General features: G+C 74.2%; 107 protein-coding genes (2 of these 107 only partly in view). 68 read left to right on the forward strand and 39 right to left on the reverse strand.

What is annotated here, in order from left to right; genetic code table 11:
• A protein-coding gene (gene hrpA / locus CCE02nite_RS00980; RefSeq protein ID WP_371861889.1) for an ATP-dependent RNA helicase HrpA crosses the window boundary here: on the reverse strand, positions 1-2,597 show its 5' portion. It extends 2,155 nt beyond the left edge of the window; the window shows 2,597 of its 4,752 coding nt (coding positions 1-2,597); the start codon lies at positions 2,595-2,597; its stop codon lies beyond the left edge, outside the window.
• Between the two features lie 109 nt (positions 2,598-2,706).
• Between hrpA and CCE02nite_RS00985 the strand changes: the two genes are divergently transcribed.
• Both CCE02nite_RS00985 and CCE02nite_RS00990 read left to right on the forward strand, forming a co-directional pair.
• A complete protein-coding gene (locus tag CCE02nite_RS00985; protein WP_141387312.1) occupies positions 2,707-2,967 on the forward strand; it encodes a FitA-like ribbon-helix-helix domain-containing protein in 261 nt (86 codons plus the stop codon).
• Positions 2,964-3,389 (forward strand): type II toxin-antitoxin system VapC family toxin, encoded by a 426-nt coding sequence (locus tag CCE02nite_RS00990; protein ID WP_141387314.1) that lies wholly within the window; start codon positions 2,964-2,966, stop codon positions 3,387-3,389. Before CCE02nite_RS00985 ends, CCE02nite_RS00990 begins: the two co-directional genes overlap by 4 nt.
• 10 nt (positions 3,390-3,399) lie before the next feature.
• Here the strand turns inward: CCE02nite_RS00990 and CCE02nite_RS00995 are convergent, their stop codons facing one another.
• Together CCE02nite_RS00995 and CCE02nite_RS01000 are read right to left on the reverse strand one after the other, a co-directional pair.
• On the reverse strand, positions 3,400-3,963 hold the full coding sequence (locus CCE02nite_RS00995; RefSeq protein WP_141387316.1) for a GNAT family N-acetyltransferase: 564 nt from the start codon (positions 3,961-3,963) through the stop codon (positions 3,400-3,402).
• A gap of 155 nt (positions 3,964-4,118) precedes the next feature.
• Positions 4,119-5,069, reverse strand: coding sequence for a helix-turn-helix transcriptional regulator (locus CCE02nite_RS01000; protein ID WP_141387318.1), 951 nt, complete (start codon positions 5,067-5,069; stop codon positions 4,119-4,121).
• A gap of 131 nt (positions 5,070-5,200) precedes the next feature.
• Here CCE02nite_RS01000 and CCE02nite_RS01005 point away from each other — a divergent pair, with 131 nt between their 5' ends.
• From CCE02nite_RS01005 to CCE02nite_RS01015, 3 genes are all read left to right on the forward strand, one after another.
• On the forward strand, positions 5,201-6,328 hold the full coding sequence (locus CCE02nite_RS01005) for an epoxide hydrolase family protein (RefSeq protein ID WP_141387320.1): 1,128 nt from the start codon (positions 5,201-5,203) through the stop codon (positions 6,326-6,328).
• Positions 6,329-6,433: 105 nt separating this feature from the next.
• Complete coding sequence (locus CCE02nite_RS01010; protein ID WP_170227162.1) at positions 6,434-7,345, forward strand: siderophore-interacting protein; 912 nt, start codon at positions 6,434-6,436, stop codon at positions 7,343-7,345.
• Positions 7,346-7,410: 65 nt separating this feature from the next.
• Entirely contained in the window at positions 7,411-8,466 is a 1,056-nt protein-coding gene (locus CCE02nite_RS01015) for an NAD-dependent epimerase/dehydratase family protein (protein ID WP_141387325.1), read from the forward strand.
• 216 nt (positions 8,467-8,682) lie between these two features.
• On the opposite strand, the gene CCE02nite_RS01020 is transcribed toward CCE02nite_RS01015, so the two are convergent.
• The 8 genes from CCE02nite_RS01020 to CCE02nite_RS01055 all read right to left on the reverse strand — a co-directional run bounded on the left by CCE02nite_RS01020 (position 8,683) and on the right by CCE02nite_RS01055 (position 16,587).
• On the reverse strand, positions 8,683-9,786 hold the full coding sequence (locus CCE02nite_RS01020; RefSeq protein ID WP_141387327.1) for an LLM class flavin-dependent oxidoreductase: 1,104 nt from the start codon (positions 9,784-9,786) through the stop codon (positions 8,683-8,685).
• A gap of 205 nt (positions 9,787-9,991) precedes the next feature.
• Positions 9,992-10,294 carry a DUF4190 domain-containing protein gene (locus CCE02nite_RS01025; protein ID WP_141387329.1) on the reverse strand — a complete coding sequence of 101 codons (303 nt, stop codon included), beginning with the start codon at positions 10,292-10,294 and terminating at the stop codon, positions 9,992-9,994.
• A 167-nt stretch (positions 10,295-10,461) separates the two neighbouring features.
• Positions 10,462-12,111, reverse strand: a complete 1,650-nt coding sequence (locus CCE02nite_RS01030; RefSeq protein ID WP_141387331.1) for a bifunctional phosphatase PAP2/diacylglycerol kinase family protein — start codon at positions 12,109-12,111, stop codon at positions 10,462-10,464.
• A 51-nt stretch (positions 12,112-12,162) separates the two neighbouring features.
• Positions 12,163-12,663: a hypothetical protein gene (locus CCE02nite_RS01035; protein ID WP_141387333.1), complete on the reverse strand. Its 501-nt coding sequence runs from the start codon at positions 12,661-12,663 to the stop codon at positions 12,163-12,165.
• A gap of 123 nt (positions 12,664-12,786) precedes the next feature.
• Positions 12,787-13,671: a metal ABC transporter permease gene (locus CCE02nite_RS01040; protein ID WP_255318562.1), complete on the reverse strand. Its 885-nt coding sequence runs from the start codon at positions 13,669-13,671 to the stop codon at positions 12,787-12,789.
• Complete coding sequence (locus CCE02nite_RS01045; protein ID WP_141387335.1) at positions 13,668-14,432, reverse strand: metal ABC transporter ATP-binding protein; 765 nt, start codon at positions 14,430-14,432, stop codon at positions 13,668-13,670. Before CCE02nite_RS01045 ends, CCE02nite_RS01040 begins: the two co-directional genes overlap by 4 nt.
• A complete protein-coding gene (locus tag CCE02nite_RS01050; protein WP_371861890.1) occupies positions 14,429-15,403 on the reverse strand; it encodes a metal ABC transporter substrate-binding protein in 975 nt (324 codons plus the stop codon). The genes CCE02nite_RS01045 and CCE02nite_RS01050 overlap by 4 nt, the downstream gene beginning before the upstream one ends.
• Before the next feature lie 401 nt (positions 15,404-15,804).
• Positions 15,805-16,587: an IclR family transcriptional regulator gene (locus CCE02nite_RS01055; protein ID WP_141387338.1), complete on the reverse strand. Its 783-nt coding sequence runs from the start codon at positions 16,585-16,587 to the stop codon at positions 15,805-15,807.
• A gap of 34 nt (positions 16,588-16,621) precedes the next feature.
• Between CCE02nite_RS01055 and CCE02nite_RS01060 the strand changes: the two genes are divergently transcribed.
• Both CCE02nite_RS01060 and CCE02nite_RS01065 read left to right on the forward strand, forming a co-directional pair.
• Positions 16,622-17,149, forward strand: a complete 528-nt coding sequence (locus CCE02nite_RS01060) for a helix-turn-helix transcriptional regulator (protein WP_141387340.1) — start codon at positions 16,622-16,624, stop codon at positions 17,147-17,149.
• 10 nt (positions 17,150-17,159) lie between these two features.
• The gene (locus CCE02nite_RS01065) at positions 17,160-17,570 is read left to right on the forward strand and encodes a VOC family protein (RefSeq protein WP_047231031.1); all 411 of its coding nucleotides are present in this window, start codon (positions 17,160-17,162) and stop codon (positions 17,568-17,570) included.
• A 6-nt stretch (positions 17,571-17,576) separates the two neighbouring features.
• On the opposite strand, the gene CCE02nite_RS01070 is transcribed toward CCE02nite_RS01065, so the two are convergent.
• The gene (locus CCE02nite_RS01070) at positions 17,577-18,497 is read right to left on the reverse strand and encodes a LysR family transcriptional regulator (protein ID WP_170227163.1); all 921 of its coding nucleotides are present in this window, start codon (positions 18,495-18,497) and stop codon (positions 17,577-17,579) included.
• Positions 18,498-18,629: 132 nt separating this feature from the next.
• Here CCE02nite_RS01070 and CCE02nite_RS20320 point away from each other — a divergent pair, with 132 nt between their 5' ends.
• The 6 genes from CCE02nite_RS20320 to hutI all read left to right on the forward strand — a co-directional run bounded on the left by CCE02nite_RS20320 (position 18,630) and on the right by hutI (position 27,046).
• Positions 18,630-18,920, forward strand: coding sequence for a hypothetical protein (locus tag CCE02nite_RS20320; RefSeq protein WP_170227164.1), 291 nt, complete (start codon positions 18,630-18,632; stop codon positions 18,918-18,920).
• 111 nt (positions 18,921-19,031) lie between these two features.
• Positions 19,032-19,505, forward strand: coding sequence for a nitroreductase family deazaflavin-dependent oxidoreductase (locus tag CCE02nite_RS01075; RefSeq protein WP_141387344.1), 474 nt, complete (start codon positions 19,032-19,034; stop codon positions 19,503-19,505).
• 187 nt (positions 19,506-19,692) lie between these two features.
• Positions 19,693-22,077 (forward strand): ATP-binding cassette domain-containing protein, encoded by a 2,385-nt coding sequence (locus CCE02nite_RS01080; RefSeq protein WP_141387346.1) that lies wholly within the window; start codon positions 19,693-19,695, stop codon positions 22,075-22,077.
• A gap of 214 nt (positions 22,078-22,291) precedes the next feature.
• Positions 22,292-23,941 (forward strand): histidine ammonia-lyase, encoded by a 1,650-nt coding sequence (gene hutH, locus CCE02nite_RS01085; RefSeq protein ID WP_141387348.1) that lies wholly within the window; start codon positions 22,292-22,294, stop codon positions 23,939-23,941.
• 43 nt (positions 23,942-23,984) lie between these two features.
• A complete protein-coding gene (hutU, locus tag CCE02nite_RS01090; protein ID WP_141387350.1) occupies positions 23,985-25,649 on the forward strand; it encodes a urocanate hydratase in 1,665 nt (554 codons plus the stop codon).
• Positions 25,649-27,046, forward strand: coding sequence for an imidazolonepropionase (hutI, locus tag CCE02nite_RS01095; RefSeq protein WP_141387352.1), 1,398 nt, complete (start codon positions 25,649-25,651; stop codon positions 27,044-27,046). Before hutU ends, hutI begins: the two co-directional genes overlap by 1 nt.
• A gap of 65 nt (positions 27,047-27,111) precedes the next feature.
• Here the strand turns inward: hutI and CCE02nite_RS01100 are convergent, their stop codons facing one another.
• Genes CCE02nite_RS01100 through CCE02nite_RS01110 form a run of 3 tightly spaced genes read right to left on the reverse strand, consistent with a single transcriptional unit; the run spans position 27,112 to position 29,241 of the window.
• Entirely contained in the window at positions 27,112-28,134 is a 1,023-nt protein-coding gene (locus tag CCE02nite_RS01100) for an arginase family protein (RefSeq protein WP_141387354.1), read from the reverse strand.
• 43 nt (positions 28,135-28,177) lie between these two features.
• Positions 28,178-28,555 carry a DUF1304 family protein gene (locus CCE02nite_RS01105; protein WP_141387356.1) on the reverse strand — a complete coding sequence of 126 codons (378 nt, stop codon included), beginning with the start codon at positions 28,553-28,555 and terminating at the stop codon, positions 28,178-28,180.
• A complete protein-coding gene (locus CCE02nite_RS01110; protein ID WP_218026991.1) occupies positions 28,552-29,241 on the reverse strand; it encodes a maleylpyruvate isomerase family mycothiol-dependent enzyme in 690 nt (229 codons plus the stop codon). Before CCE02nite_RS01110 ends, CCE02nite_RS01105 begins: the two co-directional genes overlap by 4 nt.
• A gap of 92 nt (positions 29,242-29,333) precedes the next feature.
• Here CCE02nite_RS01110 and CCE02nite_RS01115 point away from each other — a divergent pair, with 92 nt between their 5' ends.
• Both CCE02nite_RS01115 and CCE02nite_RS01120 read left to right on the forward strand, forming a co-directional pair.
• On the forward strand, positions 29,334-29,774 hold the full coding sequence (locus CCE02nite_RS01115; protein ID WP_141387358.1) for a MarR family winged helix-turn-helix transcriptional regulator: 441 nt from the start codon (positions 29,334-29,336) through the stop codon (positions 29,772-29,774).
• A 434-nt stretch (positions 29,775-30,208) separates the two neighbouring features.
• Positions 30,209-34,708 carry a TIM barrel protein gene (locus CCE02nite_RS01120; protein ID WP_170227165.1) on the forward strand — a complete coding sequence of 1,500 codons (4,500 nt, stop codon included), beginning with the start codon at positions 30,209-30,211 and terminating at the stop codon, positions 34,706-34,708.
• Between the two features lie 174 nt (positions 34,709-34,882).
• Here CCE02nite_RS01120 and CCE02nite_RS01125 read toward each other — a convergent pair whose 3' ends face one another.
• On the reverse strand, positions 34,883-35,782 hold the full coding sequence (locus CCE02nite_RS01125) for a universal stress protein (protein ID WP_170227166.1): 900 nt from the start codon (positions 35,780-35,782) through the stop codon (positions 34,883-34,885).
• 213 nt (positions 35,783-35,995) lie between these two features.
• On the opposite strand from CCE02nite_RS01125, the gene CCE02nite_RS01130 reads away from it, so the two are divergent.
• Together CCE02nite_RS01130 and CCE02nite_RS01135 are read left to right on the forward strand one after the other, a co-directional pair.
• Positions 35,996-36,727: a response regulator transcription factor gene (locus tag CCE02nite_RS01130; RefSeq protein WP_082379792.1), complete on the forward strand. Its 732-nt coding sequence runs from the start codon at positions 35,996-35,998 to the stop codon at positions 36,725-36,727.
• Positions 36,728-36,872: 145 nt separating this feature from the next.
• Positions 36,873-37,346: a pyridoxamine 5'-phosphate oxidase family protein gene (locus CCE02nite_RS01135; protein WP_218026992.1), complete on the forward strand. Its 474-nt coding sequence runs from the start codon at positions 36,873-36,875 to the stop codon at positions 37,344-37,346.
• Positions 37,347-37,364: 18 nt separating this feature from the next.
• On the opposite strand, the gene CCE02nite_RS01140 is transcribed toward CCE02nite_RS01135, so the two are convergent.
• Complete coding sequence (locus CCE02nite_RS01140; RefSeq protein ID WP_170227167.1) at positions 37,365-38,552, reverse strand: GAF domain-containing sensor histidine kinase; 1,188 nt, start codon at positions 38,550-38,552, stop codon at positions 37,365-37,367.
• Between the two features lie 198 nt (positions 38,553-38,750).
• On the opposite strand from CCE02nite_RS01140, the gene CCE02nite_RS01145 reads away from it, so the two are divergent.
• Positions 38,751-39,533: a tetratricopeptide repeat protein gene (locus tag CCE02nite_RS01145; protein WP_141387366.1), complete on the forward strand. Its 783-nt coding sequence runs from the start codon at positions 38,751-38,753 to the stop codon at positions 39,531-39,533.
• Between the two features lie 226 nt (positions 39,534-39,759).
• On the opposite strand, the gene CCE02nite_RS01150 is transcribed toward CCE02nite_RS01145, so the two are convergent.
• Positions 39,760-40,332 carry a hypothetical protein gene (locus CCE02nite_RS01150; protein WP_047231045.1) on the reverse strand — a complete coding sequence of 191 codons (573 nt, stop codon included), beginning with the start codon at positions 40,330-40,332 and terminating at the stop codon, positions 39,760-39,762.
• A gap of 228 nt (positions 40,333-40,560) precedes the next feature.
• Entirely contained in the window at positions 40,561-41,079 is a 519-nt protein-coding gene (locus CCE02nite_RS01155; protein ID WP_141387368.1) for a hypothetical protein, read from the reverse strand.
• Positions 41,080-41,277: 198 nt separating this feature from the next.
• Between CCE02nite_RS01155 and CCE02nite_RS01160 the strand changes: the two genes are divergently transcribed.
• From CCE02nite_RS01160 to CCE02nite_RS01195, 8 genes are all read left to right on the forward strand, one after another.
• The gene (locus CCE02nite_RS01160; protein WP_141387370.1) at positions 41,278-43,302 is read left to right on the forward strand and encodes a M15 family metallopeptidase; all 2,025 of its coding nucleotides are present in this window, start codon (positions 41,278-41,280) and stop codon (positions 43,300-43,302) included.
• Positions 43,303-43,534: 232 nt separating this feature from the next.
• A complete protein-coding gene (locus CCE02nite_RS01165; RefSeq protein ID WP_141387372.1) occupies positions 43,535-45,283 on the forward strand; it encodes an ABC-F family ATP-binding cassette domain-containing protein in 1,749 nt (582 codons plus the stop codon).
• 50 nt (positions 45,284-45,333) lie between these two features.
• A complete protein-coding gene (locus tag CCE02nite_RS20855) occupies positions 45,334-45,867 on the forward strand; it encodes a DUF2087 domain-containing protein (RefSeq protein WP_255318564.1) in 534 nt (177 codons plus the stop codon).
• A gap of 57 nt (positions 45,868-45,924) precedes the next feature.
• Positions 45,925-46,455, forward strand: a complete 531-nt coding sequence (locus CCE02nite_RS01175; RefSeq protein ID WP_141387374.1) for an aminoacyl-tRNA deacylase — start codon at positions 45,925-45,927, stop codon at positions 46,453-46,455.
• Positions 46,456-46,727: 272 nt separating this feature from the next.
• A complete protein-coding gene (locus CCE02nite_RS01180) occupies positions 46,728-47,102 on the forward strand; it encodes an STAS domain-containing protein (RefSeq protein ID WP_231581660.1) in 375 nt (124 codons plus the stop codon).
• A 64-nt stretch (positions 47,103-47,166) separates the two neighbouring features.
• Positions 47,167-48,462: an exonuclease SbcCD subunit D gene (locus CCE02nite_RS01185; RefSeq protein WP_141387376.1), complete on the forward strand. Its 1,296-nt coding sequence runs from the start codon at positions 47,167-47,169 to the stop codon at positions 48,460-48,462.
• A complete protein-coding gene (locus tag CCE02nite_RS01190; protein WP_141387378.1) occupies positions 48,462-51,743 on the forward strand; it encodes an AAA family ATPase in 3,282 nt (1,093 codons plus the stop codon). The genes CCE02nite_RS01185 and CCE02nite_RS01190 overlap by 1 nt, the downstream gene beginning before the upstream one ends.
• 171 nt (positions 51,744-51,914) lie before the next feature.
• A complete protein-coding gene (locus CCE02nite_RS01195) occupies positions 51,915-52,586 on the forward strand; it encodes a class I SAM-dependent methyltransferase (RefSeq protein WP_141387381.1) in 672 nt (223 codons plus the stop codon).
• On the opposite strand, the gene CCE02nite_RS01200 is transcribed toward CCE02nite_RS01195, so the two are convergent.
• The gene (locus CCE02nite_RS01200; protein WP_141387383.1) at positions 52,540-53,286 is read right to left on the reverse strand and encodes a helix-turn-helix domain-containing protein; all 747 of its coding nucleotides are present in this window, start codon (positions 53,284-53,286) and stop codon (positions 52,540-52,542) included. The genes CCE02nite_RS01195 and CCE02nite_RS01200 overlap by 47 nt on opposite strands.
• A 70-nt stretch (positions 53,287-53,356) precedes the next feature.
• Between CCE02nite_RS01200 and CCE02nite_RS01205 the strand changes: the two genes are divergently transcribed.
• Together CCE02nite_RS01205 and CCE02nite_RS20325 are read left to right on the forward strand one after the other, a co-directional pair.
• On the forward strand, positions 53,357-53,785 hold the full coding sequence (locus tag CCE02nite_RS01205) for a VOC family protein (RefSeq protein WP_141387385.1): 429 nt from the start codon (positions 53,357-53,359) through the stop codon (positions 53,783-53,785).
• Positions 53,786-54,005: 220 nt separating this feature from the next.
• Positions 54,006-54,170: a hypothetical protein gene (locus CCE02nite_RS20325; RefSeq protein WP_170227168.1), complete on the forward strand. Its 165-nt coding sequence runs from the start codon at positions 54,006-54,008 to the stop codon at positions 54,168-54,170.
• Between the two features lie 105 nt (positions 54,171-54,275).
• On the opposite strand, the gene CCE02nite_RS01210 is transcribed toward CCE02nite_RS20325, so the two are convergent.
• The 3 genes from CCE02nite_RS01210 to CCE02nite_RS01220 form a co-directional block, all read right to left on the reverse strand.
• Positions 54,276-55,100 carry a uracil-DNA glycosylase gene (locus tag CCE02nite_RS01210; protein WP_141387387.1) on the reverse strand — a complete coding sequence of 275 codons (825 nt, stop codon included), beginning with the start codon at positions 55,098-55,100 and terminating at the stop codon, positions 54,276-54,278.
• A 113-nt stretch (positions 55,101-55,213) separates the two neighbouring features.
• Positions 55,214-56,620 (reverse strand): multidrug effflux MFS transporter, encoded by a 1,407-nt coding sequence (locus CCE02nite_RS01215; protein ID WP_141387389.1) that lies wholly within the window; start codon positions 56,618-56,620, stop codon positions 55,214-55,216.
• 77 nt (positions 56,621-56,697) lie between these two features.
• The gene (locus CCE02nite_RS01220) at positions 56,698-59,256 is read right to left on the reverse strand and encodes a tetratricopeptide repeat protein (RefSeq protein ID WP_141387391.1); all 2,559 of its coding nucleotides are present in this window, start codon (positions 59,254-59,256) and stop codon (positions 56,698-56,700) included.
• A gap of 97 nt (positions 59,257-59,353) precedes the next feature.
• Between CCE02nite_RS01220 and CCE02nite_RS01225 the strand changes: the two genes are divergently transcribed.
• From CCE02nite_RS01225 to CCE02nite_RS20330, 4 genes are all read left to right on the forward strand, one after another.
• Positions 59,354-59,638 (forward strand): hypothetical protein, encoded by a 285-nt coding sequence (locus CCE02nite_RS01225; protein WP_141387393.1) that lies wholly within the window; start codon positions 59,354-59,356, stop codon positions 59,636-59,638.
• A 44-nt stretch (positions 59,639-59,682) separates the two neighbouring features.
• Positions 59,683-60,138: a hypothetical protein gene (locus CCE02nite_RS01230; protein WP_170227169.1), complete on the forward strand. Its 456-nt coding sequence runs from the start codon at positions 59,683-59,685 to the stop codon at positions 60,136-60,138.
• Between the two features lie 130 nt (positions 60,139-60,268).
• The gene (locus tag CCE02nite_RS01235; RefSeq protein WP_141387397.1) at positions 60,269-61,042 is read left to right on the forward strand and encodes a DUF1266 domain-containing protein; all 774 of its coding nucleotides are present in this window, start codon (positions 60,269-60,271) and stop codon (positions 61,040-61,042) included.
• Positions 61,043-61,044: 2 nt separating this feature from the next.
• Entirely contained in the window at positions 61,045-61,182 is a 138-nt protein-coding gene (locus CCE02nite_RS20330; protein WP_170227170.1) for a hypothetical protein, read from the forward strand.
• A 100-nt stretch (positions 61,183-61,282) separates the two neighbouring features.
• Here CCE02nite_RS20330 and CCE02nite_RS01240 read toward each other — a convergent pair whose 3' ends face one another.
• On the reverse strand, positions 61,283-62,068 hold the full coding sequence (locus CCE02nite_RS01240; protein ID WP_141387399.1) for an LLM class F420-dependent oxidoreductase: 786 nt from the start codon (positions 62,066-62,068) through the stop codon (positions 61,283-61,285).
• A 117-nt stretch (positions 62,069-62,185) separates the two neighbouring features.
• Between CCE02nite_RS01240 and CCE02nite_RS01245 the strand changes: the two genes are divergently transcribed.
• The 3 genes from CCE02nite_RS01245 (at position 62,186) to CCE02nite_RS01255 (ending at position 64,755) form a co-directional block, all read left to right on the forward strand.
• A complete protein-coding gene (locus tag CCE02nite_RS01245) occupies positions 62,186-62,875 on the forward strand; it encodes an LmeA family phospholipid-binding protein (RefSeq protein ID WP_141387401.1) in 690 nt (229 codons plus the stop codon).
• A 25-nt stretch (positions 62,876-62,900) separates the two neighbouring features.
• Entirely contained in the window at positions 62,901-64,070 is a 1,170-nt protein-coding gene (locus CCE02nite_RS01250) for a DNA glycosylase AlkZ-like family protein (RefSeq protein ID WP_141387403.1), read from the forward strand.
• 76 nt (positions 64,071-64,146) lie between these two features.
• Entirely contained in the window at positions 64,147-64,755 is a 609-nt protein-coding gene (locus CCE02nite_RS01255; protein WP_170227171.1) for a hypothetical protein, read from the forward strand.
• Between the two features lie 12 nt (positions 64,756-64,767).
• On the opposite strand, the gene CCE02nite_RS01260 is transcribed toward CCE02nite_RS01255, so the two are convergent.
• Positions 64,768-65,631: a CPBP family intramembrane glutamic endopeptidase gene (locus tag CCE02nite_RS01260; RefSeq protein ID WP_141387407.1), complete on the reverse strand. Its 864-nt coding sequence runs from the start codon at positions 65,629-65,631 to the stop codon at positions 64,768-64,770.
• Positions 65,632-65,822: 191 nt separating this feature from the next.
• On the opposite strand from CCE02nite_RS01260, the gene CCE02nite_RS01265 reads away from it, so the two are divergent.
• From CCE02nite_RS01265 to CCE02nite_RS01280, 4 genes are all read left to right on the forward strand, one after another.
• Positions 65,823-67,118 carry an FAD-binding protein gene (locus tag CCE02nite_RS01265; RefSeq protein WP_141387409.1) on the forward strand — a complete coding sequence of 432 codons (1,296 nt, stop codon included), beginning with the start codon at positions 65,823-65,825 and terminating at the stop codon, positions 67,116-67,118.
• Positions 67,119-67,418: 300 nt separating this feature from the next.
• A complete protein-coding gene (locus CCE02nite_RS01270; protein WP_141387411.1) occupies positions 67,419-68,363 on the forward strand; it encodes an ABC transporter substrate-binding protein in 945 nt (314 codons plus the stop codon).
• 156 nt (positions 68,364-68,519) lie between these two features.
• The gene (locus CCE02nite_RS01275; protein ID WP_141387413.1) at positions 68,520-69,536 is read left to right on the forward strand and encodes an amino acid ABC transporter permease; all 1,017 of its coding nucleotides are present in this window, start codon (positions 68,520-68,522) and stop codon (positions 69,534-69,536) included.
• A gap of 65 nt (positions 69,537-69,601) precedes the next feature.
• Positions 69,602-70,366, forward strand: coding sequence for an amino acid ABC transporter ATP-binding protein (locus CCE02nite_RS01280; protein ID WP_141387573.1), 765 nt, complete (start codon positions 69,602-69,604; stop codon positions 70,364-70,366).
• A gap of 12 nt (positions 70,367-70,378) precedes the next feature.
• Here CCE02nite_RS01280 and CCE02nite_RS01285 read toward each other — a convergent pair whose 3' ends face one another.
• Positions 70,379-70,603: a hypothetical protein gene (locus tag CCE02nite_RS01285; RefSeq protein WP_141387415.1), complete on the reverse strand. Its 225-nt coding sequence runs from the start codon at positions 70,601-70,603 to the stop codon at positions 70,379-70,381.
• Between the two features lie 196 nt (positions 70,604-70,799).
• Between CCE02nite_RS01285 and CCE02nite_RS01290 the strand changes: the two genes are divergently transcribed.
• Positions 70,800-71,240, forward strand: a complete 441-nt coding sequence (locus CCE02nite_RS01290) for an SRPBCC domain-containing protein (RefSeq protein WP_141387417.1) — start codon at positions 70,800-70,802, stop codon at positions 71,238-71,240.
• A gap of 31 nt (positions 71,241-71,271) precedes the next feature.
• Here CCE02nite_RS01290 and CCE02nite_RS01295 read toward each other — a convergent pair whose 3' ends face one another.
• The 4 genes from CCE02nite_RS01295 to CCE02nite_RS01305 all read right to left on the reverse strand — a co-directional run bounded on the left by CCE02nite_RS01295 (position 71,272) and on the right by CCE02nite_RS01305 (position 73,884).
• Complete coding sequence (locus CCE02nite_RS01295) at positions 71,272-72,342, reverse strand: hypothetical protein (protein WP_141387419.1); 1,071 nt, start codon at positions 72,340-72,342, stop codon at positions 71,272-71,274.
• Between the two features lie 448 nt (positions 72,343-72,790).
• Positions 72,791-72,955 carry a hypothetical protein gene (locus CCE02nite_RS20335; RefSeq protein WP_170227172.1) on the reverse strand — a complete coding sequence of 55 codons (165 nt, stop codon included), beginning with the start codon at positions 72,953-72,955 and terminating at the stop codon, positions 72,791-72,793.
• Between the two features lie 69 nt (positions 72,956-73,024).
• Positions 73,025-73,375: an STAS domain-containing protein gene (locus tag CCE02nite_RS01300; RefSeq protein WP_141387421.1), complete on the reverse strand. Its 351-nt coding sequence runs from the start codon at positions 73,373-73,375 to the stop codon at positions 73,025-73,027.
• Between the two features lie 83 nt (positions 73,376-73,458).
• On the reverse strand, positions 73,459-73,884 hold the full coding sequence (locus CCE02nite_RS01305; protein WP_141387423.1) for a VOC family protein: 426 nt from the start codon (positions 73,882-73,884) through the stop codon (positions 73,459-73,461).
• Positions 73,885-73,991: 107 nt separating this feature from the next.
• Between CCE02nite_RS01305 and CCE02nite_RS01310 the strand changes: the two genes are divergently transcribed.
• From CCE02nite_RS01310 to CCE02nite_RS01340, 7 genes are all read left to right on the forward strand, one after another.
• The gene (locus CCE02nite_RS01310; RefSeq protein ID WP_141387425.1) at positions 73,992-74,216 is read left to right on the forward strand and encodes a hypothetical protein; all 225 of its coding nucleotides are present in this window, start codon (positions 73,992-73,994) and stop codon (positions 74,214-74,216) included.
• A complete protein-coding gene (locus CCE02nite_RS01315; protein ID WP_141387427.1) occupies positions 74,213-74,536 on the forward strand; it encodes a hypothetical protein in 324 nt (107 codons plus the stop codon). Before CCE02nite_RS01310 ends, CCE02nite_RS01315 begins: the two co-directional genes overlap by 4 nt.
• A gap of 560 nt (positions 74,537-75,096) precedes the next feature.
• Positions 75,097-75,438, forward strand: a complete 342-nt coding sequence (locus CCE02nite_RS01320; RefSeq protein ID WP_170227173.1) for an S-adenosylmethionine decarboxylase family protein — start codon at positions 75,097-75,099, stop codon at positions 75,436-75,438.
• Entirely contained in the window at positions 75,435-76,190 is a 756-nt protein-coding gene (locus CCE02nite_RS01325; RefSeq protein ID WP_170227174.1) for a DUF4178 domain-containing protein, read from the forward strand. Before CCE02nite_RS01320 ends, CCE02nite_RS01325 begins: the two co-directional genes overlap by 4 nt.
• Before the next feature lie 76 nt (positions 76,191-76,266).
• Positions 76,267-76,500, forward strand: a complete 234-nt coding sequence (locus tag CCE02nite_RS01330) for a DUF350 domain-containing protein (RefSeq protein ID WP_047231757.1) — start codon at positions 76,267-76,269, stop codon at positions 76,498-76,500.
• Between the two features lie 2 nt (positions 76,501-76,502).
• Entirely contained in the window at positions 76,503-78,137 is a 1,635-nt protein-coding gene (locus CCE02nite_RS01335; RefSeq protein WP_255318565.1) for a polyamine aminopropyltransferase, read from the forward strand.
• A gap of 136 nt (positions 78,138-78,273) precedes the next feature.
• Complete coding sequence (locus CCE02nite_RS01340) at positions 78,274-79,542, forward strand: ATP-binding protein (RefSeq protein WP_141387434.1); 1,269 nt, start codon at positions 78,274-78,276, stop codon at positions 79,540-79,542.
• An 11-nt stretch (positions 79,543-79,553) separates the two neighbouring features.
• On the opposite strand, the gene CCE02nite_RS01345 is transcribed toward CCE02nite_RS01340, so the two are convergent.
• Positions 79,554-80,573, reverse strand: a complete 1,020-nt coding sequence (locus CCE02nite_RS01345; RefSeq protein WP_141387436.1) for an LLM class flavin-dependent oxidoreductase — start codon at positions 80,571-80,573, stop codon at positions 79,554-79,556.
• Between the two features lie 101 nt (positions 80,574-80,674).
• On the opposite strand from CCE02nite_RS01345, the gene CCE02nite_RS01350 reads away from it, so the two are divergent.
• From CCE02nite_RS01350 to CCE02nite_RS01430, 18 genes are all read left to right on the forward strand, one after another.
• Positions 80,675-81,838, forward strand: a complete 1,164-nt coding sequence (locus CCE02nite_RS01350) for a serine hydrolase domain-containing protein (protein WP_141387438.1) — start codon at positions 80,675-80,677, stop codon at positions 81,836-81,838.
• A 70-nt stretch (positions 81,839-81,908) separates the two neighbouring features.
• Positions 81,909-82,925: a LacI family DNA-binding transcriptional regulator gene (locus tag CCE02nite_RS01355; RefSeq protein WP_141387440.1), complete on the forward strand. Its 1,017-nt coding sequence runs from the start codon at positions 81,909-81,911 to the stop codon at positions 82,923-82,925.
• Between the two features lie 179 nt (positions 82,926-83,104).
• A complete protein-coding gene (locus CCE02nite_RS01360; RefSeq protein WP_255318566.1) occupies positions 83,105-85,291 on the forward strand; it encodes an alpha-galactosidase in 2,187 nt (728 codons plus the stop codon).
• Entirely contained in the window at positions 85,288-86,223 is a 936-nt protein-coding gene (locus CCE02nite_RS01365; protein ID WP_141387444.1) for a carbohydrate ABC transporter permease, read from the forward strand. The genes CCE02nite_RS01360 and CCE02nite_RS01365 overlap by 4 nt, the downstream gene beginning before the upstream one ends.
• A 7-nt stretch (positions 86,224-86,230) precedes the next feature.
• Positions 86,231-87,184, forward strand: a complete 954-nt coding sequence (locus CCE02nite_RS01370; RefSeq protein ID WP_141387446.1) for a carbohydrate ABC transporter permease — start codon at positions 86,231-86,233, stop codon at positions 87,182-87,184.
• Between the two features lie 94 nt (positions 87,185-87,278).
• A complete protein-coding gene (locus CCE02nite_RS01375; protein WP_141387448.1) occupies positions 87,279-88,619 on the forward strand; it encodes an ABC transporter substrate-binding protein in 1,341 nt (446 codons plus the stop codon).
• A gap of 102 nt (positions 88,620-88,721) precedes the next feature.
• Positions 88,722-91,625 carry a hypothetical protein gene (locus CCE02nite_RS01380; RefSeq protein WP_141387451.1) on the forward strand — a complete coding sequence of 968 codons (2,904 nt, stop codon included), beginning with the start codon at positions 88,722-88,724 and terminating at the stop codon, positions 91,623-91,625.
• Between the two features lie 137 nt (positions 91,626-91,762).
• Positions 91,763-92,626, forward strand: coding sequence for a DeoR/GlpR family DNA-binding transcription regulator (locus CCE02nite_RS01385; RefSeq protein ID WP_141387453.1), 864 nt, complete (start codon positions 91,763-91,765; stop codon positions 92,624-92,626).
• A gap of 108 nt (positions 92,627-92,734) precedes the next feature.
• Positions 92,735-93,469, forward strand: a complete 735-nt coding sequence (locus tag CCE02nite_RS01390) for a DedA family protein (protein ID WP_141387454.1) — start codon at positions 92,735-92,737, stop codon at positions 93,467-93,469.
• Positions 93,470-93,584: 115 nt separating this feature from the next.
• Positions 93,585-95,393, forward strand: coding sequence for a bifunctional lysylphosphatidylglycerol flippase/synthetase MprF (locus CCE02nite_RS01395; RefSeq protein WP_141387456.1), 1,809 nt, complete (start codon positions 93,585-93,587; stop codon positions 95,391-95,393).
• A complete protein-coding gene (locus CCE02nite_RS01400; protein ID WP_141387458.1) occupies positions 95,390-96,223 on the forward strand; it encodes a hypothetical protein in 834 nt (277 codons plus the stop codon). Before CCE02nite_RS01395 ends, CCE02nite_RS01400 begins: the two co-directional genes overlap by 4 nt.
• A 96-nt stretch (positions 96,224-96,319) precedes the next feature.
• Positions 96,320-97,549 (forward strand): MalY/PatB family protein, encoded by a 1,230-nt coding sequence (locus CCE02nite_RS01405; RefSeq protein WP_141387460.1) that lies wholly within the window; start codon positions 96,320-96,322, stop codon positions 97,547-97,549.
• Between the two features lie 99 nt (positions 97,550-97,648).
• Positions 97,649-97,939 (forward strand): DUF1905 domain-containing protein, encoded by a 291-nt coding sequence (locus CCE02nite_RS01410; RefSeq protein ID WP_141387462.1) that lies wholly within the window; start codon positions 97,649-97,651, stop codon positions 97,937-97,939.
• Positions 97,940-98,090: 151 nt separating this feature from the next.
• Positions 98,091-99,590, forward strand: coding sequence for a WXG100 family type VII secretion target (locus CCE02nite_RS01415; RefSeq protein ID WP_141387464.1), 1,500 nt, complete (start codon positions 98,091-98,093; stop codon positions 99,588-99,590).
• A complete protein-coding gene (locus tag CCE02nite_RS01420; protein WP_170227144.1) occupies positions 99,587-100,264 on the forward strand; it encodes a hypothetical protein in 678 nt (225 codons plus the stop codon). Before CCE02nite_RS01415 ends, CCE02nite_RS01420 begins: the two co-directional genes overlap by 4 nt.
• Before the next feature lie 143 nt (positions 100,265-100,407).
• A complete protein-coding gene (locus tag CCE02nite_RS01425; RefSeq protein ID WP_255318567.1) occupies positions 100,408-102,399 on the forward strand; it encodes a penicillin-binding transpeptidase domain-containing protein in 1,992 nt (663 codons plus the stop codon).
• A gap of 144 nt (positions 102,400-102,543) precedes the next feature.
• Positions 102,544-102,615, forward strand: coding sequence for a putative leader peptide (locus CCE02nite_RS21260; protein WP_369799778.1), 72 nt, complete (start codon positions 102,544-102,546; stop codon positions 102,613-102,615).
• Positions 102,616-103,012: 397 nt separating this feature from the next.
• Positions 103,013-104,359, forward strand: a complete 1,347-nt coding sequence (locus tag CCE02nite_RS01430; protein ID WP_371861891.1) for a dicarboxylate/amino acid:cation symporter — start codon at positions 103,013-103,015, stop codon at positions 104,357-104,359.
• Positions 104,360-104,442: 83 nt separating this feature from the next.
• Here the strand turns inward: CCE02nite_RS01430 and CCE02nite_RS01435 are convergent, their stop codons facing one another.
• From CCE02nite_RS01435 to CCE02nite_RS01445, 3 genes are all read right to left on the reverse strand, one after another.
• Entirely contained in the window at positions 104,443-104,751 is a 309-nt protein-coding gene (locus CCE02nite_RS01435; protein WP_141387468.1) for an SHOCT domain-containing protein, read from the reverse strand.
• A gap of 170 nt (positions 104,752-104,921) precedes the next feature.
• The gene (locus CCE02nite_RS01440) at positions 104,922-105,587 is read right to left on the reverse strand and encodes a response regulator (RefSeq protein WP_141387470.1); all 666 of its coding nucleotides are present in this window, start codon (positions 105,585-105,587) and stop codon (positions 104,922-104,924) included.
• On the reverse strand, positions 105,584-106,975 hold the full coding sequence (locus tag CCE02nite_RS01445; protein ID WP_141387472.1) for a sensor histidine kinase: 1,392 nt from the start codon (positions 106,973-106,975) through the stop codon (positions 105,584-105,586). The genes CCE02nite_RS01440 and CCE02nite_RS01445 overlap by 4 nt, the downstream gene beginning before the upstream one ends.
• Before the next feature lie 199 nt (positions 106,976-107,174).
• On the opposite strand from CCE02nite_RS01445, the gene CCE02nite_RS01450 reads away from it, so the two are divergent.
• Both CCE02nite_RS01450 and CCE02nite_RS01455 read left to right on the forward strand, forming a co-directional pair.
• A complete protein-coding gene (locus CCE02nite_RS01450) occupies positions 107,175-107,771 on the forward strand; it encodes a carboxymuconolactone decarboxylase family protein (RefSeq protein WP_141387474.1) in 597 nt (198 codons plus the stop codon).
• On the forward strand, positions 107,768-108,640 hold the full coding sequence (locus CCE02nite_RS01455; protein ID WP_141387476.1) for an RNA polymerase sigma-70 factor: 873 nt from the start codon (positions 107,768-107,770) through the stop codon (positions 108,638-108,640). Before CCE02nite_RS01450 ends, CCE02nite_RS01455 begins: the two co-directional genes overlap by 4 nt.
• A 4-nt stretch (positions 108,641-108,644) precedes the next feature.
• Here CCE02nite_RS01455 and CCE02nite_RS01460 read toward each other — a convergent pair whose 3' ends face one another.
• The 3 genes from CCE02nite_RS01460 to CCE02nite_RS01470 form a co-directional block, all read right to left on the reverse strand.
• Positions 108,645-109,133, reverse strand: coding sequence for an SRPBCC family protein (locus tag CCE02nite_RS01460; protein WP_141387478.1), 489 nt, complete (start codon positions 109,131-109,133; stop codon positions 108,645-108,647).
• 138 nt (positions 109,134-109,271) lie between these two features.
• The gene (locus tag CCE02nite_RS01465; RefSeq protein WP_141387480.1) at positions 109,272-109,733 is read right to left on the reverse strand and encodes a hypothetical protein; all 462 of its coding nucleotides are present in this window, start codon (positions 109,731-109,733) and stop codon (positions 109,272-109,274) included.
• Positions 109,734-109,868: 135 nt separating this feature from the next.
• Complete coding sequence (locus CCE02nite_RS01470) at positions 109,869-110,798, reverse strand: quinone oxidoreductase family protein (RefSeq protein WP_141387482.1); 930 nt, start codon at positions 110,796-110,798, stop codon at positions 109,869-109,871.
• 189 nt (positions 110,799-110,987) lie between these two features.
• Between CCE02nite_RS01470 and CCE02nite_RS01475 the strand changes: the two genes are divergently transcribed.
• Complete coding sequence (locus CCE02nite_RS01475) at positions 110,988-111,368, forward strand: TraR/DksA family transcriptional regulator (RefSeq protein ID WP_141387484.1); 381 nt, start codon at positions 110,988-110,990, stop codon at positions 111,366-111,368.
• Positions 111,369-111,391: 23 nt separating this feature from the next.
• Here CCE02nite_RS01475 and CCE02nite_RS01480 read toward each other — a convergent pair whose 3' ends face one another.
• Entirely contained in the window at positions 111,392-111,811 is a 420-nt protein-coding gene (locus tag CCE02nite_RS01480) for a hypothetical protein (RefSeq protein ID WP_141387486.1), read from the reverse strand.
• A gap of 68 nt (positions 111,812-111,879) precedes the next feature.
• Positions 111,880-112,216, reverse strand: the final stretch of a protein-coding gene (locus tag CCE02nite_RS01485) for an amidohydrolase (RefSeq protein WP_141387487.1). Its footprint extends 950 nt past the window's final position; 337 of the gene's 1,287 nt are visible here — the last part of the coding sequence; its start codon lies off the right edge, out of view; the stop codon is at positions 111,880-111,882.

The following is a 112,216-nucleotide window of genomic DNA, read 5'->3' on the forward strand; positions in this document are numbered from 1 at the left end:
GCCTCGGGGTCGACCTTCGCGTAGAGGACCTTGCGGTCCGCGACGATCGGCACGCCGTACAGCAGCACCTTCTCGGTCGCGATCGCCGCGCCGCGCTTGGTCGACCAGTGCGGCTCGGAGTACGTGCGCCGCGCGAGGTCGCCTGCGAGGTCCTCGGCCCACTCGGGCTGGATGCGCGCGACGTCGCGCGCCCACAGCCGCGACGTCTCGACGAGCTCGCCCGCCATGATCCACGCCGGCGGCTTCTTGCTGAGCGGCGACCCGGGGAAGATCGCGAACCGCGCGCCGCGCGCGCCGGTGTACTCGTTGCGGGCCTGCTTCTGCGCGCGCCGCAGCGCCTTGGCCCGGGCCTCGCCCTTGAGGTGCGCGACCGACGACGCCTTCACGTCGCCCGTGTCCTGCATCCCGATCTGCGACAGCAGGCCCGACAGGAGCGCCTTGTGGATCGTGTCGCCGTCCCAGGCGCGCTTGTACGCCTGGGTGTCGGGGGTCGGGTCGGGGGCGGTGGTCGGGTCCGCGGCGGCTGCCCCCGAGGTGCTCGGGCTACCGTCCGCACCGCGTGTGCGCGGCTTGTACGACATGTCGATGCCGAGGGGCTTGGACATCTCGCGGAGCTGGGCGACGACGTCCTGCCACTCGCGGATGCGCAGGAAGTTGAGGTACTCGGCCTTGCACAGGCGGCGGAACGCGCTGCTGGAGAGCTCGTGCTGCTGCTCGCGGACGTACTCCCACACGTTGAGGTACGTGAGGAAGTCGGAGTGCGGGTCGGTGAAGCGCGCGTGCGCCTGGTCGGCCTGCGCGCGGACCTCGGCAGGGCGCTCGCGCGGGTCCTGGATCGACATGACGGCGGCGATGATCGCGACCTCGCGCGCGACGCCGAGCCTCGACCCCTCCCAGATCATGCGGGCGAGGCGCGGGTCCATGGGGAGCTGCGCGAGGACGCGCCCGACCTCGGTGAGGCGCGTGACGCCGTCGGACGTGGCGAGGGCGCCGAGCTCGGTGAGGAGCTGGACGCCGTCGCGCACGGCGCGGGTGTCCGGGGGCTCGACGAACGGGAAGCGCGCGACCTCGTCGGGGGTCTCGACGACGCCGACGGAGATCATCTGGAGCAGCACCGACGCGAGGGAGGTGCGCAGGATCTCCGGCTCGGTGAACTCGGGCCGGGAGAGGAAGTCGTCCTCGGAGTAGAGGCGCACCGCGATGCCGTCGGCGACACGGCCGGAGCGGCCGGAGCGCTGGTTCGCGCTCGCCTGCGAGACGGGCTCGATGGGCAGGCGCTGGACCTTCGTCGCCTTGGAGTAGCGAGAGATGCGGGCCGTGCCGGGGTCGACGACGTAGTGGATGCCCGGCACCGTGAGCGACGTCTCGGCGACGTTCGTCGCGAGCACGATGCGCCGCGAGGAGTGCGTCTGGAACACGCGGTGCTGCTCGGCCGACGACAGCCGCGCGTACAGCGGAAGGATCTCGACGCGCTGCGGGTGCTTCGGGTCGGTGACGCGGTCCTTGAGGTGCCCGGTGAGCGCGTCGGCGGCGTCGTGGATCTCGCGCTCGCCGGAGAGGAACACGAGGATGTCGCCCGGTCCCTCGCGCATGAGCTCGTCGCACGCGTCGACGATGCCGGTCACGAGGTCCTTCTCCTCGGCGCCGGCGCGACCCTTCGCCTTCCCGGAGCTCGGGTCGACGTCGGGGGACAGCGGCCGGTACCGGATCTCGACCGGGTAGGTGCGGCCGGACACCTCGACGACGGGCGCGGCGTCGGGCAGCGCGTCGACCACGTACTCCGGCGCGCCGCCGAGCTGGGCGAGGTGCGCGGGGGAGAAGTGCTGCGCGAAGCGCTCGGAGTCGATCGTCGCCGACGTGATGATGAGCTTGAGGTCGGGGCGGCGCGGCAGGAGCCGCGCGAGGTAGCCGAGCAGGAAGTCGATGTTGAGCGACCGCTCGTGCGCCTCGTCGACGATGATCGTGTCGTACGCGAGCAGCTCCGGGTCGCGCTGGATCTGCGCGAGCAGGATGCCGTCCGTCATGACCTTGACGAGCGTGTCCTCGCTGGACGTGTCGGTGAACCGCACCTGGTACCCGACGACGCCGCCCAGCTCCGTGCCGAGCTCCTCCGCGATGCGCTCCGCGACGGTGCGGGCCGCGATGCGGCGGGGCTGCGTGTGCCCGACCTGGCCCGCCCGGCCGCGGCCGAGCTCGAGCGCGATCTTGGGGAGCTGCGTCGTCTTCCCGGAGCCCGTCTCGCCCGCCACGATGACGACCTGGTGGTCCCGGATCGCGGCGGCGATGTCCGCGCGTCGGGCGCTCACGGGAAGCTGCTCGGGGTACGTGATGGGCGGGACCGTCACGGCCTCGCGCGCCTGCGCGGCCCGATCGAGCTGCGCACGGCTCACCTGTCGCGGGCCCGACGGCGTCCGCTCGCCCCGGCCACGTCGCGTCGCCGTCGTGCTGGTCGGGGTGCCCGACGTCGAACGGTCACCCTGCCCACGGCCGCGGCGGTTCCCGCGGCGACGGCGACCCTCGCGCGGGGTGCCCTCGGCGGCGCCGTCCCGCTGGGGAGGGCGCGCGTCGGGCTGGTTCGCTGCGGGCTCGGTACTCACGACGGTCCATTCTCTCAACTCGCCGCAACTTCATTGCTCTCGTTCCGGGGAGCGACAGTGACGAGAGGCGCTGTCATTTTGCTAGCATATCGTTCCGGAGGTGGTCGAGATGGCGACGCTGACGATCCGTGGGCTCGACGACGACGTGCGCGAACGGTTGCGAGCGCGCGCCGTCGCGCACGGGCGGTCCATGGAGGCGGAGGTGCGCGAGATCCTTGCCGCTGCCGTTCGCTCTCCGAGTGGCGTCGAGCGCGGTCTCGGTACCTGGATCGCCGAGACCTTCGCCGGGATCGGCGGGACCGAGGCGGACGTGTTCGACGTGCGCCGTGATGACCGCCCCCAGGTGGTCGACCTCAGCGACCCAGCGTGATCGTCCTCGACACGAACGTCGTCTCGGAGCTCACGAGAACGACGCCGGAGCGCTCTGTGGTGCGATGGCTCGACGGCGTGTCGCCGCTGGATGTCTGGCTCACGTCGATCACGGTCGCGGAGATGTCGTACGGCATCGCCCGGTTGGTGGCCGGTCGGCGCCGCGACGAGCTCGTCGTGCGTGTCGAGACGGTCCTCGCCGGTCTCGGCGGTCAGGTGCTGTCGTTCGACCAGGAGGCCGCCCACGCGTTCGGCGCAGTCATGGCCGGACGAGACCGCGCCAGGCAACCCATCGGTACCGCGGACGCGCAGATCGCCGCGATCTGTCGCGTGCACGACGCGACGCTCGCGACGCGCAACGTCCGCGACTTCGTCGGCACCGGCGTGGCCGTCGTCGACCCGTGGGGCGCAGGGCCTTCCTGACCCTGCAGGCTCAGCCGAGCGCCTTGCGCATCACGACGCGCGGCACGCCGCCGCTGACGCCGGTGGTCGGGGCCGCACGCACGAACCCCGCCTTCTCGAACAGCGCGACGGTGCCGACGTACCCCGAGATCACGTCGACGCGCTCGCCGCCCGCGTCCACGGGATAGCCCTCGACCGCGGGCGCACCGTGCGCGGCGGCATGCTCGACGGCGCCGGCGAGGAGGTCGTGCATCAGCCCCCGGCGCCGGTGGCCGGCCCGGACGACGAAGCACACCGCGCTCCACGCGTCGAGGTCGTCGACGAACGGGATGGTCCGGGCGTTCATCAGCCGTCGGTAGGTGCTGCGCGGCGTGACCGAGCACCAGCCCGCGACGTCGCCGTCGACGTACGCGAGCACGCCCGGCCCGGGGTCGGTCGTGCACAGGTCGGCCATGAACTCGGGGCGGTCCTCGGCGCCGACCCGGCTGTCGCGGTAGGACATGCACCAGCACCCGCGCACCCCGGCCCTCCGCGGCCCGACCACGGCGGCGAAGTCGTCGTAGCGCCCGACGGCGGAGCGCACCTCCACGTCCATCCCCCCACGCTAGGGGCGCCCGCCCACGCGGGCCGAGAACGACACCACCCGCCGTCGAGCACGACCTGGCGGACGGAAAGCGGCGCATCACGACCCTCAGGTCGTGTTCGGCGTGAGGGGTTGCGGGTGCGGCGAGGGCGGGCGGTGTGGGTGAGTCAGGCGGGGGTGGCGCGGGTGTAGCGGGTTGCCAGGGTGCGGACGTGGTCGACGAGCGCCTGCGGTTCCGTCACGTGGAAGTCGAGGCCGAGCATGCCGACCCACACCGCGACGACCTCGACGCTGTCGCCGCCGGTGACGAGGACGCAGCGGTCGTCGTCGAGCGGCTCGACCGTGCCGACCGTCGGGTTGATGCGCCGCAGCACCTCCTCGGCCGGGGCGTCGACGACGATCCGCGCGTGCACGGCCCAGCCGGCGCGCGCGACCTCGCGCACGACGAACTCGGTCAGGTCGCCGGGGAAGTCCACCGGCGCGAACCGCCGCCCGCCCGGCACGCGCAGCACGAGCCAGTCGACGCGGTAGGGAGCCCACGCGCCCGTCGCCGGGTCGCGGGCCACGAGGAACCAGCGGCGCTGCCACGCGACGAGGCGGTACGGCTCGAGCTCGAGCGGCTCGTCGCGGTAGAAGCAGCGCAGGCCCTGGTGGTCGCGTACGGCGTCCGCGAGGGCGGTCAGCGTGTCCGGGTCGACGACCGGGTCCTCGACGTTCGAGTCGGTGTTGGCCGGCCCGGCGGCGCTCGCGGACCGCAGCGCGACGAGGCGGCGGCGCAACCGGTCGGGCATGACCTGCTCGAGCTTCGCGAGCGCCGAGGCCCCGGACTCCTCGAACCCTGCCGTGCCGGTCGCGGCCCGCAGCCCGACGGCGACCGCGACCGCCTCGGCGTCGTCGAGCAGGAGCGGGGGCAGCCGGGCGCCCGCCCCCAGCCGGTACCGGCCGCCCGGTCCGCGCACGGCGTCGACGGGGTAACCGAGCTCGCGCAGGCGCGCGACGTCGTTCCGGACGGTGCGGCCGGTGACGTCGAGGCGCGCGGCGAGCTCGGCGCCGGACCAGTCGGGACGCGACTGGAGCAGCCCCAGCAGGGTGAGCATGCGGGCCGAGGTGGAGGCCATGGGGGTCCCTCCGAGAGGTCTCCGGAAGAACGTCGGAACCCGGCCAGAATAGCGGAAGAAACCGTTCCTGAAGGCTGCGTAACGTCGGTACCAGAGCAGGGCACGAGGCCCCGCCCGACCGAGGAGAGACCATGAGCAGCACGACCCTCGAGCACCGCCCGTTCTCCGTCGCCGTCCCGCAGGCCGACCTGGACGACCTGCGCGAGCGCCTCGAGCGGACCCGCTTCGCGCCGGCCGCGCCCGGCGACTCCTGGGACTACGGCACGCCCGAGTCCTACCTGCGCGACATGGTCGGGCGCTGGACGGCGTTCGACTGGCGCGCCGTCGAGGACCGGGTCAACGCCTACCCGGGCTTCCGCACGGAGATCGACGGCCAGCCGATCCACTACCTCCACGTGCGCTCGCAGCACGAGGACGCGACGCCGCTGCTGCTCGCGCACTCGTACCCCGGGTCGTTCCTCGACTTCCTCGACATGATCGACCCGCTCGTCGACCCCGTCGCGCACGGCGGCCGACCCGAGGACGCGTTCCACCTCGTGATCCCGTCCATGCCGGGCTTCGGGTTCTCGACGCCCGTCGTCGGCGACGCCGACTGGACCATGGCGCGCGTGGCGCGTGCCTACGACACGCTGATGCGCGACCTCGGCTACGCGTCCTACGGGATCCACGGGAGCGACGGCGGGGCGATGGTCTCGCGCGAGCTCGCGATCGTCGATCCCGAGGGATTCCGCGGCGCGCACGTGCTCCAGCTCTTCTCCTTCCCGTCCGGCGCGCCGGGCGAGATGGACGGCTTCGGCGAGAAGGAGTTCGCGGCGCTCGGGCACCTCCAGTGGTTCCAGTCCGTGGGCGCCTACAACACGATGAACGCGTCCCGGCCCCAGACGATGGCCGCCGGCCTCGCGGACTCGCCCGTCGCCGTCCTCGCCTACCACGAGCTGTTCGAGAGCTTCGGCAACGGGACGAGCCTCGTGAGCGCCGACCAGGTGCTCGCGCAGGCGACGCTCTACTGGCTGACCAACTCCTACGCGACCGCCGCCCGGTACCACTACGCCGAGCAGCGCTCCGGCGCCGAGCCGGTCGTGAGCCAGGGCCGGATCGGGGTGGCCGTCTTCGCCGACGACTTCCAGACGATCCGCGCCTTCGCGGAGCGCGACAACGCCCGGATCGAGCACTGGTCCGAGTTCCCGCGCGGCGGCCACTACGCGTCGCTCGAGGTCCCGCTCGACGTCGTCGCCGACCTCCGGACGTTCTTCGCCTGACACCCGGGATCGTCGAGAACGAGGTCACGCGCCCTCGACCACGACGTTGCTGTCGTTATCGGCCGGATAACGACAGCAATGTCGTGCTCGACGCAGAATGGGGCGGTGTTCTCCCGAGCCCGCACCCCTCTCGAGCCCGTCCCGCGCCGCGTCCGCGTGCACCGTGTCCACGAGACGTCCGGGGCGCTCCGGCGCATCACGTTCCGTGACGCCGCGCCGGTCGTGCACGACGACGGACCGACGAGCGGGCCGGGAGGCGACGGTCCAGGCAGGGCCTCGCTCGCGACGCTGCGCGCACCGGGCCCGGACGACCACGTCAAGGTCTTCCTGCCCGACCCGGCGACCGGCGTCCTGCACGCCCCGACGCTCACGGCCGACGGCGCGCTCCAGCGCCCCACCGGCGTCGTGTCGATCTCGCGCGAGCTGACCGCCCGGGCGACGCGGGTCGTCGACGGTGTCGCGGAGGTCGACGTCGACTGGGTGCTGCACGGCGGCGGCGACCCGGGCGGGCCGCCCACCGGCGAGGGTGGACCGGCGTCCGCCTGGGCGGCCCGAGCCCAGGTCGGCGACGAGGTCGTGGTCGCGGGCCCGACGACGAGCCGTGGCGTGCCGGACGGCGTCGCGCGGCTCCTGCTCGTCGGGGACGAGGCCGGGCTGCCGGCGCTCGCCCGGTGGGTCGACGCCGTCGGACCGGACGTGCCGGTGACGGCGATCGTCGAGATCGGCGACGACGTGGACGAGGCGTTCGTCGAGGACGAGCTCGGCCACGCGACGGTCGAGCTCCTCTACCGCACCGACGGGCCGGGTCAGCTCGCGGAGGCGGTGCGCGCGCTCGGCCCGCTCGACGCCGGCGAGTACGTGTTCGGCGCGGGCGAGGCGACCGACCTGGTCCCGGTGCGCCGTGACCTGCGACGGTCGGGGGCACGAGCCGACCAGGTCGAGGTGCGCGGCTACTGGCGCCGCGGCGTCGTGAACCTCGACCCCGACGCACCGCTCGACCCCACCGACCCCGACTGAGCGCGCGTCGTCTGCCGGGGGCGTAACCGGCTGCGGGCGACCTCGCGCCGGGGGAGGGTGAGTCCATGACGCGTCTCCTGGTCCTCGGCGGCTCCGACTTCGTGGGGCGCGCAGTCGTCGACGACGCCCTCGCCCGCGGGTGGGACGTCACGGTCCTCAACCGGGGCAGCGCGCCCGTGCCCGACGGCGTCCGGCAGCTCGTCGGCGACCGCACGCGGCCCGACGGCCTCGACGCGCTGCACGCCGACGACGTCCCGCAGACGTGGGACGTCGTGGTGGACACGTGGTCGTGGGCGCCCGTCGCGGTGCGGGACGCGTCGCGCACCCTCGCGGGCCGGCTCCCCGGCGACAGCCGGTACGTCTACGTGTCGTCGCGCTCGGTGTACCCGTTCCCCCCTGCACGCGGCGCCGACGAGACCGCCGCCCTCGTCGAGGGGGACCCGGACGACACGAGCCACGACGACTACGCCCGCGCCAAGCGGGGCGCGGAGATCGCCGCGGTGGACGCGCTCGGCGACCGGGCGATCCTGCTGCGCGCAGGTCTGATCCTCGGCCCGCGCGAGAACGTCGGCCGCCTGCCGTGGTGGCTGCGGCGCGTCGCGCGCGGCGGGCCGGTGCTCGCGCCCGGGCCGGAGGACCTGCCGCTGCAGTACGTCGACGCACGCGATCTCGCGGCGTTCGCGCTCGGCGCGGCGCTCGCGGGTGCGTCGGGCCCGGTCGACGTCGTCAGCGCGCCGGGCCACACGACCATGGGCGAGCTGCTCGCGGCGTGCGTCGAGGCGACGGCGGACGACGCGGCGAGGGCGGGGAGCCCGCCCGCCGAGCTCGTCTGGGTCGAGCCGGAGGCCGTGCTCGCGGCGGGCATCGAGCCGTGGAGCCAGCTCCCGGTCTGGCTCCCGCCGGGCGAGCTGCACGACGCGCTCCACGGCTCGGACGCGTCGCACGCGTACGCCCTCGGGCTCCGCCCCCGGGACGTGCGCGAGACCGTGCGCGACACCTGGGCGTGGCTCCGCGCGCTCGACGCCGCGGGCGAGGCGACGCCGCAGCGTGCGGACCGCCCCGCCGTCGGGCTCCCGCCGGACCTCGAGGCGGCCGCCCTCGCCGCGGCCGCCAAGTCCTGACCCCGGCCCAACGGGCGACCGAAGCGCCCGCCCCCCGAACACGACCCTGCCCCCCGAACACGACCCTGCCCCCCGAACACGACCCTGCCCGCCGCCGAACACGACATGGAGGTCGTTATCGGCCGGATAGCGACCCTCATGTCGTGTTCGACGCCGGGGCGGGGGGCTCGGGTGGGGGCTCGGGCGGGGGGGTGGGGGGCGGGTGGGCCGGGGGGCTCAGTGGTCCGCGAGGAGCTCGCGGACGCGCGGGATCACCTGGGTGCCGTACAGCTCGATGCTGCGGAGCATGGCCGAGTGGGGGAGCGTGCCGGTCGAGTACTTGAGGTCGAACCGGCCCGCCCCGAGGAGCCGCACCGTCCGGGCGATCTTGCGCGCGACCGTCTCGGGCGAACCGACGTAGAGCGACCCGTCGCGCACGTCGTGGGCGAAGCGCCCACGGTGGTAGGCGGGCCAGCCGCGCTCGCGCCCGATGCGGTTGTTCATCGCCGCGAAGTGCTCGTAGACCTCCTCCTGCGCCTGCTCGTCCGTGTCGGCGACGTGGCCGGGCGAGTGGACCCCGACCGGCAGCACCGGGTTGCCGAGCTCCTCGACGGCGCGGTGGTAGAGGTCCACGTAGGGCCGGAACCGCTCGGGCTCGCCGCCGATGATCGCGAGCATGAGGCCGAGCCCGTGCCGCGCGGTCCGCACGACCGACTCGGGAGAGCCGCCCACGCCGACCCACGTGCGGAGCCGGCCGCTCTCCGTCTTGGGCCAGACCTCCTGGTCGGCGAGCCCGGCGCGGGTCGTGCCGGACCACGTGACAGGACCCTCGTCGAGCAGGTGGACGAACAGGTCCAGCTTCTCCTCGAACAGCACCTCGTAGTCGGCGAGGTCGTACCCGAACAGCGGGAACGACTCGATGAACGACCCGCGCCCCAGGATGACCTCCGCGCGCCCGCCGGACAGCGCGTCGAGCGTCGAGAACCGCTCGAACACGCGCACCGGGTCGTCCGAGCTGAGCACGGTCACCGCCGACCCGAGCCGGATGCGCGACGTCCGCGTCGCGATCCCCGCGAGCACGACCTCCGGCGCGCTGACCGCGAAGTCCGCGCGGTGGTGCTCGCCGACGCCGAAGAAGTCGACGCCGACCTGGTCCGCGAGGACCGCCTCCTCGACGACGTCGCGGATCGTGCGCGCCCCGCTGAGCAGCGCGCCGTCCGGGCCGGCCGTCACGTCGCCGAACGTGTCGAGGCCGAGCTCGACGGTCGTGGGGTCCGACGGCGGTCCGGCGGTGGTGCCCTCGGGTCCGGCGGGGGGCGGGGGAGTCGTGTCGTCGGTCATCGTCTGCTCCTGCGGTCGGTCGACCGTCGGCGGACCGGTGCTCTCACCGGCGGCGCGGTCGTGCGCCGTCTCAACCGTGCCCGGCCACGGGATCTTCCGCGACCGGGCACGGTCGCGTGCGTCGCGCCCCCGAGCGCGACGACGGCCGTCGCCCCGGGTGGGACGACGGCCGTCGGGCGGTGCGCCGGCAGGCGGCGCGGTGACGTCAGTACGTCGAGGTCACGGCGCCGTTCGCGACGAGCGCGGCGATGGCGACGACGTAGATGATCGTGCCGATGACGCCCAGCACCGTGAAGACGATGCTGAGGATGAGGCCCCACTTGGCGAGCTGGTTGTCGAAGCCCGCCTCCTTGCTCTTCTTGCGCGCGATCGCGCTGACGACGATGCCCGCGATGGCGAAGACGAACGCGAGCACGAAGCCCACGATGCCCAGGGTCTTGCCCGGGTCCTCGATCGGGGCGGCGTAGCCGGCGGGGGCCTGCGGAGCGGCAGGGTACTGCTGGGCCATGGTTGTTCTGCTTTCTAGGTGGGCCGACGAGGCCGAGTCCTGAGGGGCGCGGACGGTGCCGTCCGCACGTCTGCGGGGCTCATTGTGGGCCATCGCGTGTGTGTCTGAACAGGGGGAGCTCTCCCCGATGTCCGTGAAAGCGGGACAAAAGGCATAGGTGCGACGTCTTACCCCGCGGCCGGGTCGCGCGGCGCATAGATCCGCACCGCACCGGGCCGCATCGTGAGACGGACGGTGACCGCGTCGTCGCCCCCGGAGCCGTCGAGCGCGAGGGTCTCCCCGTCGTGCGCGAGCACCACGGGCGGCGGCCCGGCGGCCTCGGGCGAGGCCCCGCCGTCGGGCGCGGCGGGCCCGTCCGGGCCGACCACCGCGCCCCGGGTGGGGAACCGCAGCTCGAGCGTCGGGACGACCGTCGCGTCGACGACCAGGTGGCTCCGGACGCCGGGCACCCGCCGCGCGAACCGGGTCCCCGTGTCGCCCGCCGCGACCTCGAGGAACGTGCGCAGCCGGCTCGCGCGCCGCTCCGCGCGGGCCGTGCGGACGTCGAGCACGCCGTCGTCCAGCCGACGCCGCTCGACCGGGGCGAGGCTCTGCGGGTAGTAGCGGTTCACGCCGGCGAACAGCGACCAGTACTCACCCTCGTGCCCGTCCACGGCCATCCGCACCCGGTGCGCGCGCCGCAGCACCCGCGCCGCGGCGAGCACCGCCGCGGGCCACTTGCCGAGGCGGTGCTCGTGCTTCTCGCGCTCCGTGACGAGCTCCGGGTAGACGCCCGCCGAGAAGGTGTTGAGCACCGTCCGCGGCGGGCCGTCGACCCCGTCGACCTCGAGGTCCGCGACGTCGATCGTCACGCCCGAGCCGGTACGGACGGCCGCGACCGTCGCACCCATGGAGGTGAGGTCGGCAGCGCGCGCGAAGTGGTTCAGCGTGCCGCCGGGGAAGACGGCGAGCGGCAGGTCGTGCGCGCGGGCCGCCGCCGCGGCCGTGGAGACGGTGCCGTCGCCGCCGCTGATGCCGAGGGCACGGGCGCCGTCCGCGGCGGCCTCGTCGAACAGGCGGCGCAGGTCGTCGTCCTCGCCCAGCACGTGCACCACTGCGCGCGGCAGGCCCTCGCGCAGCGCGACGAGCGGGTCCTCCTTGAGCAGGCGGCCCGACCCCGCCGCCGGGTTGACGACGACGAAGAGCCCCACGCCGTCGTCGAGCGCCGGGACGTCGGCGGGCGGGCCGGCCGGCACGTCGGGACCGCGTTCTGCCCGGTCTGGCACCAGCGCACGACCCACGAGGGCGACCCCGGCCCCGAGCGCGGCGCCCGCGGCGACGTCCGAGAACCAGTGCGAGCCGGTGTGGAGCCGCGAGTACATCACTGCGCCGGCGAGCGGGGCGAGCGCGAGGCCCAGCGAGGGCCACTCGATCGCGACCCCTGTGACGAACGCCGCCGCCGACGCCGAGTGGCCGGACGGGAACGACGGCGAGGTCGGCGGGTCGGCCAGCCGACGCCACAGCGGCAGGGACTCGAGCGACGGCCGCTCGCCGCCGAACACGGTCTTGCCGACCACGTTCGCCAGGACGCTCGCGACGAGCAGCGAGCCGTAGCCGCGCATCGCCGCGTCCCGTCCGCGCCGGCCGGTCGCCGCGAGGCCCAGGGACGTCCCTGCCCACAGCACGCTGTGGTCGGCCGCGGCCGAGAGCCGCGAGAGCGCGGCGTCGGCGAGGGGGCCGAGCGCGCGACGGTTGGTCCAGCCGTTGACCGCGCGGTCGAGCCGGGCGACTCCCGGTAACGCCTCGTGCGGCTTGACGATCCCGGTGACGCGAGGCATCCCGCCATCGTAGGAAGGGCGGCGACGGACCGCGCGACGACTGCCGGCGGGTCAGACCCCGGCGCGGCTCGTCTCGCCGCGGAGCACGTCGATGTGGGCCTGCAGCCGCTCCAGCGTGACGGCGACGCCCTCGCCCGCGTCGTGCGCGAGGTCGGTCACGTACCGGAGCTGCGCGGACGCGGCGTCGAGGGCGACCTGCGCGTCGGCCAGCGCGACGGCGGCCCGGCCGTCCGCGGCCTCGTCGCCGTGCGTCGCGCGGTCGAGCGCGGAACGGGCCTCGTCCGTCGCCGCCTGGACCGACTCGACGGCGTCGAGCACGTCGTTGCGGAGCACGGGGTGGAGGGCGGGGAGCTGGGCGTGGACGCGGTCGAGGTCGTCACCGATGGTCTCGGTCTGGACCTGCGCGTCGGCGATGAGCTGCTGGACCTCGGCCGCGCTCGCCGTCGAGCACATCGGGAGCATCATGGCCAGCGCGAGCAGGCTCGCCGCGGCGAACCGGGCAGACGTGCGCGTGCGCTGCGGCGTCGTGGGCTCGCTCGTCCTCGCTGACATGGCACCCAGTCTCCCGGTCGAACCTGAGAAGAGCCAGGGAATCGTGGGCGAATTCCTGGAGATTTCGCACACAGCGCACGGGGGCGACACGTCCGGGACGGTCGCAGGCCCGCCGAGCGGAGGTCAGACCCGGACGAGGCGGCGGCGTCGTGCGGCGGCCACGCGGGTCCCGATCAGGCCGTGGCGAGGGCTGAACAGGTAAGCGAGCGCGAACGCGACCCCCAGCGCCACGACGACCGTGCCACCCGACGCGGTGTCGAGGTAGTAGCTGACGTAGATCCCGACGACCCCGCACACCGCCGCGACGAGCGGCGAGATCCACAGCATCCGCGAGAACCGGTCGGTGAGCAGGTAGGCCGTCGCGCCGGGCGTGATGAGCAGCGCGACGACGAGGACCACGCCGACCGCCTGGAGCGCGACGACGACGGTCAGGGCGAGCAGGCCGAGCAGCAGCGCGCCGAGCCGCCGGGGCGAGAGACCGATCGCGTGGGCGTGGGTCGGGTCGAACGCGTAGAGCGTGAGGTCGCGCCGCTTGAGCACGACGACGGCGAGCGTCACCGCGCCGAGGACCAGCACCTGGAGCAGGTCGGCGCGCGACACCCCGAGGAGGTTGCCGAACAGGATGTGGTTGAGGTCGGTCTGGCTCGGCGTCACCGAGATGAGGACGAGGCCGAGCGCGAAGAGCGTCGTGAACACGACGCCGATGGCCGCGTCCTCCTTCACGCGGCTCGTGTCCCGGACCGCGCCGATGAGCAGGACCGCGAGCAGCCCGAAGACGAGGGCCCCGAGCGCGAACGGCGCCCCCACCACGTACGCGAGCACGACGCCGGGCAGCACGGCGTGCGAGACGGCGTCGCCCATGAGCGACCACCCGACGAGCACGAGCCAGCAGGACAGCACGCCGCACACGATCCCCGCGGTGACCGTGACGGCGAGCGCGGTGCGCAGGAACTCGAACGACAGGGGCTCGGTGAGCCGTTCGACGAGCACGGCGAGGACGTCGGTCACGGGGCCACCTCCACGCCGAACGCGAGCGCGAGGTTCTCCGGCCGCAGGACCTCCGCGGGTGTCGAGTGCAGCAGGACGCGCTGCTGGAGCAGCACGGCCTCGTCCGCGAGCTCGGGCAGCGCGTGCAGGTCGTGGGTCGAGACGAGGACGGTCGCGCCGTCGGCCGCGAGCTCGCGCAGCAGCGCGGTGATCGTGGCCTCCGTGCGCTTGTCGACGCCGGCGAACGGCTCGTCGAGCAGCAGGATCGTCGCGCCCTGCGCGAGCCCGCGCGCGACGAACGCGCGCTTGCGCTGCCCGCCCGAGAGCGCGCCGATCTGCCGGTCCGCGAGGTCGGTGAGCTCGACCCGCTCCAGCGCGTGCGCGACGGCGTCGCGGTCGGCGGGCCGCGTGCGCCGCGTGAACCCCTGGTAGCCGTAGCGACCCGTCATGACGACGTCGCGCACGCTCAGCGGGAACGCCCAGTCCACGTCCTCGCTCTGCGGCACGTACCCCACGGCCTGGGCGCGCCGGGCGCGCGCCGGGGGTGCGCCGTCGACCAGCACGGTGCCGCGGTCCGGGCGCACCATGCCCATGACCGCCTTGAACAGCGTCGACTTGCCCGACCCGTTCATGCCCACGAGCCCGCACACGGTCCCCGGCCCGTGCGCCGACCCCAGGGCCAGGGTCGCGCCGTCGAGCGCGAGCACGTCACCGTAGTGGACGGTGAGGTCGCGCGCGTCGATCGCGGGCGTGCCCGACGGCGTCCGCTCGCCCGCGCTCACGCGTCGCCCTCCGCGGTCTTCCCGGCGAGGCCCGCAACGATGGTCTCCGTGTCGTGCCGCAGGAGGTCGAGGTACGTCGGGACGGGGCCGCCGGGCTCCGAGAGCGAGTCGACGTAGAGCGTGCCGCCGAACGCCGCCCCCGACTCGTGCGCCACCTGGCGCATCGCCTTGTCGGAGACCGTGGACTCGCAGAACACGGCCGGGACGTCGTGCTGCTCGACGAACTCGATGGCGCCGACGACCGACTGCGGCGTCGCCTGCTGCTCGGCGTTGACGGCCCACAGGTACTGCTCGGTGAGGCCCGCGTCGCGCGCGAGGTAGGAGAACGCACCCTCGCACGTCACGAGCGCGCGGTGGCTCTCGGGGAGCGCGTCGAGCGCGTCGGTCAGCTCGTCGTGCACGGCCGCGAGCTCGGCCGAGTACGACGCGGCGTTCGCCGCGTAGTCGTCGGCGTGCGCGGGGTCGAGCCGGGCGAACGCGTCGGCCATGTTCTGCGCGTAGAGCCGGCCGTTCACGGGCGACATCCACGCGTGCGGGTTGTCCTTGCCCTGGTACTCCTCGGCGGTGTCGTCGCCCAGTGCGATCGGGTCGACGCCCTCGCTGACGACGACGTGCGGCACGTCGAGCCCGTCGACGAACCGCCCGAACCACGCCTCGAGCCCCATGCCGTTGTCGAGGATCAGGTCGGCGTCCGCCGCCCTGCGGAGGTCGCCCGGCGTCGGCTCGTAGCCGTGGATCTCCGCGCCCACCTTGGTGATCGACTCGACGCGCAGGTGGTCGCCCGCGACGTTCTGCGCCATGTCCGCGAGCACGGTGAACGTCGTGAGCACGACCGGCCGGCCGTCGTCGGCGGTCTCGCCGCCCGCGTCCGTCCCGGCGGAGCACCCGGCCAGCGCGAGCGCGGTCACGGTCGCCAGCGCGACGGCCCGGCCCGCGGTTCTTCCGGTAACCCGAGAGGCAAAGTTCGGCACACCGAAAAATCTAGTCCGCACGCCCGGTAGACGCAACCGCCACGCCCGCCGAGGTAGAGCCCTGGTCGCGCGGGGTAGAGCCGTGGTCCGGCGAAGCAGACCCCTGGGCGCGCGAGGTAGAGCCATGGTCGCGCGGGGTCGAACCTTGGTCGTGCCCGACGGCGGTCGGTCGCTCGCCGTCGGGGGTCGCCCGGCGAGGCTGCCTCCGATCGGCTCGGGCGGCGGGGGATGGTCGAGCAGGCAGGCTGGGCGGCCAGAGGCAGGGATCTCATGCATGGCGAGGGGTGCCGGGGAGCCGACACCGCGGGCGGCCGCCCACCCAACCCGGCCACGCGTCGTCGGGCACAGAAACCAGGGCTCTACTTCGGCGGACCAGGGCTCTACCCCGCGCGACCAGGGCTCTACCTCGGCGGGGTGGGGCTCTCCCTCGCGCCGAGGCGGCGGCTGACCTCGGTGGCGGCGCGGCCGACGGCGGCGGCGAGCTCGGCGCGGCGGGCGGGTGGGGCGTCGTCGGCCCAGAACGTGAGGGCGATGCCGGCGACGGGGAGGCCGGTGTGGTCCACCGCGGCGTGGGCGACGGACGCGAGGCCGGGCGTGACCTCGCCGTCCTCCTCGGCCCAGCCGCGCCGTCGGACGCCGCGCAGGATCTCGCGCAGGGCGCCGAGGGACTGCGGTCCGACACCGGTGCGGTCGGCGAACGCGGCGGCGTTCGGGAAGAGGGCGCGGACCTGGGCGGCGGGCAGGCCGGCGAGGACGGCGCGACCGCTCGCGGTGAGGTGGGCGGGGAGGCGGACGTCGACGTCGGTCACGAGCGTGGGGCGGCGCGGTGCGCGCTGCTCGACGAGGTAGAGGACCTCGCGGCCGTTGAGGACGGCGAGGTGCGCGCTCTCGCCGGTCGACTCGACGAGGCGCGCGACGACGGGCCGCGCGAGCCGGGCGAGCGGCGCCTGCCGCGCGTACGCGGACCCGAGCGCGAGCGACGCCGTCCCGAGCCCGTACCGGTGCTCCTCCGGGAGGTGCGTCACGAACCCCTCGTCCACGAGGACGGACAGCAGGTGGTAGACGGTCGAGCGGGGGAGCCCGAGGCCCTGCGCGACGGCGGCCGCGGGCGACGGGCCGGCCTGCGCGGCGAGGTACGTGAGCACGCGGACGGCGTGGCGCGCGGCGGGGACGTCGCTCGGCATGGAGACCACGGTAGGGCCGTGGCACGATCGAGGCGTGACGACCCTGCCCGACGACCAGCGCCTGCGCGACCTCGCGCGGCTGCGGCGCGTGCGGGACCGGATCGACCGCGAGTACGCGCAGCCGCTCGACGTCGCGGCGCTCGCGGCCGGCGTGCACGTGTCGGCGGGGCACCTGAGCCGCGAGTTCAGGGCCGCGTACGGGGAGTCGGTGTACGCGTACCTCATGACGCGGCGCGTCGAGCGCGCGAAGGCGCTGCTGCGCCGCGGCGACCTGAGCGTCACGGACGTGTGCTTCGCCGTGGGGTGCTCGTCGCTGGGGACCTTCAGCACGCGGTTCACCGAGCTCGTGGGCGTACCGCCGAGCGTCTACCGGCGACGTGCGGCGGAACCCGACGCCGCGTCTCCCGTGCCTGCGGAGTCCCGGACGGCCGCGGCGGCCGCCTCGGGCGGCATCGGGACCGACCCCGGTGCGGAGCGCCTCGACGGGATGCCGGCGTGCGTCGCGCGCCGCGTCACGCGACCGGTCAGGAATCGAGAAGCGCCGGCGGGACGACGGTCCTAGCGTCGTTCCCATGAACCTCACCATCAACTCCAGCTTCCTGCCCCAGACCGACCCCGACGCCTCGCTGGCCTTCTACCGCGACGTCCTCGGCTTCGAGATCCGCAACGACGTCGGCTACGAGGGGATGCGGTGGATCACCGTGGGCCCGGCCGACCAGCCGGACACCGCGATCGTGCTGCACCCGCCGGCCGCGACGCCGGGCCTCAGCGACGACGACAAGCGCGCGCTCCTGGAGATCGTCGCGAAGGGCGCCTACTTCGGCGTGAACCTCGCGACGGCGGACGTCGACGAGACGTTCGCGCGGATCGAGGCGGCGGGGGCGGAGGTCGTGCAGGAGCCGATCGACCAGCCCTACGGCGTCCGCGACTGCGCGTTCCGCGACCCGGCCGGCAACGAGATCCGGATCCAGCAGCGCCGCTGAGGGTCGTCAGACCCGGCCGCTCGACCCCGCGGCCTCGAGGTCGAGCGTGAGCGCGAGCGGCCCGAGCTCGGCGGCCACCTGCGAGAACTCGGCGACGAGCGGGGGGATCGGCCCGGCGCGCCGGACGAGCCCCCAGCGCAGCACCGGCCGCTCGTCGAGCGGCACGTAGGCCACGTCCGAGCGCTCGAGGTAGCGGATGCCCTGGGCGCACGCGACGGCGACGCCGTCGCCGGACATGACGCGCCACAGCACCTCCTCGCGCGTCGGGGTGGTGCCGCCGCGGTCGGGCTCGCTGCGGGGCACGGGGCTGACGGCGCCCTCCCAGTAGTCGGGGACGGGCAGCCCCGAGGGCAGGACGTTCTCGTCGGCCAGCTCCGCGACGGACACCGACGAGCGCGTGGCGAGCGGGTGCGTCCGCCCGACGGCGAGCACGATCGGCTCGGTGAAGGTCACCGGGCCGACAGCGAGGTCCTTCTCCTCGACGGGCAGCCACAGGAGCGCGACGTCGACCTCGCCCTCGCGCAGGAGGCGGAAGGGCTCGTCGATGCGGACCTCGCGCATGCGCAGGTCGACGTGCGGGTTGCGGGCGCGGAACAGCGCCGTGACGGGAGCGAGCTCCTGCCAGAGCGGCCCCATGACGCCGAACGTCAGGGTCTCGCGCGCGGACCGCGCGGTGCTCGCCGCGGACTCGACGCCCTCGAGGATCCGGCGGTACCCGGCCTCGAGGTCGGCGCGGAGCTGCTCCCCGAGGGGCGTGAGCGTGACGCGCCGGCTGGTGCGCTCGAACAGGGGCGCGCCGATCCGGCGTTCCTGCTTGGCGATCGCCTGGCTCACCCGGGGCGCGGACACGTGCAGGCGCTCTGCCGTGCGCCCGAAGTGCAGCTCGTCGGCGAGCGTCAGGAAGATCTCGATGTCACGCAGCTCCACCCGACGATCGTCGCGTTCGTTAACCCCGGGCGCAACCACCGTTGCGGGATCGGCCGTTGTTCGCACGACCGCGCGGCCCGAGCCTGGAAGGGCACGGCGAGAGGCGCCGGGCGGGATCGGGAGGAGACGACCATGGCCGTCGTCAGGACGCACCGGTACACGGTGGAGACGGGCCGGCTGGCCCAGATGCTCGAGCAGCGCAGCGCGCTGATCCAGGGGCTGCGCGCGGCGAACCCCGCGTTCACCGCGGCCACGCTCGTCCGGCTGGAGGACGGGACGTACCTCGACATCTGGCGGTGGGACTCCGCCGCCGCGATGCAGACGGCGGCGCGGGCCGCGCGCGACGTCCCGCTCGTCGGGGCCACGCTCGGCCTCACCACCGACCACGAGGCGCTCGACGGCGAGGTGCTGGACGAGCGGTGAGGACCGCCGTCGTCCCCGGCCGCCACGGCGGGGGACGACGGTCCGGACGGGCGGCCGCGACCGACGCGGCCACGCACGGTATGACTGGACCGACACACGAGGAGCAGGACGATGAGCACCGAAGGACGGACGACGAACGGCGCGGGCCGCGTCCCGGGGACGCCGGGACGGTTCTCGCGCTGGATGCAGCGCCGCTCGAACGCGCGGCTCGTGCGCAAGGTCCGTGGCGGCAAGGCCACGTTCATGGGGATGGACGTCCTCGTGCTGCACACGGTCGGCCGCCGCAGCGGGGCGGCGCGCGAGACGCCGCTCATGTGGCTGCCGGACGAGGGCGACGCCGTCCTCGTCGTCGCCTCGGGAGGCGGCAGCCGCAACCCGGACTGGCACGCCAACCTCGCTGCGCACCCCGACGACGTCGCGATCGAGCTGCCCGGGCGAGCGCCCGTCCCGGCGACGCCCCACGAGCTCGACGGCGCGGACCGGGAGCGCGCGTGGCAGCGCGTCGCGACGGCGCAGCCGCGCATCGCGAAGTACCAGAGCAAGGCCGAACGGCAGTACCCGCTCGTGCGGCTCACGCCGCGGTGAGTTCCACCCGCACGGCCGGTCCTGACACAGGACGCCCGCGCGGCGCCGCAGAATCCACGCGCCGGATCGACCGGCTCTCGGGCAGACTTTCACCGGACTGCCGAGGCCGGGCGGTCGGCGCCGTCGACCGGCCGGTCGACCGACTCAGCAGTGGCCGCGCGACGAGGCTCGACGACGAGGAGACACGATGAGCACGGCAACGACGACGGGAACGCAGACCTCCGTGCCCCAGGACCCCGACGCGCACGACGTCATCCGGGTCCAGGGGGCGCGGGCGAACAACCTCCAGGACGTGAGCGTCGAGATCCCCAAGCGGCGCCTCACGGTGTTCACGGGCGTCTCGGGGTCCGGCAAGAGCTCGCTCGTGTTCGACACGGTCGCGGCCGAGTCGCAGCGCCTCATCAACGAGACGTACCCGGCGTTCCTCCAGGGCTTCATGCCCACGCTCGACCGCCCCGACGTGGACATGCTCGAGGGGCTCACGACGGCGATCGTCGTGGACCAGGAGCGCCTGGGCGCGAACCCGCGGTCCACCGTGGGCACGGTGACCGACGCCAACGCGATCCTGCGGGTGCTGTTCAGCCGGTTCGGCGAGCCGCAGGTGGGGCCGCCCACGGCGTTCTCCTTCAACATCCCCGCGCGCAAGGCGAGCGGCATCATGACGTCGGCGACGGGCGAGAAGACGATCGTCCGCAACGCGATCTACCACGGCGGCATGTGCCCGCGGTGCGAGGGGCGCGGCGCGGTCTCGGACCTCGACCTCACCGAGATCTTCGACGACTCCAAGTCCCTGCTCGACGGCGCGATCAAGGTGCCCGGCTACACCGCCGACGGGTGGATGGTGCGCGGGTTCGCCGAGTCGGGGTTCTTCCCGGGCGACCGGCCGATCCGCGAGTTCACCGAGCAGCAGATGCAGGACTTCCTCTACAAGGAGCCCACCAAGATCAAGGCGATGGGGATCAACGTCACCTACGAGGGCCTCATCCCCAAGATCCAGAAGTCGATGTTCTCCAAGGACGTCGACTCGCTCCAGCCGCACGTCCGCGCGTTCGTCGAGCGCGCCGCGACGTTCGCGCCGTGCCCCGACTGCGGCGGGACGCGACTGTCGGAGTCGGCGCGCTCCTCGAAGATCCGCGGCGTGAACATCGCCGACCTGTGCGCGATGCAGATCACGGACCTCGCCTCCTGGATCCGGGATCTGGACGACCCGAACATGGCGCCCGTCGTGAACGCGCTCGGCGACAACCTCGCGTCGTTCGTCGAGCTCGGGCTGGGCTACCTCAGCCTCGACCGGCCGTCGGGCACGCTGTCGGGCGGCGAGTCGCAGCGCATCAAGATGCTGCGCCACCTGGGCTCGTCCCTCACCGACGTCACGTACGTGTTCGACGAGCCGACGATCGGCCTGCACCCGCACGACATCGACCGCATGAACGGCCTCCTGCTCCAGCTGCGCGACAAGGGCAACACGGTGCTCGTCGTCGAGCACAAGCCGGAGACGATCGTCGTCGCGGACCACGTCGTCGACCTCGGCCCGGGGGCGGGCACGGCCGGTGGGCACGTGACGTTCGAGGGCACGGTCGAGGGGCTCCGGGCGAGCGGCACCGTGACCGGCCGCCACCTCGACGACCGGGCGACGCTCAAGGACGCGGTGCGGACGCCGTCGGGCGCGCTGGAGATCCGCGGCGCGAACGCGCACAACCTCCAGGACGTGGACGTCGACGTCCCGCTCGGGGTGCTCGTCGTCCTGACCGGGGTGGCCGGGTCGGGCAAGAGCTCGCTCGTCGAGGGCTCCGTCTCGCGGCGCGAGGACGTCGTGACGATCGACCAGGGCGCGGTGCGGGGGTCGCGCCGCAGCAACCCCGCGACGTACACGGGCCTGCTGGAGCCCATCCGCAAGGCGTTCGCCAAGGCCAACGGCGTCAAGCCGGCCCTGTTCAGCGCGAACTCCGAGGGCGCGTGCCCCGAGTGCAAGGGAGCGGGCGTCGTCTACACCGAGCTCGGCTTCATGGAGACCGTCTCGACCCCGTGCGAGGACTGCGGGGGCCGCCGGTTCCAGGCCGCGGTGCTCGACTACACGCTCGGCGGGCTGAGCATCGCCGACGTGCTCGACCTCCCGGTCGCGAAGGCCCGCGAGTTCTTCTCGTCCGGCGAGGCCAAGGTGCCTGCGGCGAAGGCGATCCTCGAGCGGCTCGACGACGTCGGCCTCGGGTACGTGAGCCTCGGCCAGCCGCTCACCACCCTGTCCGGCGGCGAGCGTCAGCGCCTCAAGCTCGCCACGCACCTCGGCGACAAGGGCGGCGTCATCGTCCTCGACGAGCCGACGACGGGCCTGCACCTCGCCGACGTCCAGAACCTCCTCGGCCTGCTCGACCGGATCGTCGACTCCGGCAAGTCGGTCATCGTCATCGAGCACCACCAGGCGGTCATGGCGCACGCGGACTGGATCATCGACCTCGGCCCCGGTGCCGGGCACGACGGCGGTCGCGTCGTCTTCGAGGGCACGCCCGCCGACCTCGTGGCCGCGAGGTCCACGCTCACGGGCGAGCACCTGGCGGCCTACGTCGGCGCCTGACCCCTCGCCACGTCGAACACGACATGAGCGTCGTCATCCGCCCGATGGCGACCGTCATGTCGTGTTCGACAGCGCGCGGAGGCGTGGTCGCCTTGCGGGGCGCGAGTTCTCTCGCCAGCCTCACCTTCGCCACCGGTCTCGCGTGTCTGGGATGCCAGACTGAACCTCCACGGCCGCCCTGTCCGGGCGGTGTGCCGCGGTGTGTGCTGGTGGCATGGCAGCGACGACGCACTCCCCGGCCGTCTCCGGCCGCCCCGGCCCGACGGCGGTCCTCGCCCCCGACCCGGCCCGTGCCGCGCGCGTCGTCGTCGTGGGCGACGGCCCGCTGACGATCGACGACGTGGTCGACGTCGCGCGGCACGGTGCGCGCGTGCGGCTCGCCGACGCGGCGGTCGACGCGATGGCGGCGAGCCGCGCCGTCGTGGAAGGGCTCGCGGACGACGACCGCCCGCACTACGGCGTCTCCACCGGGTTCGGCGCGCTCGCGCGGCGGCACATCCCGGTCGAGCGCCGCGCGCAGCTCCAGCTCAGCCTCGTGCGGTCCCACGCCGCGGGCTCCGGACCGGAGGTCGAGCGCGAGGTCGTGCGCGCGCTCCAGCTCCTGCGGCTCGCGACCCTCGCGACCGGACGGACGGGGGCGCGCCCCGTCGTCGCGCAGACGTACGCGGCGATGCTCGACGCCGGGGTCACGCCCATGGTGCGCGAGTTCGGCTCGCTCGGCTGCTCGGGCGACCTGGCACCGCTCGCGCACGTGGCGCTCGCGGCGCTGGGGGAGGGCGAGGTCCGGGACGCGACGGGCGCCCTCGTGCCCGCCGCCGATGCGCTCGCCGCGGCCGGGATCGCGCCGCTCGCGCTGCGCGAGAAGGAGGGCCTCGCGCTCATCAACGGCACGGACGGCATGCTCGGCATGCTCGCGCTCGCGCTGCACGACCTGCGGTCCCTGCTGACGACGGCCGACGTCGCGGCAGCGGCGAGCGTCGAGGCGCTGCTCGGCTCGGACGCACCGTTCGCCGCGGACCTCGTGGCGCTGCGGCCGCACCCCGGCCAGGCGGCGTCGGCCGCGAACCTGCGCGCCCTGCTCGACGGCTCGCCCGTCGTCGCGAGCCACCGCACGCTCGACGCCGACGGCCGTCCGGAGTGCACGCGCGTGCAGGACGCGTACTCGCTGCGGTGCGCGCCCCAGGTGCACGGCGCCGCGCGCGACACGCTCGACCACGCGGCCGCCGTCGCACGCCGCGAGCTCGCAGCGGCGATCGACAACCCGGTCGTCACGGTGGACGGGCGCGTGGAGTCGAACGGCAACTTCCACGGGGCCCCGATCGCGTACGTGCTCGACTTCCTCGCGATCGCCGCGGCCGACGTCGCGAGCATGAGCGAGCGCCGCACGGACCGGTTCCTCGACAAGGCCCGGAACGAGGGCCTGCCGCCGTTCCTCGCCGACGACCCGGGCGTCGACTCCGGCCTGATGATCGCGCAGTACACGGCGGCGGGGATCGTCTCGGAGCTCAAGCGCCTCGCGGTGCCGTCGAGCGTCGACTCGATCCCGTCGTCGGCCATGCAGGAGGACCACGTGTCCATGGGGTGGGCGGGTGCGCGGAAGCTCCGCCGCGCCGTCGACGGCCTCGGCCGCGTCCTCGCGATCGAGCTCCTCACCGCCACGCGTGCGCTCGACCTCCGCTGCGCCCCGGGTGGGTCGCTGCACCCCGCGCGGGGGACGGGCGCCGTGCGCGACCTCGTGCGCACGGTCGTCGCGGGCCCCGGCCCGGACCGCTACCTCTCGCCCGAGATCGAGGCCGTGACCCACCTCGTCGCGACGGGTGCCGTGACCGCGGCGGCGAGCGCCGCCGTCGGGCACCTGGCCTGAGACCCCACCCGAACCGAACGGAGCGAGACAGATGGTCCGACAGATGGCCCATGAGCTCGGCACCCCCGTCCCCGTCCGCGCCCCGCGCGGCACGACCCTCACCGCGCGGTCGTGGCAGACCGAGGCGCCGCTGCGGATGCTCATGAACAACCTCGACCCCGAGGTCGCGGAGCGGCCCGACGACCTCGTCGTCTACGGCGGCACCGGCCGGGCGGCGCGCGACTGGCCGAGCTACCACGCGATAGTCCGCACGCTCACGACGCTCGCGGACGACGAGACGCTCCTCGTGCAGTCGGGCAAGCCGGTCGGGGTGCTGCGGACGCACGAGTGGGCGCCGCGCGTGCTGCTCGCGAACTCGAACCTCGTGGGGGACTGGGCGACGTGGCCCGAGTTCCGGCGGCTCGAGGCGATGGGCCTGACGATGTACGGGCAGATGACGGCCGGGTCGTGGATCTACATCGGCGCGCAGGGCATCCTCCAGGGCACGTACGAGACGCTCGCCGCGGTCGCCGCGAAGCGGTTCGGAGGCTCGCTCGCCGGGACGCTCACGCTCACCGGCGGGTGCGGCGGCATGGGCGGCGCGCAGCCGCTCGCGGTGACGCTCAACGGCGGCGCGTGCCTCGTGGTCGACGTCGACCGGTCGCGCCTCGACCGCCGCGTGCGCGAGCGGTACCTCGACATGGTCGCCGACGACCTCGACGCCGCGGTCCGGCTCGTCGAGGACGCGCGGCGCGAGCGCCGGGCGCTGTCGGTGGGGGTCGAGGGGAACAGCGCGACGGTCGTGCCGGAGCTGCTGCGGCGGGGGGTCGAGGTCGACGTCGTCACGGACCAGACGTCGGCGCACGACCCGTTGTCGTACCTGCCGGTCGGGGTGTCGGTCGACGAATGGGCGGACTATGCCGCCGCCAAGCCTGACGAGTTCACCGACCGCGCGCGCGAGTCCATGGCGCGGCACGTCGAGGGCATGGTCGGCTTCCTCGACGCGGGCGCCGAGGTGTTCGACTACGGCAACTCGATCCGCGACGAGGCGCGCCGCGGCGGGTACGACCGCGCGTTCGAGTTCCCGGGGTTCGTGCCGGCGTACATCCGGCCGCTCTTCGCGCAGGGCAAGGGCCCGTTCCGGTGGGCCGCGCTGTCGGGCGACCCGCGCGACATCGCCGCGACCGACGCCGCCGTGCTCGACCTGTTCGACGACGACCACCTCCACCGCTGGATCCGCGCCGCTCAGGAGCGGGTCGCGTTCCAGGGCCTGCCCGCGCGCATCTGCTGGCTCGGGCACGGCGAGCGCGACCGAGCGGGCCTCGCGTTCAACGACCTCGTCGCGTCGGGCGCGGTGCGCGCGCCGGTCGTCATCGGCCGCGACCACCTCGACGCCGGGTCCGTCGCGTCCCCGTACCGCGAGACCGAGGCCATGGCCGACGGGTCCGACGCGATCGCCGACTGGCCCTTGCTCAACGCGCTCACGGCCGCGTCGTCGGGCGCGACGTGGGTCTCGATCCACCACGGCGGCGGCGTCGGCATGGGCCGCTCGATCCACGCGGGCCAGGTGTCCGTCGCGGACGGCACGCCGCTCGCCGCGGCCAAGCTCGCGCGCGTGCTGTCGAACGACCCGGGCCTCGGCGTGCTGCGCCACGTCGACGCCGGGTACGACGACGCCGTCGCGGCGGCCGAGCGCGGCGGCCTCCGCGTCCCGACGCGGGAGGCGTGATGGCTCGCCCTCCGGCGCCGAACCCGGGGTTGCGCGGCACGACGGCGCCCGGCTGGCGCGAAACCCCGGGTTCGGCAGCCCTCGGGTGGCCCGCAACCCCGGGTTCGGCGGACGGGTCGACGCTCCTCACCGGGATCGGGGAGCTGACGACCAACGCGCCCGGCGGGCCCGGCACGGGTGAGGGCGACCCGACCGGGCTGGTGACGGACGCCGTCGTGCTGCTCGACGGCGGCCGGGTCGCCTGGGCGGGGCCGGCCCGCGAGGCGCGGGACGCCGTCGGGCGCGCTCTGGACGGACGCGCGCCGGACGTCACGGTCGACGTGGGCGGGCGCGCCGTCGTCCCCGGGTTCGTCGACTCGCACACCCACCTCGTGTTCGCGGGCGACCGCGCCGCCGAGTTCGAGGCGCGCATGGCCGGCCGCCCGTACGCGGCGGGCGGCATCCCTTCCACCGTCGCTGCCACGCGCGCCGCGTCCGACGACGAGCTCCGGGCCGGGCTCGCGCGGCACCTCGACGAGGCGGCGCGGCAGGGCACGACCACGGTCGAGGTGAAGAGCGGCTACGGGCTCACCGTCGCGGACGAGGAGCGCGCGGTCCGGCTCGCGCGCGAGGTCACGCCGGAGGTGACGTTCCTCGGGGCGCACGTCGTGCCCGCGGAGCTCTCCGGGCGCGCGGACGCGTACGTCGACCTCGTGTGCGGCGACATGCTCGCCGCGTGCGCGCCGCACGCGCGGTGGGTCGACGTGTTCTGCGAGACCGGCGCGTTCACGCCCGAGCAGTCGCGACGCGTCCTCGAGGCCGGGGCCGCCGCGGGACTCGGCGTGCGCGTGCACGCGAGCCAGCTCGGCCCGGGGGAGGGCGTGCGCCTCGCCGTCGGGCTCGGCGCCGCCGCCGTCGACCACTGCACCTACCTCACCGACGCCGACGTCGCGGCGCTCGCCGGGTCGTGGACCGGCAGCGGGAGGCGGCCGGGCGGGCCGTCGGGAGCGGTCGCCGGGACCGTCGCGACCCTGCTCCCCGGCGTGGAGTTCTCCACGCGCCAGCCCTACCCCGACGCGCGACGCCTGCTCGACGCGGGCGCCGTCGTCGCGCTCGCGAGCGACTGCAACCCCGGGTCGAGCTACACGTCGTCGATGCCGCTGTGCGTCGCGCTCGCCGTCCGGGAGATGCGGATGACCGTCGCCGAGGCCGTCTGGTCCGCGACCGCGGGGGGCGCGCTCGCGCTGCGGCGCGACGACGTCGGGCATCTCGCCCCCGGCGCGCGGGCCGACCTCGTGCTGCTCGACGCCCCGAGCCGCGTCCACCTCGCCTACCGCCCGGGCGTCCCGCTCGTCGCGGCGACGTGGAAGGACGGCATCCGCCTCCCCGCCAGGGAGAACCCCGGATCGACGAGGTAGTTCTCCCTCGCGCGACCACGGTCCTGTCTCCGTGTCACCACCGGCTCTGCTGTGCCGCCGCAGCTCTAGGTGCGCACGGGCTCCGGTGCTGACGGGCGGAGGGCGAGTCCCGCCGCGAGCTCGAGGACGCAGAGCGCGGCGAGGCGGACGGTGCGGCCGTCGGGGGCGTCGGCGGTGGCGTCGACCTCGACGACGTCGGCGGACCGGAGGCGGTCGTCTCGGGCCGCCGCGCGGACCAGGGCGCGCAGCTCCCACGCCGCGATGCCGCCGGGGACGCTCGCCGGGCAGCCCGGGGCGACGGACCGGTCGCACACGTCGACGTCGACGTCGAGGTGCACCGGCCCGCCCGCGGCGCCGGCGATCTCGAGCGCCGCCCGCATCACGTCCTCCGGGCCGCGTCGGCGCAGCTCGTCGACGTGGACGACCCTGATCCCCAGGTCCACCGCGCGTCGCGCGTACTCGGCCGAGTTGGCGAAGTCCGCGATGCCGATCTGCACGACCCGCCGCGGGTCGAGGCCGGCCTCGACCAGCCGGCGCACGGGCGACCCGTTCGACACGCCGTCGCGCAGGTCGTGGTGGGCGTCGAGCGTCACGAGGCCCGCGGCGGCGAGGTCGCCGCCCCACGCGCCGAGCGCCGTCGCGACGGTCACGGAGTTGTCGCCGCCGAGCGCGACGAGCAGGCGCGCGCGCTCCAGGGCGGCGCTGACCGCGACGCGCGTCCGCGCCTCGCCCTCCGCGCCGTCCGGCTCGTCGACGTCGCCGAGGTCCGCGAACGCGAGGTCCGCAAGGTCGAGCACACCCCGGCCCGACGGTGCCCCTCGGCCAGTCCCGACCGCCGCGGCGGGCCGCACGCGGGCGGAGGGACCGCCGTCGGGCAGGGGGCGGTCGGGGACGAGGGCGGGGCTGAACCGGCGCAGCGCGTCGCGCACGGCGGCGGGGGTCTCGTGCGCGCCGGTGGGGGAGAGCGACGTGCGCCAGGCCGGGACGCCGAGGATCGCGACGTCGACGTCGTCCCCGCCGAGCGGGGGCCAGCCGCCCGCCCGGGGCCAGGACGGGTCGTGGGACAGGGGCTGTGCGGCGCTGCTCACCTCCCGACCGTAGCAACGCCCGGGATCGGTCGAGCGGCGCGGGTCAGGACGCGAGGGTCGCGACGAGCGTCGCGAGCCCGAAACCGGACTGCCCGAGGGTCCCGGTCCACAGGCGGTGGTCGGAGACCCACAGCACGACCCCGCCCAGCGCCATGAAGCCCGCGGTGTACAGGACGAGGGTCCGTCCCTCGTCCACGAGGCCGTTCGCGGCGAGCACGACCCCGAGCACCGTCCCGGCGCCGAGGAACATGTTGTAGAACGCGACGTTGAACGCCCACAGCGCGACCTCGGGCGGCGAGAAGCGCTTGCGCAGCAGGAACTGCTGGGCCCAGGGCCGGTGGAAGAAGAAGGCCTCGACGACCCCGACGCCGACGTGCAGCACGCCGGCGGCGACGGCGAGGACCTGGGCGAGCGTGCTCATGGGAGCTCCTCCCGGTCGTGCGGCGCGAACGAGCGGGCGAGACGGCGGGCGCCGTCACCGTCCAGGTGGGCGAGGGCCGCGGGTCGCCCGGTGAGCAGCAGGAGCAGGGCGGTCATGGAGCCGGTCACCTGCTGTCCCTCGCCGCGCTGCCACGGCACGTCGGCGGCGACGAGGCGGAAACCGGCGAGGCGCCGCCGGGCGCGGAACGGGAACGACACCGCCCACACGCGCTCGGCGGCCTCGCGGGAGGCGAGGGGCGGTGCGGGGAGATCGATCCCGAGCGCGACGGCGACGTCCTGGGCGTGGACGAGCGCGTCGACGAGCGCGCCGTGCGGGGTCGTCCCCGGCGCGAGGTGACGCGACCCGACGGTCGCGCGCAGGGCGGCGAGCACCTCCTCGCGCGGGCGTTCCCCGGCCTCGCGCGTGAGGAGGTCCATCATCCCGTCGAAGCTCGCGCGGCCGCGGACGAGCGCCCGGGCGAGCCCGCGGGCGAGCGCCGCGCGCGAGGAGGTGGGGGCGAGGGTGAGGTGGGCGGCGACGTCGTGGACGCGCCATCCCGTGCACAGGCTGGGGCGCTCCCAGTCGGCGGGGTCCAGACCGGCGACGAGGTCCACGAAGGAGGCCCGGGCGGTCGCGACGGCCGCCCACACGTCGTCCTCCGCCATCAAGTAGTCGGGTGCACTCATCGGAGCGCCTCCAGAACTGATACGATGATCTGACTACTTTAGTCAGCCGGACTGACGATGGTCAACCCCTCGGCATCCCCACGGAGGCGTACGTGAGCGAGCAGGACGAGCTCAACACCGGGCTGCTCCTGTTCATCCCGTACCGCGCGCTCGAGCTGCGGGTCTACACCGCGGTCCGGGAGGCGGGGTTCGACGACGCGACGCCCGCGCAGCTCCGCGTGTTCCAGCGGGTCGGGCCGCACGGCACGCGCCTCACGGACCTTGCCGAGGCGGCGGAGATCACCAAGCAGACCGCGGGGTTCCTCGTCGACCAGCTCGAGGCCGCCGGATACGTCGAGCGTATCCCCGACCCCGCGGACCGTCGGGCCCGCCTCGTGCGCGTGACCGCCCGGGGCGAGGCGGCGTCGCGCGTCGCCGCAGCGGAGCTCGCGCGGGTCGAGGCGGAGTGGACCGCGCACCTCGGGGTGCGCGGCATGGCGTCCCTGCGGCGTCAGCTCGCGCGCCTGCGCGAGATCACCGACCCCTGGGCCTAGCTCGAACGGCTCGACGTCCGCCGTCGGCGTGAGGAGACCGCCGCGCGGTCGTGCTCGCAGCGCAGCGCGGCGCGCTCGCCCTGGAGCGACCGGGCGGCGCCCGGTCCCACTTGTGCATAGCAAGCATGCATAACAAAGATCCATGACACGCATCTTTCGACTAGACGTCGACAAAAGTAGATCCCGAAGGTACGGTCGGTTTTCGTCGGCTGACACGGGCATCCTCGTTCGGTCGCAGGTGCAGCCTCAGCGTCGAGCGCTCGCAGGCGTCGACCGGCGCGAGCCACGGAGGAGTGCGGCCAGAGACCCTGTGCCTCGCCCTCACGATGCAGGCTGCTTGGTTTCCCCAGTGCGTCAAGGAGGACGTTGTGCACAGATTTTCCCCAGGCCACCGAAGGTGGTCCCGCTACGCCGCTGCGGCGGTCTCAGCCGCGATGCTGATACCGCTGACGGTCGGAGGGGCGTACGCCCACCCCGGGCACCAGGAGGGCGGCGACACCGCCGCTGTCGACGCCGCCGCGCTCGACTGGGACAACTACGAGAAGGTGCTGCTCAGCAAGGACACCGGCGAGCCGATCGACCTCGCCGTCCTGCCCGACTCGCGCGTCCTGCACACGGCCCGTGACGGCGTCGTGCGACTCACGGACCCGATGACGGGTCTGACGAGCCAGATCGCCCAGCTCGACGTCTACAAGAACTCGGAGGACGGGCTCCAGGGCATCTCGCTCGATCCGGACTTCGAGGAGAACCACTTCGTCTACATGGTCTACGCGCCCCGCGTGATGGAGGGCACGTCGCCCTCTGGTGTGGAGTACCCGGAGACGACCCCGTCGGGGAGCGCGCCGAACTCGCTGCCCGCGGGCGAGGACGAGAGCTACTGGGACCGGTGGCTGGGGTACAACGTGCTGTCGCGGTTCACGTGGGACCCGGCCACGGCCGCGATCGACCTGTCGACCGAGCGCGAGATCCTCAAGGTCGACGCGCAGCGTGGGCAGTGCTGCCACGTGGGTGCGGACATGGCGTGGGACGAGGAGGGGAACCTGTTCCTGTCCACCGGTGACAACACCCCGGCCAGCACCCCGGGCGCGAACGGGTACGCGCCGAACAACAACGCTCCGGGCATGAACCCGGGCTTCGACGACCGTCGCGGTGCGGGCAGCACGAACGACCTGCGGGGCAAGATCCTGCGGATCAACCCGATCGAGGACCTCGCGGCCGGCGCCGAGGTGGGTCCGGGGAGCACGTACACGATCCCCGAGGGCAACCTCTTCGACGACCCGCAGTACGACGACGTGCGCGACCTGGTGCGCGAGGAGACCTACGTCATGGGTCTGCGCAACCCGTTCCGGATCGACTACGACGTCGAGTCCGGCGCGCTCGTGTGGGGCGACTACGGCCCCGACGCGGCCGCCGCGAACCCCGACCGTGGCCCGATGGGCTACGTCGAGTGGCAGCTCACGACCGAGCCCATGAACGGTGGCTGGCCCTACTGCCACGGCCCCAACGCGAACTACAACGAGTGGGACTACGCGACCCAGACGCCGGGCGACTTCTTCGACTGCGAGGCCGGCGCCGTCAACAACTCGACGTGGAACACCGGCCTGGACGTCCTGCCGCCGGCGACCGCGCCGCAGGTCTACTACGGCGACAAGGCCGGCGACCAGCCCGAGCTGCTCGACCCGCTGACCGAGTGGGGCGGCGGCGGCCAGGCCCCGATGGGCGGGCCGATCTTCCGCTCGGCCGACTCCCCGGACGCACCGGGTAAGTTCCCCGCGTACTGGGACGGCAAGCCGTTCCTGGCGGAGTTCTCCCAGGACTACGTCGCCGCGTTCACGCTCGACGAGCTGAGCAGCGACGGCGTGGTGACGGCCGTGGAGGACTTCCTGCCGAACGCGCACCTCACGAGCGCCGCACAGCCCATCTGGGACAACGTCATGGACTTCGAGTTCGGTCCTGACGGCAACCTGTACGTGCTCGAGTACGGTGACGGCTTCTTCCGCCAGAACCCGGACGCGGGCCTGTACCGCGTGTCCTACAGCGAGGGCAACCAGCACCCGCAGGCGTCGTTCACCGCCAGCGCGATCTCCAGCAGCGAGGCCCCGCTCGAGGTCACGTTCGACGCCTCGCGGTCGAGCGACCCCGAGGGCGCCGAGCTCACCTACGAGTGGGACTTCGACGGCGACGGTCAGACCGACGCCACCGGCGTGAAGGTCACGCACGAGTTCACCGAGCTCGGGCAGTACGACGTCATCCTGCGGGTCACGGACCCCGAGGGTCTGTTCACGCTCTCGACGAAGCAGATCACGGTCGGCAACACGGCACCCGAGATCAGCGTCGACGTCGCGGACGGGGCGATCTTCAACTGGGGCGACGAGCTCTCGCTCGGGGTCTCGGTGCACGACGCCGAGGACGGCGACGAGGTCGTGTGCAGCGACGTCAAGTACACGTTCGGCCTGGGCCACAACACCCACGCGCACCCCGAGGTCACGGGGTCGGCGAAGGACACGGCCGACGGCTGCGGCATCACCATCGCGACCAACGCGGACGCCGTGGAGCACGGTGAGGGCGAGAAGATCTTCGGCACCCTCGTCGTGACCTACACCGACAAGGCGCAGGGCGACGTCCCGGCCACGACCGGTGAGCTGACGCGCATCTTCAAGCCCGAGGAGCAGCAGGCCGAGTGGTACGACGAGGCCGAGGGCATCGAGGTCGTCGTCGACGAGTCCGCCGACGCCGGTGGCTACGTCACGTCCCTCGACGCGGGCGACTCGTTCGCCTACGAGCCCGTGGCCTTCGAGCACGCCCCGTCGGGCGACGCCATCAACCGCGTGACCGTCCTCGGTCGCGGTGAGGGCACCCTCACGCTGGGCTGGGAGGGCGCCGACGGCACGACCGACGAGTCGCTCGCCGAGCTCCGCTTCGCGAGCGAGGGCTGGACCGACGTCACCCGGACGCTGACCAGCGTGCCGGAGGGCTCGGGCAAGGTCGTCGTGACGAGCACGGGCGGCGTCGACGTCGACAACGTGTTCTTCGGGACGTCCGTCATCATCCCGGCGGACCAGGTCTCGCTCCAGATGTTCTCGCTGATCCCCTGGGTCACCGCGGACGGCCAGCAGGCCGTGCTCGACCGCCTCGGCGAGATCGGGCTCCAGAACATCGAGCCCTTCGGCGGCAACTACTCCGGCCTGACGGCGGAGCAGTTCCGCGCGCAGGCGGACTCCGCGGGCCTGAGCGTGCCGTCCTCGCACTACGACGTGGGCGAGGCGACCTTCGACGACACGCTCGACTACGTGGCCACGGTGGGGCAGAAGTACGTGGGCTCCGGCGGCTTCCCCAGCCCGGGGATCGGCAGCCTGGAGAACACGCTGGCCACGGCCGAGGCGATGAACCGCCTCGGTCAGCGCTCCGCGGAGGCAGGCGTCGGCAAGGTGTTCGGCCACAACCACGACCAGGAGTTCACCACCAAGTACGAGTACGACGGTGAGCTCACGTCAGCGTGGGAGATCCTCGTGGCGGAGACGAACCCCGAGTTCGTGACCTTCGAGCTCGACACGGCGTGGGCCGCCCATGCGGGCGTCGACGTCCCGGCGCTCGTCGAGCAGTACGGCGACCGCATCGAGCTCATGCACATCAAGGACGCCGTCAACCTCAACGCCGGTGGGCGCCCGACGTTCACCAACCTCGGCGACGGCGACATGCCGCTGCAGGAGATCCTGGCCGCCGGTCAGGAGGCGGGCGTCGCGTACTACGTCATGGAGTACGACATGGCCGCCGACGGCGAGTCGTTCGCCACGACCGGGTTCGAGTACCTCACCGGTGAGGCCGCGGGCGGCTCGGAGGAGCCGACCGAGCCGGTCACCATCCCGGTGGACAAGGTCTCGATGCAGCTGTTCTCGCTCAGCTCGTGGAGCCGCCAGATCGGCTGGGAGGGCGTCTACGACCGCCTGGGCGAGATCGGCTTCGAGAACGTCGAGCCCTTCGGGTCGAACTACTCCGGCCTCACGGCGGAGCAGGCTCGCGCCCAGTTCGACGCTGCCGGTCTTCGCGTCCCGTCCTCGCACTACTCCGTGAACGAGGGCACCTTCGACGCGACGCTCGCGTACGTCAAGACGATGGGCCAGGAGTACGTGGGCTCGGGCGGCTTCCCGTCCCCGGGGATCGGCGGGGGTCTGGCGAACGTGCTGGCCACGGCCGAGGCCATGGACCGGCTCGGTGAGCGTTCGGTCGCGAACGGCACCGGCAAGCTGTTCGGCCACAACCACGACCAGGAGTTCACCACCAAGTACGAGTACGACGGTGAGCTGACCTCCGCGTGGGAGATCCTCGTGGCCGAGACGAACCCCGAGTTCGTCGCGTTCGAGCTGGACACGGCCTGGGCCGCGAACGCCGGTGTGGACGTCCCCGCTCTGATCGACGAGCACGCGGACCGCATCGAGCTCCTGCACATCAAGGACGCGACGAACCTCAACCAGGGTGGGCGTCCGACGTTCACCAACCTCGGTGAGGGTGACATGCCGCTGCAGGAGATCCTGCGGGCCGGTCTCGACGCGGACGTGGCGTACTTCGTCATGGAGTACGACGGCTCGCCGGCGAACGACGAGTTCTCCGCCGAGGGCTTCGAGTACCTCACCGGCCTCGAGGCCGGTGCGGACACCCCGGAGGTCGACGTGACGGTCGAGCCGCGCTGCCTGGCCGGCAAGACCTACGTCGCGGTGCGTGCGCTCAACGCGGACGACTCCACGCTCGACATCGCGATCGAGACGCCGTTCGGCAGCAAGACCTTCGCGGACGTGGCCCCGGGCAAGAACGCCTACCAGTCGTTCGGCACGCGTGCCACGGAGATCGAGGCCGGCGAGGTGACCGTCACCGTGACCGACGCGGACGGCGTCACCGACACGGTCACGGCCGAGTACGCCGCGCGGTCGTGCGGCTGAGGTGACCCGGACGCCGGGTGAGACGGGGGTCCGACACCGTCTCGCCCGGCGCCCACCGGTGCGCCCCGTGGGGCGGCGGCCGATGCCGCCCTGCTTCTCGGTGGTGGTGCGCCCGTCCGGCAGCGGGCGCACCACCACCTGTCCCGGTCGTGCGTGGCGACCGCCGGTGGCGCGCTACGCCTTCTCGGCGTGCACGACGGCGACCGGGTGCGTCGCGTGGTGCAGCACCTGCTGGCTCACGGAGCCCAGGACCATGCCGCGCAGGTCGCCGCGGCCGCGCGAGCCGACGACGGTCAGTGCGGCCCCCGCCGCGGCCTCCCGGATCGCGACGGACGGCTCGCGGTCCACGACGAACGTCTCGACGAGGACGTCGTCGTGCTCGGCGGTGCGCACACGTGCGAGCGCCGCCTCGACGGTGCGCGACGCCTCGGCCCGCGCGTCGCGCTCGGCCGACGTGTAGAACGACGGGTTCTCCTCCCACAGCGGCCCTACGGGCAGCCGCCACGCGCACACCGCCACGACGCGCGACCCGGTGCGGGCCGCCTCGTCGAGCGCGAACCGCAGCGCCGCGTCGCCGTGCACGGACCCGTCGACGCCGACGACCACGTCGGTCGTCCGCTCGGCCCGGTCCACGACCGGCGGCACGACGACGACCGGCACGGGAGAGCGCGCGGCGAGCCGCGTGCCGACGGAGCCGAAGAACATGGAGCCGACGGAGCCCAGGCCGCGCGACCCGACGACGACGAGGTCGGCGTCCTTGGCCTCGTCGAGCAGCGCCTCCGCGGGCGGGCCGGAACGCAGCGTGGTGCGCACGGGCACCGAGGGGTCGACGTGGGCGGCACGTTCCGCGGCGGCCGACAGGATGGGCCCGGCGATCTCGCCGAGCTCCTCCACGCTCGGGTAGTACGCGCCCCCGACGAACGGCGTCGCGACCACCGGCACGTAGGCGACGTGCAGCACGCGGAGCTCGGCGCCGCGCCGGGCCGCCTCACCGACCGCCCAGTCCAGGGCCTTGCCGCTCGTCGCGCTGCCGTCCACACCGACCAGGACGACCTGCTGCGTCGATCCGCTCACGATTCCCACCTCGGTCCCTCGTCCCCTTCGCGGCGGGTGTCCTCCGCCGCCTGCACATCTCCTGGATACCCCCTGAGGCCGGGGGTACGCACCCCGCGACCGCCCCCGCGCGCGGGGACCCACGGCTCCAGGTCGTGGGACGAAGGTCCCGTACCTGCGGCGTCGGACCCTCGCTCGCGCGAGAATCCGTCCCCGACGGGCTACGTTGAGGTCATGGGCTCTCCCCACCCGATCCGTGTGTTCCTGCTCGACGACCACGAGGTGGTCCGGCGTGGCGTGGCCGCGCTGCTCGAGGCGGCCGGTGACATCACCGTCGTCGGCGAGGCCGGTACCGCCGCCTCCGCGCTCGCGCGTATCAAGGCGACGCGACCCGACGTCGCGATCCTCGACGTGCGTCTGCCCGACGGCTCCGGCGTCGAGGTGTGCCGCGAGGTGCGCTCCGAGCTCCCCGAGGTCGGCTGCCTCATGCTCACGTCCTTCGCCGACGACGAGGCGCTGTTCCAGGCCGTGCTCGCCGGCGCGTCGGGGTACGTGCTCAAGCAGATCCACGGGTCCGACCTCGTCGGCGCGGTCCGCACCGTCGCGGCGGGCGGGTCGCTGCTCGACCCGGCGAGCACCGCGCGCGTCCTCGAGCGTCTGCGCCACGCCGCGGACGAGATCCCGGACCGGCTCGAGGGCCTGTCCCAGCAGGAGCGCCAGATCGTGGCGCTCATCGGCGAGGGCCTGACGAACCGCGAGATCGGCAAGCGCCTCTACCTCGCGGAGAAGACGGTCAAGAACTACGTCTCGCACGTCCTCGCGACGCTCGGCCTGCAGCGGCGCACCCAGGTCGCGGTGCTCGCGACCGAGATGCGCCAGGAGGAGGCGACGCGCCAGGGCGGCACCCCGGGCGCGGGCGCCCCGGCGGGGGACCGGCAGCACGGTGGCCAGCCGTTCCGTCCCTGACGGCGGCGCCGGAGCGGTGCGTCCCGAGGGGCCCGAGGGCTCGTCGCCGGACGGACCGGAGGCCGACGGCGAGGGTCCGGCCGACCGCGCGGCGTCGGGACCTTCGGCTCTCGCCGATCTGACACCGCGGCGCGACGATGTGGAGATGGACACAGTCGAGCGGACCGGGACAGGGGCACCGGTGGTGGGTGCGGGGGCCATGACGGCCGAGCGTCCGCGCGCCTCGGCAGGGCTCTCGGAGCTCACGCCGGAGGAGAGCTACGCGCTCCTCGCGACCGTCCCCGTGGGCAGGATCGTCTACACCGACCACGCGCTGCCGGCGATCCAGCCGGTGAACTTCGTCCTCGACGGGCCGGACGTCGTGTTCCGTACCGCCGAGGGCTCCAAGCTCGCGGTCGCCGCGAGCCGCGCGGTCGTCGCGTTCGAGGTGGACCAGTTCGACGCCGAGGCGCGCTCCGGCTGGTCCGTCGTCCTCGTGGGCCGCACGTTCGAGGTCACCGAGCCGGTGGAGCGGGCGCGGCTGCTCGCCCTCCCGCTCGTGACGTTCGTGCCGGGCGCGCGCGACCGCGTCATCAAGGTCGTCCCGCGCATCGTCACCGGGCGGCGGATAGTGCGCTGAGGCGGTCCGGGAGCCGGGTCAGACGAGCGGCACCCACCACTCGAGCCGCGTGCCGCCGTCGGGGAGCGCGGTCGCGGTGCTCGACCCGCCCAGCGCCGCCGCGCGCGCCTGCATGTTCCGCAGCCCCGAGCGGCGCCCGCCGGGCTGGATGCCCACGCCGTCGTCCGTCACCGTGAGGCGCGCCTCGTGCGCGGTCACGGACAGGTGCACGACGACGTGGCTCGCCTGCGCGTGCCGCGCCACGTTGGTCAGGGACTCGCCGAGCACGACGACGAGCTGGTCGGCGACCTCGGCGGGCAGGCTCGGGCCGCCGTCGGACACGCCCGCGCCCGACCCCTCGGTCGCGACCTCCACGCTCACCTCCGGCGCGAAGCCCAGGACCGTCGTCGCGGCCTCCGCCTGGGCGCGGAACCGGTCCTCGATCGACGGCGCGTCCGGGTCGCTCGCCGTGTGCAGGGCGAAGATCGTCGAGCGGATCTGCCGGATCGTCTCGTCGAGGTCGGAGACGGTCTCCTCGATGCGGGTCCGCGCGTTCGGGTCGGCGACGAGCGGCTGCACGCTCATGAGCGTCATCGCCGACGCGAACAGGCGCTGGATCACGACGTCGTGCAGGTCGCGCGCGATGCGGTCGCGGTCCTCGAGCACGCCCACCTGCTTGGCGCGCCCGTAGAGCCGGGCGTTCTCGATCGCGACGCCCGCGGCCGCGGCGAGCGCGATCACGGCCGCCTCGTCCTCCGCCGTGAACTCCGTCGTGGAGTCCTCGTTGCCCGGCCCGGGCACCCGCTTGTCCGTGAGGTAGAGGTTGCCGAACACCGTGTCGCGCACCCGGACCGGGACGCCGAGGAACGTGTGCATCGGCGGGTGGCCCTCGGGGAAGCCGGCCGACCGGACGTCGTCGGCGATCTCCGGGACGCGGATGGGCTCCGGGTTGTCGATCAGCTCCCCGAGCAGGCCCTCGCCGTGCGGCCAGTGGTCGATCGCGGCGACCTGGTCGTCCGAGAGCCCGAGCGGGATGAACTGCGCGAGACGCTCGCGGCCCGAGGCGTCGAGCACGCCCAGCGCGCCGTACCGGGCGCCGGTGAGCTCCATCGCCACGTCCACGATGCGCCGCAGCACCTGCGGGAGGTCGAGGTCGCTCGTCACCGCCACGACGGCGTCCAGCACGCGTTGCCCGGCGGTGGCCGGCAGGTCCGTCGTTCCGCTCACCCGAGCCAGTCTCCCAGACGCGGGGCCCCCGACGGCACCGGGCCGGACAGAGGGGTGTGACGTGGGTGACACCCGCGCGCTATCGTGCGTCCACATCTCGGGACGTCCGTCGCCGTCCTGCCGGTCGCCCGCCGCGGCCGGCCCGGCGCGAGCCGACCGAGGCCGTCGACGCAGGGGGCCGAAGGGACGCGGTGCCGCATGCCGACCATCGACCAGGGCGCGGGCCTCGCCACGGAGACCGCGCTCGCCGACCTGCGGGCCGCCGTCGGGCACCTGCACCCCGACGACCCCGCCGAGCTCGTCGCCATCGCCGACGACCTGCGCGCCCTCGGCAGTCCCGCCGCCGCCGTGCCGTTCTACGAGTCGGCCGTCGAGCACGGTGTCCCCGGGGCCGTGTACCGGCTGGGGGTCGCGCACCACGAGGCGGGCGACGCCGCCGAGGCGTTCCGCTGCTTCGAGCTCGCGGGGCTCGCGGGCGACGTCCTCGGCGCGTTCATGGCTGCGCAGGTCGCGACCGAGCGCGGCGACCTGCACGCCGCCCGGCGGTGGTACGAGCAGGCCCAGGACGTCGAGGGCGCCTCCGTCCGGCTCGCGCACGTCCTCGCCGAGCTGGGGGAGCAGGACGCCGCCTCGGACCTCCTCGTCGCGACGTCGGGCGGGAGCTGGGAGGCGGCTGTCGAGCTGGCGCGCAGCGGCGCGCTCACGGGTGACGACGCCGTGGCCCTCCTCGAGGGCTGGGCGGAGGCGGGCGAGGCGCGCGTCGCGGCGGCGCTCGCCGACCTCTACGTGCGCGCGGGTCGTGGCCTCGACGCCGAGGACCTGCTGGAGCAGGCGGCGCTCGTGGGTGAGCCCACCGCGCGCACGAGCCTGGGCATCCTGCGGCTCCGTGCCGGCCGGGTCGCCGAGGCGATGACGCTCTGGAGCGAGGCCACTGCCCAGGGCGACCCTCAGGCGGCGGAGCTGCTCGCCCGCTTCGGCTGACCGGGGGTCACGCGGGTGCGGACAGAAAGGCGCCCGGCGGGCGACCCGCTCCGTCGAGCGTCGGTCGCCCTGCCGGGCGCGGAGGGGCGGGACGTGCGGGTGGTCTCCCCACCGCCCGCACGTCCCTCTTCCCCCGGGAGCGACTCCCTGCAGCGACGGCCTCAGAATCGTCGCGCGGTATCGGTCGCCCCGTAGGCCCGCCGCACACGGCGGGCTGTCGTGACCGTCAGACCAGCCAGGCGTTGCGCTGGACGAACGGGATCTTCTTCCACGTCTTGCCGAGGCCGAGCACGCTGCCCGCCCCGAGGAGCGTGAGCGCGATGATCGTCAGGGCCATCGTGATGTGGTCGTCGATGATCGGGTTGGTCACGAGCGGGAGCTCGGCCAGGTACATGAGCAGGAGCAGGAGCGTGCCGCTCACCGAGGCGACCCGCATGCCGATGCCCAGGATGAGCGCGAGCCCGATGCCGAGCAGGCCGACCATGAACAGCACGTCGATGAACGCGTTCCCGGCCAGGCCGCTGAAGAAGCCCGAGAACGTGCCCTCGAGGTTCGACAGGAAGCCGGTCGTCGGGCTGTTCCCGTTGATCCACGACCGCTCGGCGGGGGTCGCGAACCCGAGCCCGAACGTCTTGTCGAGGAAGGCCCAGAGGAAGTAGAAGCCGATCACGATCCGCAGGACGCCGAGGACGACCTGGGTGTGCCGCGGAGCGCGCTCCGCGAGGCTGAGGGTCTCCGGCTCGCTGCCTTCGACCGTAGGGAGCGGCGCGTTGGCGTTCCGCTCGATCGTCCCCTTCATCACTGTCCCCTCTCATCGACCCGGCCGGTGCGGCTGGGCTCCTGAGACCAAGCAAACCCCTGTGAAGGAAGGGTGGACGTCGGGCAAAGGTCGCCGCCCACGGGGACCTAGGTCACCGGCGAGCGCGGTGCTCTCGCGCGAACGATGCGTCTCGGGCCGAGTGATGCGTCCAGGGACGCAGCGGTCGCACGCGGACGCAGCGCTCGCCGGGCCCCGCGGCCGGGGCGCTCAGGGGGCGGTGGACTTGTCCAGGTCGGCGCGCAGCTCGTCGACGCGCGTGCGCAGGTCCTCGATCGAGTCCCGGACGGCGGCGTCCGCGCCGGAGAGGGAGTCCGCGACCGCGTCGAGCTCGGTGGACGCGTCCTCGAGCGCTGTCTCCGCCTCCGCGAGGCGCTGCTCGGCCTCGGCGCGGGTGTCGTCCGTGGCGGCGGCCGCCTCGTCCGCCGCGGCGCGGGCCTCGTCCGCGGCCTCCTGCGCCGCGGTGACGGCGTCCTCGGCGCGCGTGCGGGCCTCGCCCGACAGCGAGCCGAGGTCCTCGGTGAGGGAGCGGACGTCCTCGCCGATGGTCTCGGCCTGGGACCGGGCGTCGTCGAGGAACTGCTGGACCTGGTCGCCGGTGAGGGTGAACTCCGGCACGCTCACCGAGCCGTCCTCTGCGCACCCGGCGAGCGCGAGGGTCGTGACGACCGCCGCGCCCAGCGCGAACGAGCGTGACGTTGACCTGCGGTGACGCGTGGATGAACTCATGGCGGCATTCTCGCGCGCGAACATGAGACGGGGGTGAGAGCCCTGTGGAGGCGGTGTACGGTAGGCGGACGAGGGCACTGTGGCGTGCAGCACACCGACCGGTGGGCGTGCGCAGCCGTGACGTCGGGCGCGACGACGCGCTGAACCGGCGCGCGGGACCGCAGGTCCGTGGCAGGGCACGAAGCACGGGAGTGAGCGGTGAGCACCACGGCAGAGCACGAGGGCGCGGCGGACGACGCGCCCCAGACGCCCGAGCCTGCCGCGCCCGCCCCCGCGCCGACCTTCGCACGACGCGCTCGCGCCGTCTCCCACGTCCTCATCTCCTCGGCGCTCGCGATCACGCTGGCCGCGGCGCTCGCGGGGAGCGTCGAGCCCCGCCCCGGCGCGTCCTTCTTCGCCACCGAGGCCGCGACGGCGACCCAGGTCTCGGCGCTGTCGAGCACGCTCGGCGCGGGCCTCGACGAGGACCAGCAGCTCGACGGCGCGATCGAGGTCCTCGCGACCGCGAACGCGCTCGCCGACGGCGAGGTCACGGCTCCCGTGGAGCAGGCGCGCGCCGAGCTCGGCATGCTCCTCGCCACCTACCTCGCCCAGCAGGACGCCGCGCGACGGGTGCCCGTCCAGGTGGTCCCCGACGGCGGGCTCGACCTCGACGAGTCGCTCGACGACACCGAGGTCCCCGACCTCCCGGAGCCGATCGACCCGGGCGCGGGCTCCGACGACGCCGACGTCCCTGGTACGGACGAGGACGGGACGACGGCCCCCGGAGGCCCCGCGCAGCAGCCCGCGTCCGTGGACGCGGCGGGCGACACGGACGCGTTCCGCACCTCCGCGGTCCGCGCCGCGCCGAGCCCGAGCCCGACGAGCAGCCCCGACCCCACCGCGTCCCCCAGCCCGAGCGGGTCGCCGAGCCCGTCACCGTCGAGCGACGCCACGACAGGACCGACGGCGCCCGGCAGCACCGGGGGCTCCCCAGGAGACCGCACGCTCCCCGAGGACGCCGTGCCCGCTCCCGACGGCGTCTCCCCGGGGGAGCTCGGCGGCACCCAGAGCGACCTGGACGACCCGTCGGGTGACAGCGGTGACGGAGAGCACGCGGAGGACGACGACCACGCTCACGGTGACGTGACGCTCGAGGACGTCGTCGTCTCGGCGACCCACCTCGCGGACCTGCTCGGCACGGACTACTCCCCGGTCGGTGTCGTCCCGGCGGACGGGGTCACGGCGCTCGCGGGCACGACCCTCGCGGAGCGGCTCGCCGAGGTGGTCGAGAAGTACGCCGGCTCGACCGCGCAGTACCAGAACGGGCGGATCCCGCCCGAGGCGCTGTGCGCGCTCGACTTCGCGCCGGGCAAGACGCTGCGCTGCGACGCGGCGGAGCAGCTCGAGGCGCTCGCCGCGGAGTTCGAGAAGGAGTTCGGGTACGCGCTCAAGATCACCGACGCGTACCGCCCCTACGACGACCAGGTGCGGCTCAAGGCGATCAAGCCCTACCTCGCCGCGGTCCCGGGGACGTCCCAGCACGGCTGGGGCCTCGCGATCGACGTCGGCGGCAGCGTCCCGTCGGGGACGTCGCGCGAGTACGTGTGGATGCGGACGCACGCCCCGGACTACGGCTGGGACAACCCCGCCTGGGCGCGGCCGAACGGGTCCAAGCCTGAGCCGTGGCACTTCGAGTTCTTCGCCGCCGGCAAGATGCCGACGCGCTACACGCCGTCGGAGAGCACGACCCCGACGACCCCCCAGAAGCCGTCGACCCCGAGCGCGCCGGCCCCGGCGCCCAAGCCCACGCCGACCGAGCCCACGAAGCCGACCACGCCGACCAAGCCGACCACGCCCACCACCCCGAAGCCGGAGGAGCCCGAGCAGCCCGCGAAGGTCGCCGTGCCGGCCGGCCTCGTCGGCACGACGCAGGCCCAGGCCCAGGCGACGCTCACGAAGGCGGGGTTCACGGTCAGCGTGACGACGCAGGAGGACGCCGCCGCGGCGGGCACCGTGATCGCGGTGAACCCGGGCTCCGGCGCCCAGGTCGCGCCGGGGAGCACGGTCACGATCGTCGTGTCGACGGGGCCCACCGACCCGGAGCCCCCGGTGGACCCCGAGCCGCCGGTCGACCCGGAGCCGACCCCCGAGCCCGAGCCGACGGAGGAACCGACCGCCGCGCCGACGTCCGCGCCGACCGAGGAGCCCACGGCGGGCGCGACGGAGACGACCGCGCCCTGACGCGCGACGTCGCCAGGCCCCGCGCGGGAGTGCGGTTGCGCTCGGGGCGCCCGCTCCTGCCGCGGACGCCCGGATATTCGCGTGCGCCGCGGCGAGCGGCCGCGTAGCCTCGTCAGCGATGTGATCCTCACCTGCCCCGACCGCTCCGTCCCGTCGAGCCCGTCGTCGTGGCCCCCGCGCCGTCCCTGGCGCGTGCGCGTGCCACCCGGGCACCTTGGTAGGTGATCGCCCCATGGCCCGTTCCACCCCTGTCCTCCGTGCGTCCGACGTCCGCGTGTCCTTCGCGGGCCGCCCCGTGCTGCGGGGCGTCGACCTCGCCGTCGACCCTGGCCACCGCACGGGACTCGTCGGCGAGAACGGCGTCGGCAAGTCCACCCTGCTGCGCGTGCTCGCGGGCACGCTCGTGCCCGACGACGGGGTCGTGACCCGGCCCGACGACCTCGGGTTCCTCCACCAGGAGTTCCCCTACCCGCCGACGACGACCGTGCGTGCGGTCGTCGACGACGCGTTGGCCCGCGTCCGGGCGATCGAGCGCGAGCTCGAGGAGGCGGCGCTCGCCCTCGCGGGCCCGGACGGCGCGGGGCCTGTCGCGGGGCCCGGCGCGGGGGTCGAGGAGGCGTACGCGCGCGCCCTCGACCGGGCCGAGCTCGCGGACGTGTGGGACGCCGACGCGCGTGCCGCGCGCACGCTCGCCGGACTCGGCCTCGACGTCGACGGCGTCGCGGGCCGCGCCGTCGGCTCGCTCTCGGGCGGGCAGCGGACGCGGCTCGGGCTCGCCGCGCTGCTGGTGCGTCAACCCGGCGCGCTGCTGCTCGACGAGCCGACGAACCACCTCGACGACGACGCGGCCGAGTTCCTCGCGGCGGCGCTGCGCGCCCTCCCGGGCGCCGTCGTGCTCGCGAGCCACGACCGGGTCTTCCTCGACGAGGTGTGCACCGAGATCCTCGACCTCGACCCGACGGCCGAGCCCCTGCGAGGGGCCGCGGACGGCGCGGCGCTGCCCGGTGGCGCGGCCACCCTGTACGGCGGCGCGTACAGCGACTACCTGGAGGCCAAGCGCGTCGAGCGCGCGCGCTGGGAGCAGAGGTTCGAGGCCGAGCAGGCGGAGCTCGCCGAGCTGCGCCGGTCCGTCGCGGTCACCGCGCGCGACGTCTCGAAGAACCGGGAGCGCGGCAACCAGGCGAAGATCCTCTACGACTTCAAGGGCGAGCGCGTCCAGAGCCAGGTGTCGCGGCGCGTGCGCAACGCCCAGCTGCGCCTCGACACCCTCGATCGCGAGCAGGTCCGCAAGCCTCCGCCGCCGCTGCGCTTCGCGCCGCCGAGCGGCGACGGCGCGGTCATCCCCGGCGGGGGCGACGTCGTCGCCTGGGCGCGGGGCGTCGTCGTGCACCGGCCGGCGGGTACGGGCGCGCCCGGCGAGCGCGCCGACCGGCTCGACATGGCGGCGTCGGGCGTGCCCTCGATCGAGGTCGCGCGCGGCACGCGGCTGCTCGTCACGGGCGCCAACGGCGCGGGGAAGTCGACGCTCCTGCACGTCCTCGCAGGCGACCTCGCACCCGACGCGGGCACCGTCGGGCGGGCGCGGGGGGTGCGCGTCGGCCTGCTGGAGCAGGACGTCCACCTGCACGACGACGACCGCACCCCGCGCGAGCTCCTCGCCCTCGCGCAGGGCTGGGACCCGGCGGACCGGGCGGGCGCGCGCGAGGCCGCGGTAGACGCCCACGGGCTCCTCGCGCCGCGCGACCTCGGGCGCCCGCTCGCGGAGCTGTCGGTCGGCCAGCGGCGGCGCGTCGTGCTCGCGATGCTCGTGACGCAGGCCCCGGACGTGCTGCTCCTCGACGAGCCGACGAACCACGTGTCGCTCACGCTCGCGGGGGAGCTCATGGAGGCCGTCGACGAGTGGCCGGGCGCCGTCGTCGTCGCCTCGCACGACCGGTGGCTGCGGCAGCGCTGGACCGGCGACGTCGTGCACCTGTCCTGACCGGCGCAACTCGCTGGCCCTCGGCGCCGGGCGGTGCCTAGGGTCGGTGGGTGGACGTCGAGCAGACCGGTGCCGTGGCACCGGACAACGCGTGGAAGCAGGTCGTCGCGGCGCTCGCGGACGCGGGTCGGCTGGAGGTGCTCGCCCGCGTCGTGACGGAGGGCCCCGCCGAGGCGGTGCTCTCGACCGACGAGCGGCGGCGGCTCGGGCCGCTCCTCGCCGCCGGGGTGGTCGTGCGCGACGACGGCGGGTTCCTGCGCGCCGCGCCCGAGCGGTTCGCGGCGCTCCTCGCGACGACGCCCACACCCCGGCCCACGGGCGCCGAGCGGTTCCTCGTCGACGGACGCCTGCTGCGCTCGCCCAAGCGCCTGCGCGACCGCGAGCTCGTGGTGCGGTTCCTCGCGGCGCAGGTGCTGCCCCTGGAGGAGCCCGTCACCGAGCTCACGCTGACCAAGCGGCTCGCCGCCCGCGCGGCGGACCCGGTGTCGCTGCGCCGCGCGATGGTCGACGCCGGCCTCGTGCACCGCACGCGCGACGGCGCCGAGTACTGGCGCACGGTCGTCACGGAGTTCGACGACGTCTGACGCGCGGCCGCCGCTCGCCCCGGCCGTGCGTCGGAGGCGGCGACTAGGGTCGGTGGCATGAGCAGCGAGCGCGCCCTCGCGGCGCTGGAGGCGTCGGGCATCGACTACACCGTCACGCGGCACGGGCGGGTGGGGTCGCTCGAGGAGGCCGCCGCGGCCCGGGGCGTGGACCCGGCGCGCGTCCTCAAGACGATCGTCGTGCGGCGTGCGGAGGACGACTACCTGTTCGTGCTCGTCCCGGGTGACCGCCAGATCTCCTGGCCCAAGCTGCGCTCGCTCCTCGGCGTCTCGCGCCTGTCCATGCCGGACAAGGAGGTCGCGCGCGACGTCACGGGCTACGAGCGGGGCACGATCACGCCGTTCGGCTCGACGCACGCCTGGCCGGTCGTGGCGGACGTCCGGGTCGTGGCGGGGCCGGGGGCGAGCGACGAGGTCGACGTCGCGGGGGACGAGAGCGCGGAGCCGGACGCCGCAGCGCGCCTCGTCTCGATCGGCGGCGGCGCGCACGGCGTCGCCGCGACGGTGGACGGACGGGCGCTCGTCGGCGCGCTGGGAGCGCAGGTCGCGGACGTCACGGAGCCGCTGTAGCGCGAGCGACCGCTCGTGGCGCGCCAGTTGTGTGGGTTCGGGGAAAGGTCGAGGACCACCCGCTCGGGGGCTGGTGTGCGCCGCGCGTCGGGTGCAGACTCTTTCTGCTCCGGTCGCGGTCGCCCGGCGCGACCCGTCGCCCGACGGCGGCGCGCGCGACCGTACGGAGCCTCGCGGGGGCGCGCGGGGAACAGGCCGTCACCGCCGGACGTTGTCCGGAGGGGCGGCCGACAGCACGCAGGACGACTCGAGAGAGACGGTGAGCGGGAACCGTGGACACTGGCAGCGCGATCGACCGGACGAGCGGGATCGTCTACGCCCCGGCGGACGGCGGCGTGGTCGTGACGATGTGGGGAGAGATCGACGCGGCGCTGCGCGACCGCGCGAGCGAGGCGATGTCCTACGTGCTGGACACGCGCGGGCGCGTGGTGGTCGACGTCGCCGACGTGACCTTCATCGACTCGTCGGGCATCGCGTTCATCATCCAGCTCTACATGCTCGGTGAGGAGGACGGCCGTGACGTGGTCCTCCGTGACCCGTCGACGAGCATCGTGGAGCTGCTCGAGATGATCGGCATGGGCGGTCGCATCCCGGTCGAGCGCAGCGGCGCGACGACAGGCCCCATCGAGGTCGTCGGCGCGGTCTGACGCCGGCCCGCGGCCGACCGCCCGGGTCCCGGATGCTGTGGGACCCGGCCGGTACGGTGCGGTCATGCGCATCCTGCACACGTCCGACTGGCACCTCGGGCGGACGCTGCACGGGGTCGACCTGCTCGAGCACCAGGCCGCGCACCTCGACCACCTCGTCGAGCTGACCCGCACGGAGGGCATCGACGCCGTCGTCGTCGCGGGCGACGTCTACGACCGCGCCATCCCGCCGGTCGACGCGGTGTCGCTCCTCTCGGACGCGGTCACGCGGCTCGCGGAGCACGCGCACGTCGTCGTCACGCCGGGCAACCACGACTCCGCGGTCCGGCTCGGGTTCGGAGACCGGGTGATGCGTCCGGGCGTGCACCTGCGCGCACGGCTGTCCGACGTCGGGGCGCCCGTCGTCCTCGCGCCGCGCCGCGGGAGCGGGACGGGCGACGCTCCGCTGCTCGTCTACGCCCTTCCGTACCTCGACCCGGACACGGCGCGCCACGCGCTGGCCGACGACGCCGGGTCCGCGGGCGCGGACCAGGTCTCGGCCCCGCGCGCCGACGGTGCGCGGGCGCCGCTCGCCCGGTCGCACGAGGCGGTCATGGGAGCAGCGATGCGGCGCGTCGGGGCCGACCTCGCGCGTCGCCGTGCGCAGGACCCGGCAGCACGGGCCGTCGTCGTCGGCCACGCGTTCGTGGTCGGCGGGCTCGCGTCGGAGTCGGAGCGGGACATCCGCGTGGGTGGGGTCGACGCCGTGCCCGCGGCGACGTTCGGGGGCTGGGGGATCGACTACGTCGCGCTCGGGCACCTGCACGGGCCGCAGCGTGTCGCCGTGCCCGACGTTTCACGTGGAACCGCAGGTCACGGCGGCGGGTCGGCGACGGTCGCGCGCTACTCGGGATCACCGCTCGCGTTCTCCTTCTCGGAGCTGCACCAGCGCAAGTCCACGGCGCTCGTCGACCTGGACCGGCTGGGCGCCGGCGGGGATCCGGACGCGGCCGTCGAGCTCGTCCCCGCACCGGTGCCGCGCCGCCTCGCGGAGGTCACGGGGACGCTCGACGACCTGCTCGGGACGGTCGGCGAGCCGCACGTCGACGACTGGCTGCGGGTGGTCGTGACGGACCCCGTGCGACCCACGGAGCTCTACGCGCGCGTCCGGGCCCGCTTCCCGCACGCGCTCCAGGTGACCCACCGCCCGCCGCGCGTCGCCGAACGGGAGGTCGTGACCGCCGTCGGGCCGGGGCACGACCCGCTCGACGTCGCGCGGGACTTCGTCGAGCACGTGGCGGGCCACGCGCCGAGCGACGCGGAGGTCGCCGTGCTCCGCGAGGCGTTCGAGCTCGCGCTCGCGGAGGAGCGGAGCGCCTGATGCACCTGCACTCGCTGACCTTCCAGGCGATCGGACCGTTCGCGGGCCTCCATCGCGTCGACCTCGCGTCCCTCGGTGCGTCCGGGATCTTCCTGCTCGACGGGCCCACGGGCGCGGGCAAGTCGACGGTCATCGACGCGATCGTCTTCGCGCTGTACGGCAAGGTCGCCTCCGAGGCCGCGAGCGACGACCGACTCCGCTCGGCGTTCGCGGCACCCGAGGTCGAGTCGTTCGTGGACCTCGTGCTGGAGGTCCCGTCGGGCGTGTACCGCGTGCGCCGGACGCCCGAGTACCTCCGGCCCAAGAAGCGCGGCACGGGCACGACGACCCAGCAGGCCTCGGTGCGGCTCTGGCGCCTGACGGACGTGCCGTCCGCGGAGGCCCTCGCGGGGGGTGACGGCCCGCCCGGCGAGCTGCTCTCGGCGCGGCTCGACGAGGCCGGGGAGGAGATCCGCAGGATCGTCGGGCTCGACCGTCGCCAGCTCGTGCAGACCGTCGTGCTGCCGCAGGGCGAGTTCGCGACGTTCCTGCGCGCGAAGCCCGAGGACCGGGCCGTGCTGCTCCAGAGGGTCTTCGGTACCGAGCTCTACCACCGCGCGGCGGCGCGGCTCGCCGAGCTCGCGCGCGCGGCGCGGGCACGGTCGGACGGTGCGCGGCAGGGGGTGCGCGCCGCGGTCGAGCGGTTCACCGGGGCGGCGGGGCTCGTGCCCGACGACGCCCGGCGACTGCGCACCGCCGCACAGGACGACGCACGGCTGCGGCGGGCCGACGAGGCCGACGTCGCCCGAGCCGAGGCGGACGTCGCTCGGGGTGTGGCGGAGGGGGAGAGGCCGACGGGCCGCGACATCGCGGACACCGCGCAGGCGTCCCCGACGGCGCTCGAGGACGGACGGGTCACGGGGTTGGAGCCCGCCGCGCCCGCAGCGGTGATCGAGGAGACAGCCGCCCCTGCCGCGGGCGTGCACGCGCTCGCCCTCGCACACGTCGCGGGGCTGGAGGCTGAGGCGGAGGTGCTGGCCGAGCGCGAGGTCGCGGCCAACGCGGCACTCGTCGCGGCGCGCGACCGCCTCGACGAGGAGCGGGCGGTCGCGGACGCCGTGGACCGCCGGGCACGGCTGCGCGCCGAGGCGGCGCGTCTCGCGGAGGAGGAGCACCGGGTCGCCGACGACCGCCGGCGCGTCGACGCCGCGACCCGGGCCGCCGTCGTCGCCCCTGCGGCACAGGGTCTCGTCCGCGCGGAGCAGCTCCTCGCCGCCGCGCAGGACCGGCTCGCGCTCGCCCGGACGGGAGCGCCCGCGCCCCTCGCCGACGCCGACCCGACCACGCTCGAGGCGCTGCGCGCCGACGTCGCGACGGCCGGGGTGCGCGTGACCCGCCTGCTCCCCGTCGGTGCCTCGCTCCCGAGCCGTGACCGTGCGGTCGCCGACGGCCGCAAGGACGTCGCGCAGGCGACCGAGGAACGGGCGCGCGTCCTCGACGAGCTCGCCGCGCGCCCGGCGCGCCGTGAGGAGCTGCGCCTGCGGCTGGCGTCGCTCGCGGAGACGGCCGGGACCCTCGGGGGCCGCCAGGAGCGGGCGTTGCGTGCGCGCGCGGTCGAGGAGGCGGCACGGCAGGCCGCGACGCTCGCCGCGGAGGAGGTGGTGGCCCGTTCCGCGTGCACGGAGGCCGCGACGGCCGCGCGCGCCGCGGTGGAGCAGGAGGCGAGGCTCCGGGCGGCCCGCATCGCCGGCCTCGCGGGCGAGCTCGCTGCCGGTCTCGTCGAGGAGTTCCCGTGCCCGGTGTGCGGCGGCACGGACCACCCGGCACCGGCACCGCTCGCGGACGACCACCCCACGGCGCAGGACGTCGAGGAGGCCGAGCGCGGCCGGGCCGAGGCGGAGCGGGTGCTCCACGACGCCTCCGCACGGGTCGAGGTCCTCCTGGAGCGGCTGGCCGCGCGCCGTCGGGACGCCGAGGGCCTGACGCCGCACGAGGCGGCGGAGCGGGTCGCGGAGGTCGACGCGCTCGTCGCGGACGCGCGGGCGGCGGCGCACGAGCGTGCGGACGCCGAGCGCGAGCTCGACGCCCTCGACGCCGCCACGCTCGCCCTCCAGGAGCGGGCCGCCGCGCTGGCGGAGACGATCGCCGGCACGTCGGCCCGCGTCGAGGAGCTCGCGACGACGCTCGACGCCGACCGGGCCGAGATCCGTGCCGAGGTCGCCGCGGCCGGACCGCTGGTGGAGCTGGCCGACCTGCCCGACGCCCTCGCCGACGAGGGCGGGACCCGGAACCCGGTCGCCGTCCTCGCCGCAGCGCTCGACGACCGGCTCCGCACGATCGACGCGCTCGCCGACGCGGGCGCCGCGGTCGCGACCGCGGGGAGGGCAGCCGCCGAGCGCGCGGCCGAGCTCGGCGCGCTCGTCGACCGGTCGGGCTTCGTGGACGCCGCCGACGCGCTCGCCGCCGTCCTCGACGAGCCGGACCGTCGGGCGCTCGCGCGTCGCGTCGCCGAGCACGAGGCGGCGCGTGCCGCCACCACCGCCGGGCTCGCCGACCCCGCCCTCGCGAACCTTCCCGAGGATGCGCGGCCCGACGTCCCGGCGGCACGGACTGCGGTCGCAGAGGCCGAGGCGACGGCCCGGGCGGCGGGCCGCCGGCACGAGCTCGTGGCCCGCCAGGCGCAGTCCGCGTGCGCCGCCGCGGAGGGGATCGGGGCGGCGGCGGACGACTGGGCCCGGGCTCGCGACGCGGCCGGGCCGGTCGTGCGCATGGCCGCGCTGGCGTCCGGCTCCGGCGACAACGCCCACGCGCTCACGCTCGCGACGTTCGTCCTCGTCCAGCGGTTCGAGGACGTCGTCGCCGCCGCGAACGAGCGCCTCGCCGAGATGTCGTCGGGCCGGTACGAGCTCGTGCGCAGCGCGACGCGCGAGGACGTGCGTGCGCACAAGCGTGGCCTCGCGATGAAGGTCCTCGACCACGTCACCGAGCGCGAGCGCGACCCGCGCACGCTGTCCGGCGGCGAGACGTTCTACGTGTCCCTGTGCCTGGCCCTCGGGCTCGCGGACGTCGTCACCGCGGAGGCGGGCGGGGTCGAGCTGGGGACGCTCTTCGTCGACGAGGGCTTCGGCAGCCTGGACCCCGAGACGCTCGAGGCCGTGCTCGCGGCTCTCGGTCGGCTCCGGGCGGGTGGGCGCGTCGTCGGCGTCGTGTCGCACGTGGAGGCGCTCAAGCAGTCCATCGCGGAACGCATCGAGGTGCGGCGCGTGCCCGGAGGCGGGAGCACGCTCACCGTGCGAGCGTGAGGACGGCGGTGCTGCCCAGGGGCGTCGGCCGGGAGACGCCCGGCGTGTGCCACCGTCCGGCGGCACACGCCGGAGACGCCGAGCGGAGGACGCCGCCGGGCGTTTCGATGACCGACCGGTCGAGGTGACCGGGTGCAGCGGGCCGCCTACCGGCGGCGAGGAGTGGTGCGGATGTCAGGACCGGCCCGGCACGACGGCGCGGCGAGCCCGCGCGACGCCCGGCTGCGGCGGCGCTGGGACCGGGAGGCGGGCGCCTACGACCGCGGCATGGCCGTGGCCGAGCGGCGCTTCTTCCCGGACGTCCGCCGCCGGGCGTGCGGGCTCGCGACGGGCGAGACGCTGGAGGTAGCGATCGGCACGGGTCTCAACCTCGCGTACTACCCGGCGCGGGTGCTGGACGGCCGTCTGACGGGCGTCGAGTGGAGCCCGGGGATGCTCGCGGTCGCGCGACGGCGGGCGGCGGAGCAGGGGATCGACGTCGACCTCCGGCTCGGGGACGCGCAGCGGCTCGACCTCCCCGACGACGCCTACGAGACCGTGGTCTGCACCTTCTCGCTGTGCGCGATCCCCGACCACCGTGCCGCGCTCGCGGAGATGCTCCGCGTGCTGCGGCCCGGCGGCCTGCTCGTCCTCGCCGACCACGTCGAGTCGACGTCGTGGCCGCTCCGCGCGGTCCAGGCGGTCGCCGACGCCGTGAGCGTCCCGCTCGCCGGGGAGCACTTCCGCCGCCGCCCGCTGCGCGGGGTGCTCGACGCCGGGCTCGCCGTCGAGCGGCACGAGCGCACGCGGGCGGGCGTCATCGAGTGGTTCGCGGCGCGCACACCCGGTCCACGAGCTCGGTGACCGCCGCGCGCACGGGGCCCGGCGGCGCACCGCCGTCGAGCGCGAGCGCCGCGCGGTCGAAGGCCGCGGAGAGCAGGAGCGTCAGCGCGTCGAGGCGGTCGTCGTGCGCGACGTCGTCAGCTGCGGTCTCGCCAGGTGCGGCGTCGTCGGGCGTCGTGTCGATCGCCGCGGCGAGGCCGGCACGCAGCGTGCGACGGGCGTGGCGGGCGTCGAGGGCGTCGGCCTCGGCGGCGCCGAGCACGGCCGGGGCGTCGACGAGCAGCAGGCGCGTCCGGCCCGGGACCGCCATCGCGTCGAGGTAGGCACGCGCGCCCTCGACGAGCATCCCGCGGGCGTCGGGCGCGTCGGGCGCGTCGGGTGCGTGCCGCGGTCGGGGGGCGGGGGGTGCGTCGCTCGCACGGGGTGCCGTCCGGGTGGCGCTCGCGGCTGCGGCTTCGTGGACGCTGCCGAGAGGAGCGGTCCGCGCCTCGATCTCGCGCGCGACGGCCTCCGCCTCGGCCTCGACGACCGCCCGGAACAGGTCCCGCTTGTCCGTGTAGTGGTGGTAGAGCGCGCCGCGCGTGACGTGCGCGGCTGCGGCGATCTGCGGCGTCGAGGCCGCAGCGTACCCGGGGTCGACGAAGAGCTCGCGCGCCGCGGTGACGAGCGCGGTCCTGGTGGCAAGGGTGCGCTCGGCGTTGGTGCGACGGGTCTCTTGCATACCGACAGACTGTAGGTCATTCTTAGATACAGACAGACTGTTTGTTTTTCGGAACCCCAAGGAGAAGGACGTGCGCATCACGAGCTGGTACCCGGTGATCATGACCGGCGACGTCGCGGCGACCGCGGCGTTCTACGTCGAGCACCTCGACCTCCGGCCGCTCTTCACGAGCGACTGGTACGTGCACCTCCAGTCCGCGCACGACGAGGCCGTGAACCTCGCCGTGCTGGACGGCGACCACGAGACGATCCCCGAGAGCGGACGGGGGAGGGCGAGCGGGCTCCTGCTCAACCTCGAGGTCGAGGACGTCGACGCCGTGCACGACCGCCTCGTGGCGGCGGGCCTGCCGATCCTGCGCTCGCTGCGCGACGAGGCGTTCGGCCAGCGGCACTTCATCACCGCCGACCCGAACGGCGTCCTCATCGACGTCATCACCCCCATCCCGCCGACGGGCGAGTTCGTCGAGCAGTACGAGGAGTCGGCTCTCCCTGCCGACTGACGGGACGTCCCGTCGTCGGCGCCCACCGGAGGCGAGGTGACCGGTCGTGCGATCGTCGCCCGCGATCCCGACCGGGTCACGATGTCACAAGACGGCGCCTCCTCGGTCTCTCTGGTACGGGGGCAGGAGCGGCGACCGAGGTTCGCGGTCGTCGAGGGTCATCGCCGGGTGGGCACCCGGTCCGGCCGGGGCGTCCCGGCGCCGTCGAAGGAGAGCAGCAATGTCAGCAGCATCGTCCCCGCTCGAGCGCGAGCTGCGGCGCATGGAAGTCATCGCGCGCCGCGAGCAGCTCCGGCTCGTCGGCCGCACCCTGCCGCGCGTCGCCGAACGCCTCCGCTGGGCGGACGCCCCGCGGCGTCAGTCCCCGACGACCGCGACCCGGTAGACGCCCCGCAGACGCAGGTCAGGCCGAGCGCTGCACCCCTGGCCGGGCGCTGCACCTCCGGGTGCCGCCCCTCGGCCCGGAGCGTACCTCTCGGCGCGCGGGTGCTCAGTCCAGGGCGCTCAGGCCGGCGAGGTCGCGCGCGCGGAGCAGCACGTCGTCGAGCATCTGGGGCGTGAGACGCCCCGTGAAGGTGTTCTGCTGGCTCACGTGGAAGCACCCCAGGAGGGTGAGGGTCTGCTCGGGGAGCGGCTGCCCGCCGTCGGGCACCTCGCCCTCGGGGCGAACCGCCGCGACGTCCGCCCCGGCGGCGGGTGCCCGACGGCGCAGCGTCACCTCCGCGCCGTGCGCGAACCGCGGTCGTGGCCGGGGCACGTCCCAGCCCTGCTCGGCGAGCGTGGACAGGAGTGCCTGCCACCCGAATCCGCCGAGCACGACGGCGACGCGCACGGTCTCCCCGAGCAGCTCGACCTCGCGCGCGAGGTACGGCCCGCACCGGCGGCGCTCGTCGGGCGTGGGCTTGTTGTCGGGCGGGGCGCACCGCACCGGGGCGGTGACGCGGATCCCGGTGAGGCGCAGCCCGTCGTCCGCGGACACGGACGTCGCCTGGTTGGCCAGGCCCGTGCGGTGCATGGACTCGAAGAGGAAGTCGCCGCTGCGGTCGCCCGTGAACATGCGGCCGGTGCGGTTGGCCCCGTGCGCCGCGGGCGCGAGCCCGACGACGAGGATCCCCGCGCGCTCGTCGCCGAACCCGGGCACGGGGCGGGCCCAGTAGTCGTCGTCGCGGAACGACGCGCGCTTGACCTCGGCGACGTGCTCGCGCCACGCGACGAGCCGCGGGCACGCGCGGCACGCGACGAGGTGGTCGTCGAGCGCCGCGAGCGTCGGCGCGGCGCGTACGCCGAGCGGGTACTCGGGGTCGTCGAACGTCACCCGCCCATTCTCCGCGCCGAGCACGACATGGGGGTCGTTATCCGGCGGATAACGACCCCCATGTCGTGCTCGACCGCGAGCGGGGGCGTGGTCGCGGCGCCTGTTCCGGCCGGTCAGGCGCCGCGGTCGGCGAGCACCGTCGCCTCGGCGAGCGCGGCGGCGTCGTCGGGGACGTCGACGGCGGTCGCGCTGCCGACCTCCGCAGCGTCGCGCGCGGTGAGGGCGTCGGCGGCGTCGTCGGGGACGGGCGCGCCGAACGTGTGGCGCAGGCCCAGGAGGACCACGCCGGCGATCACGACGACGCCGAACATCACGGCGGCCATCGTCACGGGCGGCGACCCGCCGAGCAGGCCGGTCACCGGCGCGACGACCGCGCCGACGCCGAACTGGAAGGCCCCGATGAGCGCCGCCGCACTCCCGGCGCGGTGCGCGTTGCGCTCCAGCGCGATGGCCGGGACGGAGGGCATGACGAAGCCCGCGGTGCCGAGCGTGAGGACGATGAGCGGCACGAGCCACGCCAGCCCACCACCAGCGAGCGCCGCGACGAGCAGACCGCCGGAGAGCACGAACCCGGCGGCCACCGCGCCCTGGAGGATCCGCTCGGGCGCCACGCGGCCCACGAGCGCGCCGTTGATCTGGCTGCCCGCCGTGACGGACACCGCGCCGACGCCGAACACGATCGCGTACTGCTGGGCGGACATGCCGAAGAAGTCCTGGAAGACGAACGTCGACGCGGAGATGTAGGTGAACATCGCGGCCATGTAGAAGCCCGCGATGAGCGCGAGCCCGATGAACGACCAGTCGCCCAGCAGCGAGCCGTAGGAGCGCAGGGCGGCGACGGTCCCGCCGGAACGCCGGCGCTCGACCGGCAGGGTCTCGCGCAGGCGGAGCAGCACGAGCACGAACAGCACCGCGCCGACCACGGCGAGCGCGACGAACATGCCGCGCCACGACCCGAGGCGGAGGAACTGGGCGCCGATGGTCGGGGCGAGGATCGGCGCGACGCCCACGACGAGCATGAGGCGCGCGATGACCTTGCCGATCTGGTAGCCCTCGAACGAGTCGCGCACGATCGCCATGGAGAGCACCATCCCGGCGGCCGCGGAGAGCCCCTGGACGAACCGCAGGCCGGTGAGCGCGGCGACCGACCCGGCGAACACGATGCCGGCGGACGCGGCGACGTACACCGCGAGCGACACGAGCAGGGGAGCGCGGCGGCCGATCGCGTCGGAGACCGAGCCGATGAGGAGCTGGCCGATCGCGAGCCCGGCGAGCGTCGCGGTGAGCGTGAGCTGGACGCGGGACTCGGTGGTGCCGAGCTCGTCGACGATGCGCGGGAAGGCGGAGAGATACAGGTCGATCGTCAACGGACCGATCGCGGTGAGTGCGGAGAGCAGCAGGACGAGGCCCGCGCTGATGCGCCCGGGTCGGGCGGGAGCGGCGGGGCTCGTGGAGCCGGCGCCCGGCAGGGCAGCGACGGGCGCGGTCGGCGCCGGCGTCGCGGGGGGAGTGGAGGCCATGACAGGGGCAACCCCGCGCGGGGTGCCGCATGTTCCCGGACGCCGTACGCGATCGGATGCTGAGACGGCGGACGGTCTCAGGCGCTGACGCGCGCCTCGCCGTCACCGTCACCGACGCCGACCGGGTGCCCTGCGGCTGAGAGACCGCGCAGCGCACGGGATTCCTCGGCAGCGTCGTCGAGCTCGACGGCGAGCGCGCGGGCCGCGTCGTGCAGGTCCGCCGCGCGGGGGGCGTCGCCCGCGGCGAGCACGGCCTCCCCGAGCGCGTTGAGCGCCTCCGTCTCGACGAGCCGTGCGCGCACGCGGCGCGCCCGGTCGACCGCCGCCTCGCCCACGCTCACCGCCTCGGCGACGGAGCCTGCGGCGAGCAGCGCGGTCGCGAGCGCGCTGCCGGCCTCGGCCTCGGCGTCCGGGTCCCCGAGCGCGACGGCGGCCTCCACCGCCACGCGCAGCTCCGCGACGCCGGCCCCGGTCTCGCCGGAGCGCACGAGGAGCCGACCCACGTGCACCCGTGCCCGCGTCGCGAGCCCCGCGTCGCCCAGGGACGTGGCGCTCGCGAGGGCGTCGCGGTGCAGCGCGAGCGCGCGGTCGAGGCTGCCCACCGCCTCGGAGAGGATCGCGGCGTTGCTCGACACGATGGCGACGTTGAGCGCGTCGCCCACGCGACGTGACAGCGCGAGCGCCCGGTCGTAGCCGGCGCGCGCGTCGTCACCACGCCCGAGGATGCGGTGCACGTCCGCGAGGTTCCCGACGGCGCGGCCCTCGCTGACGGGGTCGCCCGCGGTCCGCGCCCCGGCGGCGGCGTCACGGTACGCGGCCTCGGCCTCGTCGAAGCGCCCGAGCCGTTTGTACACGTTGCCGACGCGGTTGAGCGTCTGGCCGGGGCGCGGGTCGTCGCCGCGCTCGAGCGAGCGGACGAGCTGGGCGAGCGCCTCGTCGTACCGGCCGAGCCGTTCGAGCGCGCGACCGAGGTCGCGCCCGGCCTGGGACCGCCCGGACGCCCTCCCGTGCTCGACCGCCGCCGTGTGCACCGCGACCGCGTCGTCCCAGCGCCCCGCCGAGTCGAGGTACGGCGCGAGCAGGGCGGAGAGGTCGGTCACGAAGTCGGCGAGCTCGTGCTCCGCGGCGAGCGCCGACGTCGCGACGAGCAGGTCGCGGTGGGCGTCGAGCCATCCGAGCGCGCCGTCCGTCGTTCTCGTGGGCGCACCACCGCCGGGCCCGGCCAGGTCGTGGTGGGGCGACGTCGCGCGCACGGCCGGCCGGGCGTCGTCGAGCAGCCGCGCGGTGAGCCGCTCGACGGCAGCGGCACGCGCTGAGAACGGGTCGTCCGTGCGGGCGAGGTCGGCGGCGAGGGCGCGCACGGCGTCGGGCACGACGACCTCCCGTCCCGGCCCGGTCGCGACGAGGAGCTCGCGCCCCAGGGCGGCGAGCGTGTCGTCGCTCTCGCTCGTCGAGACGCCGAGGAGCACGGCGACCAGGGAGGCGTCGAGCGGCACCGGGACGAGAGCGAGCAGACGCAGGGCTCGGCCGTGGTCGGCGGGAAGACGGCGGTGCACCGCGGCGAGCGCGGGGTGGAGGTCCGGTGCGGGGAGCCCTTCGACCCGGCGTGCGTGGTCTGCGAGCGACCAGCCCGGTCGCGCTCGGACATCGTCGGCGACCCGCGTCAGCGCCGCGGGAAGTCCTCCGCACGCGCGGACGAGACGGGCGGCGTCGTCCGGCTCCGCGGCGGTGCGGTCCCCCCCGACTCGGGCCGCGAGCAGCGCAAGGGCGTCGTTCGCAGCGAGCGGTTCGAGGATCGTGGCCAGCTCGCCGGGGATCCCGAGGACGCGGTGCGCCGCGACCACGACGCGAGCGGTGCCGGGCAGGCGCGCGACGATGTCGGTGACCGGGGTGGCGTCGGTCGCGCCGTCCAGGACGACCGTCGCGTGACGCCCGTCGAGCACGGTCGCGAGGCCCGCGGCGAGGGCGGGGAGGTCGTGTGCCTGGGCGTCGGGCGGCGGCGCGCCGAGCGCCTGGAGCAGCGCGTCGAGCACGACGTCGGCCTGGGGCGGCCCGCCTTCCTCCCCGCGGAGCTCGACGACCGCGACCACGTCGGCCGGCACCTCGCGTGCGACGGCGAGCGCGACGCTCGTCGTCCCCGTCCCGGGAAGACCGGTGACGGTCACGACGCGCAGGTGGTCGCCGGGGATCTGGCCGGGCTGCCCGGCCCCGAGCGCCGCGGTGAGCCGCGCGACCTCGTCGGCCCGCCCGACGAGGGGCTCGTCGGGCGCGACCGGTCCCAGCCGGACCGTCGGTGCCGAGCCGGGAATGGGGATCGTCACGGGCGCGGGAGCAGCCGCCGTCCGGTACGCGGCACGCCAGGCCGCGGCGTGCCGGTCTCCGAGGACGTGCGCGACGTCGGCGAGCAGCTCGACGTCGAGCCGTGAGCGGCCGGCGCGGAACACGTCGTAGACCGTCACACGGCCGGGGCGTGCCTCCGCGGCGGGGACGCCCCGGGTGGTGCGGAGCGCGCAGACGCGCCGCGCGATCTCGGTGTACGAGGGGTCGCCGGCCCAGGTCCGGAGCGCGCGCAGCCGTACCGCGAGCTCGTCCACCGTCCCGGCTCCCACGGGAGACGGCGGCGGGTCGAGGGACACCGCGCCAGGCTAGCGACGGCCACCCACCGGCGCCCGACGTGGCGAGATCCCGGGGGTGCCATACTCGTCGCCTCGTCGGGAGGAGCGCGAACTCGAGATGCGCCACACCTATGCCTGCACCCCGTCGCTCGTCCGGGATGCCCTGCGCAGGGTCGAGCTCACTCCCTCGGCCGCCGTCGTCTTCACCGCCACGGCCGGCGATGCCAGGCGCCTGCTGTTCTCCGTAGGCCTGCGCGGAAGACCCGTACGCATGCCGCCGTTCGACCTGGCCACAGCCCATCCTGACGTCGTCGTCTGGCGGACCGTCGAGCAGGCCGAGAACGGTGACGAGTGGAACATCGGGACGACCGTCGCTGAGTACGCGCGGAGGCGTGGCCTGTGATCCGGTCGAGGCGGACCTTTGCGTTGCGTGCGGCGATCCCGTACGTGACGCTTGCGCTGACCGCCGTCGCCGGATCCCTGCTCATGCCGTCGGACGATCCCGACCCGCGCACGGCGCTGATCGTCTGCGCCGCCTTCCTCGTGATCTGTGGGATCGCCCGAAGCATCCTCTGGCTCGCCGTCGCAGGACGTTCGTGCGTCTCGCGCGCGGGGAGCGCTGTCGAGGTGTCAGGTGGCTTGAGGAGAAGGCTGAGAATTCCCGTCGAGGGGATCCGACGGGCGGAGGTCCGCGCGGGTGATCGGCGGCCCGAGTGGGCGAGGTTCGCGACCCTTCCGGCAGTGATCCTCTGGGTGGAGTCCGGTGACGGGCGGTGTCAGGTGCGGCGCAGCCTGCTCGTCCCCTGGGCGCTCCTGTCGGCCTACGAGCGTGACCTGGAACGTCTGTTGGCGGACTCCAGGAGCGCGCCGGACCACGTCCCGAGGGATCCCGGCGTCACGTGAGGGGTCCGGGCGTTCGGGATCGTTCGGGATGCGTGCCCTTGGACCCGTCGCGTCGTCAGGCTCTCCGAAAGGCCGCGAGATCGCGGTGTGACGGACCGTGCCTGTGGCGCGGGGACACGAAGGAGCGACGGTGGGCCTGTTCGACAAGCTCAAGGACATGTTCTCGGGGACCGCGGACCTGTACGCGAAGGAGGGCGCGCCCGCGCTCACGCCCGCGCAGCAGCGGGGCCTCGCGCTGGGCGCGGTCTACGCCGTCGAGGGCGTGCTGCCCATCAACGCGCTGACCGTGGAGGCGGACGCCCGCACGGCGGCGAAGCCGCTCGCGGCCGGGTGGGACGTGCGGGGCGCGGACGACGTCGAGCGCACGTACGAGTTCCTGCTCACCCAGGGCCACCGCGGCTACTACGCGATCGCGATGCCCAAGGTCGAGGAGCTGTACTCGGGCCGGCTGAGCCGCCGGGACGCGAAGGGCGCGGCCGAGCAGCACGCCGCCCAGGCGCGGCAGGAGGCGACGGCGCGGGGTCTCGACCCGGAGCGCGCGGTCGCCTTCTACCAGGGCTGGAGCGCGTCGGCGCAGGTGGGCGGGCACGGCGAGCTCGCGGACCCGCTGCCGCCGTCGATCGCGGCGTGGGACGCGGCGCGGGTCGTGCACGTCAGCCGCCTGGCGGTCGACGCCGGGTTCGTCACGCCGGAGCGGGCGTGGGCGGCGATCGAGGAGGCCGTCGTGATGTCGCGCCCCGCGTACGCGTCGTGGGAGCAGTTCGGCGACGGGTTCCTCGCCGGACGCGCGTTCTGGTCGGCGGGCAACCGCACCCCGCTCGACCAGGACCTGCCCGACTTCAAGCGCGCGGTGCGCCGACTGCTCGACACCGAGTCGTCGCCGTGGCGGACGCTGGCGTACTGATCGTGCGGTCGCCCTGGTGGTGGCGGGCAGGGCTCCTGCTCGTCGTGGTCGGCATCGGCACGGCGGTCGTGGTCGCCGACGACGGTCTGCGCTCCGAGGTCCACGCGACGCTGTCGAACCTCGCGCGGGCGCTGTCCTGACGACGGACGCACCGTCGAGAACGACGACACGCCCCGTCGAGCACGACCGTGCTGTCGCCACGAGTCTCAGAACGGCAGCAGGGTCGTGCTCGGCGCGTGGTCAGCCCTGCGCGTCGCGCCAGGCGACCCACTCCCGCACGAGCGAGAGGTCGTAGTCCGGCCCGCCGGTGCCGACGGTGAACAGCGTCGCGCCCGCGGCGACGAGCGCGTCCGCGGACTCCGACGGCGGCCGCGACACGCCGACCGAGCGCTCGACGAGCGCGGCGGTGTCGCGGCCGACGGCCTCGCCGTGCTCGTCGAGGATCGCGCTCTTGCGCGCGAGCGTCTCCGCGTCGCCGAACGAGTGCCACACGTCCGCGTGCTCGGCCACGACGCGCAGGGTCTTGCGCTCGCCGCCGCCACCGACGAGCACGGGGATGTCGCGCGTCGGCCCGGGGTTCGACGCCGCCCAGCGGGCCTTGATGCGCGGCAGCGCCTCGGCGAGGTCCGCGATGCGCCCGCCCGCGGTGCCGAACTCGTAGCCGAACCGGTCGTAGTCCTTCTCGAACCAGCCCGCCCCGATGCCGAGGATCAGGCGCCCGCCGCTGATGTGGTCGACCGTGCGTGCCATGTCGGCCAGGAGGTCGGGGTTGCGGTAGCTGTTGCAGGTGACGAGGGCGCCGATCTGGACTCGCTCCGTCTGCTCGGCCCACGCGCCGAGCATGGTCCAGCACTCGAAGTGCTTGCCGTCGGGGTCGCCCGTGAGCGGGAAGAAGTGGTCCCAGTTGAAGATCACGTCGACGCCGAGGTCCTCCGCGCGCAGCACGGCGTCGCGGACCTGGGCGTAGTCGGCGTGCTGCGGCTGGAGCTGGACGCCGATGCGGTAGGGGTGCCGGGATGAGGTCATGCGGGGCAATCTACGTCCGGGTCGAGCACGACGACACTCGCGTCGAGCACGGGGTTGCCGTCGCCGCGAGCGTCAGAATGCCAGCACGGTCGTGGTCGGCGCACCTAGGGTGGGCGCATGAAGCGACTGGTGGGCCTGCTCGTGACGCTCGTGGTGATCGTGGCGGTCGCCGTCGTGGCGGACCGGGTCGCGGTCGGTGCCGCGGAGCGCGGCGCGGTGACGGCGTTCGAGCAGCAGGCCGACGACGTCTCCGGGGCGCAGCTCGACATCACGGGGTTCCCGTTCCTCACGCAGCTCGTGCGCGGCGAGCTGACGCACGTCACCGGCTCGGCGGACTCCGCGTCCTTCGGCGGCTACGCGATCTCCGACCTCCAGGTCGAGGCCGACGGCGTGAGCACGTCGGAGCCGTACCGCATCGCGTCCGGGACCGCGTCGGGGGTCATCGCGGCCGAGTCGCTCCAGCAGATCGTCGCGGAGCAGACGGGCCTGGACGTGGGGATCACCGCCTCCGACGACGTCCTGTCGCTGGCCTTCGACCTGCTCGGCGCCACGATCACGGTCGACGTCACGCCGCGCGTCTCCGGGCCGGCCGAGCTCGCCGTCGACGTCGTCGCGGTCCGCACGGGCCTCGGGACGGTGTCGGTCGACGACCTCCCGTCCGGGATCTCCCGTGCGCTGTCCGACCTGCGGGTCCCGCTCGACCTGCCCGACGGCGTCGCGCTCGACGCCGTGTCCGTCGTCGACGGCGGGGTGCGCGTCACGGTGACGGGGACCGACGTCGTCGCCGAGGACCTGGTGGCGTCGTGACCGGAGCCCGGGCGGGGAAGACGCGGTGAGCGAGCGGACCGTCGACGAGCGCCACGTGCTCGCGGCGCGCCTCGCCGCGCACCGCCTGCGCTCGCCCGACCTGCCCGACGTGCCGACCGCCGTCGGGCGCCTCGTCGCGGTGCAGGGCCAGGAGTTCCACCCCGCGCTGTGGGGGCTCACGCGGCGGCTGCGGCCCGACGCGCGGCCCGGCGCGGCAGGGGCGGTCGCGGCGTGCGACCGCGGGGAGGTGCTGCGCACGCACGTGCTGCGCCCCACGTGGCACCTCGTCCGGCCCGACGACGCGCGGTGGCTCCTCGAGCTGAGCGCGCCCAGGGTGCACCGGGCCAACCGGACGCTGTACCGGCAGGTGGGGACGGAGGGGCACGCCGCGGAGACCGACCTCGTCCTCGCGGCCGTGCAGGAGCGGCCGCGCACACGCCGCGAGCTCGCGGGCATGCTCGCCGCGCACGGTCGCCCGCTCGAGGGCATCGCGCTCGGCTACGTGCTCATGCGCGCCGAGCTCGACCGGCACGTGATCAGCGGGCCCCTCGACGGGAAGCAGCAGACGTACGCGGCGTTCGACGACCGCGTCCCGACGGGCTACGGGCCGCTCGGCGAGCGGTTCGACCGGGACGCCGCGCTCGTGGAGCTGTTGCGCCGCTACCTCGCGGGCCGCGCGTACGCGACGGTCAAGGACGTCGCGCAGTGGTCGGGCTTCACGCTCACCGACGTGCGGCACGCGCTCGCGCTGCTCGGGGAGGAGGTCGTGGCGGTGCCCGGAGCGGGCACGTTCGAGGGCCTGACGCTCTGGCGGCTCGCGGACCCGGGTGAACGGGTCCTCGAGCCCGGGCCGTTCGTCGGCGCCCTCGCGCCCGACGGCGACCCGGACCGACCGGTCGTCGACCTGCTGCAGAGCTACGACGAGCTCTTCACGTCCTACGGCGAGACGCGCGCGGTCGTCGTGGCCGACGGCGTCGACCTCGGCGACCGGCTCGGGTCGTTCATCCACGCCGTCGCGGTCGACGGCGTCGTCGTCGGGCGGTGGCGCTGGGTCGTCGGGACGCGCGAGGTCGTCGTCGAGCCGCAGTGGCGCCGCGCGCCCACGCCCGCGGAGGCGGCGGCGTTCGACGAGCAGGTGGCCGCCGTCTCCGCGCACTGGACCCGGGCCGCCGACACCGCCCGACCGCGCCGGTAGGGTGCGGACACACCCGCAGAGCGGCGGGTCCGGGGACAGGGGGACGACGATGCAGGACGCCACGCCCAGGGACGGGATGCCCGTCGAGGGTCCGGTGGACGACGGCGGGTCAGGGCGCGCTCCGCGCACGCGGGCCGTGCTCGTGGGGGGAGTGCTCGCCGTCGCCGTCCTCGGGGTCGGGATCGCCGCGGCGCTGACCGGCCGCGCGGCGGGGACCGAGCCGAGCGACGCGGGCGGCGGTGCACCGGCCGCGGAGGCGCCGGGGGACGACCCGGCGCTCGCCGGCGAGACCTCGGCACCGCCGCCCGTCGAGACGAACGGGGTGCAGGCGTGCAGCGGCTTCGCCGGCTCCGCGGGAACCCCGATCCACGTCCGGGGCGACGACGGCGAGCCGGCCGAGCTCGGCGGGCTCGAGGGGTGGTGGAACAGCACGCCGGCGAGCGACGCCGGGGGCTGGCTCGACGTCGAGAAGTGGCCCCGTCAGGTGCTCGACCACCCGGCCACGGTCACCGTCGAGACGACGACCGGTACCGTCCTGGAGTCGTTCGACCGCCGCATGTGCACCGGCGTCGAGGGCTGGACGGCGCCGGACCTGTCCGCGCTGCCGCCGTCGACCGTCGTCGTGCTCGACGCCGAGACGGGCGAGGTCCTGGCCGAGCACCCCGTGGAGCTCGTGACGCCCTGACCTCGCCCCGCCTCAAGGACGGGGTGCGCCGGGGCGGGTGACGAGGTGGATCAGCACCGACGTCAGCACGATCACCCCGACGTACACCGCCATCGCGGGCGGCGACGTCACCGCGAGGAAGGTCAGGGCGGCGTTGCCGACCAGGTGCAGCGTCACCGCAGCCGGCACGCCACCCCGCAGGCGCTCGCTGACCAGCCAGTACGCGCTCGAGAGCGGGATCATCGCGAGCAGGAACAGCAGCGCCTCGACGCTCACGAGACCGAGGGACGACTGCCACGTCCCGGTGAGCGCGAACAGCGGCACGTGCCAGACCGCCCACACAGCGCCGAGCACGACCGACGTCGCGAGCGGCGAGAGCCGACGTCGCAGGCGCGGCTGCGCGTAGCCGCGCCACCCGAACTCCTCCGACAGCGGCCCCGCGCACAGCGAGACGAGCGCGAACAGGAGCGGACCGCCCGACCCGGCGACGGCCGCCGCCCCAGCGGACAGGTCGGCCGTCGGGCCGCCGAGGAACGGGACGACGAGCGCGGTCAGGACCGCCGGCGCGGCGCCGATCCCGACCGCGGCCGGGAGCCATCGCCCGGCCGCGCCCCAGAGCGCCGTCCGCGGGCTGCGGCGCCCCGCCGCGCGCAGCACGAGCGCGGCCAGCGTCGGGCCGAAGCCGCCGAGCGCGAAGAGCGCGAACACGACGGGCTCGGCGAGGTCGCCGCCGAGCAGCCACGCGGCACCCCACGACGCCCAGGACAGCCCGAACGCGAGCGCCCAGAACGCGACGAGCCCGCCGCGGAGGGGCCGCTCGGGGCCGCCGGGGATCGGGGTGGGGGAGAGGGGTCGGAGCCGCGGCGTCGCGGTCCGCGAGTGTGCGCTGGTCGTCATGTCTCGATCCCACCGGTTCGTCCCGCTCCCCAGAGCCCGGGCCGCCCCCGACCTGGGGTGGGGACAACCCCACCGCCCGGCTCACCCAGCACGACCTTGCCCGTCGTCGAACACGACCTTGAGGTCGTTCTGGGCGCCAGAACGTCCCTCAGATCGTGTTCGGCCGGGAGGGAGGTGGCAGGGTGGGAGGCGTGACGACGACGCCCGACGTACCCCGACCGGCCAACTGGGCCGGCAATCTCACCTACTCCTCGGCGGAGGTCGTGCACCCCGAGAGGCCGGAGGCGCTGGTCGACGTCGTGCGGCGTTCGCGGCGCGTCAAGGCGCTCGGGTCGCGGCACTCGTTCGGGGACGTCGCGGACACGCCCGGGACGCACGTCGTCCTCGACCGGTACGACGACGGCCGCCCGCCCGTCGTGATCGACCCGGCCACGGGCGTGGCGTCGGTCGCGGCGGGGCTGCGGTACGGCGACGTGACGCGGCACGTGCAGGCCGCGGGCCGCGCGCTCGCGAACCTCGCGTCGCTCCCGCACATCTCCGTCGCGGGGTCCGTCGCGACGGCGACCCACGGCTCGGGCGACGAGGTGGGCTCGCTCGCGAGCGCCGTCGTCGGGCTCGAGCTGGTCACGGGCGACGGCGAGCGCCGGACGCTGCGACGCGGCGACGCGGACCTCCCTGGCGCGGTCGTCGCGCTCGGAGCGCTGGGCGTGGTGACCCGGGTCGAGCTCGAGACCGTCCCGACGTTCGACGTGCGCCAGGACGTGCACGTCGGGCTGCCGTGGGACGCGGTGACGGCGCACTACGACGAGCTCACGGCGTCGGCGTACTCGGTGAGCCTCTTCACGGACTGGGGGCCCGACGGCGTCCAGCAGGTCTGGCGCAAGTCCCGCCTCGCGCCGGGGGAGCGGGGCGTGACCCGGGCGGACCTCTTCGGGGCGACGCCAGCGACGACGATGCTGCACCCCCTGCCCGGCGTCGACCCCGTGCACTGCACGCGCCAGCTCGGCGAGCCCGGCCCGTGGAACGAGCGGCTGCCGCACTTCCGGCTCGACTTCACGCCCAGCAACGGCGCGGAGCTCCAGTCGGAGTACCTCGTGCCGCGAGCCCGGGCGCAGGAGGCGTTCGCGGCGATGCGCGACCTCGGCCCGCGCGTGACCCCGCTGCTCCAGGTGGGGGAGGTCCGCACCGTCGCGGCCGATGCGGAACCGCTGTGGCTCAGCCCGTTCGACGGCCCGGCGGTCGGCGTGCACCTCACGTGGAAGCCCCTGGCCGACGACGTCGCGCGCGTCCTGCCCGACGTGGAGGCCGCGCTGCTCCCGCTGGGCGCGCGCCCGCACTGGGGCAAGCTCTCGCACGCGCTCGTCCACGACCCCGGCTCGGTCGCGACGCTCTACCCGCGCTTCGACGACTTCGGGGAGCTCGTGCAGCGGTACGACCCCGACGGCCGCTTCCTCGGCGGCTACGTCGAGCGCCTCCTGACGAGCTGACCCCCTGAGTCACCGCCCGCCCCCATCGCCGTCGAACACGACATGAGGGTCGTTATCCGGCGGATAGCGACCCTCATGTCGTGTTCGACGGGGTGGTTCGTCACGGTTCGGCGTCGATGTACCTGCCGGTTTGGTGAGTGGGGCGCTGCGGCCTCAGACTCTTGCGCAGGTGCTGCGCACCGCCGGGTCCTCTGTTCCCCGTACGTTCCTCGGCCTCCGGGCCGGGTGCTGACGTAACACGACGGAGACGATCGGTGTCTACGCTGCCCCTGCCCGGCCCCCACCCGATCGGAGAACACCATGCGTACGACCCTGCGCAAGCTTCCCCTCGGCCTCGTCGCGCTCACCGCGACGAGCGCCCTCCTGCTCACCGCGTGCACCGACGCCTCCCAGACCGGGACGGACGACAGCACCGGGGGATCCGACGAGACGTCGTCCGCGCCGTCGTTCGACCCCTCGACGATCGAGGTCGACGACGCGGCCGCCGCGCTGCTGCCCGAGGACGTCGCGTCCGCGGGGACGCTCGTCGTCGCCTCGAACACGGAGTACGCGCCCGCCGAGTTCATCGACGCGGACGGCACGACCCCGATCGGCTTCGACATCGACGTCATCAAGGCGGTCGGCGCGACGCTCGGCCTCGACGTCGAGGTCCAGTCGGCCGACTTCCCGGCGATCATCCCCGCGCTCGGCACCAAGTACGACGCCGGCATCTCCTCCTTCACGATCACGGAGGAGCGCATGAAGGAGGCCAACATGATCTCCTTCCTCAACGCGGGCTCCGCGTACGCGGTCGCGGCGGGCAACCCGGACGACGTCGACCCGGCGAGTCTGTGCGGGCTGACCGTCGCCGTCCAGACCGGCACCATCCAGGACGAGGACATCGCGGTGCAGAGCCAGGCGTGCACCGACGCGGGCGAGGAGAAGATCGACATCCTCCAGTACGAGTCGCAGTCCGACGCCACGACGAACGTCGCGGGCGGCAAGGCGCAGGTGCTCTACGCGGACTCGCCGGTGATCGGCTACGCGGTCGAGCAGACCGGGGGCCAGCTCGAGCAGCTCGGCGACGTGTTCGACAGCGCGCCCCAGGGCGTCGTCGTCGCGAAGGACGACACCGAGCTCGCCGCCGCGATCCAGGCGGCGCTCCAGTCGCTCATGGACAGCGGCCAGCTCGTCGAGATCCTCGGCGCGTGGGGCAGCGGCGACGCCGCGCTCGACACCGCGGAGATCAACCCGTCCGTCGGCTGACGCCCCCGCGCTGCTCTCAGCTCATCCCCAGCCCAGTCTCCGCCGTGTCGCGGGCGCCCGTGCGGCGCCCGCGACCGGCACACTGGACGCCTGCGCGGACGATGCCGTCCGCGCGGCCCGGCTCGTGCCCCGAGCCCCGACACCCCGAGGTGCACCATGACCGGTAGGACACCCGGCGGCGACGCCGCCGGCGCACCGGGAGACGACCCGGTCCCCGACCGCATCCACGCCCGACCCGTCCCGCGGCCCGGCAGGTGGATCTCTGCCGTCGTGCTGCTGGTCCTCGCCGCGATGGCCGCCAACGCCCTGCTGACGAACGAGAAGTTCCGGTGGGACGTCGTCTGGCTCTACTTCCGCGACGTGACGGTCGTGCGCGGTGTGGGCTGGACGCTCGTGCTCACGTTCTGCTCGATGGCGATCGCGATCGTGCTCGCCGTGCTGCTCGCGATCATGCGACGGTCGGACAACCCCGTCATGAAGTCGGTGAGCTGGGGCTACATCTGGTTCTTCCGCGGCACCCCGATCTACACCCAGCTCGTGTTCTGGGGTCTCGTGTCGGTGCTCTACCCCCGCCTGAGCCTCGGCATCCCGTTCGGCCCCGAGTTCTTCGAGTTCCGCACGGCGGACCTGTTCACGGCGTTCGTGTGCGCGCTCATCGGGCTCTCGCTCAACGAGGCCGCGTACCTCGCGGAGATCGTGCGTGCGGGTCTCGGGTCCGTCGACCCGGGGCAGACCGAGGCGGCCAAGGCCCTCGGCATGAAGGACGGCAAGATCCTGCGGCGCATCGTGCTGCCGCAGGCGATGCGCGTCATCGTGCCCCCGACGGGCAACGAGACGATCTCCCTGCTCAAGACGACGTCCCTCGTGCTCGCGGTGCCGTTCACGCTCGACCTCCAGTACTCGACCAACGCCATCGGCAACCGGATCTTCCTGCCGATCCCGCTGCTCATGGTCGCGGCGATCTGGTACCTGCTCATCACGAGCGTCCTCATGGTCGGCCAGCACTACATCGAGCGGTACTACGGCCGCGGGTTCGGCACGCAGACGGCGGCCCGACGCCGCGGGCGCGGGCCGGGAGGCAAGGGCGGCGGCCGCACGAAGCCCCGCAAGCAGGACCTCATCGCCGCGTCCGGCACGACCAAGGACGACCCCTTCCTGGAGGTGACCCCGTGAGCGGGACGCACGAGGCAGCATCCACGGCGGTCGACCGCGCCACGACCACCACGGACGCCACGCCGATGGTGCAGGTCGAGGGCCTGCACAAGATGTTCGGCGACCTGCACGTGCTCAAGGGCGTGGACCTCGAGGTCCCGCGCGGCTCGGTGTGCGTCGTCCTGGGACCGTCCGGGTCCGGCAAGTCGACGCTCCTGCGCTGCGTCAACGAGCTCGAGGAGATCACCGGTGGGCGCATCCGCGTCGACGGCGAGCTCATGGGCTACCGCGAGGTGACCAAGGACGGGCGCACCCGCCTGCACCGCCTGCACCCCAAGGTCGTCGCGCGCCAGCGCTCGCGCATCGGCATGGTGTTCCAGCGCTTCAACCTGTTCCCCCACATGACCGCGCTCGAGAACGTCGCGGAGGCGCCGGTGCAGGTGCAGGGCCTCGGGAAGGCGGCCGCGCGCGCACGGGCCACCGAGCTCCTGGAGCGCGTCGGCCTCGCCGACCGCGCGGACCACTACCCGGCGCAGCTCTCCGGCGGGCAGCAGCAGCGCGTGGCGATCGCGCGGGCGCTCGCGATGGAGCCCGAGCTCATGCTGTTCGACGAGCCGACGTCCGCGCTCGACCCCGAGCTCGTCGGCGAGGTGCTCGCCGTCATGCGCGACCTCGCGCGGTCCGGCATGACGATGATGGTCGTGACGCACGAGATCGGGTTCGCGCGCGAGGTCGCGGACGCCGTCGTCTTCATGGACGAGGGCGTCATCGTCGAGCAGGGCACGCCTCAGCAGGTGCTCGGGGACCCGCAGCACGAGCGCACGCGGTCGTTCCTCGCGCACGTGCTGTAGGGAGGGCGCCCCTCAGCCCGCGCGACGGCGGCGCGGCAGAGCCGGGGCGTCGTGCGCCGCGAGGAGGCGGGGCGAGAGCCCGGTGGGGCGAGCGACCGTGACCATCTCCCCGCTGAGCGCCCGGCCCAGGTGCACGAGCGGCAGCATGTTCTCGTGCTCGACCACGAGCGCGTCGTAGATCGGGGTCTCGCTGTCCGGGGCGTGGGAGCGGGTGTGGGAGGGAGATCGCGTCAGCACGCCTCCCACCTTCCGTGAGGGACGTGCGTTCCGCGACCGGAAGCGGTGACGTGTCCGTGAGACGTTCGTGGAGACCGGGCGCGCGCGCCGCGCACCGGCGCCGACGAGCCACCGGTGGCGCGACGTCGTCGGGCGCGGTTCACTGCATCCTGACGCGCACCGGCCGCCGCGTCCCGGTCGCACCCGGGAGGACCGCATGAGCCTCGCCCCGATCGTCCACGAGCTCCGCCTCGCGTGCCCCGTCGAGGTCGCCTTCGACACGTACGTCGACCGGATCGCGGAGTGGTGGCCCCCCGGGTACACCGACGACGCCGGGTCGTTCTCCGGGCTCGTCGTCGAGCCCGTCGTCGGCGGTCGCGTGCTCGCGTCCCACGGCGCCGACGAGCAGGTGTGGGGGCGCGTGACGCTCTGGGAGCGGGCGACCCACCTCGCCCACACGTTCACCCCGGGGCAGCCGCCCGGCCGGGCGTCGCTCGTCCGGGTCGACCTGCGGCCGAGCGCCACCGGGACCGCCGTGCGGTTCGAGCACGGCGGGTGGGCGCCCGGCAGCGAGCGCGTGCGGTCGCGCTTCACCGGGTGGCCACGCATCCTCAGCCGCTACGCGCACCTCGCCGAGCACCCCGACCCGGAGAAGTGACGTCCGGGCTCGCCGGGGGGTCGCTGCGGTCTCACCAGCCCCAGTCGCCCCAGTCCCAGCTGCCGTCGTCGGCGTTCCCGCCGTTGCCGTTGCCGTTGCCGTTGTTGCCGTTGCCGTCGTTCCCCGGGCCGGGCCGGTTCTGCTGGTCGCGCTCGTCCTGCTGCTTCTGCCGGTCGTCGAGCTCCTGCGACCGCTTGGCGGCGTCCTCCTCGGCCTTCGTGATCGCCGCCTCGCGCTCGGTGAGCTGCGTCGTCGCCGCGTCCAGCTCGGCGCGCTGGGCCTCCAGGTCGGCCCGCTCCGACTCGAGCTGCTCGCGCTCGGCCGCGACCTCGCTCTGCACACGCTGCGCCTCGGCCTTCTCGCGCTGCGCCTCCCCCTGTGCGGAGAGCGTCAGACCGATGCCGACGAGCAGGCCGAGAGCGACGCCCGCGAGGCCGACGGCGGTCGGGACGAGCCATCGGCGGCCGCGGTCGGGGGCGGCGTCCTCGTCGTCGTCGGCACCGGGGAGCGCGAGCGGACCGACGCCCCCGGAGGCGCGCGCCGGGACCGCCGTCGCGCGCGGCGGTGCCGCGGCCGGCGACGGGCCGACGGGGACCACGCCGGACCGCGCGGTTCCGGCCGAGACCGTCGGGGCCGCGCCCGCGACCGCCGGGCGCACGGCCGGGTCGTCCAGCAGCGCGCCGAGGGCGGGGAGGATCATCGTCGAGCCGGCGACGGGGTGGTCGTCGACGGCGCCCGTCGCGACCGGGGCGAGCGTCGCCACGTGCGTCGCGTCGACCCCCGGACCCGTGCCGGGTGCACCGACCACCGGGGCCGCGCCGACCACCGAGGTCGCTCCGACCGCGGGGGTCGCTCCGGACGAGCGCGCGCGCAGCGACCGGCGCGTCGGCGTCCCGGCCCCGGACGGCAGGGGCTCGGTCGTGCGGAGGACCGGCGCGTCCGGGAGGGGCACGGGGACCGGGGACCCCGAGGTCGCGGCGTCCTCCCAGAACACCCAGCCCGGGGGCGGGGCCGGCCAGGACGGGTCCGGGTGCCAGTCGGTCGTGGGGGTGAAGCCCTCGGGGACGGGCCACCCCGGGGGCGGCACGAACCGCACGGCCATGGGGTCCTCCTTCGGTAGCGTCCGGCGCACGGTCGACGGGGACGCAGGGTCTCGACGGGGCTCCGGCTTCGACGGGAACAGTAGGGGAGTCGTGGCCACCGGCACGAATCGGCGCCGCGACGTGGGTGGCCGCTGGTAGAACGGACGCAGACCGGCGAGGCGGCCCAGCTCCCGCCCCGGCGGCGATCGTCCCCCGACCCGGAGGTGTGCGTGTTCCTCGTCGACGAGCCGGCGCTGCGGACCGTCGCGGCCGAACCCGGCCGGACCGTCACGGGCGGCGCGCCCGCGCGCGAACGCGTCCTCGTGCACTCGGCGAGCGACGAGGCCGAGGACGATGTACGCGAGCCAACCCATGGATTTCTCCCTTTTGTCTGCTGTGCGAGTTTTGCCCCCAGATCCGTCAGCATGGCAGGGACCGGCCGGGCTCGCACGTCGACGGCTCGCTCCGCTACGACGCGTCGGGAAGGCCCGTCGCCACGGGCGGCTGGACGGCCGTCGTGCGGAGGGTGTCGAGCCAGCGGTCGAACTCCGCCGCGATCTCGTCCGGGTGCATGCGCAGCGTCTCGGCGGGGCTGCGAGACTCGCGCCCGGCGACGTACAGCTGTCGAACCATCTCGGTCGTGGGTGTCCACGCTCTCATCGGGTGTCCTGTCCAGAGGCGGCGGGAGGGGTAACGCGCGGCTCAGCCGGCCGAGCGCTCGTGCGGAGGGTCGGGGTCCGGGACGTCCGCAGCGGTCTCGACGAGCTCGACGAGACCGAGCGCCCCGCTGAACTCGAGCAGCTGGCGCACGTGCTCGGGCGCGCGCAGGAGCCGGGGGCGGTACCCCGCCCGCGTCCCCATGAGGACGAGGTGGAGGCCGCCGGAGTCCATGAACGTGACCCGCGAGAGGTCGATGGTCCACGGCCGGTGGCCGATCGTCGCAGCGAGGCGCTCCTTGACCGCGTGGGCGACGGAGAAGTCGATCTCTCCCCACATCACCCAGTGCCGCGCGTCGTCCTCGACCTGGACGCCTCCGGTCACTCCGTCCGCCATGGTGGAAGGTCTCCCGTCTCGTGAGCGGGACGACGATACGTGCCACTCGCGTCGCTCGCCCCCTGGGGCGCCCTGCCGTTCGGTCAGGGCGTCGTGGCGCCGGCGACGTTCACCAGCCACCCGACGCCGAACCGGTCGGTGAGCATGCCGAACTCGTCGCCCCACGGCGCGGTCTCCATCGCCATGACCTCCTGCGCGCCCTCGGACAGCGCGGCGAACCACGCACGGAGGCGCTCGCGGTCGTCGGGGCCGCCGAACAGCGCGACCGACGCGTGGTCGGTGAGCGTCGTCCCCGGCGGCACGTCCGACGCCATGAGCGTCCCGGCGCCCTCGATCGGGAGCTCGAGCTGCGAGTGCATGACCTTCTTCGCCTGCGCCGGGTCGTCCACCGGGCCGATCGAGTCGTAGGTGCTGATGTCCGGCGTCACGCCGAACACGGTGCCGTAGAACTCCACCGCGTCACGCGCGTCGCCGTCGAAGTTCAGGTAGGGGCTGAGCTGAACGGACATGATGGCCTCCTCGTCGAGATGGACCTGACTCCTGTGTGGACGCCCCGGGACAGCCGGACTGAGCGGTCCCCGCCATCGTCGACCTCGGGTCCCACGTCGCGGAGGCGATGGGCGGCAGCTCGAGCTGGCGGACGCTCGCGGACTGGGCCATCAACGAGGCTCTGCGCTACCCGGCTCACGTCTGGTACGAGAGTCGGAACGACGCCGACGTCTTCAAGACGGAGGTCCAGATCCGCGACCGCAGCGGTCGAGTGCGCGACGTCAAGTACTCGAACGTCGTCGTGGCCCGAGTCTCGAAGAACATCATCACCACCTACCCTTCGAATTCATGACCACTCGAATCGTCGAGCAGCTCGCGCTCCAGTCTTCCGGCGACGGCAACGACGTGCGGGTCGCCGAAGGTGGAGCGCTGCTTCACCGCTGGGACGGCATGTCGTACGACCCGCCGATCGTGTTGGACGTCGCCGACGACGACCTGAACCGCTTCCTCGACGCGGTCGCTGACGACGGCGAGGTGCTCTGGCCTGGACGAGATACGCAGTGGGCAGGTTGTGCCCTGCTGATCACGCACATCGACGAGGTGCTGCGGACGAGCGAGACCTCGCCCGTCCGGCTCAGGATCGACGGCGAAGGGCGACTCAGGGCGGACTAGCCGATCCGTCTCGCCCGAAGGTAGGGGCGATACGACCTTCCGCCGTGACGTCCACCACCCGACCCCGCCGATGGCTGTGCTCACCAGGCGCGACGTAGCGAAGAACTCAAGAACCGCCGTTTGTCAGGCGTTGCGAAGTCCACCTCTGCGACGCCTGACAAACGGTCGGTCTTGCAGCGTCAGGTTGGTTGTGTCGAGGCCCGCCTGTACAGCCGGGACCGTTGACCAACCTCGCGGGTCGACCGCCCGCGCACCGGTTCAGCCCTTGCCGAGCGTCGAGCCGGCCTTCGACTTCGCTGGCTTGCTCGAGGAGTTGCTCGCGAGCGTCTTGCCCGCCTTGGACAGAGCGGACTTCGAGGGCTTCGCAGACTTCGCCATGACGTCACCTCCCTTCACCGGAAGTCCAGCACGAGGATCTGACACGGCCGACTGGCCGCAAAGAGGTCGACGTGCGACCTGTCGGCTAAGGTGTGCGCGGCCCGACGGCGCGGCCGCCGGACCGCGGGCTGCTCACCCGCGTGCGGCCCACGGACCGAGGAGCGCGACAGGGGGGCCAGGGCGTGCAGCGCAACCTCGTCCACGTCTTCGACGTGACGGGCGCGGACCCCGCGCTGCTCGACGACGACCCGACCGTCCGCGGGTGCCTCGACGCGATCGTCCGGCACGCGGGCATGACGCCGCTCGGCGAGGCGTCCCACCGCTTCGAGCCCCAGGGCACGAGCGTCGTGATCCTGCTCGCCGAGTCGCACCTCGCCGTCCACACGTGGCCCGAGCACGGGACCGCCTACGTGACCCTCACGACCTGCCGCGCACCGGCGTCCGCCACCTTCACCGAGGACGTGCGTGCCCTGCTCGCAGACGCGCTGGGCGCGGCCGACGTCGCCGTGCGGAGCCTCGTGTGAGCCGGACCCGCCCCCGGCTCGCGCTGCGCGTGGGCGAGGACCTCGTCGGCACGCCGCCCCAGCGGGCGACGCCTCGCGCCGTCGCCGTCCTGTCGACCGTGCACGGCGGCACGACGTTCACGTGGGAGGAGTGGCAGCTCCTCGCCCACGACGGCTCGGACGTGTGGATCGAGTACGACCACGACACCCGCGACGTCACGCTCCTGCACCCGACCGAGGCGTGGCCGCCGGTCGTCGACCTCTCGGCGCTGCACACCGGCCGCACCCTCGGTCTGCGCCTCGACGGACGGCAGTACTCGCTCGTCGTGCGCGAGCGCGGTACGGGCCGGGTCGAGCACGTCGAGGGGCAGTTCGCCGAGCCGTTCGTCGTGGGGCAGCAGGTCGAGTACGTCGACCTCTCGGCCCACGGGACGGTCGTCTCGATCGAGCGCACGACCGGCCCGCTCGGTCCCGTGACCGCCGTCTACCGCGGCCGGCGCATCGACGTGGCGGAGCAGCGCCGGCTGTTCGGCCGCCGCGTCGCGCCGCGCACGCTCCCCGGGGGTCGGTTCGTCGCCTTCGCGGTGGCCGCCGTCGTGCTCGTCGGGCTCTTCGCCTCGTGCACCGCGCGAGCCGCCTCGGGCGACGGGGCGTGCACGCCCCGCACCGTCGAGACCGTCGCGCCGTCCGGCGAGGTGACCACCACCGAGCAGAGCGGCACGTGCGTGCGCCGGTCCGTCTACGGCGGCGGTGGCGGCGGGCTCGGCAAGTGACGCGCCCGACCGCCGGACCCCTCCCAGCACCCGTACGCCCGCCCGCCCGTCCCACGACCTGACCCCGGGAGACACCGTGATCGCAACCGCCGCCGCCCCGCTGGCGTTCCTCTGGTCCTTCTTCTCGACCATCCTCTACTCGGCGCTCGGCATCGTCCTGCTGCTGGTCACGCTCGTGGTGGCGAACAAGGTGTTCCGGCTCAACCTGCACCGCGAGCTCGTCGACGAGCACAACGTCGCGTTCGGCGTGATGATCGCGGGCCTTGCCGTCGCGATCGGCCTCATCATCGCGGGGACGATCAGCTCCTGACCGTGCTCGACCAGCAGGAGCGCCCGCCCGAGGCCGCCGCGGACGGCTCGGGCGACGCCGCGCCCCCGTCCGGGCGGTACGGCCACGCGCGCACGATGGACCGGCCCACGGTCTTCGCCGCCGCGCTGCTCGTCGCCGTCGGCGGGCTCGTCTACGAGCTCATCCTCGGGACGGCGGCCTCGTACCTGTTCGGCGACTCCGTCGTCGCGTTCTCCGTCGCGACGGGACTCACGCTGTTCGGCATGGGCCTCGGCTCGCTCCTCGCGCCCCGGCTCCAGCGCACGGCGGGGCTGAGCTTCGTGAGCAACGAGCTCGTGCTCTCGCTCCTCGGCGGGACGTCGGTGCTCGCGCTGTTCTGGGCGTACGCGTCCACCGAGCTCGCGTGGGTCGTGTTCGTCGTGCTGTCGCTCGCGATCGGCACGGCGATCGGCGTCGAGATCCCGCTGCTCGTCGCGGTCCTCAAGGAGCAGGGCAGCGAGGGCTCCGTCTCGCTGCTGTCGAAGGTGCTCGCGCTCGACTACTTCGGGGCGCTCGCGGCCTCGCTCCTGTTCCCGTTCCTGCTGCTCCCGTACCTCGGGCTCGTCCGCACCGCGTTCGCGGTCGCGGTGCTCAACGTCGCCGTCGCGGCGTTCATGCTCGCGCGCATGGGCCACCCGCCGCGGTGGACCGCGCTCGCCGCCGTGACGCTCGTCGTCCTCCTCGCCGGGTTCGCCGCGTCCACGTGGCTCGAGACGCGCATCAGCGCGGGGATGTACCAGGACCCGGTCGTGGCGCAGGAGCGCAGCGCCTACCAGCAGGTCGTCGTCACCGAGTACCGCGGCGACACGCGGCTCTACCTGGACAACCAGCTCCAGTTCTCGTCCGTCGACGAGGCCCGCTACCACGAGACGCTCGCGCACGCGGCGATGACGTCGGTCGCGGCGCCCGCGTCCGTGGCGATCCTCGGCGGGGGCGACGGCCTCCTCACGCGCGAGGTGCTGCGGTACGACTCGGTGCAGGAGGTCACGCTCGTCGACCTCGACCCCGCGGTGACCGACCTCGCGCGGGAGAACCGGCTCCTCACCGACCTCAACGAGCACGCGCTCGACGACCCGCGCGTGAGCATCGTCAACGCCGACGCCTTCCGCTGGGTCGAGGACACCCCGCAGACGTTCGACGTCGTGCTGGTCGACCTCGTCGACCCCTCGACCGAGCGTGTCGCCAAGCTGTACTCCCAGGAGTTCTACGGCATGGTCGCCGCGCACCTGCGGCCGGGCGGCGCGTTCGCGACCCAGGCCACGTCCACCTACTTCACGCCCGACGCGTTCTGGCAGGTCGTGTCCACCGTCCGCGCCGCGGCCCCCGACCGCGCCGTCGTACCGCTCACCGTCAATGTCCCGTCGTTCGGCGAGTGGGGCTTCGCGCTCTCCCTCCCCGGGGGCGAGGCGTCTGCCGGGCCCGGGGACCTCGACGACGTCCCCGGGCTCTTCGCGCGCACGCCGCTCCCCGAGGGCCTGCGGTTCCACGACGCGGCGTCGCTCGCCGCGACCACGCGCCTGCCCGCCGACAACCCGCCGCGCGACCTGCCGCCGTCGACCTTGCTCTCCCCGACCGTGCAGCGCACCTACCAGGAGGACATGCGCGCCTGGCGCTACTGACCCGCCGAGTGGATGAAGGTGTGCAGATCGAGTACTGGGTGGCGTGCGCAGAGACTCGTACCGAGTGTGCGTATGGACTAGTAGAAAGTGTGCGTATGGGATGGTAGCTAGCGTCGGCGACGGATATGATCCGTCGATGGGATACCGCCGCCGTGTGCTCGACGAGTTGCTCGACGAACTCCAACCCGCTCTTGCCGCGACGTCGATCTACGGCCCCAAGGGCGTCGGCAAGACCGCCACGGCACAGCGGCGGGCGCGCTCTGTTCTTCGCCTGGACGATCCTGGTGACCTTCAGCGTCTTGAGGCCGACCCTCGACTTCTGACCACGCTCCCTTCGCCGCTCCTGATCGACGAGTGGCAGCGCTGGCCGGCCGTCTGGGACCTTGTCCGGCGTGCCGTCGACGAGGGAGTGCCACGTGGCACGTTCCTCCTCACAGGCAGTTCTGCGCCCCGGGGCTCAACCGTGCACAGCGGAGCAGGCCGGATCGTGGGCATGCGCATGCGCCCGATGAGTCTTCTGGAACGTGGCGTCACGGTTCCTGCCGTGAGCTTGGCTGCGCTCTTGGAAGGCGACGCGACGATCGATGGAGCGACGGATGTCGGGCTCCGTGAGTACGCGGAAGAGATTGCAGCCTCAGGCTTTCCGGACATTCGCTCGGAAGCATCGCCCCGGCTGCGACGCGTGAGGCTCGACGCCTACGTGGACGATATCGTCCAACGCGAGTTCGCGGAGCAGGGCTACCCGGTACGCCGGCCAGAGTCGCTGCGTGCGTGGCTCGCTGCGTATGCGGCGGCATCGTCGACGACGGCAAAGTACTCCGAGATCCTCGACGCCGCGACACCCAATCATGGGGACAAGCCGGCGAAGGCCACCACGCTCGGCTATCGCGACGCGCTCTCGGGTCTGTGGCTCCTCGATCCCACCCCCGCGTGGACCCCTGGCGACAACAGATTGTCGCGTCTGAGCCAGGCATCCAAGCACCAGCTCGCCGACCCGGCACTCGCTGCGCGCCTGCTCAACGTCACGGCGGAATCACTGCTCGCGGGTCGAGCCACGGCTGCTTCACTGAGCCCCGAGCCGCTGCTGGGAACACTCTTCGAATCGCTCGTCACGCTCGACGTCAACGTCTACGCGACGCATTCGGAAGCAACGGTCAGCCACTTTCGCGACCTCAACGGCCGCCACGAGATCGATCTTGTCGTGACGGGCAACGACGATCGCGTCGTGGCCATCGAAGTCAAGTTGACCGCAGTGCCTACGGACCGGGACGTCCGACACCTTCTCTGGCTTCGCGAACAGATCGGCGACCGGCTTGCCGACATGCTCGTCGTCACGACCGGGGAACATGCGTACCGGCGCCGGGACGGGGTCGCCGTGGTCCCGGCAGCTTTGCTCGGACCATGAGGGAGACGATGTCACCACGGGGTGGTCGCGGTGACGGCCTCCAGGGCGTCGAGCGCCGCGAACGGGTCGTCCGGTCGGGAGGGGTCGGGGCTCGTCGCGACGAGCACGACGCTCGACACCCCGCCCGCGCCGAGCTCGGCGAGCCGGGCGCGGAAGGCGTCGGGCGGCCCGACGACGGCGAGCGCGTCGACCCAGGCGTCCGGCATCGCGGCGGCGAAGGCCCCGGGGGAGTCGCTCGCGTCGCGCAGGGCGCGGAAGTCGTCGGCGAACGGCAGCGGGTCGATCTGCGCCGACCAGTCCGCCTCGCCCAGGACGGCGAGGTGCGGCCGGACGATGGCGCGGGCGGTCGCGACGTCGTCGTGCACCGCGCCGAGCGAGAAGGCGACGACGCGGTGCTCGGGCGGGGCGGCGTCGCCCGCGCTCGCGCGCCCGGCGTCGATCGCGGCGCGCGCGACGGCCAGGTACTCCGGGGTCACGGGCATGTCGAGGATCGTCCCGTCGGCGACGCGTCCGGAGACCTCGAGCGAGCGCGGGCCGCGCACCCCGGCGAGCACCGGCGGCGGCGAGGCGGGCGGGGCGTGCAGCGCGACGTCGTCGACCGTCACGTACCGGCCGGAGACGGTGACGCGCTCGCCGTGCAGCAGCGCGCGCACGGCCGACGTCGTCTCCTCGAGCATCGCGAGCGGGCTCGCGGGCCAGACGCCGATCTGCCGCATCCACGCGGGCAGGCCGTGCCCGAGCCCCAGGTGCAGGCGGCCGGGGTGCAGGGCGGCGAGCGTCGCGGCCTCCATCGCGGCGGTCGACGGCGCGCGTGTCGCCGCAGGCAGGATCCCGATGCCGACGGTCAGGCGCTGCGTCGCGGCGAGGACGGTCGCGGCCTGCGCGATCCCGCCGTGGAACGTGAGGTCCTCGACGACCCACACCTCGTCGAGCCCCACCTCCTCGGCGCGGTGCGCGAACGGCACGATCTGGTCGGCGGGCAGCTCGCGCGGCAGGATCACGCCGAGCGCGGGGGTCGTCGAGGTCGCCATGCCGCGACCGTACTCTGACAGCGCTCCCACCTGCGAGGTCTCCCGGGGGACGGACCGTAAAGCGCTGGCGGTCGGCGGAGCGCGGTGCCTACCGTCGGGGCATGACCGCGCTCGACGACGCCGCCCTCGCCGCCCTCGACACCCACCTGCGGGAGGCTGCCGATGCCGACGCGTTATCCGGCGTCGTGCGCATCGAGCGCGACGGCGACCCGCTCTTCGAGCGCGCGTACGGCGTCGCGTCGCGCCGGTGGGGCGTCCCCGTCCGCACGAGCACCCGGTTCGACGTCGCGTCCGTGACCAAGCTCTTCACGGCCGTCGCGGTGCTCCAGCAGGTCGGGGAGGGGCGGCTCGGGCTCGACGACCGCATCCACGACCACGTCGACCTCGCCGGCACGACGATCCCGCGCGAGGTGACGGTCCGGCACCTGCTCACCCACACCTCGGGCATCGCGGACGACGCCGACGAGGAGGCCGGCGAGTCGTACGAGGCGCTGTGGGTGGACCGGCCCATGTACTCCGTGACACGCACGGCCGACTTCCTCCCCGGCTTCGTCCACAAGGAGCCGAACTTCCCGCCGGGGCAGGGGTGTCGGTACTGCAACGTCGGCTTCGTGCTCGCCGGGCTCGCGCTGGAGGCCGTCACCGGCAGCACCTACCGCGAGTACGTCCGCGAGCACGTCTTCGCGCGGGCGGGCATGGACCGCTCCGGGTTCTTCCGCATGGACGAGGCCGAGCCCGACGTCGCGGAGGGCTGGGAGCCCGTCCGCGAGGGCCCGGAGGGCGAGGGGTCCGTCATCGGGTGGCGGCAGAACATCTACTCCTACCCGCCTGTCGGCTCGCCCGACGGCGGTGCGCACGTCACGGCGCGCGACCTCGGCAGGTTCTGGGCGGCGGTGCGCGACGGCGAGCTGCTGCCGCCCGACCTCACGCGCGCGTTCCTCACGCCGCAGGTCAAGCACGACGACGGCGACACGGACGAGACGGACGACAAGGACGCGGAGAGCGTGGAGCGCGCGGCGAGCGTGCACTACGGGTTCGGGCTCGAGTTCGAGCTGCTCGCCGACGGCGCCGTGCGCTCCGCGTACAAGGAGGGGATCAACACCGGGTCGAGCGCGATGCTGCGCCACTACCCGGAGGCGGGCGGATCCGTCCCGGACGGTCTCCCACCGGCCGGGGCGCCCGGGGTGACGGTCGTCGTCGTGTCCAACGGCGAGGCGGGCGCCTGGGACCCGGTCCGACGGATCGACGCGCTCCTCATGGGGTGAGCGAGGAACGGCCCGGACGCACGACGCGTGGCGTGCAAACGTAGGTCGACATTCGGCGTAACCTTCCGGGGTGACGAGTCGAGGACACCAGCCGCCGGTGCTGTCGGACGTGGCACAGCTCGCCGGAGTGAGCATCTCGACGGTCTCGAGGGTGCTCACCGGGCGTACCCCCGTGAGCCCTCGGCTCAGGGACAAGGTGCAGGCGGCGGTCTCCGAGCTCGGCTACCGGCCCAACGCAGCGGCGCAGACGCTCGTCAGCGGACGTCGTTCGACGGTGGCGGTCCTCGCGAGGAACACGCTGAGGTACGGCTACGCCGCCACCCTCCAGGGCATCGAGGAGGCCGCGCGGGCGGCGGGGTACGTGGTGTCGATCGCCGTCGTGGAGTCCGAGGCGCCGCGTGATCTCGATCGTGCGGTGGACCTCGTCCTGTCGCAGTCGCTCGCCGGGGCGATCGTCGTGGAGTTCGACTCGCTCGGTGTGCGCACCCTCGAGTCGTTGCCGGACGCACTGCCCGTCGTCGCGGCGGCCGGTGCCCGGCGCCGGCCGGGCCCGCGCCCGCACGCGTTCCTCGACGACCAGGCGGGAGGCGAGGAGGCCACGCGCTACCTCCTGGGGCTCGGGCATCGCACCGTGCACCACGTGGCGATCCCGTCGACACGTCCGCGCAGCGGCCGGACCTGGGGCTGGCGGCGCGCGCTCGAGAGCGCGGGCGTCGAGCGGCCTGGCGTGATCCAGGCGAGCTACGACCCGGACTCCGGGTACGAGGCCGGGCTCGTCCTCGCGGCGGACCCGGCGGTCACGGCCGTGCTGTGCGGCAACGACGAGCTCGCCATCGGTGTCATGCGGGCACTCGCGGAGCAGGGCCGGCGGGTGCCCGAGGACGTCAGCGTGGTCGGCTTCGACGACCAGCCGTTCGCGCGGATGTGGAGCCCGCCCCTGACGACGGTCGCCCAGGACTTCGTCGACCTCGGACGCCGCACCTTCGGGATGCTCGCGCGCTGGGTGGAGACGGGTGAGCGCCCGGAGGACAGCGCTGCCAAGCCTGAGCTGGTCGTCCGCGAGAGCGCTGCGCCTCCCCGCGCCTGATCCTCTCGCGGTCCCCGAACCTCCCGTCCGTCGCCGCCGCTCGGCGCTCCGTCCCGGTCCGCGCGCCGGCGGACATCTTCTGACCAACGTTTGCAGAATCACGGATGTGTGCGCTAACTTCTGACCAACGTTTGCAGGACCCGCACAGCTGCGGGGCGACGAGGGAGTGCGCGTACGTGGTGAGCACAACGGTGGCCGAGGACGTCCGAGACGCGGGCGGCACCCATGCCTGGCCTCGAGTGGTCCGTCTGGCGGCGGCGGGTGCTGCCGTCGTCCTCCTGCTCCCCGAGGACGGCCTCCCCGAGGTGCTCCACTGGGGAGCCGACATCGGGGAGAGCCTGGAGGACCTCGAAGACCTCGAGCGGGCGACCCGGCCGGTCCTCGCGACGAACGGCGTCGACCACGGGGTGCGCGTCGCGCTCCTGCCGGAGTCCTGGACCGGCTGGACGGGGACGCCCGGGCTGTCCGGCCATCGGGCCGGCGCGAGCTGGTCTCCGCGGTTCCGCCCGACGCGGATCGACGTGGACCAGCTACCCCAGGGCGGCTCGGTCGTCGTCCAGGCGCACGACGCGGACGCCGGGCTCCGCCTCGGGCTGGAGCTGGAGCTGCTCCCCTCGGGCCTGCTCCGGCTGCGCGGACGGGTGACCAACGTCGCGGACCGCCCGTACACCCTCGACGGCCTGCGCCTCGCCCTGCCGGTTCCCACGACGGCGGACGAGCTCCTCGACCTCGCCGGGCGCTGGGCCAAGGAGCGAGTCCCGCAGCGGTCCCCGTTCGTCGTCGGCTCCCACGTCCGCGAGGGTCGCCACGGCAGGACCGGCGCGGACGCGGCGACGGTGCTGGTCGCCGGTGAACCCGGGTTCGGCTTCGAGTCCGGAGAGGCGTGGGGGGTCCACGTGGCCTTCAGCGGCAACCACGTCACCTCCGCCGAGCGGGCCTTCGACGGGCGCCGCCTCCTGCTGGGCGGCGAGCTGCTGCTGCCCGGCGAGGTCGAGCTCGCCCCGGAGGAGTCGTACACCGGCCCGTGGATCTATGCGAGCCACGCGGACGGGCTGGATGCGCTCGCGGCCCGGTTCCACGACCACCTGCGCGCCCGCCCCCGGCACCCGCGCTCGCCGCGCCCGGTCGTCATGAACGTGTGGGAGGCCGTCTACTTCCACCACGACCTCGACCGACTCAAGGAGCTTGCCGACCTTGCCGCGGACGTGGGCGTGGAGCGGTTCGTGCTCGACGACGGGTGGTTCGGCGGGCGTCGCGACGACGCCACCGGCCTCGGCGACTGGTCCGTCTCCGAGGAGGTCTGGGGCGACGGGCGCTTCGCCGAGCTCGTCCGGCACGTCAAGGGGCTCGGGATGGAGTTCGGGCTCTGGTTCGAGCCCGAGATGGTGAACCCCGACTCCGACCTCGCCCGGCGACACCCGGAGTGGATCCTCCAGGTCGAGGGCCGGCTCCCCGTCGAGGCGCGACACCAGCAGGTGCTCGACCTGTCGCACCCGGGAGCGTACGAGCACGTGCTGTCCAGCGTCGTCGCCGTCGTCCGCGAGCACGGGGTCGACTTCGTCAAGTGGGACCACAACCGTGACCTCGTCGATGCGGGGTCGACGCGAACCGGTCGCGCCGGGGTCCACGAGCAGACGCTCGCGGCCTACCGCCTCATCGACGAGATCCGCGAGCAGTGCCCGGGACTGGAGATCGAGTCGTGCTCGTCCGGCGGTGCGCGCGTCGACCTCGAGATCCTCGAGAGGACCGACCGGGTCTGGGCGTCGGACTGCATCGACGCCCACGAGCGGCAGCAGATCCAGCGCTGGACCGCGCAGCTCCTGCCGCCTGAGCTGGTCGGCAGCCACGTGGGGGCGGACCGGGCGCACACGACGGGCCGCCGACTCGACCTGTCGTTCCGGGCCGCGACCGCGATCTTCGGCCACTTCGGCATCGAGTGGGACCTCTCCGAGGCCAGCGAGGCGGAACGCCGGGAGCTCGCCGGCTGGGTCGACCACTACAAGCAGGTGCGGCAGCTCGTGCACACGGGCCGGGTGGTGCGTCGTTCGCTCGAGGGCGGCGACCTGTGGCTGCACGGCGCGGTGAGCCCGGACCGTACCGAGGCCCTGTACGGGCTCACGCTCCGGGAGCGCCACGTCACGTGGCCCGCGGGACGGGTCCGGCTGCCCGGGCTGGACCCCGAAGCGACCTACCGTGTCCGTCCGTCCGGCCCGACCGTCGTCCGGGGCGACGACCCGCGCACCGCCCCCGCGTGGTGGGCGGACGGACTGCGGTTGAGCGGGGCGGCGCTCGGCTCCGTCGGTCTGAGCGTCCCGGCGCTCGACCCGGACCAGGCGGTCCTGATCCACGTGGAGGTCGAGAGATGAGCGCGGGGACGACGAGCACGCGACCGGTCGCACCGGTCCGGGCGGGACGGCGGCGGTCGCAGGAGCTGCGGAACCTCCCGGCGGCGCTGCTGTTCGTGCTGCCTGCGGGGATCGGGTTCCTCGTGTTCTTCCTGTGGCCGACGCTCCGGGGGATCTGGCTGAGCCTCACCGACTCGACGGCGTTCAACACGGGCGGCTTCGTCGGGCTGGAGAACTACCAGCGGATGATCGCGGACCCGGTCTTCTGGAACGCCTTCAAGGTGACCATCTGGTACGTCCTGCTCAACATCGGGCTCCAGACCGTGCTCGCCGTGGTGGTGGCGGTGCTCATGCACCGGCTCACGCAGTCCCTGGCGATCCGCGGCATCATCCTCACCCCGTACCTCGTGTCCAACGTCGTCGCGGCGATGCTCTTCCTGATGCTCCTCGACTATCAGCTCGGGTTCGTGAACGAGCTGGTCGAGACGCTCGGCGGCGACCGCATCATGTTCTTCGGCGACCAGTCCCTCGTCATACCGACGATCGCCCTGGTGAACGTGTGGCGGCACCTCGGGTACACGGCGCTGCTGCTCTTCGCGGGCCTCCAGACGATCCCGGAGAACCTCTACGAAGCGGGCCGCGTGGACGGTGCGTCCGAGCTGCGCATGTTCCGGTCGATCACGATGCCGCTCCTGCGCCCGTACCTCGGCCTCGTGCTCATCGTGACGATGATCGGCTCGTTCCAGGTGTTCGACACCGTCTCCGTCGCGACCCAGGGCGGGCCGGCGAACGCCTCGAACGTCATCCAGTACTACATCTACGAGGTCGCCTTCAGCCGCGGGTACGACTTCGGGTACGCGTCGGCGATGTCGGTCGCGCTGCTCGTGGTGCTCGCGGTGATCGCGGTCGTCCAGTTCCGGCTCACCCGGGCAAACCAGAACGACATGGCGTGAGGTACCGATGACCACCACAGCTCCTGCACCCGTCGCGTCGCCGACCGGACAGGCCCCGGCCGAGGCAGCGCCCCGTCGACGTCGGCCCCGGACCACCCCGGGCCGAGTCCTGGGCTGGGTCGTGCTCGTCCTCCTCATGATCGTGACGATCTTCCCGTTCTACTGGATGCTGCGGACCGCGTTGTCCACCAACGCGGCACTGCCCGGTGGCGCGGCGGACCCGCTGCCCGTCGGGTTCAGCTGGGAGGGCTTCCGCCGCGCGCTCGGGCTCGCCACGGCGCAGGAGTCGCTCGCCGACGGTGGGTCCGGCGCCTCGATGGACTTCCCCCGGTACCTGCTGAACTCCGTCGTCGTCGCGACGCTCGTCACCGTGTGCCAGGTCTTCTTCTCGGCGATGGCCGCCTACGCGTTCGCACGCCTGCGCTGGCCCGGGCGCGACGTCGTCTACGCGGTCTTCCTCACCGGCCTGATGGTCCCGACGATCTTCACCCTCCTGCCGAACTTCCTGCTCGTTCGCGACCTCGGCCTGCTCGACACCCTGCCGGGCATCGCGCTGCCGACGATGCTCATGACCCCGTTCGCGGTGTTCTTCCTCCGGCAGTTCTTCGCCGGGATCAGCTTCGAGATCGAGGAGGCGGCCAAGCTCGACGGCGCCGGCCGGTTCAGGACGTTCTTCACCATCGTCCTGCCCATGGCCTCGCCCGCCGTGGTCACCCTCGCGGTCCTCACGTACATCACGGCGTGGAACGACTACCTGTGGCCCTTGCTCGTGAGCCAGTCCGACGACTCACGAGTGCTGACCCTCGCGCTCGGGATCTTCCGGGCCCAGTCCCCCCAGGCATCTCCGGACTGGGCGGGACTGATGGCGGCGACGCTGCTCGCAGCGCTGCCGATGCTCCTGCTCTTCCTCGCCTTCGCGAAGAGGATCGTCAACTCGATCGGCTTCACGGGGATCAAGTAGCCGCTCGTCTCCAGGGGGCTCACGGGTACGGCGGCCGTCGGACCCGACAACCATTCCGCACCATCGACGCGGATGTCTGCGAAAGGGAACAACGATGCGAAAGTCTGTCCACGTCGCGGTGGCAGGATCCCTGGTCCTCGCCCTCGGCGCCTGCTCCTCCGGAGGCGGTTCGGGGTCAGGCGGCTCCGGCGACGAGATCTCGTACTGGCTCTGGGACTCGAACCAGGTGCCCGCCTACCAGGCGTGCGCCGCGGCGTTCACGGAGGAGAACCCGGACGTCACGATCAAGATCGAGCAGTTCGCCTGGGACGACTACTGGACGAAGCTCACGGCCTCGTTCGTGGGTGGCTCCGGTCCGGACGTGTTCGTCGACCACCTGTCGAAGTACGGCGAGTTCGCGGCGCAGGGCCAGATCGTCGCCCTCGACGACCTGGTGGAGAAGGACTCTGTGGACACCACGGTCTACGCCGAGGGACTCATCGACCCGTGGCAGTACGCCGACGGCTCGCTGTACGGGCTGCCGAAGGACTGGGACACGACCGCCTTCTTCTACAACGAGGAGCTGGTCGCCGACGCCGGCTACACGGCCGACGACCTGTGGGCGGCGGACTGGAACCCCGAGGACGGCGGCACGTTCGAGCAGATCGTCGCGCACCTCACGGTGGACGCGAACGGCGTGCGCGGCGACGAGGCCGGGTTCGACAAGTCGAACGTCGCGGTCTACGGCCTGGGCATCAACCCGAACTTCGAGGAGACGGGCCAGATGCAGTGGGCCAACTTCACGGGGTCGCTGGACTGGGACTACCTGGACGAGAACCCGTGGGGCACCCGCTACAACTTCGACGACCCGGAGTTCCAGAAGGCGGTCGACTGGTTCTACGGCCTCGCGGACAAGGGCTACGCGCCCGCGGCGGGGGTGTTCTCCGAGGAGACGCTCACCCAGGTGGGTTCCGGCAAGGTCGCCATGGGCACCAACGGCTCCTGGGCCACGGGGACCTTCAAGGCGCTCGAGGGCATCGAGGTCGGGATCGCGCCCGGACCGGTCGGGCCGACGGGTGACCGCGCCTCGGTCTTCAACGGCGTGGCCGACTCGATCAGCGCGTCGTCGAAGAAGCAGGACGCGGCCTGGGAGTGGGTGAAGTACCTCGGTTCCAGCGCGTGCCAGGACATCGTCGCCGAGCACGCCGTCGTCTTCCCCGCGATCCCTGAGTCCGCGGACAAGGCGCTGGCCGCGTTCGAGGCGAAGGGCTGGGACGTCTCGGCGTTCTTCAGCTACCGCGAGGAGGGGCGCACGTTCCTCCCGCCGATCACGGTCCGCGCCGGCGAGGTGAACGCCATCGCGTCGGTCGCGTTCGAGGACATCGCTCTCGGCAACAAGGACGCGTCGTCGCTGACGGAGGCCAACGAGCAGATCAACGCGGTCCTCGCGGACTGAGCACCAGCACGACGGCGGGGTGCGGCGGCGGCGCCGCGCCCCGCCGGTGGGGCGGTCGTCCCGGTCGCCCCGCGTTCCGACAGCACGAAGGAGTGTGGACAGATGCACGGCAAGAGAGCGGACGGCGGGCGCAGGATGCTCCGCCGACTCACGGCAGGACTGACGGCATCAGTGGTCGCCGCCACCGGAGCGGTGACCGTGCTGCCCGGCGCAGCGGCCGCCGAGGACGTCGAGGTCCTCACGGTCGACCTGTCGGCGTCGACGGGCGCGGTGCAGGGCGGAGCCTCGGGCATGCTGTACGGGCTCGGTGACGACGGCGTGCCCACCGACCCGATCATCGCGGGTGCCCGGCCGACCAACGTCACCCAGAAGGCGCCGCACGGCGCGCAGCACCCCAACGGGGACCCGCTCGACGTCGAGCGCTCGCTCTTCGAGAACGGGGGCGAGTACCTGATGGTCAACATCCAGGACTACTACCCCGACTGGGCCTACAACGGCGGCAAGCGTCCCGAGGACTTCGACACCTACCTCGACATCGTGCGCACCGTGGTGACGAGCATCGTCGAGGAGTCCGACTACCCCGAGCGGTACGTCTTCACGCCGTTCAACGAGCCCGACGGCATCAACTGGTACGGCGACTGGAACGTCATGCGGGACACGTTCCTCGCTGACTGGAAGGCCGCGTACCAGACCATCAAGGAGGTCTACCCGGAGGCGAAGATCGCCGGACCGGGTGACGCCTGGTGGCACGGGACCAGCACGCGCCAGATCCTCACCTACGCGAAGGCGAACGACGTCCTGCCGGACATGTGGACCTGGCACGAGCTCGGTGTCGAGAACCTCGCCACGTTCCGCTCGCACCTCGCGGAGTTCCGTCAGATCGAGCGGGAGGTCGGGGTGGGTCCGCTCCCGGTGAACATCACCGAGTACGCGATGCGTCGCGACATGGGCGTCCCGGGCCAGCTGGTCCAGTGGATCTCGATGTTCGAGGACGAGAAGGTCGATGCGCAGACGGCGTACTGGACGTTCGCGGGCAACCTCAACGACAACATGGCCAAGAACAACGGCGCGAACGGCGCCTGGTGGCTGCTGAAGTGGTACGGCGACCTCACGGGCGAGACCGTGGAGCTCACGCCGCCCGCGCTGAACAAGGTCGACACGCTGCAGGGCATCGCGGCCCTGGACGAGGAGAAGCACCAGGCGACGGTCCTGTTCGGCGGTGGCGCCAAGGACGTCCGTCTCGACCTCTCGGGCATCGACGCCGAGGTGTTCGGCGACGAGGTCGACGTCCAGGTGCGGCGAGCCGAGTTCACCGGGCAGGAGGGCGAGGCGCTGGCGCCGCCGGTCGTGGTGGCCGAGCGCGTCGCGGTGGTCGACGGTGCGGTGCAGGTCGTGGTCCCGAACCGCGACCGGCACTCGGCGTACCAGGTCGTGGTGACGCCGGTCCTCGACGAGGCGCCGATCGTGGACACGACGTGGAAGCAGCGCGTCGAGGCGGAGTCGACCCGGCTGTCCGGTCTGACCGTGGTGGACCGTCCGGCCGGGGACGCGTGGACGTTCGCGGCCTCGGGTGCCAAGGACGTGCGCGGGTTCACGTCGGCGGGGGCGTCGGCGTCGTGGACGGTCGACGTCCCGACGACGGGCACGTACCGCCTGGGTGTCATCGCGGGAGTGAACGGGCCGAACGTGGGGCCCGGCTCGCACGCGCTGTTCGTCGACGGAGCCCCGGCGGGCACGATCCGCTACGAGGCCGGGTTCTCGGACTCCTACCGCGGCAAGGCCGAGGTCCTGGTGGAGCTCCAGGCGGGCGCGCGCGAGCTGTCGGTGCGGGCCAGCGCCGACGGGTCCACGGTGCTGCCGGGCGCGAACGTGACCCTCGACCGGTTCGACCTCGAGCGCGTCGACGGTCCGGACACCTCGACCTACCCGGCGAACCTCGCCCGTCTGTCCGCTGCGACGGTCTCCTACGACGCCGGCACGGCCGGGCGCGTGGAGGTCGCGGGCGAGGGCTCGGCGACGTTCTACGTGGCCGCTCGCGCGACGGGGTACTACGACGTGACGCTGGACTACTCGGCGGACGCGGCGACGACGGTGGGCCTGCGGCTCAACGGTCGTGAGGTGGCCGGTCTCGCGGCGGACGCCGCGGGCGAGCGCACCTCGACGGCGCGGGTGCACCTCGCGAAGGGCATCACGGAGCTCACGGTCACCTCGCCCGAGGGCATCGCGCTCGGGTCGCTGACCACCACGCGGGCCGCCGAGTCCGACGCGACGGTCACGACGGTCGAGGCCGAGGACGTGCTCCAGCTCTCGGGCGGCGCACGGCTGGAGTCGGTCGCGCAGCCGACCGACGTGTCGGGGCGGCAGGTCTCCTGGCTGGGCGGCAGCGCGCAGAGCGTCGCCGTGTGGCCGCGCGCGGAGGGCGTGGGCGCGGGCCAGTACGACCTCGTGGTGCGGTACGCGAACGCGGAGAAGAACACCGGGCACGCGTACAACACCGACGTCATCACGCGCTTCCTCGACGTGAGCGAGGCCGGCGGAGACACGACGCGCGGCGCGTTCCGGCACAACTACTCGTGGAAGGGGTTCTGGACCCACACGGTCGCTCTGGACCTGACCACCGACGACGGCGCCCTCACGCTGGGCAACGCCACGGGCTGGGCCCCGAACCTGGACACCCTCGCCCTGGCGCCGCTGGTGCTGGACGTGACCAACTCCGGTCCCGCTGCGGGCGTCACGCTGGACGTCCAGGTCCAGCCGCGCTGCCTGGCGGGCAAGGCCTACCTCGCGGTGCGGGCGACGAACCAGGAGCAGTCCGCCGTCGACATCTCGATCGCCACGGCGTTCGGCACACGCGAGTTCGCCGCGGTCGGCCCCGAGCGGTCCGGCTACCAGTCGTTCGCCACGCGCACGGCCCGGCTCGAGGCGGGCACCGTCACGGTGGCGGGCGCGACGGACGGACGCGACGGTCGGTACGACGTCGCGTACGACGCTCTCGACTGCGACTGACCGGCTGGCTCCCCGGCGTCAGCCACGTCGCTCGGGCCTCGCGCACGTACGAGGCGAGGCCCGAGCGGCGGGCTCCAGCCCGGCTGCGCGTCCAGCACCCCGACACCAGGCACGACGGCACCGTCGAGGAGGCCGCCATGACGACCGACCGGCGCGCCGCCTCCGTGCAGGCGGAGCCGAGGGGCGAGCGGCTGCTCGGCGCGGTCCGCAGGGAGCGCATCGTCGTCGCCGTGCGCGCCCGTGGCGTCGTCACGGTCGCCGACCTGGTGCGCGACCTCGGTGTGTCCGACATGACCGTCCGCCGTGATCTCGCCGTCCTCGCGGACCGCGGCCTGCTGCACCGGGTGCACGGTGGTGCGACGTCGGCCGGAGGACGGGGACCGGTGCACGTCCCGCGGACGGGAGTCCCTCGCGCGGGCGACGACGCACGGGCGGAGGTCGCCGTGCGGCTGATCGAGCCCGGGGGCGTCGTCGCCCTGGGGCCGGGGACCACCACCCGGCTCCTCGCGGAACGGATCGTGGCTGACCCACGACTACGGCCCCTCACGGTCCTGACGAGCTCGACGGCCGTCGCACGGGTGGTGGACCGTGCCGGGGACGGCCTGCTGACGGCGATCCTCTCCGGCGGCACGCGTACCGCGTCGGACGCCCTCGTCGGCCCCCTGGCGCGGCGTGCGTTCGGCGAGCTCCCCAGCACGCTCGCGTTCGTCGACGCCTACCGGATCTCGTCCGACACCGGGGTGGCCGACCAGAGCCGCGACGAGGCCGACGTCAGCCGGTCGATGGTGGACAACGCCGACCGGGTCGTGGTCCTCGCGGGCCGATCGGCCTGGCGGCCCGGCGGGTGGCACCCGGTCGCCGCGCTGGACGAGGTCGACGTCCTCGTCACGGACGACGCGGTGCCCGCTCGCGAGCGCGAACGGGCCGGGTCTGCCGTCGGGCGCCTGGTGCTCGCGCCTGCCGGGGCCGCCCGGCCCGCGCGTCGTGGCGTGCACGGCTGATGCGGCCCCGCACGCCACGAGAACCCGAGCGGCTTCGCACGAGACCTCCACACGGTCTCGCCCGCATCGGCCCGGCGGGCTCCCGACGCTCGCCTAGGCTCGGGAACCATGCCCTCCGGACTCTCTGCCGCCCTCTCGGCCGCCCTGCCCGCCGCGTCGACGGCGGAGCCCGCGCTCGACGGCGTCGCCGGGTGGGCCGTGAACCTCATGGAGACGCTCGGCCCGGTCGGCGCCGCCATCGCGATCGCGCTCGAGAACCTGTTCCCGCCCCTGCCGAGCGAGATCATCCTCCCGCTCGCGGGCTTCACCGCGAGCCAGGGCAGCTTCGGCCTCGTCGAGGCGATCCTGTGGACGACGGCCGGGTCGATCGTCGGGGCACTGGCGCTGTACCTGGTCGGGGCGCTCGTCGGGCGCGAGCGCACGCGCTGGGTCGCGGAGCGGCTGCCGCTCGTCAAGGTCGCGGACGTCGACCGCACCGAGCAGTTCTTCCTCAAGCACGGCGGCGCGACCGTCTTCTTCGGCCGCTTCATCCCGATCTTCCGCAGCCTCATCTCGATCCCGGCCGGGGTCGAGCGCATGCCGCTGTGGAAGTTCACCGCGCTCACCGCCGCGGGCAGCGCGGTGTGGAACACGATCTTCGTCTACGCCGGGTACGCGCTCGGCGAGCAGTGGCACGTCGTGGAGGAGTACGCGGGCGTGCTCCAGAAGGTCGTCATCGCGGTCGTCGCGGCCGCGGTCGTGTGGTTCGTCGTGACGCGCGTCTGGCGCTGGGTGCACGACGACGAGCGCCCCGCCCACGCGCGTGGCGGGCGCTCGTCGTCGCCTGCCCGCGACGACGCCTGATCCTCCCCGCCGCCTGACGGACCGGGCGCCCGGCCCCTCGGGGCCGGCATCGTCGTCGTCGCGCCCCGGGTCGGCCGCCCGCGCGGTCGGGCCGGGCCTGACGGATGATCGGAGCGTGCCCGACGAGACCCCCCGCCCGAGCGCGCCGCCGATCCAGTCCCCGAGCGCGTCGTCCAGCGCGTCCCGGGCCGCGCTGCCGGCCGCGCTCGTCGCGACGGGGCGGCACTCCCCGCTCGCGGCCCAGCGGCACCGCGTCCGGGTGCGCCGGGTCGCCGCGACCGTCGTCGTGGTCCTCGCGGTCCTCTCGCTCGTAGGCCTCGTGGCGCGCCGGCTCTGGGTCCACCTGACGGTCTTCCAGGACTTCCTCCCGGGCGTCGAGGCGACCAGCCGCGCGTCGAGCATCCTGCTCGCGGCCGTCGTCCTGCTCCTCACGGCGCGCGGCCTGCGCAACGGCCACCGGCTGTCGTGGGTCGTGACGTGCGCGGTGCTGGGGCTGACGGCCGTCGCGCACCTGGTGCACCACCGGCACGCGCTGCCCGCGGTCGTCGTGCTGCTCGCCGTCGGGTGGCTGCTCACGCAGTGGCGCGCGTTCCCCGTGCTGCCCACGCGGCGCGCGGTGCGCCGGGCGGTGCTGCTCCTCGTCGCGATCGGCGTCGCGCTCGTCCTGGTCGTCGTGGGCGTCGCCGTCGTGCTCGCGGCACGCGACGCGGGCGACGCCGAGCTCGAGAGCGCGGCCCGTGTGCTCGCCGTCGTCGCGACGGTGCTCAACCTCGTGCTCGTGGTGCTCGTGCTCTGGTGGCTGCTCTCCCCGCGGTCGCCCAAGCCCGCGACGCCGGCGGAGCACCTCGCCGAGCGGGAGAAGGCGCGCGCCGTCGTGGCCGCGCACGGGGGCGGCACGCTCGACTACTTCGCCCTGCGCGACGACAAGGACTGGTTCTTCGTCGGCCACGGCGTCGTCGCGCACTCGGTCCGCAACGGCGTCTGCCTCGTCTCTCCCGACCCGCTCTGCCCGCCGGCCGAGCGCGAGCTCGTCTGGGCGGAGTTCCTCGACCACGTCGCGCGCAACGGCTGGAAGGTCGCGGTCGTGGCGGCGGGGGAGCCCTGGCTGCCCGTGTACGAGGCGTCAGGCCTGCTCCCGGCCTACCTCGGCGACGAGGCGACCGTCGACTGCCCGTCGTTCACCCTCGAGGGCAAGGCCCACAAGTCGCTGCGCCAAGCCGTGAACCGCGTCGCGCGCGCCGGCTACACGACGACGTTCCACGACCCCACGACCCTCGACCCCGCGCTGCGCGGCGAGATCGTCGCGATGAGCGACGAGTCCCGACGCGGCGAGGACGAGCGCGGGTTCTCCATGACGCTCTCGCGCCTGTTCGACCCGCACGACACCGGGCTCATGCTCTCCGTCACCCAATCCGCCGAGGGGCGGGTGGACGCGTTCTGCCAGTGGGTGCCCGCGAGCGACATCGACGGCTGGTCGCTCGACGTCATGCGGCGCCGCCTGGACGTCCCGGACCTGCCGAACGGCCTCGTCGACGCGACGATCGTCGCGACGATCGCGGAGCTCGTCGCGCGGGGCCAGCGCGGGCTGGGGCTCAACTTCGCCGTCCTGCGCGAGCTCATGGAGGGCGAGCGCGACTCGCGGCTCGACCAGCTCGTGCGGCCGGTCGTCAAGCGGTTCTCCGAGGGCACGCAGGTGGAGACGCTCGCGACGTTCAACGACAAGTTCGACCCGGGCTGGACGCGCCGCTACGTCGTCCTCGACTCGGCGGAGCAGGCCGCCGCGCAGGCGCTCGTCATGGCCGGCGCGGAGGGGGTGACCGAGATACCCGTGATCGGCCGGTTCCTGCGCGGGGTGGGCGGCGCCCCGGCGGAGACGGCTCCCGGTGCCGTGGCGTCCGGTGACGGCGACGGGACCGCCCCGTGATCCTGTCCTTGCTCGCCGCCGTGGCCGCGAGCGTCCTGTACGCGGTGAGCACGATCATGCAGGCGGTCGCGACCCGGCGCGCGCACGGCCTCGCGGCCGTCGCGCAGCCGCTCGTCATCGGCGGGCTCGTGGTCGACGGCGTCGCGTGGCTCCTCTCGCTCCTCGCCCTCGACCATCTGCCGCTGTTCGTCGTGCAGGCCGTCGTCGCGGCGTCGCTGGTCGTCGTCGTGCTGCTCGCACGCCTCGTGCTCGGCGCGACGCTGCGCCGCACGGACCTCGCGGCGATGGGAGTCGTCGTGGCCGGGCTCGTCGTGCTCGCGCTCGCCGCGGGGGAGCAGCCCGCGACGCACCCGCCGGCGGGGTTCGCGACGTGGGTCAACATCGCCGGCGCCGCCGTCGCGGTGGGTACGGCCGCCGCCTACCGGCGCGGGCACCCCGTGCTCCTCGCCGTGCTCGGCGGCCTCGGCTACTCCGTCGCCGCCGTCGCCGCGCGCGGCGCCCACGCGTCCGGCGACCTGCTCGACACGGTGTTCCAGCCGCTGGCGATCGCGATCGTCCTCGGCGGCGTCGCGGGCGCGCTCGCCTACCTGCGCGCGCTCGAGCGCGGCGCCGTGGGCACCGTCGCCGCGACCGTGTCCGTCCTGGAGGTGCTCGTCCCCGGGGTCGTCGGGCTCGCCGTGCTCGGCGACGTCGTGCGGTCCGGCTGGGCCGTCCCCGCGCTGGTCGCGACGCTCGCCGCGGTGGGTGGCTGCGTCGTGCTCGCGACGAGCCCGGCGAACGCCGCCGCGGAGGAGTCCGCCCCCGCGACCACGGCCCCGGGAACGACCTAGGGTGGGCCGGGTCGCCCCGCCGAACCCGGGGGGCGCTCCCCGCACGGACGACTTCCTGAGGAGCCGTCCCGGGTTCGGCACCGAGGGAGGAGCACGATGCGCACACCGCTGGACGTCCTCACGCTCGACGAGCTGCGCCGCCGGACGTCGGTCAAGTGGCGCGCGTTCGACCCCGACGTGCTGCCGCTGTTCGTCGCCGAGATGGACGTCGCGCCGTGCGAGGCCGTGGTCGACGCCGTGACCGCCGCCCTGCGCGCGGGGGACACGGGCTACGACGTCGGCACCACCTACGGCGAGGCGTACGCGCGCTTCGCGGCGCGCCGGTGGGGCTGGTCGGTCGACGCGTCGACGTCGCGCACGCTCCCCGACGTGATGCTCGCGATCGTCGAGGTGCTGCGCGTGCTCACGGCCCCGGGCGACGCGGTCGTCGTGAACCCGCCGGTCTACCCGCCGTTCTACGGCTTCACCGCGAACGAGGGACGGCGCGTCGTCGACGCGCCGCTGGGCACCGACGGGCGGCTCGACCTCGATGCGCTCGAGCGCGCGTTCGCCGTCGCGACGGGCGTCGCCGCGAACGGGCGCGGCCCCGGGAGCGGGCGTCGCGCCGTCTGGCTCGTGTGCAACCCGCAGAACCCCACCGGGACGACGCACACGCCCGCCGAGCTCGAGGCGGGGCTCGCGCTCGCCGCCCGGTACGGGGTACGCGTCGTCGCGGACGAGATCCACGCGCCGCTCACCCGCCCCGGGCTGGACGGACGCCCTGCGACGACCCACACGCCGCTCCTCGCCGTCCCGGGATCGGAGCAGGCCGTGGCGATCGTCTCCGCGTCCAAGGCCTGGAACCTGCCGGGCCTCAAGGCGGCGGCAGCCGTCGCCGGGCCGGGCGCCGCCGACGACCTGCGGCGCATCCCCGAGGAGGCGAGCCACGGGGTGCAGCACGTGTCGGTGCTCGCGCACGTCGCCGCGCTCGACCACGGCGAGGAGTGGCTCGACGCCGTCCTCGCGGGCGTCGAGCGCAACGCGTGGCTCCTCGCCGACCTCCTCGCGGAGCACCTGCCCGCGGTCGGCTACCGACCCGGAGAGGCGACCTACCTCGCGTGGCTCGACTGTCGAGGGATCGACGACGGTCCCTCCTCCGACGGCGTCCCGGCGCCCGCGCACGACCCGCGCGGCTGGTTCCTCGACCGGGCGCGGGTCGCGCTGGAGGACGGCCGCCGGTTCGGCGTCGGCGGCGAGGGGCACGTGCGGCTCAACCTCGCGACCGGCGTCGACGTGCTCACGGAGGCGGTCGAGCGCATGGGGGACTCGGTGCGCACGGCGGTCTGAGCGCGACGCGCCGGCGCCGAGACGCAACCGACCGATGACTCCGCGCCGCCCGACCGGTCGGCACACCGACCGACGACCCACCATCCTCCGGAGGACCGCATGCCGTTCGACCCCGTCGCCCTCGACCGCACGTTCACCGCGCCCGTCGGCGTCGACGTCAAGGGCGACACGTGGCCCTGCGTCGAGGTGCCTGACGCGCGCGACCTCTTCGGCTCGCTCCGGTCGGTGCGGGTCGACGCGACCGTCGACGACGTGCCCCTGCGGAACGTCGGGCTCATGCCGACCGGCTCCGGCGGCCTGATGCTGTCGCTCAGCGCCGCCGTGCGCAAGCGCCTCGGCAAGGACGTCGGCGACACGGTCACCGTGCGGCTCGAGCGCCGCCTGAGCTGAGGCAGGCCGCTCCCGCCGCGTCGCACGCGATGGGCAGTGCTCCCCATCGCGGCGGACGTCCGTGCCGCGTAGCGTCGGCGTGCGACCGTCCAGACGAGGCTGTCGACACGTGCGCGTGAGAGGGCACGCGCAGGTGCTGGGAGGAGACGGCATGAGCGGCATGTGGGGCGCCGACGTGCGGGCGTTGCGCGCGCTCGCGTCGAGCCTGCGGTCGGGCGCGGACGCGCTGCGGTCCCACCGCGCGCAGGTGACGTCCGTCGTCGACGCCGCGACCCGCTGGGAGGGCCCCGACGCCGCGGAGTTCCGCAACGACTGGGCCGCGAGCCTCGGCCCCTCGCTCGCCGCCACCGCAACCCTCCTCGACACCGCGGCGGACCAGCTCGCCGCCGACGCGGACCAGCAGGAGTCCGCGAGCAGCGACGGCGGCGGCGCCCCGGGTGGCCCGGGCAGCGGTCCGACGTCGGGGCCGGGGGGCCGGCAGCCGACCGTCCCGACGCCGACCCCCGGCGAGTACGCCGCGATGGACGCGAGCGAGCGCGCGGAGTGGCTCGAGAACGCGACGGACGCCCAGGTCGCCGCGCTCTACGCGCAGCTCGTGCGGCTCGGCGTCGACCCGGACTCCCCGGGGTTCTCCGACCTCGCCGTCGCGCACTGGACGCGCGTCGCGGCCGGGGAGGCGGGCTTCGACTTCGCCGACTGGGACCCGTCCGCCGGGGCGTCGGCCAACCGCGAGATCATCGAGGGCGTCTACACGTACTACGGCGAGCTCTACCTCGACAACCCCTGGATGCAGTGGGCCGGCATGGCGGCGATGATCGGACCGTCGTTCGCCGCCGGGTTCTTCGACCTCGACATGATGCGGCAGCTCGCGCAGGGCGTCGCGACGGGTGCCCAGGCTCTCCCGCCCGGCGTGGACCGCGCGGCGCTCGAGGCGATCGCGACCATGTCCGACGCCGAGCTCGGGTTCTACGAGAACCAGTTCCTGTCGATGCAGCGCGAGATCTTCGTCGACCAGGCCGTCATGCACGAGGCGTACCTGAACGGCGGCATGGAGGAGATGGAGCGGCTGCTCGAGGCCGGCGTCATCGACGACGCCGCGTACCAGGCATGGTCGGACATCGAGGCCGGGCGGGCGGGCGACGCGCAGGCGCTCGCGGACGGCAACACCGCGCTGCTGTGGCGCGAGCAGAACCAGATCATCGCCGACGACTGGCAGACCATGCGCGGCCACCCCGTCACGGGAGAGGCGTTCACCTACCTCATGACGCTCGTCGGGGAGCCGTCCATCCCGGGCGCGGGCACGTACGCGCAGTTCGACCCCTTCACGGTGAGCGTCGAGACGCCCGGCCCGGAGAACCTCGGCATCCCGTTCACGGGCATCTCGTTCGACAACCCCGTCCAGGGCACGGTGACGGTCGAGACGCCGCTCCCGGGTGGCAACATCGCCGACCAGGCGACCCGCTGGGAGTACATCGCGAACGACACGCTGCCCGCGTACCAGCAGCTCGTCACCCAGCACCCGGACCAGGCCGCGCAGATCATCGGCACCGACGTGTCCGACCGGATCGACGACTACCGGCTCACGAACCCCGCACGCATCGGCCGCATCCTTGACAGACTGACCGAGTGGGACGTGGACGTGGACCAGTGAGCCGGCTCGGTGCGGGTGGACGGCGGCGGGCGGCGGCGCGGTCCGCGGTCGTCCTGCTCGCCGGGTCGCTCGCCCTGACGGGGTGCACGGTGACGTTCGGCGACCCGGACGACGCGACCACGAGCCCGGGTGGGACGAGCACGGCGACCGGTGGGACGTCGTCGGGCGGCGCGACGGGGACGACGACGATCGACGACATCGAGAGGGGCGAGACCGTGCGCTGGGACGTGAGCAGGCCGATCACCGCGGAGTCCGTGGGGCTGGGCGAGTCGCAGGCCGTCGTGCAGGTGCCCGACGGCGCGGCGCAGGTGGAGCTGACCCTCCCCGACGGCACGTGGTCGACGACGGCCGAGGAGCTGACGATCCAGCCCCGCCGCGGCTACGTGAGCACGATCAACGTGTTCCGCACCCTGTCCGGCGGGCAGGCGGTCCACGACCAGCTCGTCGCCGACGCGGACGCCCTCGGCTTCCCGCGGTCGCAGGTGGACCGCTGGCTCGACGAGCTGCCCGCCTCGCTCGACGCGTCCCGCGCGGGCGGGACGCGCGAGCGCACCGGCATCAACGGCTCCAACGGCGACGTCGTGACGTCCGTGCAGATCAGCCACGAGCCCGGGCCGGGCGGCGACGAGAGCATCCGCCTCTGGTACGCGATCAGCCCGGTCACCCCGGACTGACGCTCACCCGCGGTCGCGGCCCCCGGGCAGGACGTGAAGAAGCCGGGGACGAACCGGGCCGGTTCGTCCCGAGCGTCCGGGACGTCCGGGGCGTGAGGTAGCGTCCCTCCCGTCCCGAACGGCACGGAGCAGGGGAGCAGCGAGTGAGCAGCGTCGCGCACGACCACGGCCGGACGACCACGCAGGGCCGGCCGCGCGTCAGGCACCGGGTCGTGCGCTGGGCGAGCGCCGCGGCTCTCGCCCCCGTCCTGGCCCTGCCCCTCGCGGCGTGCACGCCGGATCGCCCGGAGGCGCAGGACGCGGCGGACGCGCTCGCGCAGGCGATCCAGGCGGGCGACGTGAGCGGGCTGGAGTTCCGCAACGGCGCGGCCACGGACGTCCAGGGCCACCTCGAGGCCGTGCTCGAGCCCCTCGCACCGTACGAGCGCACGGTCGAGGTCGAGACCGTGGACGTCGTGGAGGAGGGCGACGACGCGGGCGACCGCGCGACGGCGACGCTCGCCTACCGCTGGGAGGTCGCGGGCGAGCAGGCCTGGGAGTACACGACGACGGCCGAGCTGTCGTTCGCCGAGGCCGCCGACGGGGAGGACGGCCCCGGGGCGTGGGACGTCGTGTGGGAGCCGGACGTGCTCGTCCCCGAGCTCGGCCAGGGCGACCGGATCGCGGTGAACCGGGTGGCCGCCGTGCGCGCGGGCATCCTCGGCGCGGACGACGTCCCGATCGTCCAGGACCGGCCGGTCTACCGGATCGGCGTCGACAAGACCCTCGTCGCCTCGGGCGCATGGGACCGCGCCGCGCGCGAGCTCGCCGCGGTCGTCGGGCTCGACCCCGAGGAGTACGCGCAGCGCGTCGCGGGGGCAGGGGAGAAGGCGTTCGTCGAGGCGATCACGGTCCGCACCGAGGACACGGCGGGCGTGGACGTCGACGCGGCGCGCGGTGTCGACGGGGTCCGCGTGGTCGACGACGAGCTCCCGCTCGCACCGACGCGTGAGTTCGCGCGCCCCATCCTCGGGCGCGTGGGGGACGCGACGGCGGAGATCGTCGAGGAGTCCGAGGGGGCGGTCGCCGCAGGCGACCAGGTCGGTCTCTCGGGCCTCCAGCGCCAGTACGACGAGCAGCTCCGCGGCGTCCCGGGCCTGTCCATCGAGATCGTGCCCGGCGAGGGCGACGCGGAGGGGGAGACGACGGAGGTCTTCTCCGTCGACCCGGTGGACGGTACCCCGCTGAGCACGACCCTCCGGCCGGACATGCAGGTCGCCGCCGAGGCGGTGCTCGCGGGGCAGGGGCCGAGCGCGATCGTCGCGATCCAGCCCTCGACGGGCGCGGTGCTGGCGGCGGCGAGCTCGACGGCGGGCGAGGGGCTCTCGACCGCGACGACCGGACAGTACGCGCCGGGCTCGACGTTCAAGGTCGCGACGACGCTCGCGATGCTCCGCGCGGGGCTCACGCCCGACACGACCGTCGCGTGCCCGCCCACGATCTCCGTGGACGGCCGCGAGTTCCAGAACGTCCCGGGCTACCCGACGGCGGCCCTCGGCGACGTCCCGCTGCGCACCGCGTTCGCGAACTCGTGCAACACCGCGATGATCGGGCAGCGGGACACGGTCACGCAGCAGGCGCTGCACGACGCGGCGGCGTCGCTCGGGCTGGGCGTCGAGTCCGAGCTCGGCGCGCCCGCGTTCTTCGGCGACGTGCCGACCGACTCGCAGGGCACCGAGCACGCCGCGTCGATGATCGGGCAGGGCAAGGTCCAGGCCTCGCCGCTCGCGATGGCGACGGTCGCGGCGAGCGTCGCCGCCGGTCACACGGTGTCGCCCGTCCTGGTCCACCCGGACGTGCAGACCGTCGCCGACGAGGAGCCCGCGGGGACCCTCACCGAGGAGGAGGCGACGACGCTGCGCGGGCTCATGCGTGCTGTCGTCACCGAGGGCTCGGCGTCGATCCTCCAGGACCTGCCGGGCGAGCCCGGAGCCAAGACGGGCACGGCCCAGTACGGCGACGGCAGCCAGTCGCACGCGTGGATGATCGCGACCCAGGGGGACCTCGCGGTGGCGGTGTTCATCGAGACGGGCGAGGGCGGCGCGGTCACCGCGGGCCCCCTCATGCACGCGTTCCTCGACGCGCCGAACGCCTGAACGCGACTCTCCTCCGGCGCCCGGAATAGGACCGGGCGCCGGGTGGTTGTCCACGAGCGGGTATGATCGGTTGCCGCGGGCGTCGATCTGCCCGCCTCGTCAGCGAGAACCCACCGTTCCGGGAGAACCTTCGTGTTCGTCAGCGTGCCTGCCTGGCAGCTCACCCAGCGCCGCGACGTCGACCTTCGTCGAGTCGCCAGCGCGCTGTGTCGCTGACCCCCCGTCGCCGCTGACGCCTCTCCGCCTCCGCACACCCGTCAGGACCCCGGGTCGCCTCGCGACCTGAGCCGCTGACGCGCGTGGCGCGCCCCTGCCGTGAGGACGCAGGCCACCCCGTGCCTGCGTCCCTGCCCCGGGCCGCGCTGCTGCCGGCGCCCCGCGACGACGTCCCGAGCCCCTCTCCCGAGAGCGGGCGCTCGTGCGCCCGCGTCACCCCGAAAGGTCCCCTGTGTCCTCGACCCCCTCGTCGGCCGTCTCGAAGGCCGACCCGCAGCAGGCGAGCCAGGCCCCGGCCTCGGCGCCCGCGAAGAAGAAGCGCCGGTTCCCCTCGTTCAGCGTCCAGATCCTGCTCGGCCTCGCGGTCGGTGTCGGCCTCGGTGCCCTCGCCCTCGCGATGGGCCCGCAGGACGCGGCCGGCGACGTCCCCAACGGCCTGACGACGACGCTCGACACGATCGGCTCGTCGTTCGTCACGCTGCTCAAGGCCGTCGTGCCGCCGCTGATCTTCACCGCGATCGTCGCGTCGATCGCGAACCTGCGCACCGTCACCAACGCCGCGCGCCTCGCGGGCCAGACGCTCCTGTGGTTCGCCATCACCGCCGCGATCTCCGTGGCCGTCGGCATCGGCCTGGGCCTGCTGTTCCAGCCGGGCAACCGTGCGTCGGTCTCGCTCGACGCGGCGTCGGAGCCGGGCCGCACCGGCACGTGGCTCGACTTCCTCAACGGCCTCATCCCGGGCAACGTCCTGGGCCTCGGCGCGAGCACGCAGGTCGAGGTGACCGACGCCGGCGCGAGCGCCAGCACGTCGGTGAGCTTCAACGTCCTCCAGATCCTCGTCGTCGCGCTGGTCATCGGCATCGCGGCGCTCAAGTCGGGCAAGAAGGCGGACCCGTTCCTCGCGTTCAACCGTTCCGCGCTCGCGATCGTGCAGAAGGTGCTGTGGTGGATCATCCGCCTCGCGCCGATCGGCACCGCCGGCCTCATCGGCTACGCCATCGCGGCGTACGGCTGGACGTCCCTCGCGTCGCTCGCGTGGTTCGCCGTCGCGATCTACGTCGGCCTCGCGGTCGTGCTGTTCGTCGTCTACCCGATCCTCCTGCGCACCAACGGCCTGAAGATCTCGAGCTACTTCAAGGGCGCCTGGCCCGCGATCCAGCTCGCGTTCGTCTCGCGCTCCTCGATCGGCACGCTGCCCGTGACGCAGCGCGTCACCGAGCGCAACCTCGGCGTCCCGAGCGAGTACGCGTCGTTCGCCGTGCCGCTGGCCGCGACCACCAAGATGGACGGTTGCGCCTCGATCTACCCGGCCATCTCGGCGATCTTCGTCGCGCAGATCTTCGGCATCGACCTGTCGATCACCGACTACCTGCTCATCGCGTTCGTCTCCGTCGTCGGCTCCGCCGCGACCGCGGGCCTGACCGGCGCGATCGTCATGCTGACCCTCACGCTCTCGACCGTGGGCCTGCCCCTCGCGGGCGTCGGCCTGCTGCTCGCGATCGACCCGATCCTCGACATGGGCCGCACCGCGGTGAACGTCGCGGGCCAGGCGCTCGTGCCGACCATCGTGGCCAAGCGCGAGGGCATCCTCGACCTCGAGCAGTACGAGGCCGCCACGGCCGAGGACCTCTTCGTGGACGAGGACGACACCGCGTCGACCGAGGCGACCACCGAGGCGGCGACGTCCGAGACCGGGGAGTCCACGCCGTCGGGCACCAAGCAGCCGGTAGGCGCCCCCGCCTGACGCCGAGCACGCGCCCACGCGCTGCTGAACACGACATGGGTGCCGTTATCCACGGGATAACGGCACCCATGCCGTTCTCGGCGTCAGGGCTGAGGGCGATCCTCGCGGAGGACCGTGAGGCGGGAGCGGTACTCCTGCTCGTCGATCTCGCCGCGCGCGTACCGCTCGCCGAGGATCGCGACCGGGTCCGGGCCCGCCGTCCGCCACGTCCCGGGGCCGCCCGGGCCCCAGCCGCGGCGCGCGCGGCGGGCGATCAGGAAGATCACGGACGCACAGAGCAGGAACCACAGCAGGGGGAACACGAACCACCACGGTCCGGGGCCCCAGCCGGCGTGCGCCACGGACGCGACGGCCTCCGTGGGGACGACGGTCCCGGTGAGTGCGGTGAGCATGACGACCTCCGGTGTCGGTGCGCCCCGCCGGTCGGCGGGGGCGGCCGCGATCCGGCCGCACCTCCAGGCTTCCCGTTGCCCGACGCCGCGTCGTCACCCGCGCGTGCCGAGCTCGCTCGTCCCGTGGTGCCGGTCGGACGACGCCGCGTGGACCGACGGCAGGGTGCCGGTCAGCCCGCCCAGCCCGCGCGCACGAGCCCGGACTCGTAGGCCGCGACGACGAGCTGCGCGCGGTCGCGGGCGCCCACCTTGGCCATGACGCGCGACACGTGCGTCTTCACCGTCGACTCCGACAGGGAGAGCGTCCCCGCGATCTCCTCGTTCGAGAGCCCGCCCGCGACCTCGACGAGCACCTCGCGCTCGCGCGGCGTGAGCTCCTCGACGCCGCGCACCGGCCCGACGGCGCGCGTCGCGTCCGCGACCCGGGACAGCAGGCGTCGGGTCACCGTGGGGGAGAGCAGCGCGTCGCCGCGCGCCGCGACGCGCACGGCACGGACGAGGTCGACGGGCTCGGTGTCCTTGACGAGGAACCCGCTCGCGCCGCCGCGGATCGCGTCGGTCACGTACTCGTCGAGCTCGAACGTCGTGACGACCACGACGTGCACGTGGGACGCCGCGCGGTCGGCCACGATCCGCCGGGTCGCCTCAAGGCCGTCGAGACCGGGCATCCGGATGTCCATGAGCACGACGTCGGGCAGGTGCTCCAGCGCGAGCCGGACGGCGTCGTCGCCGGTCGCGGCCTCGGCGACCACGCGCATGTCGTCCTCCGAGTCGATGAGCGCGCGGAACCCGCCGCGCACGAGCGCCTGGTCGTCGGCCAGCACGACGTCGATCATGGTGCCTCCTCGCGCCGCGGCGGTCCCGCGTCGGACCGCCGGGTGGTGCTCGGCCGGGGCGTGGTGCTCGGCCAGGGAAAGACTGCCCGCACACGGAAGCCGCGTCCAGCGGTGCCGGAACCCGCTCCTGCGCCCGGGGCCGGACCGGGGACCGGTCCCGCCACGAGCGACCCGTCGACGCTCTCGACGCGCTCGCGCATGCCGCGCAGCCCGTAGCCGGGCTCGGGGTCGGACGGCGCGCCCGTGCCGTCGTCGGTGACCGTCACGGTCACGTGGCGCGAGGCGCGGTCCCCGTCCGCACCGGCGTCGCTCCGCTCGGTCCCGGTCCCGGTCCCGGTCCCGGTCCCGGTCCCGGTACCGGACCCGGACCCGCCGTCGTCGTCCGCGTCGACGACGACACGGACGTCGACGTGCGTCGCGCCGTGCGCGTGCCGCCGCACGTTCGTCAGGGCCTCCTGCACCACGCGGTAGACGACCCCGGCGAGCCGGTCGGGCAGGTCGGCAGCGGCGGGGCCGACGTCGAGCGCGACCGTGAGCCCGCCTCCCTCCGCCTGGCGCACGAGCCGGGGGAGCGCGGCCAGGTCCCACGTCGGGGCGAGCGGGGCGCCGTCGTCGACCATGTCGTGCGCCACGGACGCGCCCGTGCGCGCCTCCCCACGCACGACGCCGAGCACGGCCCGGACCTCGTCGAGCGCCTCCGTGCTCGTCGCGCGGATCGCGGTGAGGGCGCTGCGGGCCTGGTCCGGGTCGCGGTCGAGGAGGTGCAGCCCGACGCCCGCCTGCACGGTGATCGCGGAGAGCGAGTGCGCGAGGACGTCGTGGACCTCGCGCGCGATGCGCAGCCGCTCGTCCGCGACGGCCGTGCGTTCTCGCTCGGCGCGCGCGACCTGCTCGGCCTCGCGTGCGGCGGCGATGCGGGCGGACCGGTCGCGGATCACGCCCGCGACGAGCAGCACGACGACGGTCCAGGCCGCCCCGCCCAGGAGCGTCGCCCGCGGCGGGGCGTCGGGACGCAGCGCCGCGGCCGCGACGACGGCCCCCGCGAACAGCACGGCCCCGCCCCACGCCACGCGACGCCCGCGCTCCGCAGACCCGCTGAGGAGGACCCCCACGAGCACGCCGACGGGTCCGGCGAGCACGGGGCCCCACGCGTACCCGGCGACGAGGAAGGTCCCGGCCGCCGCGACGGACACCGCCACGGCGACGACCGGGCGGGGCACGAGGAGCACGAGGACGAGCGGGGAGACCAGGAGCAGGGCGACGCCGACGAGGTCGAGCGGCCGCGCTCCCGGCTGACCGTGCGTCGCGCCCACCGACCCGAGCACCGAGACCACCGCGAGCACCACGGCGAGGAACGCCCGGGGGCGGCGACGGTCGAGCGGGCCCATGCGTCGCACGCTACGCCGCACCCGGCCGGGCCGCGTCCGACCGGGGTGCCGGGCGCCGTCGTCCCGGGGTGCCGTGCGCGCGGACCACGAGCCCGAGCGGTCCGGTCCGGGGTGTCACACGCGAGGCCCCGCCGGTGTCTCATGCCCGACACCCCCGTCAGCACCGCACGGGGACGACACGAGACACGCAGGAGGAGACATGACACGAGTGCCGCCCACCGAGGTCACCGGGCTCTACGGCTCCCTGGTCAAGCGCGCGACCCGCTCGATGTTCGGTGAGGTGCCGGAGTCGATCGGCGTGCTGTGGCACCACCCCGCGGTCTTCAAGGACCTCATGGGCGTGGGCCGCAAGTCCGAGAAGTGGGACCGGCTGGACCCGAACCTGGCGACGTTCGCGCAGATGGCGTCCGCCGCGACGGTCGGCTGCGAGTTCTGCCTCGACCTGCACTACTTCCGGTCGCGCAACGAAGGGCTGGACGAGGTGAAGGCCCGCGAGGTGCCGCGCTGGCGCGCGTCCGCCGCCTTCACGCCCGTCGAGCGTCGGGTCATGGAGTACGCCGAGGCGATGAGCCAGACCCCGCCCGCGGTGACGGACGAGCTGTCGGCCGCGCTGCTCGACGACCTCGGTCCGGCCGGGCTCGTCGAGCTCGCGGCCCGGGTGGGCCTGATGAACGCCACGGCCCGCTCCAACGTCGCGCTCGGCATCCGGTCCGAGCAGTTCGCGGCGTCGTGCGGCCTGCCGCCCCTCGCGCCCCGGTCCGTCGCGGCGGCTCCGGCCGTAGGGTCGGACGCATGAGCGACGACCCCTTCGTCCGCCACCGCAGCCTGCTCTTCACCGTCGCGTACGAGCTCCTCGGCTCGGCCGCCGACGCGGAGGACGTCGTCCAGGAGACGTGGCTGCGGTGGGCGGACGTCGACCACGCGCAGGTGCGCGACGCGCGCGCCTACCTCGTACGGATCGTCACGCGGCAGTCGCTCAACCGGCTGCGGACCCTGGCGCGGCGCCGGGAGGACTACGTGGGCGAGTGGCTGCCCGAGCCGCTCCTCACGAGCCCCGACGTGGCCGAGGACGTCGAGCTGGCGGAGAGCGTCTCCATGGCGATGCTCACGGTGCTCGAGACGCTCGGCCCCACGGAGCGCGCGGTGTTCGTGCTGCGCGAGGTGTTCGACGTGCCGTTCGACGAGATCGCCGAGGCGGTCGGCAAGTCGCCGGCCGCCGTGCGGCAGGTCGCCCACCGGGCACGCGGTCACGTCGCCGCGCGTCGCCCGCGTGTCCAGGTGGACCGGACGGAGCAGGAGCGCGTGGTCGAGCGCTTCCTCGCGTCGGTCCTCACGGGCGACCTCCAGGGTCTCCTCGACGTCCTCGCGCCCGACGTCGTCGCGGTGGCCGACGGCGGCGGCCTCGCCCGGGCGGCGCGCAAGCCGATCGTGGGCGCCGAGCGCGTCGCCGCGTACCTCGTCGGTGGTCTGCGCACGACGCGCGGCGAGATCACCGCGACGCCGGTGTGGATCAACGGCGCGCCGGGGCTGCGCATCGCGCTGGACGGCGAGCTCGCCACGGCGGTCGCCGTGACCGTGGTGGACGGGCGCATCACGCGCCTGTTCGCGGTCGCCAACCCGAGCAAGCTGGAGCGGATCGACGCCGAGGCGGCCCTCACCCGGTGACGGGTCAGCTCACCGGGCCCGTGGAGCGCACCGCGGCGAGCACGACGGGGTCGGCGCAGCCGCGCGCGAAGCCCGCGATCCGGTGGTCGACGTCGCGCCCGAGCACCCACGAGCCGACGCGCTCCGCGAGCGGGGCGAGCCAGCGGGGGCGGCACCGGAACGAGTAGCGCCACGTCGCGCGCGTGCCGCCGGACGGGTCGGGGGCGAACCGCCACCCGCCGGCGAGGTTCTCGAAGAACCAGGACCCGCGGACCATGCGCATCCCGACGTTCGTCGGCGGGTTGTAGGAGACGTACTCGCTCACCATGGACAGCCCGCTGCGGTGCCGGGTGAAGGTGCGCACGCCCTTCGCGGGCGCGGTGGCGCCGTCGAGGAAGTGCTGCCGCCGGATGAACGGGTCCCAGCGCAGGCGGACCGGGCCGGTAGTCTGCGAGACGGCGAACGCCGTCGCGGGGTCGACGGGGACCACGAGCGAGGACTCGACCACGGGCATGGTCGGATGCTCCCACGGTCGCCGCGACCCCGCTCCACGCCGGGAGGTCGGGTCATCCGTCACGGGTCGCAGAACCGGACGCGCGAACGGCCCGCCCCTCGGTGAGGGACGGGCCGCCCGGACCGCGGCGCGGGAAGGTCAGGACGCGAAGGCGTACCCGGCCTCGGTGCACTGCGCGCGGAAGGCGTCGAGGGCCTCCTGCTGCTGCGACGCGTCGATCGTCTCGCCCTGCACGGCAGCCTCGAACGGGGCCTTGATCTCGTTGAGGTTCTCCTGGAGCTCGGGGTCCGCGAAGTTCTGGACCGCGGCGAGGCGCTCGCGCGTGGTGAAGATCGCGGCGGCGGCGGCCTCGTCCTCGGGCGTCTCGAGCAGCGGCGTCGTCTCGGTGACGAGGCGCTCGGCGGAGTACTCGCCGCCGTAGAACATGCCGCACGTGGTCGTCACGGCGACGACGGCGGGCGTGACCTCGGGGGCCGCCTCGGTCGTGGTCGTGGTCTCGGGGGTTGCCGCGTCGTCGCTCGCCGGGTCGGTCGGCGAGGCGCAGGACGCCAGCAGGAGGGCACAGGAGAGCGCCGCGGTAGCGGCAAGGAACTTACGCATGCTAACGATTTCACACTCTCGCGCACGCGGGGCGCAAGAAGATTCGCGGACGGCTCCCTCAGGAACGGCGGAATCCCGCGGTTCCGGGGGCAACCTTGTGCCCAGCGTCACAACCTTCCGGGACGGAGGTCCCGGTCAGGGGACGTCGAGGACGACCTTGCCCCGGACGTGCCCGTCGGCGACGAGCCGGAGGGCCTCGGCCGCCTCCGCCAGGGGGAACCGGGCCGCGACCTCCGTCCGGAGCCGCCCGTCCTCCGCGAGCGCGAGGACCTCGTCGAGGGCACCCTTCGCGTCGACCTTGTCGACGACGCCCGCGGCGCGGGACGCGTCGGACCCGACGATCGTCACCGCGCTCGGCGGGTCGTCCGGGGTGGCGGGCGCGAGGTCCTCGCCCAGCAGGGCGACGGTCGCGGCGACCGCGTCCGCGGAGCCGACGAGGTCCACGACGACGCTCACCTCGTCCAGGCCGTCCGGCAGCGCGCGCACGGCGTCGACGAGCCCGGGCCCGTACGCGACCGGCGTCGCGCCCAGCCCGCGCAGGTAGTCGTGGTTCGCGGGCGACGCCGTCCCGACGACGCGTGCCCCGAGCGCGGTCGCGATCTGCACCGCCGCCGACCCGACGCCGCCGCTCGCGCCGTGCACGAGGACCACGTCACCCTCGCCGACGTCGGCCTGGACGAGGGCGGAGAACGCGGTCGCCGCGGCGACGGGCAGCACGGCCGCCTGCTCGAACGGCACGGTCGCGGGCTTGCGGCGCACGTGGTCGGCGCGGACGAGCGAGAGCTCGCGCTGCGCGCCCGTCCCGTGCCAGACGACCTCGTCACCGGGGACGAGGTCGGGGACGTCGGGCCCCACGGCGTCGACCACGCCCGCGGCCTCGAACCCCAGCACGCCGGGCACCCTGCCCCCGAACGCCCCGGCGAGCCGCTTGAGGTCCGCGGGGTTGACGCCGACGACCCGGTTCGCGACGCGCACCTGGCCGGGTCCGGGCTCGCCGACGTGCTCGTCGTCGACCCGCAGCGTCTCCGGCCCGCCGAAGGACTCGAAGACGACGACCGTGCTCATGCAGACCCCCCTGTGGTCTCGCCGTCGGACGTCGGTCGCGCGCCGCGGGGGCGAGACCGCGCGGCGGGCCCGGGGGGAGCCGGGCGGTTCCACTCTTCCATCCGCCGACCGCCGCTGTCATGCGCCCAGCACGGTGAGGACTCCCCGTCCGGGACGGTTTCACCCCCTCCGCGACGTTGAGGGAGCGAGATGACGACACCAGGCACCGGCAAAGGACCCCGCCCCGACGACGCCGCGCGTGCGCGCCTGCTCGCCGTGCGCGCGGACGCCGTCGCACGCCAGGGCGCGCTGCGCGCCGAGGTCGCGGGCATCGTCGAGGCGTCGCGCGACTCGAACGCGGACGACGAGCACGACCCCGACGGCGCCACCATCGCGTTCGAGCGGGCCCAGGTGGACGCGCTCGCTCGCGATGCCGCGGCGCGGGTCGAGGAGGTGGACGCCGCCCTCGCTCGCCTCGACGCGGGCACCTACGGCGTCTGCGAGGCGTGCGGGCAGCCGGTCGCGGACGGTCGCCTGGAGGCGCGACCGACGGCGCGGACGTGCGTCGCGTGCGCGACGGTGGCCCGCTGACGCTCAGCGGTCGGGGTCGAGGCTCAGCGGTCGGTCGCGAAGTCCCCGCCGATCCCCGCCTGGGTCTCGAGCAGGTCGCCGGTGTCACCGACGATCACCCAGTTCGGCCCGACGAGCGCCGCCTCGCCCTCCGCGGCGGGCGTCTCGGGGAGGAGCGCGAAGTACTCGGCCTCGTCCACGTCGTCGGCGAACACGGCCAGCAGGGTCGTGTCGTCGCACGCCCCCATCTCGGCGTCGGGGGTCCCGGTGTCCTCGGGGACGAACGACAGGCACGTGAGGCCCGCGGTCGTCGCGGACTCGTGGAGCGCGTCGAGCGAGTCGTAGGTGACGTCCTTCTCCCCGGGTCCGGGCCCTGAGCACGCCGCGAGGACACCGCCGACGGCGACGAGGCCGACGAGCAGCCCGGTGGCGCGGCGCGGACGCGAGGGGTCGAGGGTGCGCATGTCTCGATGGTCCGCCGTCGTGCCCGGTCGCGCCACGGGAAGCCCGTGCCGGTCCGTCCGATCTCGGGTCAGGCGCGGAAGCGCTCGCCGCGCTCGACGACGCGGCCCGCGCCGCGGCCGTCGTGCGCCGTCGCGTCCCACGTGTAGACCTCGGCGCCCGTGACGAGGACGTGCTCGGCACGCGACGTCACGTCCAGCGGGTCGCCCGACCACACGACGACATCGCCGTCGAGGCCCGGCGCGAGCGCGCCGACCCGGTCGTCGAGGCCGAGGAACGCCGCGGGGTTGACGGTGAGCGCCCGCAGCGCCGTCTCGCGGTCGAGGCCCTCCTTCACCGCGAGCGACGCCTGGTGCACGAGGAAGTTGATCGGCACGACGGGGTGGTCGGTCGTGATCGCCACACGC

The sequence above is a fragment of the Cellulosimicrobium cellulans genome (genome assembly GCF_006539945.1).
Taxonomy (GTDB): Bacteria; Actinomycetota; Actinomycetes; order Actinomycetales; family Cellulomonadaceae; genus Cellulosimicrobium; species Cellulosimicrobium cellulans.

What these genes read in the sequence shown, in the direction of transcription:
- CCE02nite_RS01385 (WP_141387453.1), top strand. Translation starts at nt 91,763, where the DNA reads ATGACGACCGACCGGCGCGCCGCCTCCGTGCAGGCGGAGCCGAGGGGC.
- CCE02nite_RS01430 (WP_371861891.1), top strand. Translation starts at nt 103,013, where the DNA reads ATGGGCCCGCAGGACGCGGCCGGCGACGTCCCCAACGGCCTGACGACG.
- CCE02nite_RS01130 (WP_082379792.1), top strand. Translation starts at nt 35,996, where the DNA reads ATGGGCTCTCCCCACCCGATCCGTGTGTTCCTGCTCGACGACCACGAG.
- CCE02nite_RS01015 (WP_141387325.1), top strand. Translation starts at nt 7,411, where the DNA reads ATGACGCGTCTCCTGGTCCTCGGCGGCTCCGACTTCGTGGGGCGCGCA.
- CCE02nite_RS01315 (WP_141387427.1), top strand. Translation starts at nt 74,213, where the DNA reads ATGACCACTCGAATCGTCGAGCAGCTCGCGCTCCAGTCTTCCGGCGAC.
- CCE02nite_RS01005 (WP_141387320.1), top strand. Translation starts at nt 5,201, where the DNA reads ATGAGCAGCACGACCCTCGAGCACCGCCCGTTCTCCGTCGCCGTCCCG.
- CCE02nite_RS01345 (WP_141387436.1), bottom strand. Translation starts at nt 80,573, where the DNA reads ATGGCGACCTCGACGACCCCCGCGCTCGGCGTGATCCTGCCGCGCGAG.
- CCE02nite_RS01255 (WP_170227171.1), top strand. Translation starts at nt 64,147, where the DNA reads ATGCCCGTCGAGGGTCCGGTGGACGACGGCGGGTCAGGGCGCGCTCCG.
- CCE02nite_RS01465 (WP_141387480.1), bottom strand. Translation starts at nt 109,733, where the DNA reads ATGCGTAAGTTCCTTGCCGCTACCGCGGCGCTCTCCTGTGCCCTCCTG.
- CCE02nite_RS01375 (WP_141387448.1), top strand. Translation starts at nt 87,279, where the DNA reads ATGCGAAAGTCTGTCCACGTCGCGGTGGCAGGATCCCTGGTCCTCGCC.
- CCE02nite_RS01445 (WP_141387472.1), bottom strand. Translation starts at nt 106,975, where the DNA reads ATGGGCCCGCTCGACCGTCGCCGCCCCCGGGCGTTCCTCGCCGTGGTG.
- hutH (WP_141387348.1), top strand. Translation starts at nt 22,292, where the DNA reads ATGGCAGCGACGACGCACTCCCCGGCCGTCTCCGGCCGCCCCGGCCCG.
- CCE02nite_RS01410 (WP_141387462.1), top strand. Translation starts at nt 97,649, where the DNA reads ATGCCGTTCGACCCCGTCGCCCTCGACCGCACGTTCACCGCGCCCGTC.
- CCE02nite_RS01000 (WP_141387318.1), bottom strand. Translation starts at nt 5,069, where the DNA reads ATGGCCTCCACCTCGGCCCGCATGCTCACCCTGCTGGGGCTGCTCCAG.
- CCE02nite_RS20325 (WP_170227168.1), top strand. Translation starts at nt 54,006, where the DNA reads ATGTCAGCAGCATCGTCCCCGCTCGAGCGCGAGCTGCGGCGCATGGAA.
- CCE02nite_RS01290 (WP_141387417.1), top strand. Translation starts at nt 70,800, where the DNA reads ATGAGCCTCGCCCCGATCGTCCACGAGCTCCGCCTCGCGTGCCCCGTC.
- CCE02nite_RS01270 (WP_141387411.1), top strand. Translation starts at nt 67,419, where the DNA reads ATGCGTACGACCCTGCGCAAGCTTCCCCTCGGCCTCGTCGCGCTCACC.
- CCE02nite_RS01195 (WP_141387381.1), top strand. Translation starts at nt 51,915, where the DNA reads ATGTCAGGACCGGCCCGGCACGACGGCGCGGCGAGCCCGCGCGACGCC.
- CCE02nite_RS01350 (WP_141387438.1), top strand. Translation starts at nt 80,675, where the DNA reads ATGACCGCGCTCGACGACGCCGCCCTCGCCGCCCTCGACACCCACCTG.
- CCE02nite_RS01080 (WP_141387346.1), top strand. Translation starts at nt 19,693, where the DNA reads ATGAGCACGGCAACGACGACGGGAACGCAGACCTCCGTGCCCCAGGAC.
- CCE02nite_RS01215 (WP_141387389.1), bottom strand. Translation starts at nt 56,620, where the DNA reads ATGGCCTCCACTCCCCCCGCGACGCCGGCGCCGACCGCGCCCGTCGCT.
- CCE02nite_RS01280 (WP_141387573.1), top strand. Translation starts at nt 69,602, where the DNA reads ATGGTGCAGGTCGAGGGCCTGCACAAGATGTTCGGCGACCTGCACGTG.
- CCE02nite_RS01145 (WP_141387366.1), top strand. Translation starts at nt 38,751, where the DNA reads ATGCCGACCATCGACCAGGGCGCGGGCCTCGCCACGGAGACCGCGCTC.
- CCE02nite_RS20320 (WP_170227164.1), top strand. Translation starts at nt 18,630, where the DNA reads ATGGCCGTCGTCAGGACGCACCGGTACACGGTGGAGACGGGCCGGCTG.
- CCE02nite_RS01295 (WP_141387419.1), bottom strand. Translation starts at nt 72,342, where the DNA reads ATGGCCGTGCGGTTCGTGCCGCCCCCGGGGTGGCCCGTCCCCGAGGGC.
- CCE02nite_RS01120 (WP_170227165.1), top strand. Translation starts at nt 30,209, where the DNA reads ATGCTGATACCGCTGACGGTCGGAGGGGCGTACGCCCACCCCGGGCAC.
- CCE02nite_RS01450 (WP_141387474.1), top strand. Translation starts at nt 107,175, where the DNA reads ATGACACGAGTGCCGCCCACCGAGGTCACCGGGCTCTACGGCTCCCTG.
- CCE02nite_RS01020 (WP_141387327.1), bottom strand. Translation starts at nt 9,786, where the DNA reads ATGACCGACGACACGACTCCCCCGCCCCCCGCCGGACCCGAGGGCACC.
- CCE02nite_RS01380 (WP_141387451.1), top strand. Translation starts at nt 88,722, where the DNA reads ATGCACGGCAAGAGAGCGGACGGCGGGCGCAGGATGCTCCGCCGACTC.
- CCE02nite_RS01275 (WP_141387413.1), top strand. Translation starts at nt 68,520, where the DNA reads ATGACCGGTAGGACACCCGGCGGCGACGCCGCCGGCGCACCGGGAGAC.
- CCE02nite_RS01300 (WP_141387421.1), bottom strand. Translation starts at nt 73,375, where the DNA reads ATGGCGGACGGAGTGACCGGAGGCGTCCAGGTCGAGGACGACGCGCGG.
- CCE02nite_RS01370 (WP_141387446.1), top strand. Translation starts at nt 86,231, where the DNA reads ATGACCACCACAGCTCCTGCACCCGTCGCGTCGCCGACCGGACAGGCC.
- CCE02nite_RS01435 (WP_141387468.1), bottom strand. Translation starts at nt 104,751, where the DNA reads ATGCTCACCGCACTCACCGGGACCGTCGTCCCCACGGAGGCCGTCGCG.
- CCE02nite_RS01185 (WP_141387376.1), top strand. Translation starts at nt 47,167, where the DNA reads ATGCGCATCCTGCACACGTCCGACTGGCACCTCGGGCGGACGCTGCAC.
- CCE02nite_RS01110 (WP_218026991.1), bottom strand. Translation starts at nt 29,241, where the DNA reads ATGAGTGCACCCGACTACTTGATGGCGGAGGACGACGTGTGGGCGGCC.
- CCE02nite_RS01075 (WP_141387344.1), top strand. Translation starts at nt 19,032, where the DNA reads ATGAGCACCGAAGGACGGACGACGAACGGCGCGGGCCGCGTCCCGGGG.
- CCE02nite_RS01150 (WP_047231045.1), bottom strand. Translation starts at nt 40,332, where the DNA reads ATGAAGGGGACGATCGAGCGGAACGCCAACGCGCCGCTCCCTACGGTC.
- CCE02nite_RS01475 (WP_141387484.1), top strand. Translation starts at nt 110,988, where the DNA reads ATGACGACACCAGGCACCGGCAAAGGACCCCGCCCCGACGACGCCGCG.
- CCE02nite_RS01165 (WP_141387372.1), top strand. Translation starts at nt 43,535, where the DNA reads ATGGCCCGTTCCACCCCTGTCCTCCGTGCGTCCGACGTCCGCGTGTCC.
- CCE02nite_RS01310 (WP_141387425.1), top strand. Translation starts at nt 73,992, where the DNA reads ATGGGCGGCAGCTCGAGCTGGCGGACGCTCGCGGACTGGGCCATCAAC.
- CCE02nite_RS01175 (WP_141387374.1), top strand. Translation starts at nt 45,925, where the DNA reads ATGAGCAGCGAGCGCGCCCTCGCGGCGCTGGAGGCGTCGGGCATCGAC.
- CCE02nite_RS01405 (WP_141387460.1), top strand. Translation starts at nt 96,320, where the DNA reads ATGCGCACACCGCTGGACGTCCTCACGCTCGACGAGCTGCGCCGCCGG.
- CCE02nite_RS01470 (WP_141387482.1), bottom strand. Translation starts at nt 110,798, where the DNA reads ATGAGCACGGTCGTCGTCTTCGAGTCCTTCGGCGGGCCGGAGACGCTG.
- CCE02nite_RS20335 (WP_170227172.1), bottom strand. Translation starts at nt 72,955, where the DNA reads ATGGTTCGACAGCTGTACGTCGCCGGGCGCGAGTCTCGCAGCCCCGCC.
- CCE02nite_RS01390 (WP_141387454.1), top strand. Translation starts at nt 92,735, where the DNA reads ATGCCCTCCGGACTCTCTGCCGCCCTCTCGGCCGCCCTGCCCGCCGCG.
- CCE02nite_RS01190 (WP_141387378.1), top strand. Translation starts at nt 48,462, where the DNA reads ATGCACCTGCACTCGCTGACCTTCCAGGCGATCGGACCGTTCGCGGGC.
- CCE02nite_RS01025 (WP_141387329.1), bottom strand. Translation starts at nt 10,294, where the DNA reads ATGGCCCAGCAGTACCCTGCCGCTCCGCAGGCCCCCGCCGGCTACGCC.
- CCE02nite_RS01260 (WP_141387407.1), bottom strand. Translation starts at nt 65,631, where the DNA reads ATGACGACCAGCGCACACTCGCGGACCGCGACGCCGCGGCTCCGACCC.
- CCE02nite_RS01035 (WP_141387333.1), bottom strand. Translation starts at nt 12,663, where the DNA reads ATGTCAGCGAGGACGAGCGAGCCCACGACGCCGCAGCGCACGCGCACG.
- CCE02nite_RS01305 (WP_141387423.1), bottom strand. Translation starts at nt 73,884, where the DNA reads ATGTCCGTTCAGCTCAGCCCCTACCTGAACTTCGACGGCGACGCGCGT.
- CCE02nite_RS00985 (WP_141387312.1), top strand. Translation starts at nt 2,707, where the DNA reads ATGGCGACGCTGACGATCCGTGGGCTCGACGACGACGTGCGCGAACGG.
- CCE02nite_RS01225 (WP_141387393.1), top strand. Translation starts at nt 59,354, where the DNA reads ATGCGCCACACCTATGCCTGCACCCCGTCGCTCGTCCGGGATGCCCTG.
- CCE02nite_RS00995 (WP_141387316.1), bottom strand. Translation starts at nt 3,963, where the DNA reads ATGGACGTGGAGGTGCGCTCCGCCGTCGGGCGCTACGACGACTTCGCC.
- CCE02nite_RS01415 (WP_141387464.1), top strand. Translation starts at nt 98,091, where the DNA reads ATGAGCGGCATGTGGGGCGCCGACGTGCGGGCGTTGCGCGCGCTCGCG.
- hutU (WP_141387350.1), top strand. Translation starts at nt 23,985, where the DNA reads ATGGCCCATGAGCTCGGCACCCCCGTCCCCGTCCGCGCCCCGCGCGGC.
- CCE02nite_RS01135 (WP_218026992.1), top strand. Translation starts at nt 36,873, where the DNA reads ATGGACACAGTCGAGCGGACCGGGACAGGGGCACCGGTGGTGGGTGCG.
- CCE02nite_RS01105 (WP_141387356.1), bottom strand. Translation starts at nt 28,555, where the DNA reads ATGAGCACGCTCGCCCAGGTCCTCGCCGTCGCCGCCGGCGTGCTGCAC.
- CCE02nite_RS01030 (WP_141387331.1), bottom strand. Translation starts at nt 12,111, where the DNA reads ATGCCTCGCGTCACCGGGATCGTCAAGCCGCACGAGGCGTTACCGGGA.
- CCE02nite_RS01440 (WP_141387470.1), bottom strand. Translation starts at nt 105,587, where the DNA reads ATGATCGACGTCGTGCTGGCCGACGACCAGGCGCTCGTGCGCGGCGGG.
- CCE02nite_RS01245 (WP_141387401.1), top strand. Translation starts at nt 62,186, where the DNA reads ATGAAGCGACTGGTGGGCCTGCTCGTGACGCTCGTGGTGATCGTGGCG.
- CCE02nite_RS01480 (WP_141387486.1), bottom strand. Translation starts at nt 111,811, where the DNA reads ATGCGCACCCTCGACCCCTCGCGTCCGCGCCGCGCCACCGGGCTGCTC.
- CCE02nite_RS01455 (WP_141387476.1), top strand. Translation starts at nt 107,768, where the DNA reads ATGAGCGACGACCCCTTCGTCCGCCACCGCAGCCTGCTCTTCACCGTC.
- CCE02nite_RS01340 (WP_141387434.1), top strand. Translation starts at nt 78,274, where the DNA reads ATGGGATACCGCCGCCGTGTGCTCGACGAGTTGCTCGACGAACTCCAA.
- CCE02nite_RS01240 (WP_141387399.1), bottom strand. Translation starts at nt 62,068, where the DNA reads ATGACCTCATCCCGGCACCCCTACCGCATCGGCGTCCAGCTCCAGCCG.
- CCE02nite_RS01200 (WP_141387383.1), bottom strand. Translation starts at nt 53,286, where the DNA reads ATGCAAGAGACCCGTCGCACCAACGCCGAGCGCACCCTTGCCACCAGG.
- hutI (WP_141387352.1), top strand. Translation starts at nt 25,649, where the DNA reads ATGGCTCGCCCTCCGGCGCCGAACCCGGGGTTGCGCGGCACGACGGCG.
- CCE02nite_RS01065 (WP_047231031.1), top strand. Translation starts at nt 17,160, where the DNA reads ATGAACCTCACCATCAACTCCAGCTTCCTGCCCCAGACCGACCCCGAC.
- CCE02nite_RS01055 (WP_141387338.1), bottom strand. Translation starts at nt 16,587, where the DNA reads ATGCCGAGCGACGTCCCCGCCGCGCGCCACGCCGTCCGCGTGCTCACG.
- CCE02nite_RS01365 (WP_141387444.1), top strand. Translation starts at nt 85,288, where the DNA reads ATGAGCGCGGGGACGACGAGCACGCGACCGGTCGCACCGGTCCGGGCG.
- CCE02nite_RS01460 (WP_141387478.1), bottom strand. Translation starts at nt 109,133, where the DNA reads ATGCCCGTGGTCGAGTCCTCGCTCGTGGTCCCCGTCGACCCCGCGACG.
- CCE02nite_RS01155 (WP_141387368.1), bottom strand. Translation starts at nt 41,079, where the DNA reads ATGAGTTCATCCACGCGTCACCGCAGGTCAACGTCACGCTCGTTCGCG.